Raw genomic sequence first — 111095 nt, 5'->3', positions numbered from 1 at the left:
GACGTTGAGTTGCCGACGTCCTCAGTGCCCGTTTTGTTTTTGCGTTCCCCGGATGCTGCGCAGCGCGACGCTTCTCGAGCGGCGCAGTGCGCTGCTGATCCGGGTCTATCCGTTTTGCGCGTATGTGGGTCCCGGCTCTGCGGAGCAGCGCTAGCGCGTTGCACCGCATCCGGGACATGAGCCTCACTCCGCGGCTTGCGCGTAATCCTCAATCGGCGGGCATGAGCACACCAGGTTGCGGTCGCCATAGACGTTGTCGACGCGACCGACCGGGCTCCAATATTTGTCGGTGCGCGAGATGCCATCGGGGAAACAACCGGTGGCGCGGCTATAGGGGCGGTTCCATGCGTCATCGACAATGTCGTGCACGGTGTGCGGGGCGTGGCGCAGTGGCGAGGCTTCGACCTTCCAGCGGCCGATCTCGATTTCCGTGATCTCGCTTCGGATCGCGATCATGGCGTCGCAGAACCGGTCCAGCTCCGCCTTCGATTCCGATTCGGTCGGCTCGATCATCAGCGTGCCCGGCACCGGAAAACTCATGGTCGGCGCGTGGAAGCCGTAGTCGATCAGGCGCTTTGCGATGTCATCGACGGTGACGCCGCTCGTGGTCTTCAGCGACCGCGGATCGACGATGCATTCATGCGCGACGCGTCCCTTGGCGTTCTTGTAGAGGACCGGGAAATGCGGCTCGAGCCGGCTGGCGATGTAGTTGGCATTGAGGATCGCCATTTCAGTGGCGCGCGTCAGGCCTTCGCCGCCCATCATCAGGATATAGATGTAGGAGATGGTCAGGATCGATGCCGAGCCGAACGGCGCCGCCGACACCGGGCCGATGGCATGCGGCACCGCGCCATCGGTTGCGGGGTGCCAATTTGAAGGATGCCTTGGCAGATAGGGCGCAAGATGAGCCTTGACGCCGATCGGGCCCATGCCCGGGCCGCCGCCGCCATGCGGGATGCAGAACGTCTTGTGCAGATTAAGATGCGAGACGTCGGCGCCGTAATCGCCGGGGCGCGAGAGACCGACCTGCGCGTTCATGTTGGCGCCGTCGAGATAGACCTGGCCGCCATGGCTATGCACGATGTCGCAGATCTCCGTGATGTGCTCCTCGAACACGCCATGCGTCGAGGGATAGGTGATCATCACGGCGGCGAGATTCTTGGAATGCTTCTCCGCCTTGGCACGGAGATCGTCGACATCGACATCGCCCCGCGCATCGCAGGCCGTCACCACCACCTCCATGCCGGCCATGTGGGCAGACGCCGGATTGGTGCCGTGCGCGGAGGAGGGGATCAGGCACACCTTGCGGTGCGGCTCGCCGCGCGCGGCATGATAGGCGCGGATCGCGAGCAGCCCGGCATATTCGCCCTGTGCGCCGGAATTCGGCTGCAGCGAGATCGCGTCATAGCCGGTGATGTCGCACAGCCATTTTTCCAGCCGCGCAAACAGCGCGTGATAGCCGGCCGCCTGCTCGCGCGGGGCGAACGGATGGAGCGAGCCAAATTCAGGCCAGGTCAGCGGGATCATTTCCGTGGTCGCGTTCAGCTTCATAGTGCAGGAGCCGAGCGGGATCATGGCGCGGTCGAGCGCGAGGTCGCGATCTGAGAGCTTGCGCATGTAGCGCAGCAGCTCGGTTTCGGAGCGGTGCGTGTGGAACACGGGATGGACGAGGAAGGCGCTGTCGCGCTTCAATTCGATGGGCAGCGTTTCGCGCGCGTCCAACTCGACATCCGCATAGGACAGCTTGCCGCCGAAGGCGCGCCACACCGCTTCCACGGTCGCAGGCGTGGTCGTTTCGTCCACGGCGATGCCGAGCGTGCCGTCACCAATACGAAGATTGATCTTCTCGGCGAGCGCGCGGGCTACGATTTCACCCTGCTTCGCGCCCGCAGCAACGGTGATCGTATCGAAGAACGCCGGCGACGCCGGCGCATAGCCGAGTTTTGTCAGCCCCGCCGCCAGCACCGCGGCGCGCCGGCGCACGGTGCGCGCGATATGCGTCAGCCCCTCGGGGCCATGGTAGACCGCGTACATTGAAGCGATCACCGCCAGCAGCACCTGCGCGGTGCAGATGTTGGAGGTCGCCTTTTCGCGGCGGATGTGCTGCTCGCGGGTCTGCAGCGCCAGGCGATAGGCGGGCTGCCCCCGCGAATCCACCGACAGCCCGACGATGCGGCCGGGCAGCGAACGTTTTAGCGCATCGCGCACCGACATATAGGCCGCGTGCGGGCCGCCATAGCCCATCGGCACGCCAAACCGCTGCGCCGAGCCGATGGCGATGTCGGCGCCAAGCTCGCCGGGGGAGGCGATCAGCGTCAGCGCCAGCAGATCGGCCGCGACGACGGCGAGCGCGCCCTTCGAGCGCAACGCCGAGATCGCCGGCCTGAGGTCGCGCACCGCGCCCGTCGTTCCCGGATATTGCAGCAGGCCACCGAACACATCGGCGCCTTCGAGATCGGCGAGGGGATCGCCGACGATCAGATTCCAGCCCAGCGGCTCGGCACGGGTGCGCAGCACCGCGAGCGTCTGCGGATGCACTTCCGCATCGACGAAGAATGATTTTGTCTTCACTTGCGAGGCGCGCTCGGCCAGCGCCATCGCCTCCGCCGCGGCGGTGCCTTCATCGAGCAGCGAAGCGTTGGCCACATCGAGGCCGGTGAGGTCGCAGATCATGGTCTGGAAGTTGAACAGCGCTTCCAACCGCCCCTGGCTGATTTCCGGCTGATACGGCGTATAGGCGGTGTACCAGGCCGGGTTCTCCAAAACATTGCGCTGGATCACCGTGGGCAAAATGGTGCCGGAATAGCCTTGGCCGATAAGCGAGGTGAACACCTGGTTTTGCGCGGCGAGCTCGCGCATATGTGAAAGCGCCTCGGTTTCGCTCAACGCGGGGCCGAGATCGAGCGGCGCCTTTTGCCGGATCGAGGAGGGCAGCGTCTGGCCCATCAGCTCGGCGAGGCTGTTCGCGCCGACGCTCTCCAGCATCGCACTGATGTCGCGGGGCGAGGGGCCGATATGCCGGCGCACGAAATCGGTGGCGGCTGTGGCGGTGGTCTTGAGCGGCGCGTTCATGGGTATGTTCCTCAATATTCGTCGTCATGCCCCGCGAAGGCGGGGCACCCAGTAGCCACTGCTGTCATTGATTGAGCCGAGACGTCCCGGCGTACTGTCATCGTCCGCCTTCGCGGACGATGACAGCTTCTGTATGGTGACAGAGCGCCTCATCATCCTCACGCCGTGTGTGCCTTGTAGGCGGCCTCATCCATCAGGCCGCCGAGTTCGCTTTTGTCCGCGATCTTCAGCTTGAAGAACCAGGCCTTGCCGCCGGCGTCGGAATTCACCAGCGCGGGTTCGGCGGCGAGCGCCTCGTTGACCTCGATCACTTCGCCCGAGATCGGCGCGTAGACGTCGGAAGCGGCTTTCACCGACTCCACGACGGCAGCGGCTTCGGCCTTCTTCAGGGCGCGGCCGACTTTCGGCAATTCGACGAACACGACGTCGCCGAGCTGCGATTGCGCATAATCGGTGACGCCGATAGTGGCGACATCGCCCTCGATGCGGAGCCATTCGTGGTCGGATGTGAACAGCGTCGTCATGGAATTTCCTTCAGTGTTTGCAAGTTCAGCGTTTGTAGGTGTTGGGAACGAATGGCATGGCTGCGACCTGTAGCGGCAGGCGCTGGCCGCGCACTTCGGCGAAAATCTGCGTGCCGTCTGCGGCAAGCGCGGTCGGCAGATAGCCCATCGCAACCGGCGCATTGAGGCTCGGGCCGAAGCCGCCCGACGTGACCTTGCCGATGTCGTCGGTCGAAGCGGTATCCGCAAACAGCAGCGCGCCTTCGCGTACCGGCGCGCGGCCTTGCGCGCGCAAGCCGACGCGGCGGCGCGATGCGCCTTTTTCAAACTGTGAGAGGATTTTTTCTGCGCCCGGAAAGCCGCCGGCGCGGGCGCCGCCGCTGCGGCGGCTTTTCTGCACCGACCATTCCAGCGCGCCCTCGACTGGCGTCGTCGTGGTGTCGAGGTCGTGGCCGTAGAGGCAAAGCCCGGCTTCCAGCCGCAGGCTGTCGCGTGCGCCGAGGCCGATCGGCAGCACGTCCGGATTGTCCAGAAGTAGCGCCACCAGCGCCTCGGCCTGTTCGGCCGGCACCGAAATCTCAAAACCGTCCTCGCCGGTATAGCCGGAGCGCGAGACGAAGCAGTCGAAGCCGGCGACCTTGCGCGGCCCGGTATCCATGAACCGCATTGTGGTCACGTCTGCACAAAGTTTCGCCAGCGCTGATTCCGCCTTCGGTCCCTGCAGCGCGATCAGCGCGCGGTCCGGCAGCGAATCGATGATGCAGGTATCCGAGAGATGCGCGCGCAGATGCGCTTCGTCCTCGGCCTTGCAGGCGGCGTTGACGACCAGAAACAGGTGGTCGCCGAAATTCGCCACCATCAGATCGTCGAGAATGCCGCCGTCGCTATTGGTGAACTGGGCGTAGCGCTGCCGTCCCGGCGCAACCGCCACCATGTCCTGCGGCACCAGCCGCTCCAGCGCCAGTGCCGCATCCTCGACCTTGCCGGATTTTGCCCGCAGCGCGAGTTGGCCCATATGGGAGACGTCGAACAGGCCAGCGGCGCTTCGCGTATGCAGATGTTCCTTCAGGACCCCGGCCGGGAATTGCACCGGCATCTCATAGCCCGCGAACGGAACCATTTTGCCGCCGCGCGCCACATGGAGCCCGTGCAACGGGGTGCGTCTGAGGGAGGATTTGTCGCTTGCCAGCATCGTCAAGGCCCTCATGGGTTCCGGAGACCAGTCTCCAAAAACCCAAAGAAAGCCCCATCTGTCGCTGTGCCTGAGAGTATTATCCCGTCGGCGGACGCCCTGGGCACATGTTGCCCGGCGTCTCTTTCCAGATGCTATTTCGTCACGCGGTCCGTTTGCCTGAGAGTTTCCGGGGCGGTTGCTCCTTCGGCGCCGGCGCTTAAGCCGATCTCTCCCGACGTGACGTCTTACAGATAAGAGGGAAACACAGCCCTGCCAAGCCTGTCAACGCGGCCGCAGCATTATCAACGGGACTTGCGCGCCCATCTTGTGTGCTGCGGCAAGCCTATGATCCGCCTGCACAGTTTCTGGACACCGCAGGCCGCCTTGTCTAAAAGCGTTCCGCCGGAAGGGTTAAAGGCGGTTGTAGCCTAACCCGGCCTTTTTTCCGATTGGGTGAACATGAGCGGCGTCAACGAGATCAGGTCGAAATTTCTGGATTTCTTTGCGGAGAACGGTCACGAGATTGTGCCGTCGTCGCCGCTCGTGCCGCGAAACGACCCGACGCTGATGTTCACCAATGCCGGCATGGTGCAGTTCAAGAACGTCTTCACCGGCGTCGAGAGGCGCGCTTACCAGCGCGCCACCACCTCGCAGAAATGCGTGCGCGCCGGCGGCAAGCACAACGACCTCGACAATGTCGGTTACACCGCGCGGCATCTCACATTCTTTGAGATGCTCGGCAATTTCTCGTTCGGCGACTACTTTAAGGAGCGTGCGATCGAGCTCGCCTGGAACCTGATCACCAAGGAATTCGGGCTGAAGAAGGACAAGCTGCTCGTCACCGTCTATCACGACGACGAGGAGGCGGCGCGCCACTGGAAGAATATCGCCGGCTTCTCGGACGACCGTATCATCCGGATCGCGACCTCGGACAATTTCTGGGCGATGGGAGATACCGGCCCATGCGGTCCATGCTCGGAGATATTCATCGACCGCGGCGAGCACATCTGGGGCGGGCCTCCGGGCAGCCCGGAAGAGGACGGCGATCGCTTCCTCGAATTCTGGAACCTGGTCTTCATGCAATTCGAGCAGGTGACGAAGGACGAGCGCGTCGCGCTGCCGCGGCCCTCGATCGACACCGGCATGGGGCTGGAGCGCATGGCCTGCATCCTGCAGGGGGTCGACAGCGTCTTCGAGACCGATCTTTTCCGTCACTTGATCGATGCCGCCGCTTCGGCGCTCGGGCATGGACCGGACGAGAAGAACGTCGCGTCGTTCCGCGTCATCGCGGACCACCTGCGCTCTTCAGCCTTCCTCGTCGCCGACGGCGTGCTGCCGTCGAACGAAGGCCGCGGCTATGTGCTGCGCCGGATCATGCGCCGCGCAATGCGCCACGCGCAGCTTCTCGGCGCGCGCGAGCCGCTGATGCATCGTCTGGTGTGGGCGCTGGTGCGCGAGATGGGCCAGGCCTATCCGGATCTGGTACGCGCCGAAACGCTGATCGAGGAAACGCTGCGGCTGGAAGAGACCCGCTTCCGCAAGACGCTGGAGCGGGGGCTAGCGATCCTCGACGAGAAGAGCGCCGGCCTGAAGAAGGGCGACATGTTCGACGGCGATACTGCCTTCACGCTGTACGACACCTACGGCTTCCCGCTCGACCTGACGCAGGATGCGCTGAAGTCGCGCGGCATCAGCGTCGATCAGGCGGCGTTTTCGGACGCTATGGATAGGCAGCGCGTGAAGGCGCGCTCATCGTGGGCCGGCTCGGGCGATACTGCCAGCGAGGCCATCTGGTTTCCCTTGCGCGAAAAGCTCGGCGCCACCGAATTCCTCGGCTACGATACCGAGAGCGCCGAGGGCGTGGTGACGGCGCTGGTCAAGGACGGCAAGGATGCCGACAGCCTGAAGCCGGGCGAGACCGGCGCAATCGTGCTGAACCAGACGCCGTTCTATGCGGAATCCGGCGGCCAGGTCGGCGACATCGGCCTGCTGACGGGCGAGGGCGTCAAGTTCCGCGTTACCGACACGCAGAAGAAGGCGGGCGATCTGTTCGTGCATCTGGGCACGGTGGAGCAGGGCACGCTGAAGGTAGGCACCGCGCTGCAGCTCGAGGTCGATCATGCGCGCCGGTCGTCAATCCGCGCCCATCACTCGGCGACGCATCTGCTGCACGAGGCGCTGCGCCAGGTGCTCGGCGACCACATCGCCCAGCGCGGCTCGCTGGTGGCGCCCGATCGTCTGCGCTTCGACTTCGTGCATCCAAAGCCGATCACGGCGGAAGAGCTTGCGCGCGTCGAGGACATTGCCAACGAGGTGGTGCTCGAGAATGACGAGGTTACCACCCGCATCATGGCGGTCGACGACGCCCGCGAGGCGGGCGCGCGCGCCCTGTTCGGCGAGAAATACGGCGACGAGGTCCGCGTGGTGTCGATGGGCAAGCAGGCCCGCGCCCATGGCCAGAACGCACTCGGCTGGTCGGTCGAACTGTGCGGCGGCACCCATGTGCGCCGTACCGGCGACATCGGGCTGATCTCGGTGACCGGCGAAAGCGCGGTGGCTTCAGGGGTACGGCGCATCGAGGCGCTGACCGGACGTCACGCCCGCAAGCACGCCAATGATACGATGGCGATTGCGAAGACGGCGGCGTTCGAGCTGCGCACCAGCGTCGACGACATGCCGGCGCGCATCGCGGCGCTGATGGAAGAGCGCAAGAAGCTCGAGCGCGATCTGTCGGATGCGCGCAAGAAGCTCGCGATGGGCGGCGGCGCCGGCAACGGCGCAGCGGCCGGCGGCGTGCGTGAAGCGGGCGGCGTCAAGCTGTTGGCCCGCGCGGTCGAGGGCGTCGAGACCAAGGATCTCAAGAGCCTGGTTGACGACGGCAAGAAGCAGATCGGCTCCGGCGTGGTCGCGATCGTCGGCGTTACCGAGGATGGCAAGGCCGGCATCGTCGTCGGCGTCACCGCCGATCTCACGGCGCGGTTCAACGCCGTCGAACTGGTGCGCAAGGGTTCCGAGGCGCTCGGCGGCAAGGGCGGCGGCGGCCGGCCCGACATGGCGCAGGCCGGCGGGCCCGATGGCGCCAAGGCCAATGCGGCGCTGTCGGCGATCGAGCAGGCGATGGCCGGCGCCTGAGCACAGGCAAGCCAAGCGTAAATCATAAGCGCCTAGCAGCGCTCACGCCGCTTGTAACCCAATGCGGACGCCCGGCCGCGATAGTGCGGTGCATTGTTCTATTGCTCGAGCTGTGGCTGGCATTTCGGCCTCAGGGCGAGCATAGTTGCGACGTCACAATTCCGGATGGGTTCATCGGCGTTGATGATGTGGACGCTCCCGGTCAACGCCGGTGATCCGCGGTTCGGACAACCGGAGTCCCGCCATGTCTGTTACGGCTTCTCGCGAAACACAGGGCCAACACAGCTTCAATTCTGCCGAAATGGGCGCCATCGCTCATCTCTACCGGGGCGAAGTCTACCGTTCGACGATCTGGAGAACGCGGCTCGACAACACGACCAATTGGGCGATCGTCACAATGGGCATCGCCCTGTCGACGACTTTTTCGAGCCCGGAAGCTTCACCGCTGCCACTCCTGCTCGTAGGCCTGCTCATTGCCGTGTTTCTCGGCATGGAGGCGCGACGTTATCGCTACTTTAATGTCTGGCGCGCTCGAGCTCGGTGGATGGAGACGAATTTCTACGCGCCGATATTCACCGGTGAAGCCCGCGACGATAGCTGGCAGGTGATACTCGGGCGCGACTACACCGCGCCTCGCCACCACATTTCGTTTTTCCGCGCGGCGGGGCGGCGGCTGCGTCGCAACTACGTCTGGATTCTCGCCGTCCAGGTGATTGCCTATTACGGCAAGATCGCAATCCATCCGACGCCCGCGTCAACCCTAGCGGAATTTGTCGATCGCGCCGCAGTCGGACCGATTCCCGGCTGGGTTGTTCTGATAATTGGCCTTATCTACAATTTCGGCTGGCTGGCGTTCGCGCTCGGCACGATGTGGCTCGACCAACGCGAGCACGGCGGCGACAAGGTGGCGATGGGTTAGCGGTAGCCGCCGGCCCATGCATGGATGGCAATGCCGCGACAAAGAAAGCGGTAAGTATGCGCCAATCGTTGTAACACCCGCGCTCTAGTTTATCGACGGCATTAAGACGGCCTTGGCGCAGAACCATGGCGTGCAGCAGGCGTTGCTATCGCACCCGCACCAAAGAGAGCACGCGATGAAGGGGCGATACGCTCGAAATAAACAGTCTCTGAACTGCCCGTTTCGTCCGCGTTCATATCAACGCGCTTAAGGTCTCCACCCATGAGCTGAAAGTGAACCCACGTGGTTGCCAGCCGCGCAACCGACTCCGCGCCGCTCAGTAATCTACGCATGGACACACTCAAAATGGAGGAGACATCATGAAGAAGCTTCTGATCTCGGCTGCAGCCGCAGCAATCATGACCGGCACTGCCTACGCTCAGGCGGAGTTTTATGTAGTGCAAGATACCTCCACGAAGAAGTGCACCATCGTGGACAACAAACCGACGGCTGCCACCACTGTCGTTGTTGGCGACGGCAAGGTGTTCAAGTCGCGCACCGCAGCAGAAACCGGAATGAAGAGCATGAAGGTCTGCGCGAACTAAGGATGGCGATGGCGAGAAGCGATAGCGCCCGCTGCGTCCGCTCCCATCGAAAAGCGAGAGGCTGCGAAGCAGCCTCTTTATTCACCGGCACATAGCAACTGGAGGATCAGAGAATGTCGAAAGCAATGCGCAAATATGCGTTCGGCGCCACAGCGGCAATTGCACTTTTCGTATTTCCGATCTCGGCCTTCTCCCAATCCATTGAGTTTGGACCGGGAGGTGTCCGAGTGTACGACAGCCGAGGAGGGCAATGCGAGCAACTGCGGCGTGCTTGTGAAAACAAGGACGCGCTAGGGGAGCGCGGCGAAGGAAATTGCCGCAGATACCGGGAGGCCTGCGGACGACCGGTTCGCAGGGATGTGTGCGCCGAATTGCGATATGCTTGCCTCAACAAGGACGAGTTGGGCGAACGAGGCGAAGGAAACTGCCGCCGGTATCGCGAGACCTGCAGAGGTCGCTTCTAAAGGTCGCTCATTGCAGTGCTGCAGAGCGATCCCGCATGGCCCGGACTGCTGCGCATCTCTACCACCCCGAAGGCCGCCTTGGTTGGCGGCCTTCGCGCGTGGTATTCCGGCCATAGCGGAGAAAGTGTTCAGCTCTTGCGCAAGAATACGTAATCCGCCGAGTAGGGCACGTTGCGATAGCTGCCCGGCTTGTCGCAGGCGCCCTCGAGCTTGCCGCCGACCGTATTGATCCGCTGCACGGTCGTGACGCCGGAGAGGATTCCGGCGCCGCGGCCGGACGTCACTTCCAGCTTCAGCCAGGGAATATCGTTCGCCGTCGTGCCGGGGGCGTTGCCGGCTGCCTTGCCGACGACGGCGCTAGAGTCGATGTGCTCCCAGTTCGGACCGGTGTAGTGCCGGCCGACGGTCTTGCCGTCGAGCAGCAGCGTCGCGATCGGCTCGCGGAACGCCCAGGCGAGCTTGCCGTCAGAGGCGGCCCTGCATTCGTAGACCTGCGCGCCCTCGGCGTGGAGAGTGAGCACTGTTTTTTCTCCCGGCGTCGCAATGGCGTCGGTAAGAGGTGTCTGGGCATGCACGCTGAAAAGCGTCGCCGATGACAAAAGCAGAGCGAGAGCGGTGTTTCGGACAATCGGCATCGCAAATCCATGGTGTTGGCCCCGAAGGACCAACACCATCGTCAGCCAATTATGCCGCCATCGCCTTCTCGAGATTGGCCGCAACCTTGTCGAGGAAGCCAGTCGTGGACAGCCAGCGCTGATCGGCGCCGACCAGGAGCGCGAGGTCCTTGGTCATGTAGCCTTCCTCGACGGTCGCAACGCAGACCTTCTCCAGCGTGTCGGCGAATTTCGCGAGCTGCGGGTTGTTGTCGAGCTTGGCGCGGTGGGCGAGGCCGCGGGTCCAGGCGAAGATCGACGCGATCGAATTGGTCGAGGTCTCCTTGCCCTTCTGGTGCTCGCGGTAGTGCCGGGTCACCGTGCCGTGCGCGGCTTCGGCTTCCACCGTCTTGCCGTCGGGCGTCAGCAGCACCGAGGTCATCAGGCCGAGCGAGCCGTAGCCCTGCGCCACCGTATCCGACTGTACGTCGCCATCGTAGTTCTTGCAGGCCCAGACGTAGCCGCCGGACCACTTCAGCGCGGAGGCGACCATGTCGTCGATCAGGCGATGTTCGTAGGTGAGCCGCTTGGCCTCGAACTCCTTCTTGAACTCGCGGTCGTAGATGTCCTGGAAGATGTCCTTGAAGCGGCCGTCATAGACCTTGAGAATCGTGTTCTTGGTCGAGAGGTAGACGGGGTAGCCGCGCAACAGGCCGTAATTGAAGGAGGCGCGGGCGAAGTCGATGATGGAGTCATCGAGGTTGTACATTCCCATCGCGACGCCGGCATCGGGGGACTTGAACACTTCCCTCTCGATGACGGTGCCGTCCTCGCCGACGAATTTCATCGACAGCGTGCCCTTGCCCGGGAACTTGAAATCGGTGGCGCGGTACTGGTCGCCATAGGCGTGGCGGCCGATGATGATCGGCTTGGTCCAGCCGGGAACCAGGCGCGGCACGTTCTTGCAGATGATCGGCTCGCGGAAGATCACGCCGCCCAAGATGTTGCGGATGGTGCCGTTCGGCGACTTCCACATCTCCTTCAGGCCGAATTCCTTCACCCGGGCTTCATCGGGGGTGATGGTGGCGCATTTGACGCCGACACCGACCTTCTTGATCGCGTTGGCGGCGTCGATCGTGACCTGGTCGTTGGTCTGGTCGCGGTATTCCATTCCGAGGTCAAAATACAGAAGCTCGACATCCAGGAACGGGGTGATCAGCTTGTCCTTGATGTACTGCCAGATGATCCGGGTCATCTCGTCGCCATCGAGTTCGACGACGGGGTTGGTCACCTTGATGTTTGCCATGATGGAGGGGGCCTTTTCTCGGAAAACCGCTGATATGGGCGGGGTGGAGTGATTATAGGCGGGCTATAGCACCGCAAATCGGCCGGCGAAAGCTGGTGCCGCCCCGACTTTTAGCCCATCTAGCATGGACTATCGCGTGTCCGGGACGCGGTGCGGCGCAGAGCGCTGCGCCGCAGAGCCGGGACCCACCGCCGCAGCGCGTGGACCCCGGATCAGCAGCGCACCAACCCGCAAGCGCGGCGCGCTGCGCAGCATCCGGGGAACGCTGCTCAGACCGCCAATCAGATCGTCTAGGCTTTCGGGCTGTTTGCAGCTTCGCTTTGGTTGTGATTGTTAGCCTATCCGAAGGTCTAATGCGCGCAAGCGACGTTCCGGGATGCCGCCCAATTGAGGCTTTGAGCGAACTAGCGGAAACGCTACTAACCCGATTCTCCGGCTGGGGAATTCCGGCCGCCTTTCTAAAACGGGCAGGCATGAGAGTTTGAACCGTGCACGCATCGCGCCGGACTCAAACCTTCAAAAGTTGAAGCAGCTTTGGAAGTTGAATCAGAAAGTGAAGTCAAAATGTCCGGTTCCGGCACCGATAAAACCAAGTCTGGGTTGGACTTAGCCGGACCCATTGTGATCCTCGTCGAGCCGCAGCTCGGCGAGAATATCGGCATGGCGGCGCGGGCAATGGGCAATTTTGCCTTGTCGTGCCTGCGGATCGTCAATCCGCGCGACGGCTGGCCGAACATCGCGGCGCAACGGGCTGCGGCCGGCGCGGACCAGATTTTGGAACAGGCGCAGTTGTTCGACACGGTGGGGCAGGCGGTGGCTGACTTGACGCTGCTGTTTGCGACCACCGCCCGCGCGCACGACCAGGCCAAGCCTGTGGTCGCCCCGGAACAGGCGGCAGCCGAGATTGTGGCGCATGTCGGAAGTGGCGGCGGGGCTGGTATCCTGTTCGGGCGGGAGCGGTACGGCCTGCAGAACGAGGAGGTGGCGCTGGCCAACCGGATCATCACGTTTCCGGTCAATCCCGGCTTCGCCTCGCTCAATCTGGCGCAGGCGGTGTTGCTGATCGGCTACGAGTGGTTCAAGCTGTCGACCGGCGGCGCCCTGCCGTTCGCGATGCCGGAACGCTCCGAGCCGGCCTCGCAGCATCAGATGCAGGCCTTCTTCGACAATCTGGTTCGGGAACTCGACAAGGTCGAATTTCTCCGCCCGCGGGAGAAGCGCGAGACCATGCTGGTGAACCTGCGCAACATCTTCACCCGGATGGACCCGACCAAGCAGGACATGCACACTTTGCACGGCGTGGTGATGGCGATCGCGGAGGGACGCAAGGGACCGGCTAAGGGCGGCGTGCTGGACGGTGAACAGGCGACAAGGCTGCGGGCGCTGTTGGCCGAGCACGGGCAGGGCCCGGCGGTGCCCGGCGACAGCTCTACGGTGCGCGGCCTAGCACGGCTGCTTCGCCGCAACCCGACCGATGCCGAGCGCATCCTTTGGCAGGCGCTGACCCGCGACCGCCGCTTCGCCGGCCAGTTCAAGCGCCAGACCCCGGTCGGGCGCCACATTCCGGACTTCGTTTCCTTTGTGCATCGCCTCGCGATCGAACTGGTCAACCCGAACGAGACGGAAACTATTGTCGCCGACCGCGCCGGGCGGAAGGCGTGGCTGGAGGCACGGGATTACCGCGTGATCGAGATGCGGGTCGCCGATGTCGAGCGGGATCTGGCGACGGAACTGGCGCGGCTCGAGGCGAAGCTGCTCGAGCGCAGTTAGGCGGCCTGTCGGGCAGGCCGGCGCTGTCCCCGCGTGCACAAAGGGGATAAACTCACCCCCTGCAGTCCAATCGAATACGCGAACGGGAGGTGTGCAATGGCGACATCTGACTGGCGTCTCGAAGGCGAATGGATCAAGAACTGCAATTGCGCATTTGGCTGTCCGTGCGACTTCAATGCGCTGCCGACCGAAGGCTATTGCAAGGGCATGGTCGGCATGCGGATCACCAAGGGACATTTCGAGAAGACCAAACTCGACGGCCTGGTCTTCGCCGCCACCGTTGATTTTCCCGGCGCGCTGCATGAGGGCAACGGCCAGCTACAGCCGATCATCGACGAGCGCGCCACACCCGAACAACGCGACGCGCTTTTCAAGATCATGTCTGGCCAGAACTCCGCCGAAGGCACGCTATTCCAGATCCTCAGCCTGATCGTGACCAAAATGCACGAACCATTGTTCGTGCCCTTCGAGTTTTCGTTCGACAAGAATGGACGCGTAGCGCGGGTCGTCGCGAAAGGTGTGCTGGAGACAGAGGTCGAGCCAATCAAGAATCCGGTGACAGGAGAGCCGCACCGTATCCAGGTCGTGATGCCCGAGGGATTCGAACATCGCGCCGCCGAAGTTGCCTCGGCCAACATCCGCTCGACCGGTGCGATCAAGTTCGAGACCAAGGGCACGCACAGCTCGCTGGCCAACGTCGTTCAGACGCCGGAGGGCGTCGCGGCCTGAAGCTGCATTGGAAACGGCATTTCGACGTGCCGGCCCGTGGCGGAGGTTAAGTCCATGTCCGGGACCTCTGCGCTTGAACAGACCTTGCGCCACGATCGCCTGATCGTGGCATTCGGCATGGCTGCCGTGGTTGCCTTCGCCTGGGGCTATCTGGTCGCCGGCGCCGGCATCGACATGAGCATGGCCGACATGCCGATGGATCCCGAGCCATGGTCGCCCTCGCAGGCTGCGCTGATGTTTGCGATGTGGTGGGTGATGATGATCGCGATGATGGTGCCGAGCGCGGCGCCCATGGTGCTGCTGTTTACGGCAATCAAGCGGAGGCAGGCGACGGATAATCCCGTCGTCACAAGCTGGCTCTTTCTCGCCGGCTATCTCGTGATATGGGCCGGCTTTAGCCTCGTCGCGGTCGCGGTGCAGTGGGCACTCGACCAGGCCGGGCTGCTGTCCGGCATGATGGCGAGCACCAGCAGCATACTGGCCGGGATCATCCTGGTTGCCGCCGGACTCTATCAGCTCACGCCAATCAAGCGCGCGTGCCTGCGCTACTGCCAGAGTCCGGTATTCTTCCTCAGCCGCTATTGGCAACCGGGCGCCATGGGCGCGCTGCGCATGGGTTTTCGGCACGGCACCTACTGTGTCGGCTGTTGCTGGTTTTTGATGGCGCTGCTGTTCGTTGCCGGCGTGATGAACCTGGTGTGGATCGCGGCGGTCGCGATCTATGTCGCCTTCGAGAAACTGCTCGCCCGCAGCCCGTGGCTCAGCCGCATCGCAGGTGTTGGCCTGATCCTGGCCGGCGGGGTGGTGCTGGCGCGCAGTCTTGTCGTTACGGCTTCCGCATCGCTGTAGCTCGCCTCAGACGGCGACAAGCTCCGCAGGGTTACCGGCGCGCTTCTTCACCTTCGACGGCCCAAACAGCGAGCCCGCCGCAAGCGCCGCGGTATCCGCGACGGCGGGATCGCGCGTGACCATGGCGGCGACGATGGCGCCGTCTATTAACAGCGCGAGTTGATGGGCCAGCACCTGCGGTTCGGCGGCGCCCATCTCAGTGGCGAGCTTTTCGATATGCGCCAGCACCACCTTCTTGTGGCGCAGCGCTATATTGCGGAACTGCTTGGCGTCCTTGTCGTGCTCGGCGACCGCATTGATGAAGGGGCAGCCGTAGAAGCGCTCCTCAGCGAACCAGCGCTTCAGCGCCGGAAAAATCCGTCTCAGCTTTGCCTGCGCATCGCCGCCGCCATCCTCCATCGCGCCGATGAACCATTCACGCCAGGCCTTGCCTTCGCTTTCCAGCACGGCGTTTACGAGGTTGGTCTTCGAGCCGAACAATTTGTAGAGCGTGGTTTTCGCCGTGCCGGCCTCGTCGATGATCGCGTCGATGCCGGTGGCGTTGATGCCGTATCTGCAGAACAGATGCGTCGCCGCATTGAGCAGGCGTCCTCGCGCGGACTCCTCGTCGCCTGCGGCCGACGCCGCGACAGCTTTCCTCTTGGAAACTGATTTGCCCATGCGCCGCAGTTAATCGGAGCGCCTCCGATTCATCAAGCAGCATCTTTGCGCCGAAAATAATCGCTGCCGTGCGGCAATTGCTTCGCGTCTGAGCAGCGCTGCGCTGATCAATTTCCGGGCAGGCATCGCTAAGCGACGAGAGACGTTCGGCTTTTGATTTCGGCCTGATCTGGCACGCTTCATGCAGGAAACAGAACGTTCGGTATCCTACCCAAGGGAGAGAAAAGATGACCGCGGTCGCTCAAAAAACGGTGCTCACGGGCTGCCTGGCCCCGATCGACAGAGGCGGGCTCGAGCAGCTCATCGCCAACGGCAAGGCCAACCCGAAGGTCATCAAGACCTTGAAGTGCAGGACGGTGGCGGAGGGCAAGTTCCGTCACGCCAACTACATTCGCAACCTCGCGCCCTACATCGTCGACGAGCCGCCGGGCCTTTTGGGCGATGACACCGCGCCGAATCCTTCCGAAGCCTCGCTCGCCGCGCTCGGCTCGTGCCTTGCGGTCGGCCTGCACGCCAACGCCGTGCACCGCGGCTGGATCGTCAACAAGCTCGAACTCGAGCTGGAGGGCGACCTCAATATCACGGCGGTGTGGGGCACCGGCGACGTCAGCGAAAAGCCGGTCGGCTTCACCGATGTGCGCGTCAAGGTCGACATGGAATGCGAGGGCATTCCGAAGAGCGAGATCGACGCGCTGGTCGCCCACGTCAAGAAATGGTCGCCGGTCGCCAACACCTTTACGCGGCCCGTCAATCTCGAAGTCAGCGCATAAGCAGTCGCAACAGGCACTGGGGTGCGGAGGGTCTCATGGGTTCAGTGGCGGTATCGCGGCTTGCAGTTGCCGAAGATCTCCCCGCGGCATCGATCGTGGATCAGGTCGCGGCGATTGCGCGCAGAGAACTCGCACCCCACGCCGCGGCCATCGACGAGGGCACCGTCTATCCGGATGCGTTGCTGCGGCGGCTCGGGGACGTCGGCGCGTGGGGCAGTCACCGGCCTGGGGATGGCATGGCCGACCTGCGCTGCGCCATTCAATCGATCGCGGCGCTCGGCGAGGTCTGCGGCGCCACCGCCTTCATGGCCTGGTGCCAGAACACGCTGGTTTGGTACGCCTCGAATTCGAACAATCCAAAACTCGTTGCCAAATTCGCCGACAAGTTTGCCAGCGGCGAGATTCTAGGCGGCACTGGGCTGTCCAATCCGATGAAGAGTTTTTTCGGCATCGAGAAGCTGAAGCTGAAGGGTCGGAGAGTCGAGGGCGGCTATATCGTGCGCGGCGCGCTACCCTGGGTGTCGAACCTCGGTCCCGATCATTTCTTCGGCACCATCTTCGAGCGCGAGGACGAGGGCGGCGGCATCGTGATGTTCCTTGCCGATTGCTCCGATCCCGCGATCACGCTGCAGCCATGCAAGCCGTTTCTCGCGATGGACGGCACCGGCACCTATGCGGTGCAGTTCCGCGACGTCTTCGTGCCGGATGAGTTGATCCTCGCCGAGCCGGCGGGACCGTTCGTGAAGAAGATCCGCGCCGGTTTCATCCTGCTGCAGGCCGGCATGGCGCTCGGCCTAATCAAGGATTGCATCCAGATCATGGACGAGGTCGACGCGCTATTGAGCCATATCAACCGCTATTTGCCGCAACAGCCTATTCAATTCCGCGAACTCCATGCCGAGTTCGAGAAGGAGACGATGGCGCTGGCGCGCGACCCCTACAATTCCGACGATAGCTACTGGCGCCGCGTCATCGCGCTGCGGCTCCGGCTCGGCGACGCCAGCGTCGCGGCTGCGCATGCGGCGATGCTTCATTGCGGCGCGCGCGGTTATTTGAAGAGCCACCGCGCCCAGCGGCGGCTGCGCGAAGCCTATTTCGTCGCGATCGTCACGCCCGCCACCAAGCAGCTTCGCAAGATGCTGGCCGGCGACGAACACTGATTTCCGATCGACCACAACCCGCAACCACGCAACAGGAGAGGCCTGCCATGACGGACGTTCTGATTACTGCCGGCGAACTCGCGGAATTCCTCAAGCAAGAGCCGTGTGTCGTCATCGACACCCGTAATCCCGACGCTTACGGCGCGGGGCATCTCCCGAACGCCGTCAACGTCCATGAAATCTTCACCTATCTCGCGACGTCGACGCCGGAAGGCATGCACGAGTTGAAGACGAAATTCGCCGACGCGTTCGGCGCCGCCGGGCTTTCGGGCAAGGAGACCGCGGTTATCTACGAGCAGTCGATGAATTCCGGCTTCGGGCAGTCCTGCCGCGGCTACTATCTGCTGACCATGCTCGGCTATGCCAAGGTCAAGGTGCTACATGGCGGCTTTGATGCCTGGATGGCGGCTAGCCTGCCGGTGACCACGGAGGTGCCGTCGCCGGTGAAGGCGTCGTTCGCGATCGTGCCGGAAGCAGGCGACATCCTGATCGATGCCAAGATCATGCTGGCCGCCGTCGGCAAGCCCGGCATCGCCTTGCTCGATGTGCGCGACATCGACGAGTGGATCGGCGAAAGCTCTTCTCCGTATGGAAAGGATTTCTGCCCCCGCAAGGGACGCATCCCCGGCGCTGTCTGGCTCGAATGGTACCGCATGATGAAGCCGACCGCGGAAGGGCCCCGCTTCAAGTCCAAGAATGAGATTTTGGCGGAATGCGCCACCGTCGGCATTACGCAGAATACGCCGGTCTATCTCTATTGCTTCAAGGGCGCGCGGGCCTCGAACACGTTCCTGGCGCTGAAGAACGCCGGCGTAAAGGATGTGCGAATGTATTTCGGCTCGTGGAACGAATGGTCGCGCGATCCCGCGCTGCCGATTGAGGAGGGGCTGCCGATGGAGGCCAAGCTCACCACCAAGGCGGCGTGAGGACGCGTTCGATGGTGCGGCCTGATCGAGCGGATCAGGCTGCAACCACGCTATCTGTACCATCGACGCATATCGCCAACAGGTGGAACCGCGCCATCGCGCCACTCTGGCGTTTCCGATATCCGCTGCGTATAATCGCGGCGCAGTTGGTGGTCGGGCGGATGTCGATGTTCTCAGGCAGATTAGGTCTTACGTTGGTCGTGGCAATGCTTTGTCTCGGCGCGCCGGCGGCCCATGCGCAGGTCTCGCCCGTAAACTACTGGATCCCGGGCTGGCCGATGGGCTTCAGCGGCGATGCGGGCGAGAGCCCGAACGCATACGGCAATTTTCCGAGCTTCGACTTCCGTGACGTCGGAAACGGCTCGTCCTATGCGCGCTACAATTTTTCGAACGGCTTTTTTGTCGGCAGCCAGCGCAGCAACATGGGCTTGAGCGGCATCAGCCAAAGCGCGTTTGGCAATTTCGGCTCGCTCTATAGCGAGGGCGTGCAGGTCGGCTACAGCCTGAAGAACAGCGGCTTGCCCGTCACCTTCTATGCCGGGTTCGAGACGCTGAAATACAATACCGGCATCGGCGGCCCGTTCGCGCCCTTCGACTCCAAGTCGGGCACGCTGCCGATCTCCAGCGTGAACGCCGGCGTCGAATTCCAGGCGACATCGAATCTCAGCCTGTCGCTCGGCGTCGGCTACGTCCAGCAGTCGGGCCGCATCGACAGCGAATTCAATTCGCTGCCCGGCGCTTCGTCGTTCTCGGTCGGCGGCCGCCGCTACTAGGGCATGGACCCGTAATTAAGTCAGGTCCGCTCTACTCTCGGAAGGCGATTATCAAGCCAACATTGATGCATGTCGCCTTTGGGCCAAGAGGCGTCATGCCAGATTCAAATTGCCTGCGCGGTCGCGTTCTCTCGCGATGCGGCTGCCGCATCACGCATGACGCCGGACACGGTGCTGTATGCCACCACCCAGGCGGACTTCGCCGCTGGCGTCCAAGCCTCTTTCAACCCCTGCTCTAGGGTCCATAGCAAGGCTGCACCAACCGTGTCGTAATGCCGATCCTCTACGCCATACCGAACATGGTTTCGCCCGAGGATCTCTAGCGTCGGTATCAACGACGGCAAGTCATCGACACTGTTGATCACGGCACTCAATGCCTGGACCAGCTTCCGGCGCTGCTCTTTCATATCTGCATTCTCGAACAATCGCTGCAGCGATGGATCGAGCGTGAACAGTCTCTCATAGAACAAGCCAGCCGCGATATCGCTGATCGGAATCACCTTGGCCCAGGTCGTCTTGAGAAGTTCTTTGGTTTCAGGAGACATGGCAGCACTTTTCCTATCCGTTTGAATAATCTGGTCGGAACACTGCAAATATGTGCTGGGCCGACGCGCCAAGGTTCGATGCCGGCCCAATGATTTGTTGAGATCAGTGCGTTCTCTTATTGCGAACGGCCCGAAAAAGAGCAGGGGGTCGCGGTCCATCTTCAGACCCACAGCAACGGTCAGACTGACCAGCGCCGGCTCTATCAGGCCTGCTGCGGATTGCTGTCCCGTGACGGCATTGAAATTGTTGTGGACGGTGTTCCCTGCTAACTCGGGTTAAATTGGACGCGAATGTCTGCCTCGGGGTCACAAGCCGCCATCACCGTCAAGCCGGGTGACTTCCGCTTTGCCGCGGGAAGCCGACGTTTATGAGTGCGTGCCCTAATTAGCCCGCCAAGCCACGCTCATTCGTAATCCCCAGCGCCTTGATCCGCGAGGCCAGCGTGGTCGGCTTGATGTCGAGCAGCTCGGCGGCGCCGCCGGGGCCGAACACCTTGCCGGAGCAGGCTTCAAGTGCCGCGAGGATGTTGGCACGTTCGTGGGCGCGCATTTCCGATGAGGTCATCACCACTGGATGGGCATCGGCCTTCACGCGCGCCGCGCCGGAGGAGGGCGATGTGCCGGATGTATCGGGCAGGTCGATGCGCAGCCGGCCGTTTTGGGCGAGGATCGCCGCGCGCTCGATCACGTTCTGCAGTTCGCGGACATTGCCCGGCCAGTCGTAGCGCGAAAGCTTCCGCGCATCGCCTTCCGACAAGCGCAGCTCGGATTTCAGCACCTTGCTCTCGCGGGTCAAAAAGTGCTGCGCCAGCAGCGGAATGTCCTCGCGCCGCTCGCGCAACGGCACCGACTCCACGGGGAAGACGTTGAGGCGGAAATAGAGGTCCTCGCGGAACCGGCCGCGCTGCACTTCCTGCTTGAGATCGCGGTTGGTGGCGGCGATCACGCGCACGTCGACCGCGCGGGTGCGTTCCTCGCCGACACGCTCGAAATTGCCCTCTTGCAGTACCCGTAGCAGCTTGCCCTGCAGCTCGAGCGGGATTTCGCCGACCTCGTCGAGAAACAGCGTGCCGCCATCGGCAAGCTCGAACCGTCCGATGCGGTCGCGCATCGCGCCGGTGAAGGCGCCTCTGATATGGCCGAAGAACTCGCTCTCAAAAAGTTCGCGCGGGATCGCCGCGCAGTTGACGCGGATCAGCGGCCGGTCGCGGCGGCTGCTCGCTTCATGAATGGCGCGCGCGATCAGTTCCTTGCCGGTACCGGACTCGCCGGTGATCATGACAGCGGCGGTGGTAGGCGCCACCAGCTTGACCTGGCGCAGCGTCTTCTGGATCGCCTCGCTCTGGCCGATGATGCCGCGGGGATTGGTCTCGATGCGGATTTCTTCCTGGAGGTAAGCGTTTTCTAGCTCCAGCCGCTCGCGCAGGCGATCGACCTCGGCAAGCGCCGCGTGCAGCTTTTCGTCGGCCTCGCGGCGCTGGCTGACGTCACGGAACACGATGACGGCGCCCACCACGACGCCGCGGTCGCGGATCGGCGTCGACGTATATTCGACCCAGACCGGCGTGCCATCCTTGCGCCAGAACACCTCGCCCTCGACCTGGTGCACGGCGCCGTCGCGAAACGCCGCGTAAATCGGGCAGTCGTGATCGGGATAATGCCGCCCGTCATGATGGGTATGATGAACGATGGGGTGGATTTCCTTGCCGACCAGTTCTTCCGCAGCCCAGCCCAGCATGCGCTCGGCGGCCGGATTGACGAAGGTGGTCTTTCCTTCCGCGTTCACGCCGTAAATGCCTTCGCCGGCGGCGCGCAGGATCAACTGGTTTTCGCGTTCGATATCCTGGAACACCCGTTCGACCCGCTGCCAGGTCGCGATTCCGCCGCGCATGTGGTCTTCGGCCGCCGCGTCGACATAGCGTCGGCGCCGCGCGTCGAGATCGCTCATGGTGAGCAGCACCAGCGAGCGGCCTTCGCCCGGCACGAGTGAGCCGGCATATTCCAGGCGCAGGCTTTGCCCCGTCGCGTGGCGCGGGGTCAGCGCGTTGGTCCAGTATGCGCCCTTGTCGAGCACGGCTTGGGTGAAGACGATCAGAGCAGGCAATTGTCCGGCATGCAGCGTGCTGGCCTTGGTCTGGCGCAGCAAGGTGCGGTCATAGCCGAGCAGGGTGCAGGCCGCCGGATTGGCGTCGAGGATCTGGTCGGCATGGGGATCGAGCAGCAGCACGGGCTCGATCGCGAACTCGAACGCGGCGGTGCGCAGTTCGACATCCTGCGGCGGAGTGGTTGAGCCGAGGGCCAGATCCATCCAGTCGGTACTCCGAAATCTCGTAATTCAACTACGACATTTCGTGTATCACGAATTTTCGTAGCCGCCAACGTCAGCAGAATCCCAGTGATCTCAGAGCTATCGCCGCAGAACGAGGCTGGCATGTGCCTTGCTTAATAAGGGGGCAAACGTCGCGCAGGAGGGCTGATGTCTACCTTCGACAATCCATTCGATCCCAACCATCGTCTTCATGCCGGTGGCTGTAGCTGCGGCCAGCATGTCAGCGAGGCCGAGCACCAGGCCGCCCAACTGCAGGTCCAGTCCGCCATCGAGAGCGAGCAGAACCGCTACGAAGGCGTGGTCGCCTCCGCCGTGATGCGCGCGATGTTCCCGCAGGACGTCGCGCGACGCGCCTTTTTGAAGTCGGTGGGCGCGGCAACCGCAGCGGCGGCATTATCGCAATTCTTCCCGCTCAAGACGGCGACGGAAGCGTTCGCGCAAGGCGGGCCGCTGGAAAAGAAGGACCTCAAGGTCGGCTTCATCCCGATCACCTGCGCCACGCCGATCATCATGGCCGCGCCGATGGGGTTCTATGCCAAGAACGGCCTGAACGTCGAAGTGATCAAGACCGCCGGCTGGGCCGTCATTCGCGACAAGACCATCAACAAGGAATACGACGCCGCCCACATGCTCTCGCCGATGCCGCTCGCCATCACCATGGGCGCAGGCTCGAATCCGATTCCCTACACCATGCCGGCCGTGGAAAACATCAACGGCCAGGCGATCACGCTGTCGATCAAGCACAAGGACAAGCGCAATCCGAAGGACTGGAAGGGCTTCAAGTTCGCCGTGCCCTTTGACTACTCGATGCACAACTACCTCTTGCGCTATTACCTTGCCGAGCACGGCATCGATCCCGATGCCGACGTGCAGATCCGCGCGGTGCCGCCGCCGGAAATGGTCGCCAATCTGCGGGCCGACAACATCGACGGCTTTCTCGGGCCCGACCCGATGAACCAGCGCGCGGTGTTTGACGGTGCCGGCTTCATCCACATCCTCACCAAGGATATCTGGGAAGGCCACCCGTGCTGCGCCTTCGCCGCGTCGAAGGAATTCGTCACCACGATGCCGAATACCTATGGCGCGCTGCTCAAATCGATCATTGAAGCCACCGCGTATGCGCACAAGGCGGAGAACCGCAAGGAGATCGCGGCGGCAATCGCGCCGGCGAACTATCTCAACCAGCCGCCGATCGTGCTGGAGCAGATTTTGACCGGCACCTTCGCCGATGGGCTCGGCAACATCGTCCAGCAGCCGAACCGCGTCGATTTCGATCCGTTCCCGTGGCAGTCGTTCGCGGTGTGGATCATGACCCAGATGAAGCGCTGGGGGCAGATCAAGGGCGACATCGACTATGCCGGCATCGCCGCGCAGGTCTATCTCGCCACCGACGCCGCCAAGCTGATGAAGCAAGCAGGACTGACGCCGCCCGCCGCCACCACCAAGAGCTTTTCGGTGATGGGCAAGACGTTCGATCCTGCGAAGCCGGAGGACTATCTCGCCAGCTTCAAGATCAGGAAGGCGTCGTGATGAATCCCGGTTTCGTGTCCCGGATGCGATGCAGCGCGCAGCACGGAGTGCGTAGCGATGCTTCGCTAAGCCGGGACGGCCTCGCACTCGGTGGGTCCCGGTTCTGCGGCGCACCACTGCGCTGCGCTTCGTGCTGCGCCGCGCCCGGGACACGGAGCTTGTCATCATGACCTCATCGCTTCGTTTTCGCGCGGCCGTCGTCTCGATCGTGCTGCTCGCGGCGTTCCTCGGCATCTGGCATCTCGCCACCCGCTCGACGGGCGCTGTCGGCAACATGTCGCCGGAATACGCCAAGCTGATGGGGCTGACGGCCACCCAAGGCAAATCGGCGATGCCGGGGCCGCTCGATGTCGGCGCCAAATTGTGGGAGCACCTCAGGCAACCGTTCTACGATAACGGGCCGAACGACAAGGGGCTCGGCATCCAGCTCGGCTATTCCATCGCGCGGGTCGGCTTCGGCTATCTGCTCGCGGTGATCGTCGCCATTCCGCTCGGATTTTTGATCGGGATGTCGCCCTTGATCAGTAGGGCGCTCGATCCGTTCATCCAGGTGTTGAAGCCGATCTCGCCGCTGGCCTGGATGCCGCTCGCGCTCTACACCATCAAGGATTCCTCGATCTCAGCGATCTTCGTGATCTTCATCTGCTCGGTGTGGCCAATGTTGCTCAACACCGCGTTCGGCGTCGCCGCGGTACGCAAAGAATGGATCAACGTCGCGCGCACGCTGGAAGTCGGCACCGTCAGGCGTGCCTTCACGGTGATCCTGCCGGCAGCGGCGCCGACGATTCTGACCGGCATGCGGATTTCGATCGGCATCGCCTGGCTCGTGATCGTGGCGGCCGAGATGCTGGTGGGCGGGACCGGCATTGGCTACTTCGTCTGGAACGAGTGGAACAACCTTTCGATCACCAACGTCATCATCGCTATCCTCATGATCGGCATCGTCGGCATGCTGCTCGACCAGATCCTGGCGCGGTTTACGCGCATGGTCACGTTTCCGGAGTGATGACGGCCATGACCGACAAGTTCATTTCGATCGAGGGTATCGCGCGGCGTTATCCGGGCGCGGGTGGCGGCGAGACCACGATTTTCGAGGATCTCTGGCTGTCGATGAAGCGCGGCGAATTCGGCTGCGTGATCGGCCATTCCGGCTGCGGCAAGACCACGGTGTTGAACATCCTGGCGGGGCTCGACCAGCCGAGCGAGGGCGCCGTCATCGTCGACGGGCAGGCCATTGAAGGCACGAGCCTTGATCGCGCCGTGATCTTCCAGAGCCATGCGCTGCTGCCATGGCGTACGGTGCTCGGCAACGTCGCCTATGCCGTGACCTCGAAGTGGCGCAACTGGGATCGCGCCAGGGTGAAGGCGCATGCTCAGAAGTTCATCGATCTGGTCGGGCTTACCGGCTCCGAGCACAAGCGGCCGTCGGAACTCTCGGGCGGCATGAAGCAGCGCGTCGGCATTGCGCGCGCGCTCTCGATCACGCCGAAGATCATGCTGATGGACGAGCCGTTCTCGGCGCTGGACGCGCTGACGCGCGGTACGCTGCAGGACGAGGTGCGGCGCATTTGCCTCGAGACCGGGCAGACCGCGTTCATGATTACCCATGATGTCGATGAGGCGATTTATCTCGCCGACAAGATTTTTCTGATGACCAATGGTCCGGGCGCCGTGTTGGCCGAGATCGTGGAAAATCCGCTCCCGAAGGATCGCGGCCGCATCGATCTGCACCGCCATCCGCTCTATTACGCGGTGCGCAATCACATCGTCGATTTCCTGGTCAGCCGCAGCAAGACGTTTGCCGCCACCGTGACCGATCATGATCCGCGCAACGTGCCGGTCGTGCGGCCGGGCAAGCCGGAGCTGGTGGTGGCTGCGGAGGCGGAGGACTCGATTGAGGCGTCATGGCCGAGCGTGGCCCGGCCATCAACGTCTGCCTAGGCGATACGAAGCAAAAACATGGATGCCCGGGACAAGCCCGGGCATGACGAGTACATAAGGAGATAGGGCATGAAGCGCGAAGACCTCACAGAAAAGCTGCTCGACATCAAGCGCGAGAAGGGCTGGAGTTGGAAACACATCTGCGAAAAGATCGGCGGCTATTCGGAAGTGCTGATCGTCGGCGCCATCATGGGCCAGATGAAACTGACGAAGCCGCAAGCCGCCAATGCCGGCGAATTGTTCGGGCTGTCGAAAGCGGAAACTGCGATGCTCAACGAGGTGCCGATGCGCGGCACCGGCACGCCGATGCCGCCGACCGATCCCTTGATCTACCGCTTCTACGAAATGGTGATGGTCAACGGCCCGGCGTGGAAGGCGCTGATCGAGGAGGAATTCGGCGACGGCATCATGTCGGCGATCGATTTCGACATGGCGTTGGAGCGCGTCGCCAATCCCAAGGGCGACCGGGTCAAGATCACGATGTCCGGCAAATTCCTGCCGTATAAATATTACGGCGCGAGTGGGAATGTACCGGAGTATGGATTTAAGGAGGAGTGATTATTCACCGTCATTCCGGGATGGTCCGAAGGACCAGACCCGGAATCTCGAGATTCCGGGTTCGTGCTTCGCACGCCCCGGAATGACGGGGAGAGACCGTCACTCGAACGCCGCCCTCACTTCCCCGATCGGCGCCATCTCCCGCACAAACGTAAACGCACCACGCTCCTTCATCTCACGCGCGCACTTCAGGAACGCCGCCAGTGCGTAGCGCTCCATCGCGCCGCCGACGCTGATTCGCTTGACGCCGGCGGCTGAGAGCTGATCCACCGTCAGCGTCGAATCGGCAAATCCCATCACTAGGTTGAACGGTTTGCCGACCGACGACACCACAGTGCGAATGGTGCCGATGTCGTAGAGCCCAGGTGAATATAGGACATCGGCGCCAACGGCCTCGAACGCCTGCAGCCGCTTGATGGTGTCGTCGAGATCCTTGCGGCCGTGCAGGAAATTCTCCGCCCGCGCGGTCAGCGTGAACGGGAAGGGCAGTGCGCGCGCCGCCTCGACCGCGGCCTGCACCCGCTCGACCGCGAGCGAAAAGTCGTAGATCGGGTTCTGCGGATCGCCGGTGGAATCCTCGATAGAGCCGCCGACGGCGCCGGCTTCGGCCGCGCGCGCGATCGCTCTTGCCGCGGTCTTCGGATCATCGGCGCCGCAGTTTTCCAGATCGGCGTTGACGGGAAGGTCGGTTGCTTCCGCAATCGCCCGGCAATTCTCGAGGATGGCGTCGAGGCTGACCGTGACGCTGCCGAGTGTGTTGGCAAGGCCGAGACTCGTGGTCGCAAGCGCCTCAAAGCCCATCGCGGCGAGAAGCTTTGCGGTGCCAGCGTCCCAGGGATTGGGGATGATGAACGCGCCGGGCCGCGCATGCAGCGCGCGAAACGCCTCGGCTTTTTCCATCTGATTTCGCATCGGCAATCTCCGCTTCGTTGGTTGGTCAGGTCTGGTTGGCGACGAAACTAGCGGGCTATCCGCCATCAGCCAAATTTGTTATTCCTCTATGCATCATCAGCTTTTTGCATGGACAAAGCATGGACAGCGATGCGCTTCTCACCTTCCTGACCATTCATCGCCGCGGCGGCATTTCGAATGCCGCAAAAGCGCTGCACCGCTCGCAGCCGGCGATTTCGCGGCGCATTGCGCTCTTGGAGCAGGAGCTCGGCGTGCCGCTGTTCGAGCGGATCGCGGGGCGCACGACTTTGAGTGACGCCGGAAAAGTGCTGGTGCCTCATGCCGAGCGCGCGGTGGCTGCGGCCCAGGATGCGGAGAATGCGGTGCGCGCACTGGCGCGGCCGGATTTGGGACCGGTCGCGCTCGCCGTCGTCGGCACGCTTGCCGGCGGGCGGCTGTCGGCGGTTCTCAGGCGCTTCGCGGCCGAGCATCCCGAGGTCGAATTGAGCCTGCGTACCGCGACTAGCGCAGAGGTCAGCGACATGGTCCGCCGCGGCGAAGTGACCATCGGCCTGCGTTATGATCGCGATCGCTCGCGCGACCTCGACTGCGAATTGCTGTTCTCGGAGCGGCTGCAGGTCGTATGCGCGCTGGATCATCCGCGCGCAGGCCGCCGGGTCGCAAAGCTCGCCGATTTGCGGGGCGAGCGCTGGATCGCCTTTCCGATCGTGCCTGGCAGGCGCGAGGTCACAGCGGCGCATGTCTTTGCGCTGTTTCAAACCCATGGATTGGGTGAGATCGATTGGACGCCGGTCGACAGCCTGACCGCACAGAAGCGCCTGGTAGAAGCCGGCCTTGGCATTGCGCTGTTATCGGAGAGCAACGCCGCAGAGGAACTGCGACACAAGACGATCTCAACCATCGGCGTGCGCGATCTCAAGGCAAGCCATGACGTCGTCACAGTAACGCGCCGCGGCGGCTTCCTGAGCGCGGCGGCGCGGCGATTGATGGAGATCGTCCGAAAGGAATATCGAGGAACTAAGGCGCTCGGACGTTAGCGCCGTTATTCCGGGATGGTCCGAAGGACCAGACCCGGAATCTCCAGATTCTTAGGGACGCAAGGGCGCCCCATAGTTTGTGCTTCGCACGCCCCGAAATGACTGGGGGGGGCTCCTACGAGCCCGCCTTCACCTGGGCGGCGGCAACCGCAATCAGTTCGTCCATCTTGACGCGAACTTCCTGCGCGGTGATGGCGACGCCCTTGGCGGTAAGATCCTTCACCACCTTGTCCTGGACGTCCTTGTCGCCGGCTTGCTCGAAATCGGCCGCGACCACTTCCTTGGAATAGGCGGTGGCGGCATCGCCCGACAGCCCGAGCTTCTCCGCTGCCCAAAGACCGAGCAGCTTGTTGCGGCGAACCTCAGCCTTGAACTTCTGCTCCTCGTCGAGGGCGAATTTCTTCTCAAAACCTTCCTCGCGTTTGTCGAAAGTGGTCATTCTTCGGTTCCAATCCCCGCAAATGGTAAACGAGGCCGCGTTGTCGCGGCCCGGTGGAATACCTAGATAGAGGGGGCGAATCGGTAAAACAACAGGCCGTTCGGCCGCAGGCAATCGGGATAAGTTGGGCCCAATCGGGCCGGGTCGATTGTGCTGGGTGGGCCAATCGGATAGGTTGCCCATCAGGCGAGGTTCTTGTTCTGTTTCCGGTCGCTTAGTTCAGGACGCCGTTAGGTTCAAGACCTGGCCTTCACGGCAGCTCCGTCGTGGTCGCAAACCCTTGTCATCCGGAGCACACCAATTTCATGGATTTCAACAAAACACGGTACATCCCAATGAGCCGTCGACGCCGTATTTATGAAGGCAAGGCCAAGGTCCTGTACGAAGGTCCGGAGCCGGGAACCCTGATCCAGCACTTCAAGGATGATGCGACCGCGTTCAATGCCAAGAAACACCAGGTGATCGAGGGCAAGGGCGTCCTCAACAACCGGATTTCGGAGTACCTGTTTCAGCACCTCAACGACATCGGGGTGCCGACCCATTTCATCCGCCGCCTCAACATGCGCGAGCAGTTGATTCGTGAGGTCGAGATCGTGCCGCTGGAGGTGGTGGTGCGGAACGTCGCGGCCGGTTCGCTGTCGCAGCGCCTCGGCATCGAGGAGGGCACCCAACTGCCGCGCTCGATCATCGAATTCTATTACAAGAACGACCAACTCAACGACCCCATGGTGTCGGAAGAGCACATCACCGCGTTCGGCTGGGCGACGCCGCAGGAAATCGACGACATCATGGCGCTCGCCATCCGCGTCAACGACTTCCTTACCGGGCTGTTCCTGGGGATCGGCATCCGCCTGGTCGATTTCAAGATGGAATGCGGCCGGCTGTTCGAGAACGAGATGATGCGGATTATCGTCGCCGACGAAATCTCGCCCGACTCATGCCGGCTGTGGGATATCAAGTCGAACGAGAAGCTCGACAAGGACCGTTTCCGCCGTGATCTCGGCGGCTTGCTTGAAGCCTATACCGAGGTGGCGAAACGTCTGGGCATTCTGATGGAGAACGAGCGCCCGGCCGGTTCGGGTCCGGTGCTGGTGAAGAGCTAAAGAAGAACTGGGGCAAATCTCGTGAAGGCACGCGTTACCGTTACGTTGAAGTCGGGCATCCTCGATCCGCAGGGCAAGGCCATCGAAGGCGCGTTGAAATCGCTCGGCGTCGATGGCGTCGCCAGCGTCCGCCAGGGCAAGGTGTTCGACATCGAACTGTCAGGCTCGGACAAGGCCAAGGCCGAGGCGGCATTGAAGGATGCCGCCGACAGGCTGCTGGCGAATACCGTGATCGAGAATTATCGGGTCGAGCTCTTGGGATGAGGATGTGAGCGGCGGGCTTGCCACTCACAGCCATCCCACGCTGCGGAAACGCCAGTACAGCCCGGTGCAGGCGGTGAGCATCAGCCCCAGCACCAAGAAATATCCGTAGTCCCATTCCAGTTCGGGCATGTGCTTGAAATTCATCCCGTAGACTCCGGCCAACGCCGTCGGCACGGCGATGATGGCGAGCCATGAGGCCAGCTTCTTGGAGACCGCGGTCTCCTGGGCCTGGCCGACCAGAAGGCTTGCCTCGAAGGCGAATGCCAGCACCTCGCGCATTGAATCGGTGCGCTCCTGAATGGTCCTGACGTGGTCGGTGACATCGCGAAACAGCGCCTGCATAGTCGAACGCACCATCGGAAGGTTGTCGTGTTCGAGCCGGCGGCAGACTTCCACCAGGGGGCCAATCGCATTGCGCAGTCGTAATAGATCCCGTCGCAGCATGTAGAGCCGTTCGACCTGGGTCCGCGTGATGGTGCTGGCGAGGACGTCGTCTTCAATCTTCTCGACCTCGTCGTGGATGGTTTCCAGGACAGGGGAATAGTTGTCGACGATGAAATCGAGGATGGCGTAGAGAATATAGTCCTCGCCACGCGCCAGCGCGCGGGGGCAGCTCTCGCAGCGTTCGCGCACTGCTGCATACGAGGTCGATGCGCCGTGGCGGACCGAGACGAGATAGCCTTCGCCAACGAACAAATGAGTCTCGCCGAACGCGATCCTGCCCTGGATCAGTTGCGCCGTTCGCGCCACGATGAACAGGCCGTCGCCATATTGCTCGATCTTGGGCCGCTGATGGGCGTGGTTGGCGTCCTCGATCGCGAGGTCGTGCAGGTCGAACTGCTGCTGCACACTCTTCAGTAGCGCTAGATCCGGCTCATACAGGCCGATCCAGACGACGTGGCCGGGCTTGCTGCGCCAGCTCGAAGCCTCCTCGATGGCGATGTTGGCGACGCGGCGGCCATCGACGTAAACACCGGCCGCGACGACACCTTCGGACGTCATCGGTTCGGTCGCAGCGGTCGCCCGCGACGGGACATTCATGGCTTCCATCCCTGAGCGATTATTGTTGAGCACGGCTGCCGCGCAGGCCGTTTTGGCGACGCTAGCACTGGAAAAACCGGCGTCAAATGGTTATGTCTCTGCCGGGTCGGCGGTTCTGCCGACGATTCTCGTTTCCAACCGGGAACCTCCATGAAATCCGCCGTCCTCGTCTTCCCCGGAATCAATCGCGAGCGCGACATGGCGCGCGCGCTCAAGCTCGCCTCGGGGCAGGAGGCTGCGATGGTGTGGCATGCCGACACTGCGCTGCCGAAGGGGACCGATCTGGTCGTAGTGCCCGGCGGGTTTTCCTATGGCGATTACCTGCGCTGCGGGGCGATTGCCGCCCGCGCGCCCGTCATGGACGCGGTGCGTAAGTATGCGGCCGATGGTGGGCTCGTGCTTGGCGTCTGCAACGGGTTTCAGATCCTGTGCGAAGCAGGCTTGCTGCCCGGCGTCCTGATGCGCAATGCGCGGCTGAAATTCATCTGCCAGGATGTGCACCTGCGGGTCGAGCGCTCGGATACGCCGTTCACGCGCGGCTACAATGCCGGTCAGGTCATCCGCGTGCCGGTCGCGCACGGCGAGGGTAACTATGAGGCCGATGAGGAGACGGTGAAGCGGCTGGAGGGCGAGGGGCGGGTGCTCTACCGCTACTGCACTCCTGAGGGCATTGTCGATGAAGAATCCAACATCAACGGCGCCGCGCAGTCGATCGCCGGCATCGTCAACGAGCGCGGCAACGTGCTCGGCATGATGCCGCACCCGGAAAACCACGTCGAAGACATCATGGGCTGCACCGACGGCCGCGGCCTGTTCGCAGGGCTAGCCGCGCATCTGCAAAAAGCCGCGTGAGGTTCTTGGTGTCGCGCCTGACGATTGTCGTTGTGGCGCTGCTATGCGCCGTGGCGGCCCACGCCCAGGATTATCCCAAGCGGCCCATCACCATGATCGTGCCGTTCGCGGCCGGCGGCACCTCCGACGTGATCGCGCGTGTGGTTGCCGAGGAGATGGCCAAGTCGCTCGGGCAGCCGATCGTGATCGAGAACGTCGCGGGCGCCGGCGGCTCGACCGCGCTGACGCGGGCGGCGCGCGCAGAAGCCGACGGCTATACGATCGCCATCGGCAATGCCGGCACGAGTGCGGCGACCTATACGATCTATCCGAAACTGCCGTTCACGCCGGAATCCTTCGTGCCGATCGCGGTGGTAGCGAAAACCTTCGGCATCGTCGCGTTGCGCAAGGATTTCCCCGCCAAGAACCTGCAGGATTTCATCGCCTATGCGAAGAAAAATCCCGGCAAGGTCAATCTCGGCCATGCCGGCGTCGGCTCCTCGAATTTCCTGATCTGCAAGAGCTTTGCGCAGGCCGCCGGCATCGACGTGACGCTGGTCGGCTATCGCGGCGCGGCGCCGGCGCTGACGGACGCGATCGGCGGCCAGATCGACGGCGTCTGCGATTCAGCCGCTTCGGTGTCGCAGGCGATCGGCGACAAATTGGTGCGGGGCGTCGTCGTCGGTTCGACAGTGCGGCTTGCGACCTTGCCCGATCTGCTGACTTCGGCAGAAGCCGGCCTTCCCGACTTCGAGGCGCAGGGCTGGAACGGCCTGTTCGCTCCAAAAGGCACGCCGCCTGCGATCATCGCGAAGCTGAACGCCGCCGCCAGGACCGCCGTCGAGAGCGAGGCGGTGAAGAAGCGTTTTCACGATCTCTCCACCGTTGCGCCCGACGCCAACGAACATGCGAGCGAAGTGCTCGGCCAGTTGGTGACGCGCGATGTCGAGAAATACAAAAAGCTGTTGGAAGAGAAGAAGTAGCACCGGCGACCATGTGATAAAAAGCCCCGCCGGAGCGGGGCCTTTTGTTATCGGCCGGTAGTTGAACCCGGCCCCGTCGGCGACAGGGTCGAACCGCTCGGCGAGGGGTTGATATGGGTGTTCCCTGACGGGTTCGCTGGACTGTTTCGGCCGGCCGCGGCACTTCCGGCATCGTTGCTGATGCCGGTGGTGGAATTACCGCCCGTTCCGCTTCCGGCGGTCGTTCCGCCGGTGGAGGATCCTGCCGCACCACCTGCCGCCGTGCCACCCGTGCCCGAACTTCCGCCCGTGCCGCTGCCGCCGGCTTGCGCCAGGGCGAAGGTGTTCGTGAATGCCAGCGCCATGGCCAATCCGATTGTTGCGAGTTTCATGATTGCTCCTTTTCTTTCTGCGTAACGGCGCAACACGGTGCGCTCGCATGCGTTCCGGTGTGTCAATCATGGTTGATTGCTGTTCCACCACCGTTCCCGCAGGCCCAGGTGGAGTGGCTTTCGATCGCCGAAAAACAATTATCGGCTTGATTCCGCCGACGGTCTTCATCAGCCTTTCGGTTTCCCGCGCAGGCGCTCGATCCATTTGCGATAGTGGCCACGCGGGATGGTCATCGCGGCGACGCCGGCCATCACCAACACGAGGCCGAGCGCCAGATTCGGCGGCACGGGTTCGCCGAGCAGCAGAACCGACAGGCCGACGCCGATTGGAATTCGCAAATAGCCTTGCGCATTTGTGGTCAGGGTGCCGAGCCGCGTCAGGCACATGTAGAACAGCATCAGCCCGAAGGCGCTGGAGAATATTCCCATCGCGGCGGTGGCAATCAGCGCTTCAGGCGTCGGCCGCAAGGTCCAGGGATGATCGACGATCAGCGCGAGCGGGAGCAGCACGGTGCCGCCGAACAACAGCGAGCCCGCCGCCACCACCATCGGGTCGTAGTCGGTCAGCTTGAGCCCGAAGATCGTGGCGCAGGCGAACGAGATGGTGGCGATCAGGATGACCATTTCGGCGAACAGGTTGCTGGAGAGCCCGCCGAGCGTATCGAGGCCGATGGTCACGGCCGTACCGGCCAGGCCCAGAATGGCGCCGATCAGCTTGAGCAGCGTCGCCGGCTCATGGCGCGTGACGGCCCAGGTGATGAGGAAAGCGAAGATCGGCGTGGTCGAGGCCAGCACCACGGTCGGCGCTGCCGCCACATATTGCTGCGCCCAGGTGATCATCAGGAAAGGAATGGTCGAGTTGATGGTCTGCTGGAATGCAAACAGCTTCCAGGCCTTGCCGTCGGTCGGCAGCCGCAGGCCGCGGGCACGCAGGATCACCAGCAGGAAGCCTGCCGCGATCAGCGAGCGCGCCGAAATGAAGGTGACCGGCGGGATCGAGCCGAGGCCGATCTTGGTCAGCGGATAGGTCGAGCTCCAGCAGCACGCCAGCGCGAGCAGCAATGCATAGTCGCGCCAGCCGCGACGGGCCTGTGACGAGTCAGGTGGCAACGGCGCCTGTACCCGCCGGCTTTTTCCACTTCACCCGCTTGATGGTGCCTGAGAACGTAAACAGCGAGCGTTCGCCGGATTTCAGCACGCCGCGCAGGAAGATCAGCGAGCCGCCGGCGCGGGTGATTTCACCCTCGCATTCGACCAGTTCGCCCTCGCGGGCGGCGTCGAGAAACTCGCAGGCAAACGATACCGTCACGCCCGGCCCCTCCAGCACCGAGGAGGCGATTGCAAACAGGCAGTAGTCGGCGAACGACATGAAGCAGCCGCCATGGGCGTTGCGCATGCCGTTGAGATGCTTCTTCTCGACCCGGAACGCGCAGCGGACCTTCCCGTTTTCGTCCATGCGGTGCCAGAACGGGCCATTATGGGTCTCGAAGCTGTCGCGGGTCCAGGTCCGCCAGCCCTTGAATTCGCCCTCGGTTTCGACATGCAGATCGGGGCGGCGGTGAAATGCATTTTGGGGGAGTTCGTTCACTAAAAATGACCTTCAATTCGATGTTTCAGCCCTTAAATCCGATCCGGGAACGATGTGCAAACGCTGATCCCGCAACGCGCCCTTTCGCAAAGCTCTGGACAGGGCGGAAATGCGCCATAAAAGGCCTTTTCGCACGCCCCCGATCTTCCTATTAAGGCACCCATGAACGAGCCCCAGATCACCCCCGAACTCGTCGCCAGCCACGGTCTGAAGCCCGACGAGTATGAGCGCATCCTCAAGCTGATCGGGCGGGTGCCGACGTTCACCGAACTCGGGATTTTCTCGGCGATGTGGAACGAGCACTGCTCGTACAAATCCTCGCGCATCCATCTGCGCGGCTTGCCGACTAAGGCGCCTTGGGTGATCCAGGGCCCGGGCGAGAACGCTGGCGTGATCGACATCGGGGACGGGCAGGCGGTGGTCTTCAAGATGGAGAGCCACAATCACCCGAGCTACATCGAGCCGTATCAAGGCGCGACCACCGGCGTTGGCGGCATTCTGCGCGATGTGTTCACGATGGGTGCGCGGCCTATTGCCTGCCTCAATGCACTTTCCTTTGGCGCGCCGGAGCATCCGAAGACGCGCCATCTGGTGTCGGGCGTGGTGGCCGGTGTCGGCGGCTACGGCAATTCCTTCGGCGTGCCAACGGTCGGTGGCCAAGTGCGCTTTCACACCCGCTACGACGGCAACATCCTGGTTAACGCGATGGCGGTCGGCCTCGCCGAGACCGACAAGATTTTCTATGCGGCAGCCTCGGGCGTGAACATGCCGATCGTCTATCTCGGCTCCAAGACCGGCCGCGACGGCATTCACGGGGCCTCGATGGCGTCGGCCGAATTCGACGATGATTCCGCCGAGAAGCGGCCGACGGTGCAGGTCGGCGATCCCTTCGCCGAGAAGCTCTTGCTGGAAGCCTGCCTCGAGATCATGGAAAAGGGTTGCGTGATCGCGATCCAGGACATGGGTGCGGCGGGCCTGACATGCTCGGCGGTCGAGATGGGCGCTAAGGGCGATCTCGGCGTCGAACTCGATCTCAACGCCGTGCCGACCCGTGAAACCGGCATGAGCGCCTACGAGATGATGCTGTCGGAAAGCCAGGAGCGCATGCTCATGGTGCTCAAGCCCGAGAAGGAAAAAGAGGCCGAGGCGATCTTCAAGAAGTGGGGGCTCGATTTCGCCGTGGTCGGCTACACCACGCCGACCAAGCGCTTCGTGGTGAAGCACGGCGGCGACGTGATGGCCGATCTGCCGATCAAGGAATTGGGCGACGAGGCGCCGGTGTATGATCGCCCGCACGTCCCGTCCGCAGCCTTGCCGATGGTGCAGGCACGCGAAGTGGAGCCCCCAGTTGGCATTTCGGCGGCGCTGGAGAAGCTGATCGGCACGCCGGAGCTGTGTTCGAAGCGCTGGGTCTGGGAGCAATACGACCACGTCATTCTGGGCAATACCGTGCAGCGTCCGGGCGGCGATGCCGCGGTTGTGCGCGTCGAGGACGGGCCCAAGGGGCTCGCGCTCACCGTCGACGTGACGCCGCGCTATTGCGAGGCCGATCCGTTCGAAGGCGGCAAGCAGGCCGTTGCCGAAGCCTGGCGCAACATCACCGCGGTCGGCGGCCGGCCGCTCGCGATCACCGACAATCTCAATTTCGGCAATCCGGAGCGGCCCGAGATCATGGGCCAGTTCGTCGGCTGCCTGAAGGGCATTTCCGAAGCCTGCCGCATGCTCGATTTCCCTGTCGTGTCGGGCAACGTCTCGCTCTACAACGAAACCAACGGTCGCGGCATCCTGCCGACGCCCTCGATCGGCGGTGTCGGTCTGCTCGACGATTTCACCAAATCGGCGACGCTGGCTTTCAAGGCGGCCGGCGAAGCGATCCTTTTGATCGGCGATACGCAAGGCTGGCTCGGACAGTCCGTCTACCTGCGCGACGTCTGTGGGCGCGAAGAGGGCGCGCCGCCGCCGGTCGATCTCGCGGCCGAAAAGCGCAATGGCGACGTGGTCCGCGGGATGATCCATGCCGGCACCGCGACCGCGGTGCATGACGTCTCCGACGGCGGGCTCCTGATTGCGCTGGCTGAAATGGCGATGGCGAGCGGCATCGGCGCGCAGCTCCTAGCGGCGCCGAGCTCGATCGTGCCGCATGCCTGGTGGTTCGGCGAGGATCAGGCGCGCTATATCGTGACGGTGCCGGCCGCGGATGCCGGCCTGGTGATGGCGAAGATGAAGGGCGCGGGCGTGCCGTGTGCGCGGATCGGCACTACGGGCGGCGATGCGATCGCCGTTGCCGGCGAAGCGCCGGTCGCGGTTGATGCGCTGAAAACTGCGTTCGAGCACTGGCTGCCGGCCTATATGAGCGGGAAGGCGGCGTAGGCGCGCTGTCTCCCCGCCATTGCTGTCGGCCTCAAAGCACCCTTGTCGCGCCCGGGATCTGCCGCAACGCTCGCGTCAGCGCCCAGCTCGCCGCGACCGTCAGTACGAACCCGATCGCGACCTTGACGATCGCCGGCAGGTCATAATCGAACAGCCAGTATTGCAGCCACAGTGCGATCGGGTAGTGCACCAGGAACATGCCGTAGGCGTCCGCCTGCATCGGATCGAGTAGCCTGGCGGAGCCTGATTGTCTGAACCTTTGAAAAATGGCCAAGATCAGAAACATGATGGCCACGCTGAAGATAGTGAAGCAGATCGCATAGAGCGCTTCGTACCAGTCCGGCAGCGGCGACGGGTTGCCCAGTATTTCGCGCTTGATGAAGATCAGCACCCACAGGAGGCCATACGGAACGATCGCCAGCACCATCCAGTCCCAGCTAACCTTCGCCATCCGGCCGTCTGCCGCGAGCAGCCCGCGATCCATTTGCGCAACGCCGATGCCGGCACCGAAAAAGAAGTAGCTCGCATAGAGCATCACGCGCCCGTGCTGGACCGAGAACGGCCCGAACTCAAACCAACTGCTGTGTCCGTAGTGAACAAGCCCGGGAATGTAGAATGCAGCGGTGACGGCAAGCATGACCGCGAAGAACACCGCGGGCCGGCGGCGGCCGTACAGCGAGAGGCGATTGATCGGATCGAGCAGGTTGGGTGACAGCCGATACAGGATGCAAGCCACCACGTCGAAACTGAGCAGGACCCAGAGGAACCAGATCGGCCCGCTCGGCCAAGGGCCCTTCGTGATCATATTCCACCAGTATTCCGAAAAGCCGATCTCGGGATGGTGCCGCAGTGAGATGGCGTAGTAGGCGAGCGGAATGACCGTGAAGGCGCAGATCACGAAGGGTAAGCCAAGCCGAAGCAGGCGATCTGCCAAATAGCTCAGCGGTCCCTTCCGGGCGATACCAGACCAGGCGAACAGCCCCGACAGGAAAAAGAACATCGCCATGAAGAAACTGTCAGTGGCGAGCACGATCATGTCGAAGCCGAAGAAGTACTTCGGATCGGTGTGACCGAAATAGGTATAGGGGATGACGGCATGGTGGAGCAGCACCACCAGCGTCAGGAAGGTGCGCGCGCGATCAAGCGAAAGGTTTCGCGATTTGGCTTGGGACACTGCGCTCACGTCGGCATGCCCCACGGTGGAAATCGATGTCATGCGCGCCTCCCGGCCAGGCTGTGTGGCCAAATGTTGCCGCTCGGAACCTGATTCAGCAAGGCCCAATCGGGGCGCTAGCGAACCCGCATCTCCGGGCTGATCGGAACCGGCGGTGCAACCGGCCGTTAGGTCATGTGAAATTGAGGGGCCACCTCTGGTACGGCCCGAGAGGTCGCGGAGCACGCAATGACAATTCTCAAATGGGCGCTGATCTTTTTTCTGGTGTCGATCGTTGCCGGTGTCCTCGGCTTCACCGGCATTTCGGAGGCCTCCGCCGACATCGCCCGCTTCCTGTTCTATGTCTTCGTCGTGATCTTCCTGGTGCTCCTGATCCTCGGGCTCACGATATTCAGGGTGTAGCTCTATTCAGGTGTAGCTCTCCGCGGTCATTCCGGGATGGTCCGAAGGACCAGACCCGGAATCTCGAGATTCTAAGGGGCGCAAGGGCGCCCCATAGTTCGATGCTTTCGCATCGCCCCGGAATGACATCGCCTCTGACTACGCCACTTCCTCGATCGTCACCTTGTCCGGATAGAACGCCAGACGGCCGGCGATCTCGGCCATGGCCGGGAAGGGCGTCTCGTAGGTCCAGATCGAATTTTCGAGACGCTTGCCGTTGGCGTTGATGCTGAAATAGTTCGCGTCCCCCTTGTAGGGGCAGTGCGTGGTCCGCTCGGTGCGGGACAACAACGCCATATTGGCGTCCTCGCGCGGCACATATTGCACCGCCGGATAGCTGGCTTCCTTCAAGATCAGCGCGCGGGTGGTATCGGCAATGACCACGCCGTCCACCGAGACCCGGACGCGCTTGGGGTTTGCCGTAATCGTGATCGGATGGTCGGGACCGGGCAATTTCATGATTTTGAGCCTCTTTTTCGGTCAGCCCGAAATGATCGGGCGCGACGCGATCTCGCGGTGTCAAACGCTTCGGCCCGGAATATAGTGCCGCCAGGCGTGACCTAGAAGAGCGTACGCGCTAGGCTTGGTTCTCACGGTCGCGCGAGCCGGCCGTGATTCGAAACACATGACGGAGACATGCTGGAATGCCGATGGATGCCCACGATATCGAGTCGATGATCAAGGCAGCTATCCCCGATGCCGAGGTGACGATCCGCGATCTCGCAGGCGATGGCGACCACTACGCCGCGACCGTGATCTCGGAGTCGTTCCGTGGCAAGTCGCGCGTGCAGCAGCACCAGATCGTCTACCAGTCGCTCAAGGGGCAGATGGGCGGCTTGCTGCATGCGCTGGCGCTGCAGACCGGGGTACCTGGCGGACCCGGGGTACCGGAGAGGTAGTCCCCGGACGGCGGGGGCGTCGATGACAGACAACGCAGACGGCGCGCTGTTTCGCCGGATCGTGCCGCACCAGCATAGCCGCGTCACCTACGCGGAGTTGTTCTTCGATCTCGTCTTCGTCTTCGCGATCACGCAAATTTCGCACACGCTGCTGGCTCACTTTACGCCGCTGGGTGCGTTACAGGTCACGCTGCTGTTTCTCGCGGTCTGGTGGGTATGGGTATTCACTACCTGGATCACCAACTGGCTCAATCCCGAAAAGACTCCGGTCCGTCTCCTACTGTTTGCGATGATGCTGGGCGGGCTGGTGCTATCGACCTCGATTCCAAAGGCGTTTGACGAGCGCGGCTTGTGGTTTGCCATCGCCTACGCAGGGATGCAGGTCGGCAAGACGATATTTCTCTGGTTGTCGACGCCGCCATCGCGCCCGCGGACACGCATGAATGCAATGCGGATCGCTGTCTGGCTGTCGGTGTCGGCCGTCTTCTGGATCGCCGGCGGGATAGTCGAAGGCCAGTCGCGGTTGGCGCTATGGGCCGTCGCGCTCGTCATCGAATATATCTCGCCGGCGGTGCGGTTCTGGATTCCCCGCCACGGCGCGTCCTCGGTCGCGGACTGGATGATCGAAGGCGGGCACATGGCCGAGCGCTGTGGGCTGTTCATCATCATCGCGCTCGGCGAATCCATCGTCGTCATCGGCGCGACTTTTGCCGAACTCGCCTGGACCACCGAAAACGTTCTGGCGTTCGTCTCGGCCTTGGTCGGCAGCATCGCGATGTGGTGGATCTATTTCCACGTTGGCGCTGAAGCCGGCTCCGAGCAGCTTTCAAAATCGAGCGAGCCGGGAAGGCTGGCGCGGCTGGCCTATACCTATCTGCACCTGCCGATCGTGGCCGGCATCATCGTCGCGGCAGTGGCCGACGAACTGGTGCTGAAACACCCCGGCGGACATTCCGACCTCAAGACGGTAATGAGCGCGATCGGCGGCCCCTTGCTGTTTCTGTTCGGGACCATCCTGTTCAAGCTGAGCTTTCGCGGCTTCCTTCAACTCTCCCACGGGGCGGGCATCATCACGCTTTGCGTGCTCGCCTGGTTCGCAAGCGAGCTGTCGCCGTTGATGCTGTCGATTCTGACCACCGCGATCATGATCGCGGTCGCGGTGTGGGAAACGGTCTCGCTGCGATCCGATCCGGCGGAATAGTATCTTTAATCCAGCCTGGGCCGCCTCACCGGCATCAATTGCGGCGAGTTGTGCTCATCGACGACATTTCTGAGAACGAGATTTGACAGTTGGACGACGAGAGCCCGGAGCCTCGCATTTTCCTCGCGAAGCGCAGCTCGCTCGGTGTCGGCTCCCTCGTCCCAGCCCGTGTCCGTGTCACTGTGAACAGACGAGGATGCCGAACGTTGCCCGTGGTTGCTGGACGCTGGATATGCGTTGCCCATGACTGAAATCCCCTGGCACGAACTCACCCCAAGCCATGCTGCCGCGGAGGCTCGGCTGAGTCCGCGTCAAAAATTGGACATTTCAAAGGGGAAACGACAGCGCAGATGGACCCTTTTGCGGGCGGGTCAATAAAGATGAACACTTGTTAAGAAGTTTGGCTATACTGAGCTCGGACAAGGTGTGGGGACGCGCGGCGGCGTAAGCACCTTTCCATCAAACCTTGACCAGCGCGATCACTCAGTGCCCACGGGGGTGCCGTGGTGGGAATACGCGCCTATGAAACAGAGCGAAGCAAGAGTACGCATTATTGAAGAGTGGGACCGCTGGATCTTGACGCAGATGATCGAGCCGGACGGACCGACTGGAAAAGATTCTTTGAAATTTTTCCACGAACTGCAGGACGCAGGATCTCCGCTACTGGATTTCCAGTCCCGCGGACAAGACAAGTGGCGGATCATTCACGCGTGGCTGTTGGGTGCAGACCGATTGTCTGATGATTGGATATCTGTCGCTCCCCGGATTGCGCCGACACGCAGGCCGCGACCGGACCGCAGGCGGTCCGTCTGCAAGACGTGAGCTGCAAAACCCGCGGCTAGAGCCTTTTCGGTTCTGATTGAATCAGAACCGGCCCAGATTCTTGTTTTGACGCGGCTTCTTGACGCAAGTCCGGGGCAGGCTTTCGCTTGAAAGCGCTCTAATCCTCAGCCCGACGCCACCAGCGCGTGAACGGAGAACATCTGGTCGCGATCGTTCCAGGATTCCCGCACCGACCAGCCGGACTCGCGCGCCAACGCGGTGAAGCGGTCGAAGCTGTATTTGTAGCTCGACTCGGTGTGGATGCTCTCGCCGGGACGGAATGAAAAATTCCGTCCCAGGATGCGCACGCTCTGCGCCTTCTTGGAAATCAAGTGCATCTCGATGCGATGGCGCTCGCGATTATAGACCGAGCGGTGCATGAAGGCGGAGACGTCGAAATTGCCGCCGAGCTCGCGGTTGATCCGAACCAGAACGTTGAGATTGAACCGCGCGGTGACGCCGGCGGCGTCGTTATACGCGTCGTACAGCACCCGCTCGTTCTTCTCGAGATCGACGCCGATGATCATCTGTGCGCCTTTGCCCAGAATGTCGCGTGCGCTGCGCAGGAAGGCGCGCGCCTCGTGCGGCTCGAAATTGCCGAGCGTCGACCCCGGAAAGAAGCCGACCTTGGGCTGGTCTGCGATTTCCGCCGGCAGCTCGAACGGCGCGGTGAAATCGGCAGCAACCGGATAAACGCCGAGATCGGGGAAATCCTTGCGCAAGTCGCTGGCCTGCGCGTTCAGGAAATCGCCGGAAATATCGACCGGGACATAAGCGGAAAAATCGCAGCGCTCCAATAGCAGGCGGGCCTTGGTGGTCGCGCCGGCGCCGAATTCGACCAGGGCCGCACCTTTCGGAATCAGTGCGGCGATTTCATCGCCGCGGCTGCGCAGGATGCCGAGTTCGGTGCGGGTCGGGTAGTATTCCGGCAGCACCGTGATCTGCTCGAACAGCTCGGAGCCCGCGGCATCGTAAAAATATTTCGGCGACAGCCGCTTGGGGAACTGCGAGAGGTCGCCGATCACGTCGCCGGCAAAGGCGGAGGTCTGTTCGTCGAACGGGTGCGTTTGGGCCAAAGCGGCGGCATGCACATTCATGATACTCTCCTGAACGCGCTTTCCGGCGCGCTTCGATGATCGAAAATGTCAGGCGTAATCGGCGAGGCGTAACCCCGTGAATTGCCAGCGGTGGTGCGGGTAGAAGAAGTTGCGGTAGGTGATACGGCTGTGGCCGGCCGGAGTTGCAAGCGAGGAGCCGCGCAGCACGAGCTGATTGACCATGAACTTGCCGTTGTATTCCCCGAGCGCCCCCTCGATGGCACGGTAGCCGGGGTAGGGGGAGTAGGAGCTGCGGGTCCACTGCCAGACGATGCCGAAGGCATCGCTGAGCTGGCCGGCGCGGGCGGCGACCTCCCATTCCATTTCGGTCGGCAGATGGCGGCCCGCCCAGCGGGCGAACGCATCCGCCTCGTAATAGCTGACATGGCAGACCGGGGCATCCGGATCGATCGGCTGTAACCCGCCGAGCGTCATGATCCGCCACTCGCCGTCGACCTGGCGCCAGTGGCCGGGGGCCTGCCAGCCCTCGTTGGTCGCCGTGGCGAAGCCGTCCATCAGCCACAGCGTGGCCGTGCCGTAGCCGCCGTCCTGCATGAAGGCGAGCCATTCCGCATTGGTCACGAGGTTGCGGGCGAGCCTCACCGGGCCGACCAGGGCGCGGTGCGCGGGCTTTTCATTGTCGAAATGGAAGCTGTCGTCGCTGTGGCCAACGGTGTGGATGCCCTCGTTGAGGGTGGTCCACTCCTCTGCCGAACGGTGCGATGTCGGGAAGTGCCAGGATGGATCGTAGGCCGGCGGGATCGGGTTCTGGGCAAAGGCGTGCAGGATGTCGGTCAGCATCAATTCCTGATGCTGCTGCTCGTGATTGAGGCCGACCTCCACCAGCGGGACCAGTTTTGTGAGGCGCTCTTCGCCGGCGGTCTGGAAGAATTTGACCACGGCGGCATCGACATGCCGGCGATAGGCGGTGATCTCGTCGGCGCTCGGGCGTGTCAGATGGCCGCGCTGGTGACGGGCGTGCCGCGGTCCGGCGCTGACATAATAGGAATTGAATAGAAACGCATAATCAGGGTGGAAGGGCTGGTAACCTTCGCAGTGCTCGCCGAGCAGGAATTGCTCGAAGAACCAGGTGGTATGGGCGCGGTGCCATTTGGCCGGGCTGGCGTCCGGCATCGACTGGATGAGCTGGTCCTCGGGGCTCAACGGAGCGGCCCGGCGCTCGGTCTCGCCGCGGACGGCCAGATAGGCCTCCACCAAATTCTGGGCGAGGGTGCCGGAATCCGAGAAAAGTGACGGGGCAGGGACGGCGAGTGCTGGTTTCGTCACAGGTGTCTCCGGTGAGAGGAGAGAACGTTAGTCTGGCAAACTGGTTCCTGACGGGCAGTCCGTCCTAGATAGGAGTTCCGGTGCGGGAAAAAAGCCTGCCCGCGCTATGACATTAATGCCGTCAGACTATGGGCTGCCGTCGCCCGGGCGCCTGGAGCCGACCCCGCGCATGCCAGCTCTTCGCCATTTTACTTTGGATGCACAAAGGTTTGGGCTACATATATGGCAAGTATCCGGGTTACATGGACGAGCCGGCCGGTTACGCGACGCCGCAGCGGGCTGGGCCCCAAAAGGAAGCAAATATGAGCATCGAGCAATTCATCGACAACGAAGTGAAGTCGAACGACGTCGTGCTGTTCATGAAGGGCACGCCGCAGTTTCCGCAGTGCGGTTTCTCCGGCCAGGTGGTCCAGATCCTCGACCACATCGGCGTCGGCTACAAGGGGCTGAATGTCCTGGAATCCGCCGAGCTTCGCAACGGCATCAAGGAATATTCGAACTGGCCGACCATCCCGCAGCTCTACGTCAAGGGCGAGTTCGTCGGCGGCTGCGACATCATCCGCGAGATGTTCCAGGCCGGTGAATTGCAGCAGCTCTTTGCCGAGAAGGGCGTCACCGTCAGCGCGGCGGCTTCCGCCTGAGCGGCATCGCGCGTCAGGTCGGCCAGGCGCGGCTGGAAGTCATTGTTGCCGACATCACCACGCTCCGCGTTGACGCCATCGTCAACGCCGCGAACTCGTCCCTGCTCGGCGGGGGCGGGGTTGATGGCGCGATCCATCGGGCGGCCGGACCTGAACTGCTTGCCGAGTGCCGCACGCTGAACGGCTGCGCGACCGGCGACGCCAAGATCACCCGGGGATACCGGTTGCCGGCCAGGCACGTGATCCACGCCGTCGGGCCGGTTTGGCACGGCGGCAATGATGGGGAGGACGCGCTGCTCGCTTCCTGTTATCGGCGCTCCCTCGAACTCTGCCAGGCCAGCGGGCTCTCCTCTCTGGCCTTTCCTGCGATCTCCACGGGCGTCTATCGCTTCCCTGCCGACCGTGCGGCGGGCATCGCAGCCGCAACCGTCGTCGATGGACTGGTCGCGGCGCCTGCCGTGACAAGAGTTATCTTCTGCTGCTTCTCCCCCGATAGCGCTCGGTTGCATGAAGAGGCGCTGGCAGCCTTTGGCAGCCCTTGCGCCGACTGACGCCGCAGCTACACTCCTCTCCGAATTCTGGAGGGGGTTCCAATGAACTTGCGTCAAATGCTGCGCGGGCTTGCCTGCGGCGCGCTGATGCTGGCGGTTACGCCGCAAGTCCGCGCCGAAGGCACCTTCGACATTCCCGCCGGCGCGCGTTTCAACAAGGACAAGCTTACGAAGATCACCGAATTCTTCAAGAACGAGGTGGCGACCGGCAAGATCGCGGGCGCGAACGTCCTGATCCAGCAGCATGGCAAGCCGGTCTATCACGAAACCTTCGGCGTTCAGGACGTGGAGTCCAAGAAGCCAATCAATGACAAGACCATCTTCCGCCTATTCTCGATGACGAAAGCGATCACGTCGGTCGTGGCCATGCAATTGGTCGAGGACGGCACGATCAAGCTCGACGATCCTGTCTCAAAGTACATCCCGTCCTTCGCGAATGTGAAGGTCGGCGTCGAGAAGAAGAACGAGGATGGCACCAAGACGCTCGAGCTGGTGCCGCCAATCCGGCCGATGACCGTCCGCGACCTGATGGTGCATACGTCAGGGATCACCTACGGCTTCTACGGCGACACCCTGGTCCGCAAGGCCTATGCGGCCGCCAATATCTATGACGGAGATTTCGATCTGGCCGGGTTCGCCGAGCGGATCGCCAAACTGCCGCTGCACAACCAGCCGGGCGCGCTCTGGCAATACGGCCATTCCACCGACATCCTGGCGCGGGTGATGGAAGTCGCGTCCGGAAAATCCCTGTTCACGATCATGCGCGAAAGGCTGCTCGATCCGCTCGGCATGGTCGACACCGGCTTCTACATCACCGATCCGGAGAAGCAGCAGCGTATGGCGCTGCCGGTGCCGAACGACAGTAACTTCCGCGTCGGCCGCGACACCAACCCGACCAATGTCAAGAAGATCGAATTCGCCAGCGGCGGCATGTACTCGACGATGGCGGACTACCGCCGCTTTACGCAGATGCTGCTCAATGGCGGCACGTTCGAGGGCAAGACCTACCTGAAGCCCGAAACGTTCAAGCTGATGACGACCGACTATGTCGGCCCCGGGTCTGGGGTCGAGCGGGACTATTTCTATTTCCCCGGGGACGGCTTCGGAATGGGCCTCGGCCTTGCGGTGCGCACCGATCCGGGCAATGCCAAGCCGCCGCCGCCGGGATCGCTTGGCGAATTGAAATGGGATGGCGCCAGCGGCTGCTATTTCGTGGTCGACCGCAAGCAGGACATGTTCTTCGTGCTGCTCGAGCAGACGCCGACGGAACGCCAGCGCATCCAGCGGACGCTGAAGCAGTTGGTCTATGAAGCGCTGGAGAACTGACGGCACGGCAGGGCGTTGCATTGCTGCGGCGGCGCTTGTGGTTTCCCTGGTCGGCGGCCAACCGCAGGAGGCGCGGACCGAGCCGAAAGCGCCGGCCGCGCCAACTTTTTCGCGAGTGGCCCTTGACCGGATTGGTGACTACGTTCGCAGCGAGGTCACGGCCGGCAAGATTCCCGGTGCGGTGCTTCTGATCCAGCAGCACGGCAAACCAGTCTATCTTGAATGTTTCGGCGTGCGGGATCCTGCGTCCAGCCAGCCGATGACGCCGGATACCATTTTTCAGATCTATTCGATGTCGAAGGCCGTCACCTCGGTCGCCGCGATGATGCTGGTCGACGACGGGAAGCTGGCCCTCGACGATCCCGTGTCCAAATACATTCGTGCCTTTGCGGATGCGAAAGTCGGTGTCGATCTTTCCGATGAAGCAGGACAGTACCCGCTCAAGCTCGAGCCGCTGAAGCGCCCGATCACAATCAGGGATCTGCTGCGGCACACGTCCGGGATCACTTACGGTTTCTTCGGCGAAACCGCAGTGCAAAAGCTCTATGCCAATCCGCGATTATACGCCGGCGACTTCGACAACGCCGAATTCGCTGACCGCATCGCGACGCTGCCGCTCGCCGATCAGCCGGCAACGCGTTGGAACTACAGCCATTCGACCGACGTGCTCGGCCGTGTCGTCGAGGTGGTCTCAGGGCAGACGCTGTTTCAATTCGAGAAGCAGAGACTGTTCGATCCGCTAGGCATGTCCGAGACCGCATACTATGTCGCAGACCAACCGAAGTGGCCGCGCATCGCCCAACCATTTCCGGTCGATCGCTTTCGGGTGGCCGGAATCGGAGACCCGACAGTGCCGCGGCGGTGGGAATCCGGTGGCGCGGGTTTGGTCTCGACGGCCGCCGACTACGCCCGATTCCTGCAAATGCTGCTGAACGGCGGCGAACTGGACGGCAAGCGGTACCTCAAGCCCGAGACAGTCGCGCTGATGACCTCGGATCAGATCGGTCCGGAAACCAGGATCATTCACGATCCCTTTTATTTTCCGGGACCGTCCAGCGGCTTCGGTCTTGGCTTTGCCGTGCGCACCTCACCGCCGCCAAACACGACATGGCCGCTCGGCGAATACCGATGGGATGGCGCAGGCGGAAGTTTCTATTTTGTCGATCCGCAGGACGACTTGCTCGTTGTCTTCATGGTGCAGGCTCCGACGCAGGGTGGGCGAATTCAACTGGCACTGAAGACGATCATGTATGAGGCGCTCGGCAAGGGCCTGCGCAAGGATTGACTATCCCCGGACTAGACTACCGCATTTCGTGCGATCGTCTCGCGATAGAACGATGCGCTCAGCTTGGGCGTACGACGCTTGGTATTGAAGTCGACGTGGTAGATGCCGAAGCGCTGCTCATAGCCGTCAGACCATTCGAAATTATCCATCAGGCTCCAAAGGAAGTATCCGAGCACGGGCACGCCCTCGGATGTCGCGCGCTGCAACTGCGTGAGATAATTGCGCAGATACATGATGCGGTCGACGTCGTAGATGGTCCCGTCCGGCGCCGGCTGATCGCTCCCTGACGTTCCGTTCTCGGTGATATAGATCGACTTCACGTTCCACAGTTTTGCGACGTGACGCGGCACCCAGTAGATGGCCTCGGGGCCGGGCCTGAGCCAGCTCGCTTTCATGTGCGGAAATGAGGCGGGAAACGGCGCAAGCGTGAAGCCGCGCTCGTTGTCGGCGGCAACGACATAATGGTCCGGCATATAGACGTTCAGCCCGACGAAATCGATCGGGGATGAAATGACGCGCAGATCGTCGGCGGTGAATTTCGGCGCGTCTTGGCCGGACCGCGCCAGATACGCGTCGGTATATTTTCCTTCGAGCATCACGGTCAGGTAGCCCGCGTTGAGCTCGCGCGTCGCCATCTCGGCGGCGCGGATGTTGGCTGATGTTTCGATGGCGGGGATGCAGCTCACGGCATTCTCCGCCGGACCGACCTTCGTTCCGGCACGCCCATGGGCACGGATGGCCTGAACGGCGAGGCCATGTCCCAGCGCAACATGGTGACGAACCTGGTTCAGTCCTGACTGAGGCAGTTTGAGGCCGGGCGCGTCGGCACCAAGGCCGTGGCCGAGATGAACGAGCCTGGAGCACTCGTTGATCGTGAAGAAATACTTCACGCGATCACTCAAGCGGGCAGTGGCATGGGCGGCGTAGTCCGCGAATGCCTTCGAGGTGTCGCGCGAAGTCCAGCCGCCAAAGCGATCCTGCAGCGCCTGCGGCAGGTCCCAATGATACAGCGTCGCAAATGGCTCGATGCCGTTGGCCAACAATTCGTCGACAAGGCGGTGATAGAAATCGAGGCCCTTTGGGTTTGCCGGTCCGGTCCCATCCGGAAAGACGCGCGGCCATGCGATCGAGAATCGATAGGCTTTTGCGCCCAGCGACTTCATGATCTCGATATCTTGCTTGTAGAGACGATAGTGGTCGGTCGCGGTGTCGCCATTGCTGCGGTCGGAAATGGTGCCGGGCGTGTGGGCAAAGCGGTCCCAGATCGACGGCCCGCGGCCGTCTTCGTTGACCGCGCCCTCGACCTGATAGGCCGAGGTCGCCGTGCCCCACAGAAAGCCGCCCGGAAAATTCGACGAGGGTCGCTGATTCTGTATTCCGGCCGCTTGATTCGATTGCGCCGTGCTGGACTTTGCTGACAGCATCGACAAGCCAAACGCCGACCAGCCTGCAAGTCTGCCAAACTGTCGCCGGGAAAATCTCTTGAATGCCATCAGTTTACTCGTCAGGCGCGATCAATTTTGCGCAAACAAAACTCACTTTTGAACGGCTCAATATCGCCGTTTCCGTACTCTCGCGCAATTGTACAGATGGTGTGACCAGCGGGTCGACATGCCTGCCGCGCACGGCTAAACAGGCTCATCCATTCGTCCTATTAGGGGAGCAGGACCAATCGGCTTTCGAACGCCGCTGGCGCTTTTATTTCTATCGCTCGGCATCGTTGTCGCGGTGTGGTGGTGGCTGGCCGCGCCGGTAGCGCTGACGCGTGCGCCGATCGATGATGCATCGAAGCTGGAATGCGTTTCCTACGCGCCGTTCCGCAACGATCAAACGCCGCACGATCCGACGCTCATCGTCAAGCCGGAGCAGATCGCGGAGGATCTGCAGGAGCTTGCCAAGGTCTCCAAATGCATCCGCACCTATTCCATCGACAACGGGCTGGACAAGGTGCCCGAGCTTGCGTCCAGGGTCGGATTGAAGGTTCTGCTTGGCGTGTGGATCGGGCGTGATCGCGCGAAGAACGCGCAACTCGCCGACATTGCGGTCTCGTTGGTCAAGGATCATCCCGGCACGGTCGCAGCGCTCATCGTCGGCAGCGAAGTGCTGCTGCGCGGCGACATGACGGTCGGCGACCTTCGTCAAACGATCCAGTCGGTCAAGCCGCGCGTGGACATTCCGGTGACCTATGCCGATGTCTGGGAATTCTGGCTGCGCTACCGCGAGGTAGGCGCCGATGTCGATTTCGTTACCGCCCATTTCCTGCCCTATTGGGAGGACATTCCCCCGCGCGCCGAGGATGCAGCCGCGCATGTGGATGAGATACGCAAGCAAGTGGCGGCAGCCTTTCCCGGCAAGGAGATTTTGATCGGTGAGACCGGTTGGCCAAGCCACGGGCGGATGCGCGACGGCGCGCTGGCGTCCCGCGTCAACCAGGCACGTTTCATTTCCGAGATTCTCGAGCGGGCACGGCGCGACAATTTTCGCGTCAATTTGTTCGAGGCCTATGACGAGCCGTGGAAGCGGCGCTGGGAAGGAACGGTGGGGGGCTATTGGGGACTGTTCGACGGGGCCGAACGCAAGCTGAAATATCCGGCCGGCGTGGCCATCAGCAATTACCCGTTCTGGAAGCTGCAGATGGCAGGCGGGCTGCTGCTTTGCCTCTGTGTATTCGCAGTTGCCGGGTTCACGCGGAAGCGCCAGCAGGCCGCGGCGCCGTTGGCATCGTGGGCCGCGGTCGCCGCATCCGCGACCGCTGGCGGGATCTTGCTGGGCATCAGCATCGACAAGATGCTCCAGGAAAGCTACGGCCTCGGCGGCTGGCTAGTTCAGGGTTTTCTGCTGACGGCGGCAGTGACAGCGCCGCTGCTGGCCACCTACGCGCTGATGTCGGGGCGGGAGCTTCCGGCGTTTCTTGAAGTGTTGGGGCCGCGCAAGGGCCTGACCCCTTTGTTCATGAGCAACATACTGGGCGTGACCCTGATCGTGACGACGCTCATCGCCGCGCAGACCGCGCTCAGCCTGATATTCGACGCGCGCTGGCGCGATTTCCCGTTCGCCGCCCTGACCATGGCCGTGGTGCCGTTCTGGACGTTGGCGTTTCTCAACGGTTCGAAATCCGGCGAGCGGCCGCTCTCTGAGGCCGTGTTTGCCGGACTCTTCGCCTTGGCGGCGGTCTATATCGTCTTCAACGAAGGCTTCCAGAACTGGCAGGCCATGTGGACGGGCGCAGTGTATCTGCTGCTCGGCAGCGTGCTGTGGCGGGCGCGCACATCAGCCGTTGCCTAAGTTTACGGCCTCGGGCTGACGCTTCTCACGCGCCGCGTACGATCTCGCGCACCAGCCCGACCGTCTCCTCGATCATCGCAGCACTGACGTCGAGATGCGTGCAGGCGCGAATGCGACCGTCCATCATCGCGAGCAGCACGCCGCGTTTGCGCAAGGCTTCGACCATTTTGTCGCCCGCGATGCCGGCTCTATCAGGCTTGAAGAACACCAGGTTGGTCTCAGGCTCTTGCACCTCGATGCCGTCGATCTGCGACAGCCCCCGCGCCAGCGCGCGGGCATTGGCGTGATCGTCGGCGAGGCGGTCGACGTGATGGTCGAGCGCATAGACGCAGGCCGCGGCACAAATGCCGGCCTGCCGCATCGAGCCGCCGAGGCGCTGCTTCCAGCGCCAGACGTCGTCGATGAAGGTGCGCGACCCCGCAATCACGCCGCCGATCGGCGCGCCGAGGCCCTTGGAGAAATCGATCCAGGCCGAATCCCAGCCCGCGGCCATGTCGCGCGCCGATATTTTTGTGGCGACGCAAGCGTTCAACAGCCGCGCGCCATCCATATGGGTGATCAGCCCATGCGCCTTGGCGATCTCGACGATTTCATCCAGCGCCGCCTTCTTCCAGATCGTGCCGCCGCCGATATTGGCGGTTTGCTCGACGCTGACGACGGTCTGCGGCGGCTGGTAGCGCGAGCGCGGGTGCAGCGCGGCGCGGAACGTTTCGGGCGTGAATTGCCCGTCATCGCCCGGCAGCGGCATGATCTGGAATCCGCCGAGCGCGGCGTGTGCGCCGCCTTCGCGGGCAATGATATGCGCGGTGGCATGGGCCAGAATTTCATCGCCCGGCCGGCAATGGGCGAGGGTGGCAGAGACGTTGCACATAGTGCCTGACGGCATGAACACGGCGGCTTCCTTGCCGAGCAGGTCAGCCACGCGCTCGCACAGCAGATTCACCGTCGGGTCGTCGCCGATCTGCTCGTCGCCGACTTCCGCCCGCGCCATCGCCTCGCGCATCGCGGGCGTCGGTCGCGTCTGGGTGTCCGACAACAGGTTGATGCGGATGGGATCGGCCTTGGGATCGCGCGGGGCAGGGGTGTAGTGCATGGCAGTTTCTCGTCTCTTTTGACTTGATGGCGGGACAGAAATTATCTGAACCGCAGATTTTCGCGAGAGAGCTGATTGATCGCAGTGCATCCCATCAGCTTCATTCCCCGCTCGAGTTCCGACCGCATCAGGTCGAGAGCCCGCTCGACGCCAGCCTGGCCGGCCGCCGCGAGAGGATAAAGGTAATAGCGTCCAACGCCTACAGCCTTGGCTCCAAGCGACAACGCCTTCAAGACATGGGTGCCCCGCTGAATTCCGCCGTCCATGATCACGTCAATTCGATCGCCGACGGCATCCACGATTTCGGCCAATTGGTCGAATGGCGCGCGTGAACCGTCCAATTGCCGGCCGCCATGATTGGACAATACGATGCCGGTGCAACCGATCTCGACGGCGCGCCTGGCGTCCGCCACTGACATGACGCCCTTCAGGCAGAATTGCCCGTTCCATAGCCGGACCATTTCAGCCACATCGTCCCAGTTCATCGAAGGATCCAGCATCTCGGTGAAATATTTGGAGATCGACAGCGCGCCGCTGCCCATGTCGACGTGCTGGTCCAGTTGCGGAAGCTTAAACCGCTCATGCGTGAGATAATTGATGCCCCAGGCCGGCTTGATCCCGAACTGGTACATCCCGGCAAGGGTCAGCCGAAATGGAATCGAAAAGCCGGTGCGCTTGTCGCGCTCGCGGTTGCCGCCCGTGATGCTGTCGACGGTGAGCATCATCACCTGGACGCCGGCTTCTTTCGCACGTTGCATCATCGCGCGGTTGAGACTGCGATCCCGGTGATAGTAGAATTGATAGACCTGCGGCGTGTCGTGCGCCTTGCGCAGTTCCTCGAGGCTTACCGTGCCGAGCGACGATACGCCGAACATCGTGCCGTACTTCGCCGCAGCGGCGGCGACGGCGCGTTCGCCGGTATGGTGGAATAGGCGTTGCAGTGCGGTCGGAGAGCAATAGATCGGCATCGCGAGCTTCTGGCCCAGCACCGTCACCGACATATCGATGTGCTCGACGCCGCGCAGCACATTGGGTACCAGGTCACAGCGCTCGAAACTTGCGGTGTTCCGGCGATGGGTCACCTCGTCGTCAGCCGCGCCATCGATGTAATCGAAGATAGGGCCGGGCAGCCGTCGTCGGGCCAGCCTGCGGAAGTCATGAAAGTTGTGGCAGTCGCGCAAGCGCATGTTGATCCCGCTTGGTTCAAGCCCACGGCGAGGCTCGGCGTAGAGAACGCCATACTCGCATACAAAAAGGCCCCGGCAAAACCGGGGCCTTTGATATCTCGTAACTGAAAACCGATCAGCGCGAATAGAATTCGACGATCAGATGCGGCTCCATCTGCACTGCGAACGGCACGTCCGACAGGGCGGGGATGCGGGTGAACTTCGCCGTCATCTTGGAGTGATCGGTCTCGATGAAGTCGGGCACATCGCGCTCGCCGAGCTGGCTTGCTTCCAGAACGGGAGTGAGCTGCTTGGAGGATTCCTTGACCTCGACGACGTCGCCGGGCTTGAGCTTGTAGCTCGGAATATTGACCCGGCGGCCGTTCACCTTGATGTGGCCGTGGTTGATGAATTGGCGCGCGGCGAACATCGTGGCGACGAACTTGGCGCGATAGACCACGGTGTCGAGACGGCGCTCCAAGAGGCCGATCAGGTTCTCACCGGTGTCGCCCTTCATCCGGCCGGCCTCGACATAGATGCCGTGGAACTGACGCTCGGAAATGTTGGCGTAGTAACCTTTAAGCTTCTGCTTGGCGCGGAGCTGGACGCCGAAGTCGGACAGCTTGCCCTTGCGGCGCTGGCCGTGCTGGCCGGGGCCGTATTCCCGGCGGTTCACGGGGCTCTTCGGGCGGCCCCAGATATTCTGACCCATACGGCGATCGATCTTGTATTTCGCCTCACTGCGCTTTGTCATCGCGTCCTCTGCATAGAGTTTGAGTGTTGAGGAAACGCGCCCTCCTGTGCACCGGGGTTGCCGGGGCCGACAGGTCCGCCTCGAAAGCTCGGGGAGGACCACGGGTCGCGAAACGCATCGCGGGCCGAAACCGGCCCGCGAGCAAGCGGGTTCTTAGGGAGAAACCGCCGTTCTGTCAACGAAAAGAGCCTCCGAGACCTCCGTCATTCCGGGGCGCGAAGCGAACTATGGGGCGCTCTTGCGCCCCTGAGAATCTCGAGATTCCCCGGTGTGCAATTGCACACCTGAGGTCTGGTCCTTCGGACCATCCCGGAATGACAGCCCACAGAAGACGCCGTCAAGTCGCGACCGCGCGGACCGGTTTGGGCTCGGTTTGCTGCCGGTTGGCCCGCAATTCGGCTGATATTTCGCCGTTCAGTACCTGTTCCAGCCGATTCAATGCCTTGGCCATCGGGGCGGCATCGGTAATCCGGTGATCCCAGCGCAAGACGACATCGACGGTCTGGTCGGGCTTTTCAACCCCATAGCTCAGGACAAAGGGTCCGGGGCTGATGGCATGGAGCTGGCCTGCGCCGTAGGCGGCCACCGAGGTGACCCCAAAACTACCGAAATAATTGGCCCGCTGGCGGCCGAAATTCAGCCCGACCGCCCAGAACAGCCGTCGCAATGGCAGCGGCAGCCGCGTGGTTCGCAGGATCTTCCGGAACGCCGGCACCTCGTCGATCGGCGCCACCTTGGCGTGCCGGATCAGGGCGTCAACCTCGGCAAGCGGCATTTCGTCGGGCGCGGCGACCTTCTGCGGCAGCACGCAATCCTGGCCGTCCTCGATCCGGGCGATCGCCACCATCGCGACGCTGCGCGGCAGTTCGTAGAAGGCCGGCATCGGCCATTTGACGTAGAGGGTGCGCAGGATCGGTTGTTCCTTGGCCACCAGCGCGAACGCCTTGACGAAAATCGCAGCCCAGCCCGGCCGCTGGGCGGCCTGCGCGCGGGCTTCCTGCAGGGCTCGAATATTGAGGGGACGCGAGAGCGAAACAAAGGGCACGCCGTTCGAGGCGTGCATGAGGTCGGCGACCAAACGGCGCGGTAGTGTGATTTTTCGAACCGTTCCGCGCATCGCTCCGCCCGCGTTTCCGCAAAAGATCAATCAAAAAGCCGGCAGGCCGCCTGGCAACCTGCCAGCACCTCATCTAGCACGAACAAGGCGCTTTGACGCCATGAGGTTCGTATCCGGATCGCCCGGGTTTGCCGGCGCCGCGGCCCCCGAGGAACCCGGTAAACCCCGAGAGCTTTGAAGGGCTTGCCGCCGTCTCGGCACCTATCGCTTGATCCCTTCAAAGGTTGCCGCGATGCCGCGCTGGAACAGCGACCAGTCGAAGCCGAGCGCCAGCGCGACGTAGCCGCGGTCGATCAACTTGTTGGCTTGCTCGGCCGTGCGCGCGACGCCGCCGATTGGTACGCCACTTCTGAGGATGCCTTCCTCGGCGCGCTTCATCAGCGCCACCACCTCGGGATCATCGGGCAGGCCGCGCTTGTTGATGGAGGTGGCGAGGTCGCCGGGGCCGATCACGGCGACATCGATGCCCGGCGTCGCCATGATCTCGTCAATGCGCTCGACCGCTTCGACATGTTCGATGGTGACCATGCAGATCATGTCGTCGTCCGCAGTCGCCATGTAATCCGCCATCGACACGCCCCAGCGGAACGGCGCATGGAACGGGCCCCATAGCCGGTCGCCGTTCGGTGGATAGCGCACGCTACGCACGGCTTTTTCGGCCTCAGTGCGGCTGCAGATCATCGGAAAATTGATTCCGAGCGCGCCAAGGTCCATCGGCGCTTTCGCCAGCCACGGCTCGTTGGCGGCAATCCGCACCATTGGCACGCAGGGCGTGCCAGAAGTCGCCGTGATCATCGCATGCGCCGAACCGAGATCGATCGGGCCGTGCTCGAGATCGACGATGATAAAATCGATCCCGGAACGCGCCATGATCTGCACCGTCTGGATCGAGGGAATGGTCGCGATCGCGCCGAAAGTCGGGCGTCCCTCCCGCCATGCCTGGCGGAGGCGGTTGAGCGGCGCAGGTTTTGCGGAGGTCAAGCGGAAACTCCCTGCTGAAAATGACCGAGGCATCGTTCGGCGAGGGGACCATAAGATCAAATTCACGACTGATCGAGCCAGATTGTTTTGAGCCGTGCCATGAATTCAAGCGCCGCAGGCGCAACGCAATGCTGCCCCAAGGACAGAGAGACTAAAGAGCCAGCGCTGGGCTTACCTGTGCTAATCTTCTTGCAGCACATGATTGCCTAGGTTTCGGGGAGCGGATTGTGAGGCGACGTGAGTTCATCGCGCTCCTTGGCGGCGCGGCGGCTGCTCGACCACTCGGCGCGCATGCGCAGCGCTCGCCAGCGCGCATCCTCTATTTCACGTACTCTGCCGGCTACCGGCATGATGTCATAGCGCTTTCCAAGGCGATCCTGACGCAGCTTGGGAGCAATTCGGGTGGCTTTGAAGTCACTGCAACGGAAGACACATCTGAATTTTCCACCGAGAACCTCAAGAGCTACGCCGCGGTCATGTTCTACACAACCGGAGAGCTTCCGATGAACGACGCGCAAAAGACAGCTCTTCTTGACTTTGTGCTCGCGGGCGGCGGGTTCCTCGGTGTTCATTCGGCGACGGACACATTCTACACATGGCCGGACTATCTCGATCTGATCGGCGGCTACTTCAATGGTCATCCCTGGCATCAGGCCGTGAAAATCGAGGTGGTTGATCCCAGCGATCCTCTGGTGGCGTTTCTCGGGAATTCATTGCAAATCGAGGACGAGATCTACCAAATCAGCGACTTCGACTACCGTGGATCAAGCGTGCTCCTGCGCCTCGACCCAAGCTCGGTGGACCTCGGCAAGGCCGGCGTGCATCAACGTTTCTATGGTTGGCCTCTCGCATGGACCCGCCTCTACGGCGAGGGACGCGTATTCTATACGGCGCTGGGCCACGAGCCGTCAGTCTGGCAGGACTCCCGCTACCAGCGGCTCCTCACTAACGCCATCCTCTGGTCTATGCGAAGGTAACGAGAGAGTATCGACACAGCTGCCTATTGGGCTAACGCATGCCACAATTCGTCTGCTGCGTGATTCCGACAGTCGGGCGATCTGAATAATCTGATCTCTATCGGTATATCGAACTGCGGTGGACCGGCGCCAACGAGCCGTCCCTGTTCCAGATCGTGTTTTGCCAATGTTCGTGGAAGCCACGCGACCCCATGGCCTTCGCGCGCCATTGTCATGAGCGTTGCGGCGAGATGTGAGGTAAAGCCGGCCTCCATTTGCGCGATCGCATCCCGGCTCATCTGATGGGCGGAGAGGATTCGGCCAAGTCCGGAGGCATGACTATAAGCGAGGAGGCGTATCGGTCGAGCCGATGTGTCGGAGAGCGGCCATGCAGGCCGCCCGCCGGAGTCGGGCGCACAGAGGGGAACCAGACAATCATCGCCGACCCGCACGCTCTGGAAGCGGTCGGGTTCGAAACGCGTCGGCGCCTCTGGATGATAGTGACACAGCAGGAAATGCACCTCTCCGCCGAGCATGATCTCTTCGCAAGCTTCCATGCTCTCCGAAACCAGGCTGAGGGTGCCGAGGGCCTCAAAGCGCAGGTGGTTCCGGATCCATTCGGGGAAAAACGTGAAGGAAAGCGCATGCGTAGCTGCGATGGACAGAGTGATCGTATTTCGCTCGCCCACCGATCGGGTATCGCGTCGCGCCCTTTCCAAACTACGGATCATGTCGGCGGCCAGCGGCTGAAAGTGCTGGCCGGCTGGCGTCAAGCTGGCGCCTTGAGCGCCCCGCACGAAAAGCGGGGTGCCGATCCAGTCCTCAAGTGCGCGTATGCGCCGGCTGAAAGCCGGCTGTGTCACGTTCCGCGCGTCGGCAGCACGCGAGAAGCCCTTCAGTTCCGCCAGCGCCAGAAAGTCCTTGAGCCAGTCGAGATCCATGTCGATGCAGTTTGCGCATAACGCGAACCGATCATGGCATTGGCCGATCCGCCCTGTCCAGAAGTACAGAAGTACCCATCGAAGCATCCCAATGATGGAGCTCTCGGGGCCTTTGCTGATGCGGCTGCGGCCAACAGGAGCGCCGCGTCGCTTCTCCCGCATCATTGAACATCCGAGGCGAAAGCCAGAAAACCGCGCCCAAGGAGAACATCATGCGCATCATCGACGTCTGTGAGATCACCAAGCCGATCTCGTCTCCCATCCGCAACGCCTATATCGATTTTTCGAAGATGACCGCGAGCCTCGTCGCTGTTGTGACTGACGTCGAACGCGATGGTCACAGGGTCATTGGCTACGGCTTCAACTCGAACGGCCGGTACGGCCAGGGCGGTCTCATCCGCGAGCGTTTTCGCAACCGCATTCTGGAAGCAGACCCCAAAAGCGTCCTCAACCAATCCGGTGATAATTTCGATCCGCACAAGCTCTGGGCGGTAATGATGAGCAACGAGAAGCCGGGCGGTCACGGCGAGCGTTCAGTTGCGGTCGGAACGCTCGACATGGCGATCTGGGACGCCACGGCCAAAATCGCGAGAAAACCGTTGTTCCGGTTGCTCGCTGAGCAAAAGGGGCGCGAGGCCAACCCTCGCGTCTTCGTCTACGCAGCCGGCGGCTACTACTACCCAGGCAAGGACGATGCCGCGCTGCGGACCGAAATGCGCGGATATCTCAATCGTGGCTACAATGTCGTAAAGATGAAGATCGGTGGCGCGCCCATTGACGAGGATCAGCGCCGCATCGAGGCGGTTCTGACGGAGATCGGCTCCGAGGCTCAACTGGCCGTCGACGCCAACGGTCGTTTCGACCTTCAGACCGGCATCGCTTATGCTAAAATGCTCCGCCAGTATCCGCTGTTCTGGTATGAGGAGGTCGGTGACCCCCTCGACTACGCCCTTCAGGCAGCGCTCTCGGAGTTCTATCCCGGCCCGATGGCTACCGGCGAGAACTTGTTCTCGCACCAGGATGCGCGCAATCTTCTGCGTTACGGTGGAATGCGCCCGGACCGTGATTGGCTGCAGTTCGACTGCGCCCTGTCTTACGGCTTGGTCGAATATCTGCGCACGCTCGACGTGCTGCATCAATTCGGTTGGTCGCCTTCCCGCTGCATTCCACACGGCGGCCATCAGATGTCGCTTAACATCGCGGCAGGGCTGGGGTTGGGCGGCAATGAGAGCTATCCTGACCTCTTCCAGCCGTACGGCGGCTTTCCGGACGGGGTGAAGGTCGAGAACGGTCACATCGTCATGCCCGAACTTCCCGGAATCGGATTCGAGGGCAAGTCGGACCTTATCAAGGTCATGCGCGATCTGGCTGAGTGAGCGTAACGCGATCAGCGACGACGTCAGCACGCGCCCGCCGAAAAATGGCATCAGCGCGCGGCTCAGCGTGTGCGGCCGCTTCGGCTCCGGCCTGGTCGCTTTGGCGGTCAGGCGACCCGAGCAGATCGGACACGCGCCGGGCAATGGTGCGGGCCGGATCGATCCAGTCCACCGGCCACGGCGCGAGCCTCGTCAGGCGATCAAGCGGACGATAAGGTCACATCGACGTTTTCATCCGCTCCGGTATAGTCCCCTGCACAATAAAACCCAGGGAGGAGACAATGATGAGGCCAATACTGGTCGCCGCTGCACTCGTCGCCCTTACCGTCGGTGCATCCGCTCAGGACAAGCGCCCTGACTACGGCACGCCGGTCAATGCCGCGGGCGCGAAGAAGATTGCAGCCGGCGTACTCGCCGAATGCCAGAAGAACGGATGGAACGTGGCTGTCGCTGTGGTCGATAATCACGGATTCCTGGTGTACTTCGAGCGCATGGACAACACGCAGACGGCCAGCATGGACATCGCCGTCGGTAAGGCGCGGTCCGCGGCGACCTATCGGCGCCCGACACGCGCTTTCATGGAGGCGATCAACAAAGGTGGGCCGGCCACGGCCACACTTCCCGGTGTCTTCGCCTCGCCGGGCGGATTGCCGATCATGATCGACGGCAAAGTCACTGGCGGCGTGGGAGTGAGTGGCGTCACCGGCGACCAGGACGAGCAATGCGCCAAGGCCGGCCTGGGAACGACATAAAAAACTTCATTCGGCGACAGCCGGCACGGTTCTGTTGCAGCCGTGCCGCGCCATGACTAACCACCAACACGCAGAAGCAATAGTTACGCGTCTGATGATCGGCTAACGATTTACGCCGGCACGCGGCCGCCAAAGAACGGCATCAGCGCCCGGCTCATCGTGTGCGGCCGCTGGGAGGTGAAGATCATCTCGGCCCCGGCCTCATTGCTTTCCCGGCCTGGCGATCCCAGTAGCTCGGACACGCGCCGGGCGATCGCGGGTGCCGGGTCGATCCAGTCGACCGGCCAGGGTGCGAGCTTGGTCAGGCGGTCGAGCAACAGCGGAAAGTGGGTGCAGGCCAGCACGACGGTGTCGGTGCGATACTCGCCACTGCCGACAAAGCAGGGGGCGAGCTCCGCCGCAATATCCTCGTCGCGGACGTCGTTTCCGCTGAGGGCGGCTTCGGCAAGGGAAGCGAGCTCTGCCGATCCCACCAGCGTCACTTCGCAGCCTTGCGCAAAATCATCGATCAGGCGCTTGGTGTATTCGCGCTTGACGGTGCCCTTGGTGCCGAGCACCGACACGCGTTTGGTCTTCGAACTGACGCAGGCCGGCTTGATCGCAGGCACGGTGCCGACGAACGGCACGCTGTAGGCGTTGCGCAGATGCGACATCACGAGCGTGGAAGCGGTGTTGCAGGCAATCACCACCAGGGCAGGGGCGTGGCGGGCGATCAGCTCGCCGACCAGCGGCACCACGCGGGCGATGATCTCTTCCTCGCTGTGATGGCCATAGGGAAAGAACGCGTCGTCGGCGACGTAGACGTAGTGCGCGTCGGGCCGGGCGCGGATGATCTCGCGCAGGACCGAGAGGCCGCCAAGGCCCGAATCGAAGATGAGGATTTTCGGCAGGGATGACACGCTGCGATCTTAGCCGATCTGTGGTTACCGTTAGGTTGCTTCGAGGGTGCCGGCGGGGTCATGCAGCTTGTCGACGGCGGTTACGACAATTTGGAACCATCTAAATCGGCTTGGCAAGGCCGGGAAACTGCTGGTTTGGCCACCCACGAGGTCCAGGGCGGGCCTGACGCCGGCCGGCGAAGGCGGCGCGCCCCGCGCGCCGGTCCAATAGTCAGCTCTCGCCGAACACGCGCTTGAAGATCGTATCGACGTGCTTGAAGTGATAGCCGAGGTCGAACTGCTCCTCGATTTCGGCATCGCTCAGGTGCTTCTTCACATCGGGGTCTTTCTTCAGCAGCGTCTGGAAGTCGCCTTCGCCGCGCCAGACCGGCATGGCGTTGCGCTGGACGTACTTGTAGGCGTCCTCGCGGCTGGCGCCCTTCTGCGTCAGTGCGATCAGCAGCCGCTGCGAATGCACCAGACCGCCGAGGCGGTCGAGGTTCTTCTGCATGTTGGCGGGATAGATCAGGAGCTTCTCGACCAGGCCGGCAAGCCGCATTAGCGCGAAGTCCAGCGTCACGGTGGCATCCGGCCCGATCATGCGCTCGGCCGAGGAGTGCGAGATGTCGCGCTCGTGCCAGAGCGCCACGTTTTCCATCGCCGGCATCGCATAGGCGCGCACCATGCGCGACAGGCCGGTCAGATTTTCCGACAGCACCGGGTTGCGCTTGTGCGGCATGGCCGACGAGCCCTTCTGGCCTTCGGAGAAGAACTCTTCGGCTTCCAGCACCTCGGTGCGCTGCAGATGGCGGATTTCGATGGCGAGCCGCTCGACCGAAGAGGCGATCACGCCAAGCGTCGCAAAATACATGGCGTGACGGTCGCGTGGGATCACTTGCGTGGAGATCGGCTCCGGCTCCAGCCCCATCGCCTTGGCGACATGCTCTTCCACGCGCGGATCGATCTGCGCAAAAGTGCCGACGGCGCCCGAAATCGCGCAGGTCGCGACTTCCTTGCGGGCGGCAACCAAGCGCTCGCGGGCACGGGAGAATTCCGCATAGGCGTAGGCCAGCTTGAGTCCGAACGTCACCGGCTCGGCGTGGATGCCATGGGAGCGCCCGATGGTCGGCGTCATCTTGTGCTCAAACGCGCGCTTCTTCAGCGCGGCCAGAACCTTGTCGAGGTCCAATATCAATAAGTCTGCGGCGCGGGTGAGCTGCACGTTGAGGCAGGTGTCGAGCACGTCGGAGGAGGTCATGCCCTGGTGGACGAAGCGGGCCTCCGGGCCGACGATTTCGGCCAGATGGGTCAGGAAGGCGATGACGTCGTGCTTGGTCTCGCGTTCGATCTCGTCGATCCGCGCCACGTCGAAGGTGGCATGCTTGGCCTTGGCCCAGATCGTCTTCGCCGCCTCCTTCGGGATCACGCCAAGTTCGGCCAGCGCATCAGCCGCATGCGCCTCGATCTCGAACCAGATCTTGAAACGCGTCTGCGGCTCCCAGATGGAGGCCATTTCCGGGCGGGTATAGCGGGGGATCATCGAAAACTCCGAAGCGGGCAGGCGAGGCGCGGGAGGCGACTCCCGGCCGATTTGTTTTTACGCCGTGCTTTAGCAAATCGTGCCGGGGGAGGCCACCCGTACCGGCGGCCGCGAGCGGGGAAAACCGGGCCTTTGCAAGGGCCTGGCCGGACGAAAACCGGGCCGCCGCTAAAGGCTGGCCAGCCCGCACTCCACGGCCAGGCGGACCAACTGCGCATCCGTCCGCATGCCGGTCTTGGTCTTGATGAGGTAATGGTAGTTCTGCACGGTCTTGATGCTGAGATTGAGATTCGAGGCGATCTGCTCGGTGGTCGCGCCGGCAGCCAACTGCCTGAGGATCTCGATTTCCCGCTCGCCCAGTTGATCGAGCACCGATCCCGAGGGGGAGAGGCTTTCCAGCGCCAGCACGTGGGCGATGTCGTCGCTCATCGCTTGTTCGCCGCGGACAAGCGAACGGATCGCCCGGATCAGCGCTGATGGGTCGGAGCCCTTCGTGACGTAGCCGTTCGCGCCGGCATTGAAGGCGGCCTTCACCTGCGCCGCCTCGCAATGCATGCTGAAGACGAGAATGCGGGTGTCGGATGAGCGGGCGCGAATGTTCCTGATCGCCTCGAGCCCGCTGGCGCCCGGCATCGATATGTCCATGACCACGACGTCAGGAGCGTGCGCCTTGAACGCGCGATAGGCGTCGGCGGCGTTGTCGGCCTCGGCCACCACCTGGAAATCGTCCTGGTGCTCCAGTACGCGCCGATAGCCTTGCCGGACCACGGGATGGTCGTCGACGAGCAGGATCGAAATGCCTTTGGTCTGCGACGCGGTCATCAGGCTGCAAGCGGGATCGTGGCGGCCACGCTCACCCCGCGGTTCGCGTCCGCGATCGACAGCGATCCGCCAAGCGCTGTGACCCTCTCGCGAATGCCGGTCAGGCCAAAGCCGGGAGAGCGGGCCAGTTTGGCCGCATCGCCCCCGCCGTCGTCCTCGACGTGGACCAGCAGCGCGTTTTCCACGCCGGTGCGCCGCTCGATCCGCAGCACGATCACCCGCGCCGAACTGTGCCGCAAGGAATTGGTCAGGCATTCCTGGGCGACCCGATAGGCGGTCGCAGCGACGGCGCCGCGGACGTCGGCGAGATCGCCCTTGAGATCGAGCTGGATCATCGGCTGCGTCGCATTCCGCGAGCGCCAGCTATCGACGAGATCGACAAGACAAACCTCAAGCCCGAGTTCCTCGGCGGGCGGATGGCGCAAGCGGTTCAACGTATCGCGCAGGCACGCCATGATGCGATGGGTGGCTTGCGAGATCATCCGCGCGTCCTGCGCGACCTCGCTTCTGTCCGTTTCCCGCGCGCTGGTTGCTTCGATCGTGTTGGCGAAAGCGAGGATCGCCGTCAGGTTCTGTCCGAATTCGTCATGCAGTTCACGAGCAAGCGCCCGCCGCTCGTCGCTGCGGATTTCGAGCAAGCGCCGGGTCAGCGCGGCGCGTTCCTCCATCGACTGCGCGAGGCGGTCGCCGAGATCGCGGACGGCCTGTCCGATCATGGCAAGTTCCATCGATCGGAAGCGGGGCAGCGACGTGCTGTATTGTCCGCGCGCCATTCGTTGCAGCGCGGCGACGATCTGCTGCGCCGGCGCAAGCGTATGCGCAATCGCAAGCGAGGCAAGCAGCGCGATCGCCACCGCCATCAGCAGGGCGACGTGGATGTTGTCGCGGATGTGCTGCCAAGCGAGTGCGATGGCGGCATTTGGATCGGCGGCGGCCGATACGCTGCCTGCGTTGGCCGCGCGAGTGCTAATCGGCCGGACGACCGCGGCGTGGTCCCCAAGCAGTGCCTGCACGGTGGCCGCGAACCAGCGCGGTGGAGCTTGCCCGATCCCCTTGCTCTGTCCGCAGAGCGGCTTCTCGAACGCGCCCGCCGGCTCGAGCCGAACGCAGATGCCCGGCGAGATCAGCCCCATCGTTTCGATGGTGCGCCATTCCGGCACCGGCAGCAGTTGCTCGCGCATCCTGTTGCTGCGCAACATCAATTCGCGCCAGTAGAGCGCTTCCAGCGCCACCGAGACACGCTCGGCGGAGGCGGCCGTGGCGCGATCGACGCTGCGATGCGCGTCGATCGTCGCCCAGATAGTCGCCGCTCCCAAACACAGGATGACCACGAGAAACAAGCGGGCGACGAGCTGAAGCACGAGGCGCATGCGATCACTCCCGAAGTTGCGGATAAGCGTAACAGCACCGCCAATCCGTGCCAATGCAGTGAGCTCTAAGTCGGGAAAATTTCCCAACCAACCGTGGGCATATGTCTTTGGACGCACCCGTGACCGCTGATCTATCAAAGCCAGGGACTATTTTCGCACGCGGCCTTTGGGCCGCGGCGTGCCATTCCAGGGAGCTGACGCAGTATGAGGGCAACGGCTGGCGCCGAGACCGCATCATCCGGCGCGGATACGTCGGAACGCAGCGTACTCCTGCTGTGGATGATTTTCACCGGGCTCTCGGTTTTCGCCGTGGTGCTCTTGTGGCGATACGGTCTGCTCCATCTGATGATCATTTCAGACCGCACTTACATTTCGAGCGTCATTGCCGTCCTCTATATCGTCACTTGCTTCCATTGCTTCTGGCGGACGCGCGCGATCGCGCGTGAAGGCGAGATCACGCGACGCTGCCGCGCGATCCTGTCGGTCCCGGGCGGCGCAAGGGGGCTGGACGAGGATGCGCGCGCCTTGCCGGGCGGGCTGGTGACGGATCACATCCGCAGCCTGGTACAGAAGGCCAGCGCACAGGCGGCCGGGCGCATCGACCAGACGCTGCTGCTCCGCTCGCTCGCCGACCGGCTGCGTGGCTCCAACGGATTTGGCGCGTTCGTGTCCGACACGCTGATGAAGCTCGGGCTGCTCGGCACCATCATCGGCTTCATCATCATGCTGGCGCCGATCGCCACCCTCGATGCGGCCGACAAGGTCGCGATGAAGTCATCGATGGGCCTGATGAGCGACGGCATGGCGGTGGCCATGTACACGACGCTAGCCGGCCTGATCGGCTCCATCCTGGTGAAGATCCAGTACTACATGCTGGATGCCGCGACCCAGCGGGTGTTTTCCGATGCCGTCATGCTGACCGAGACGCACGTCACCCCGGCCCTGGAAAGCCATCCGGGAACGCCGGCATGATGGACGATTTCGGTCTCTATCCGCGCGAGGAGGCCTTCGATCCGCTGGGCGTCATGCTGTTCAAGGCGCTTCAGGTGATTGCGTTCCTGTTCTTCCTGGCGCTGCTCGCAGTCTCGCCGGACGCGAAGGACGGCAAGATCGATTCCAAGGCCGAATTCATCATCACGATGGACTGGCCGGACAATCATCCCGACGATCTCGATCTGTTCGTGCAGGACCCCGCCGGCAACATCGCCTGGTATCGCCACCGCGAAGCCGGCTTCCTCACGCTCGATCGCGACGACCGCGGCGGCGCCAACAATTTCATCATCGTCAACGGCAAGAAGATTGCGTCGCCGATCAGGGAAGAGATCGTCACCGTGCGCGGCATCGTCGCCGGCGAATACACCGTCAACGTCTCGCACTTCCAGGCGACGACCGGCCAGCCCGTCGCGGTGAGCGTGAAAGTCCAAAAACTCAATCCGACCGCGCAGGTGATCTTCGACAACAAGCTGACGCTCGACCACACCGGCCAGGAAAAGACCGCGCTGCGCTTTTGGCTCGATGCCGAAGGCAAGGTGCTCGACGTTCAGCAACGGCATAAGTCGCTGATGGAGACGTTCCGCAACGTCCGTGCCAATGGCGCGGATCTCGATCCGAAAACCGGCGTCAGGATGCCGCGTCGTGAGTAGCCTGCAATCGGTCGTCCTCACGCTCTCTCTCAGTTACGCGCTGATTGGTGCGCTGTTGCTGATTGTCCTGGTCTATGCGCGCTTGCCCTGGCCGGCCAAGGCAGTCGCCGTGGTGATAACGAGCGCGTTCTACATCGCGAGCTTCATGGGCGTGCGCGGCCTGTTGGGGTGGGCCAGCATCGACAGGCTGCCCGCAAGCTTCAAGCTGTTGCACGCCCGGATCGTGGAGCCGCACTCGCTGGAAGGCGATCCGGGCTCGATCTACCTCTGGGTCGAAACGCTCGATGACGGCAACCGGCCGAGCGGTGTGCCAAGGGCCTTTCGCATTCCTTATAGCGAAACGCTCGCGCAGAAGACCGACAAGGCGGCCAGTGAGATCGCCGCTGGCCGCCCGCAAGGCGGTCGCGCCGCCGATTTTGGCGATGGCGGGGGCCGCCTGCTTGAGGCCGCCCGGGAGTACATCATGCCCACGGCGATCATCGATACGTCGGGAGGCGATCCCTCCACGGGCGGCGGACTGGCCGCGGCGCCCCGCGACGGCGACGGCATATCGTTTACGCCGCTGCTCCCGCCGCGGATGCCGCCCAAGGACGAGCAGTAGGCTTGGGGCGGGGGGCTCCGGAGGTCGGGCAATCACGGGTTATTGAATAACAGATATTGAAATCTGTCAGCGAGAGATGCTATATCCATTGCCGACGCCGGTATCGATCGGGCGTCACCCGGCTCGTTGGCCCTGAGCCGGGGACTTGCAAAGGACTACGCCAATGACTGCCCATCTCATTCATCTCACCGCCCAACTCCAGCGCTGGCTCAATCAGAGCGTCGCCCGCCATCTGGCCGCCCAGGCCGAGCGGCTGGAACCGGTGAAACATTAATCCGCCAAAGGATTTACAACGCGGATTGCAAGGGAATTAGAATGACCACCGGTCCCATCGTTTCGCAGGTGCGCGCATGAACGAAGTCGTGGTTTTGACCCCCGAACGAATCCTGGAGGTCACCGAGGACGTCTTGCGCCGCTACGGGCTCGCCAAGGCAACGGTGGTGGACGTCGCCCGCGCGCTGGATGTCAGCCACGGCAGCGTCTACCGTCATTTCCCCAGCAAGGCCTCCCTGCGCGAGGCGGTGGCCAAGCGCTGGCTCGACCGTCTCAGCGCGCCGCTCCTGAAGATCGCTGAAAGCTCCGGCCCGGCGCCGGCGCGGCTGGAGAAGTGGCTGCGCACGATGTTCTCGATCAAGCACAGGCGGCTCAGCGACGATCCTGAGATGTTTGCGACTTACCTGGCGCTGGCGCGCGAGGCCTGCAGATCCGTGAGCTGCCACAAGGACTGCCTGGTCGATCAGATTGCCCGGATCCTCTCCGAAGGCGTGAAGCAGGGTGAGTTCGAGATCGCGGACGTCAAGGTTTCGGCGCGTGCCATTTTCGATGCCACCAGCCGCTTCCACCATCCCGCGCATGCCGAGGAATGGAACGAGCCGGGTGCCCCGGCGCGGATCGATGCGCTACTGGCGCTTTTGCTCAAGGGCCTGGAAGCGCCGCGCAAGCACTGACGATCCTTCTGAAACCGAGCTGAGGCCAAGCCCCGGGGGCCGCGGTGTTCTGTCTTGGGATAGCAGCGGCCATGCCAAGATCAAATGCGGATTTCGCATGTTTAACCCATCTCGGTTATCGCTGGACCGCCCACTACGGAACAGGTCTTGAGCATACTCAGTCGCGGGTCATCGCGATCAACTTGAAGTCCTTGTCGAGCTTGACGTCGTATTGACCGTCCTTGCATTTGGCGTCGTCGACTTCAAAGTAGCCGCTGGCCTCGGTCTCCTTTTCCATCTTGCCGCCCGTGCAGCCAAGGACTTCCAAAGCAGCCTTGATCTTCTCGGCCTCTGCCGGTGTCACTGGGGTGTCAGCAAGCGCGAAGGTGCTGCTTACAAGTGCTACTGCGAACGCCGTCAAGAAGGGCTTCATCTGTGCATTCTCCAATCCAGCAGATGAACCAGCTTAAGCCAAGTCTGTTCCAACCGAAAGGCGTCAGGAGAGGCTGACCCATCACGCCATGGGCATCGCGGGCTAGAATTGAGCGGTGGCCTAGCTTGCTTGCGCGGCTCTTCTAGCGTTAGCACATGGACCGCAGTAACGATGACTGAGAACAGCAGCAAACCTATTTCGGCGCCGTGAACCCTTTTCCGAAGCGTAAGTTGAGGCGCCCCAAATTAGCAATCGAACTGCGCAAGCGGCTCGTTGTTTGATATCCATCAAGGCGCGCGCAGGCACGGGCGCGATGATGGATCGGGAGGAGACGCGTGCGACTGGCCATTTTTGCCGATATCCACGCCAACCGGCAGGCGTTCGGCGCGTGCCTCGATTTCGCGCGCGCCCGCGGCGCGGAACGGATTGTCTGTCTCGGCGATGTGGTCGGCTATGGCGCCGATCCGGAATGGGCGGTCGATACCGTGATGGGCCTGGTCGATGACGGCGCCATCGCCGTGATCGGCAACCACGATCAGGCGATCAGCACGCCATCCGCGACCATGAACGCCGAGGCCCAGGCCGCGATCGAGTGGACCCGCGGCAGGCTCAGCGCGCCGCAACGGCGTTTTCTCGCCGAGTTGCCGCTGACGCGGCAGGAAGACGATCGCCTCTACGTACATGCCGAGGCATCGCATCCGGCACGATGGCATTATGTACGCAGCAGTACCGATGCTGCGCGTAGCATCGAGGCCGCCGAAGCCCATGTGACCTTCTGCGGACACATCCACCGGCCGGCGCTCTATTCGATGTCATCGGCGGCGAAGATGACGGGTTTCGTTCCGACATCCGATGTGCCGGTGCAGTTGCTCGGTGGCCGGCGCTGGCTCGCCGTTCTCGGCTCGGTCGGGCAGCCGCGCGACGGCGACCCGGCGGCTGCGTTTGCGATGCTCGACACCACCTCGCGCGAGATTACCTATTGCCGCGTGGCGTACGACGTCGAAGCGGCAGCCGACCGCATCCGCGCCAACGGGCTGCCGCACTGGCTGGCCGATCGCCTGCTGGTCGGGATATGACGGCTATGGCGAAGCCCGCGATTGCGCCCGGCGCCCAACTCGATGGGTTCAAGGCCGCCACGATCGGCAGTGGCGCCGGCGGATAGCGTGTAACGGGTGGCGCGCGCGCTCAGTCGAGGGGCTGAACGGGCGGCAACGCTGTTTTGGCGGAGCGCGGCGGGTTCGGTACGGGATAGCTGGTGACGCGGGCGCTCCGTTCGGCCTGACCGGCGGAATTGGATGCGGGGCCTACCGCTTCCGCCCTGGCGCCTCGCACGCTGTCCCTTGAAGCCTGTCTGCGGTGTCGCGACGAGCGCGAGCCTTCCAGTCCCCACGAGCGCGATATCGAAGGCCCGGCCGTATAGCCGACGAAGGCGCCGGCGACAGCCCCAATCGGGCCCAGCACGACGGCGCCGGCCACTGCACCGAGGGCCGCGTCGCCTGCGCGCTGCGCGAGCGCGGCAGAGGGCGCGAGTACCAGGAGCATTGCGGCTGTGATGAAGGCCTTGATCATATTTCTGTCCCGTCCGTGGAAGGCGGGATGCTGGTCCGCGTTTATGGCGAGATGCGTGAAGCTTTGTGGCCGGAGCGTGGACTTTAGGGTTCCATCGCTGCTGCGCGCCGGGTGTGGCTTTCCTGCCAGCTCTTTAGTGTTTCGACGACATTGTCATCCCTGCGTTCCGCAGGTGCGACATTGAAGTGGCTAGACCGCTTCGCCGCGCGCCAGCGCCGCGGCGTTGCGGATCGCGGATATGTTGGCCTTGTAGCTGTCCACGGTGCCGCCCTTGAAGACCGCGGAGCCCGCGACCAGCGCATTGGCGCCGGCCGCGGCCAATTGGCCGGCGACATCAGGACCGACGCCGCCATCGACCTCGATGTCGATCGGACGTCCCGCGGCCATCGCCCTGACGTCGCTGACCTTGCTAAGCGCGGATTTGATGAAGGCCTGACCGCCGAAGCCGGGATTGACCGACATCACAAGCACCAGATCGATCAGGTCGATGACATATTCGATTGTGCTGGCCGGCGTGCCCGGGTTGAGCGAGACGCCGGCCTTCTTGCCGAGCGCGCGGATCGCCTGCAGCGAGCGATGCAGATGCGGGCCGGCCTCGGCATGGACGGTGATGTGATCGCAGCCGGCCTTTGCAAAGGCCTCGAGGTAGGGGTCGCAGGGTGAGATCATCAGATGCGCGTCGAAGATCTTCTTCGTATGCGGGCGCATCGCCTTGATGACGTCGGGGCCGTAGGAAATGTTCGGCACGAAATGTCCGTCCATCACGTCGAGATGGATCCAGTCGGCGCCCGCCGCGTCCACAGCGCGGACTTCCTCGCCGAGCTTGGCGAAATCCGCCGCCAGGATCGACGGTGCGATGACCAGGGGACGCGACGCAAATTGCTGGGACATGTGCGCTTTCCCGAAAGGCTTGCGAAAGGGCGGAACGGCCCCGCGTAACATGCAGGCGGGCCGGGGGCAATGCGCGGCGCCGCCGTCTCCTGTGGGCGGAAAAATCTGCCGTGGCGGGCAGCTCTTGCCGGGTTTGCCGATCGGACGGGATTCGGAAAGGCCCGGTTTTATTGGGTTTTCTTCATGGCATGGCGCTTGCTGAGGAAAACGGAACACGAGCTGTGGGCCGCTTTACGCGCGGCATTGTTGGAGTTTCGCCATGTTCTTTGCTCTGGGCGCCGCGTCATCGGCCATCGATGTCCTCAAGGCGCTGACGTCGTCCAAATCGTCTGCGCCGACCACCGGCCTCAGCCAGAACTTCGCAAGCTTCGGCCAGTCGTCCCCGACTACGCCGGCATCAATCACTCCAGGGTCCGGCTCGGGCAACGGCTTTTCGTCGATATCGCCGGAAACCATGAGCGCGCTGCTTGACGCGCAAAGCCAGTCCTCGGGAGGATCGGGGACGGCCTTAAAGACCCGCCACGCCGCGCTGAAGGACCTGTTCGGGCAGATCGACGGCGACGGTGACGGCAAGATCAGCAAGACGGAATTCGAAGAGGCGCTTGGCGCGGGCGGCACCAACATTGGGCAGGCCGATAGCGTGTTCGGAAAACTCGATCAGGACGGCGACGGCTCGGTCAGCATCAAGGAGCTGGCATCGGCGCTCCGGCCCGAGAAGGAGCATCGCCGCCGCCCGGACGAGGCGAACGAGTCCGACGCATCCAATTTTGATCCGCGCTCGCAGATGCGCCAGGGCGCGATGAGCACGACGGTCAGTAACAGCGACGGCTCGGTGACGACCTCCTTGAACTATGCAGACGGATCGAAGGTAACGATGACGTCGCCTGCGTCCGGAAGCTCATCCACATCAGCGACATCGTCCTACAATTTCATCGAGCAGATGATTCAGCGCGAAGCCAAGGCAATCTCATCGAGCGCCACGGCGTCGCTCTCGCTCAGCGCCTGAGCGCGGACCATGCTCTAACCGAAGCGATCGCTCCACGCCGGGAGCGCACCCGGAAAGGGTAGCGCGGTCGCACGGTATACGCCGCGCGCGATCGCGCGCGCCACCGTATTGGCGGCCACCATGCCGAGTTCCGTGAGGCCGAACAGTGGATCGATCGGCTTCTTGCCGGTCGCGGTGGCAAACACCACGTCGCCGTCCAGCGGCGCATGCACGGGATAGATGGCGCGCGCCATGCCGGTTTGCGCGATCATCGCGAGCCGCCTGGCCTGCGGTTTGGTCAGCACCGCATCGGTGACGACGACTACCAGCGTGGTGTTCTGCGACGGAGCAGCTAACGGCGCGCCCTTGAGGCGGGCTCTCAGCATATCCGGCGTGAACAAGGGCGGCAGTCCTCGCCCGCCAAACTCGTTATCCATCTCGAACGGCGCCGCCCAGAACCACGGGCCGTCGCCGACCGTCACGCTGCCCACCGCATTGACCACCGCGAGCGCGCCGACGGTCACGCCGCCGTCGGTCTGTGCCGAAGCGGAGCCGAGGCCGCCCTTGAAATTGGCGGTGGTCGCGCCGAGGCCGGCGCCGACGCTGCCGAGCGCGAAATCGGCAGCCGCCGCATTGGCCGCGGCGTAGCCGAGATCGCGATAGGGCGGGAAGCGCCCCCATGCCTTGTTGCCGCCGTTGAGCAGATCGAAACAGATTGCTCCCGGAACGATCGGGATGACCGCGTCACGGATGCGAAAGCCGCGCCCCTGTTCGGCAAGCCAGGCCTGCACGCCGCCGGCGGCATCCAGTCCGAGCGCCGAGCCGCCGGAAAGTGCGATGCCATCGATCGCCTCGACGGTGCTTTCAGGGCTGAGCAGCGCTTCCTCCCGGGTGCCGGGGCCGCCGCCGCGCACGTCGATCGAGGCCACGGCGGGCGAGTCGAACAGGATCGCGGTGACGCCGGAAGCGACGTTTGCGTCGTGGGCGTGGCCGACGCGAACGCCGGAGATATCGGTGAGCAGGTTTTTCAAAGCGCCGGTCCGTACGGCTGCATCCATTTTCGCGTGCCATCCACGGATATATCAGCCGCAGCGCTTGCTTCAACTGGCAAGCGCCAGCCGGATCATCGGCGCAAGCTCGGATTTGCGATAGGGTCTTGCAAGCAGCCGCACGCCGGAATCCAGGCGGCCGTGATGGACGATGGCGTTTTCGGTGTATCCCGAGGTGTAGAGCGTCTTGAGGTGAGACCGGCGCTTCAGCGCTTCGTCGACGAGCTGGCCGGGAAAGGTATGGGCGTGGACGATCGCCGCCATCGCCGTGAACAAATATCCGCTCGCCAGCAACAGCAGGCCCCGTGAGCGGGTAATCGCGAAATCTGAAAACAGCAGGACAGCGGTGATCAGGTCGTTGATCGCCAACGCGGATTGGTAGCTGGCGACGAACGCGGGGACCGGGGCAGCGGCAAGCCGGCAAACGGCACGGCGCAGGCGAACAGCACCGCTGAGACGCCGACCACAGCCATGCGATCGCTGCGCGTCGCCTTCATCGATCGTGGAAAGAAAGATGTTGCGCTCGTTACCCATATCGTCTTCCGGTCAAACTGGCAGCGAACACGCCAATCACAGAAGCTACACGATCCGCAACAACAATGCATCCGAGGCGGCCGGACATCCAGCCGATACCAGTAGGAGCCGCACCGCCAAGCTACGCTAGCGGCGCGGCGGCGGGAATCAACCCAAGGTCACGTATCGTCTGAAGCGAACAGCAGGGAAGCCGATTCGGGTAACCACCTCTTTACCGACCGGCCGAATAAAGACTGCGGAACTACCGAAACCCACGGATTCTCGTCGTAAGCTCGTGCGATCGACCCGGGAGGCTTCGATGCCCCGCGTGCTCGTTGTTGACGATCAGGCCGACGTCCGCACGATGATTTCCATCGTGCTGCGTATCCATCGTTTCGAAATCGTCGAGGCAGACAGCGCCGCATCCGCATTGAAGTTGTTCGAAGATGCGAGCTTCGACCTTGCGATCGTCGATATCTTTTTGCGGGGCACCAACGGCTCCGATCTGATTGCAGCGATGCGCGCCCGCGTGCCGGGCCTGCCCGTCATTGCGATTTCGGGAATGACCGCGCTGGACTTTCTGTCCGAAACGCCAGAACTTTCCGACGTCATCTGTCTGCAGAAGCCGTTTCGTCCGCCGGATTTGATGCGTGCGATCGAATTGGCGATGGGACCGGCCCGGCCGCAGGGCGCCGCCGCTGCGGGAGCGGCGCGTTAGCAGTCTCACCGCTCGGCGCGTCGCAGACCATTGCCATCAATAGTAACTTCGATGAGCGAAACCGGATCGGCGCCAAACTGCCGTTGCGACAACGGAACCGACAGGCGGCACACGAGCCCTTCCGGGCGCCAGTCGAATTCCGCGCGGCCACCAAGCTGCGACTCGATGCTGGCGATGACGCTTCTGGTTCCGAACCCTCGCGAGACCGGCTTCTCGACGTGTGGCCCGCCAGTCTCCGACCATATGATCTTGAGAAGGCCCGCCTGGTCTTCCCAACACACCGACAGCCGGCCCGACAGCGCAGACAGCGCGCCGTACTTCGCCGAATTGGTGACGAGCTCGTGCAGCGCCAGCGCAACCGTCTGGGCCGTCGCCGGCTCGAGATGGATCTCCGGGCCGGACAACTCGATCTGGTCGCCGGTGGAGTAGGGCGCCAGCTCCTCATCGATCAGTTTGCGTATTTCGGCGCCCTGCCAGCTCGAGAGCGAGAGCACGGTGTGCACGCGCGCAAGCGCATTGATCCGTCCTTCGACGGAACGCACGTAGCTCTTCACATTGTCGCCGCGCGTCAAGCGGACGATGGATTGCGCGAGCGCCAGCGCGTTTTTGGCGCGGTGATCGACCTCCCGCGCCAGCAGGCTTTGCCGCTCCTCGGCCTGCTTGCGTTCGGTGATGTCGACGGTGACGCCGCTGACGCGGATGACGCGGCCGCCCTTGTCGGTGCTTGCCGCCGCCGTTCCCGCGCACCAGCGCACCTCGCCATTCGGCCGGATGATGCGGAATTCCGCTTCGTATGATTTCGCGCCCCGAGCGAAGCTGGCCCACGCCTCGTGCAATTCATGAACGTCGTCAGGGTGAAGCAGCGCCTGGATATTGGCCGGTGTCAATTCGAACTTGCCGGGATCGACGCCGAGGATCTGATACTGGCCTTCGTCCCACATAAAGTCGCCATTGACCCAGTCCCAGTCCCAGGAGCCCATCTTGCCGGCCGCGATCGCCAGACTGCGGCGCTGCTCGCTTTCCAGAAGCCTGGCGTGCGATTCCTCGAGTTCGGCAGTGCGCGCGCGAACCCGGTCCTCGAGCTCGACGTTGAGCCGTTCGAGCTGGCGCGTCTTGCGATAGAGCTCCGCGAACACCTTGATCTTGGCGCGCAACACTTCGGGCACCACAGGCACCGGAACGTAGTCGACCGCGCCCATCTCATAGCCGCGCAGCCGGTCGATATCGCTGACCTGGATCGCCGAGATGAAGATCATCGCCGTCTTCTGGAAGCGGGGATGTTCGCGGATCATGGCCGCGAGCTCGAACCCGTCGAGTTCCGGCATGCAGACGTCGACCAGGATGATGGCAACATCGTTCTTGAGCAGGAATTCGAGCGCTTCGCGCCCGGACGAGGCCTTGACCAGGTTCTCGCCGAGCTCTTTCAGGATGACCTCATAGGCCAGCAGCTTCGCCGGCTGATCGTCAACCAGAAGAATGTTTACCTTCTCTTGATCCATCATCTGCTTACGCCGGTCAGCGGTGTAACCACATTCGGATGGCGAGCAGCAACTGCTCGGTATTGACGGGTTTGGCGAGATAGTCCGAAGCGCCGGCTTCGAGGCATTTCTCGCGGTCGCCCTTCATCGCCTTGGCGGTCAGCGCAATGATCGGCAGGCGGCTGAAGGACGGATTTTCGCGGATGACACCGATGGTCTGATATCCGTCCATCTGCGGCATCATGATATCCATCAGGACGATTGCGATATTTGGATTTGATTCGACCAGAGCGATGGCCTCATGGCCCGTCGTCGCGGTCAGCACCTTCATCCCGCGCCGTTCGAGAACGCTTGATAGCGCGAAAATGTTGCGGGCGTCGTCGTCAACCAGAAGCGCGGTCTTGCCAACGAGATCCTCATCGGAGCTATTAAGCTTTTCGAGCATTCTCTGCTTCTCGACGGGCAATTCCGTGATCACACGGTGCAAAAACAGCGACGTTTCGTCGAGCAGGCGTTCCGGCGACTCGACGCCTTTCACCACGATGCTCCTCGCCATGGTGTGAAGTTCCGCATCCTCCTCGGCCGAAAGTTCCCGCCCCGTGAACACCACGACCGGCACGTTCGATAGCGTTTCGTCGTTGCGAAGCCGGTCAAGCACCTCGAAGCCGCTCATGTCAGGCAATCGCAGATCGAGCACGACGCAGTCGCAGGGCTGGTTCCGCAACGTCGACAAGGCATCGGCGCCAGTGTCGGCGGTGAGGATCTCGATGTCGTCATGGCCGAGCAATTCGGTGATGCTCATCTGCTCGGCGGCATTGTCCTCCACGATCAGCAGGCGCTTGCGGCGGGGCTTGGCGTACTCCTTGATCTGCGACAGCGCCGCGCTGACGCCCTCGGTCGTCGCCGGCTTATTGACGAAGGAAAACGCGCCGCGCGCCAGCGCATGCTGGCGGTCTTCGTCGAGCGTGATGATCTGCACCGGAATGTGCCGCGTCAGCGGACTGTGCTTGAGTTGGCTCAGCACGGTCCAGCCCAGCATGTCGGGCAGGAATACATCGAGCGAAACCGCTGTCGGCTGGAACTGCTTGGCGAGCTCGAGCGCTTCGGCGCCGCGGCTCGCGACCAGCACCTTGAAACCCTTGTCGCGGGCCAAGTCGATCAGCACCCGCGCATAATGTGGATCGTCCTCGACGATCAGCAGGATGTTGTCTCCCGGCGCGAGATCGAGGCGATCGTCCGGCAATTGCTCGACGACGCGCTCCTGCGTTGAGGTGGCTTGCGCCGCCGGCGCGGGCGTGAATGGCGACGGAGCGGCGACGCGTGACGCGATCGTCGGGCCGGAATATTTCAGCGGCAGATAAAGCACGAAGGTGCTGCCTTTGCCGGGTGCGCTGCGCAGATGGATTTCGCCGCCGAGCAGGCTCGCGAGCTCGCGGCTGATCGCGAGGCCAAGACCGGTGCCGCCATATTTCCGGCTGGTGCCGGCGTCCGCCTGCTGGAACGCCTCGAAGATCAGTTTCTGCTTCTCCAAGGGAATGCCGATGCCGGTATCCGTCACCTCGAAGGCGACGACGGCGGGGGCGTGATTGAGGATCGGGTGTTCGGCGCTCCAGCCGCCGACGGCGGCCGAAACGCTCAGCTTCACGCCGCCTTCCGCGGTGAACTTGAACGCGTTCGACAGCAGGTTCTTCAGCACCTGCTGCAGCCGCTTGGAGTCGGTGACCATGCTGCGGGAAAGGTCCTCGTCGACATTGATGTTGAACCAGAGTTGGCGGTTTTCGGCCTCGTGCTTGAACGGGCGGCCGACAGTCTCCAGCAGGCTCGACGTCATGATTTCCTCGGCATCGACCGTCACCGTGCCGGATTCGATCTTCGACAGGTCGAGGATGTCGCTGATCAGGTTGAGAAGATCGGTGCCGGCGCCGTGGATGGTGCGGGCGAACTCGACCTGCTTTGCCGACAGATTGCCGTCGGGGTTTTCGGTGAGCTGCTGGCCGAGGATCAGGATGCTGTTGAGCGGCGTGCGCAGCTCGTGCGACATGTTGGCGAGGAATTCGGACTTGTACTTCGATGTCAGCGCAAGTTCGGTTGCCTTTTCCTCAAGCGCGCGCCGTGCTTGTTCGATTTCCTGATTCTTTCGTTCAACCTCGACGTTGCGTTCGGCGAGCTGCTGGGCCTTCTGTTCGAGTTGTTCGTTGGTCTGCTGCAATTCCTTCTGCTGCGTCTGCAGTTCACCGGCGAGCTGCTGGGATTGCTTCAACAGGCCCTCGGTCTGCATCGTGGCCTCGATCGAGTTGAGCACGATGCCGATGCTGTCGGTGAGCTGTTCCAGGAAGGTCATCTGTGACGTCGTGAACGACGAGATCGAGGAGAGCTCGATCACGGCCTTCACCTGGTTCTCGAACAGCACAGGAAGCACGACGATGTTTTTCGGGATCACGCGTAGCAGTGCCGAATTCACCGGCGCCGTATCGTGAGGAATGTCCGACAGCAGCCGCTGCCGCTTGTCCATGGCGCATTGGCCGATCAGTCCTTCGCCGAACTGAACGACTTGCGGATGCGGATTGGCGCCATCGCCGGCGTAGGACGAGAGCAGGTGCAATTGCGGGCTCTCGGCGTTCTCGACCTGGTAGATCACGCCCATGTGCGCGTTGACGAGCGGCGCCAGTTCGGTCAGCAGCAGCCGGCCGACGGTGGACAGCTCGCGCTGGCCCTGCAACATGTTGGTGAATCTTGCGAGGTTTGTCTTCAGCCAGTCCTGTTCGGTGTTCACCTGGGTGGTGAGCCGCAGGTTGCCGATCATCGTGTTGATATTGTCTTTGAGTTCGGCCACTTCGCCGCGGGCGTCGACCTGGATCGAGCGGGTCAGGTCGCCTTTGGTCACGGCGGTCGCCACCTCGGCGATCGCGCGCACCTGCGAGGTCAGGTTGGCGGCGAGCAGGTTGACGTTGCCGGTGAGGTCCTTCCAGGTGCCGGCCGCGCCGGGCACGTTGGCCTGGCCGCCGAGCCGCCCCTCGACGCCGACTTCGCGCGCCACGCTGGTGACCTGATCGGCAAAGGTCGCGAGCGTCTCAGTCATGTTGTTGATGGTGTCGGCAAGAGCTGCGACTTCGCCCTTCGATTTCACCGTCAGGTTCTGCTTCAGGTCGCCGTTGGCGACCGCGGTAACAACCTTGACGATGCCGCGGACCTGTTCGGTCAAATTCGCTGCCATGAAGTTGACGGTGTCGGTGAGGTCCTTCCAGGTGCCGGCGACGCCCGGGACCTGCGCCTGACCGCCGAGCTTGCCCTCGGTGCCGACCTCGCGCGCCACGCGGGTCACTTCGCCGGCAAAGGCGTTGAGCTGGTCGACCATCGTGTTGATGGTGTTCTTCAGTTCGAGGATTTCGCCCTTCACGTCCACGGTGATCTTGCGCGACAGGTCGCCGCGCGCCACGGCGGTCGTGACTTCCGCGATGTTGCGCACCTGCGTGGTGAGATTGGCCGCTAGCAGGTTGACGTTGTCGGTCAGATCCTTCCAGGTGCCGCCGACGCCAGGCACCACGGCCTGGCCGCCGAGCCGGCCCTCGGTGCCGACCTCGCGCGCCACGCGCGTCACTTCGGCGGCGAAGGAGCGTAGCTGCTCGACCATCGTATTGAGGGTGTCCTTCAGCAGCAGGATCTCGCCGCGGACGTCCACCGTAATCTTCTTGGAGAGGTCGCCACCGGCGATCGCGGTCGCGACCTCGGCGATGTTGCGGACCTGTGCCGTCAGGTTCGAGGCCATGAAGTTGACGTTGTCGGTCAGGTCCTTCCAGGTGCCGGCGACTTCGGGCACCTGAGCCTGGCCGCCGAGCTTGCCTTCGGTACCGACCTCGCGCGCCACGCGCGTCACTTCCGAGGCGAAGGCGTTGAGCTGGTCCACCATCGTGTTGACGGTGTTCTTCAGTTCGAGAATCTCGCCCTTGACGTCGACGGTGATCTTCTTCGACAGGTCGCCCTTCGCCACCGCCGTGGTCACCTCGGCGATGTTGCGGACCTGGCCGGTCAGGTTGCCGGCCATCGAGTTGACGTTGTCGGTGAGGTCCTTCCAGGTGCCGGCGACGCCGGGTACGTTGGCCTGGCCGCCGAGCCGCCCCTCGGTGCCGACCTCGCGCGCCACGCGAGTCACTTCGCCCGCAAAGCGGTTGAGCTGGTCGACCATCGTGTTCAGCGTTTCCTTGAGCTGCAGGATTTCGCCGCGCACGTCGACCGTGATTTTTCGCGAGAGGTCGCCGCCGGCAATCGCGGTCGCCACTTCCGCGATGTTGCGCACCTGCGCGGTGAGGTTGCCGGCCATCGAGTTCACGGAGTCGGTCAGGTCCTTCCAGGTGCCGGCGACGCCGGTGACCTGGGCCTGACCGCCGAGCTTGCCGTCGGTGCCGACCTCGCGCGCCACGCGCGTCACTTCTGATGCAAAGGCGTTGAGCTGGTCGACCATCGTGTTGAGCGTTTCCTTCAACTGAAGGATTTCGCCCGAGACGTTCACCGTGATCTTCTTCGACAGGTCGCCCTTGGCCACCGCGGTCGCGACCTCGGCGATGTTGCGGACCTGGCCGGTGAGATTGCTGGCCATCGAGTTGACGCTGTCGGTGAGATCCTTCCACGTGCCGGCGACGCCGCGCACCAGCGCCTGACCGCCGAGCTTGCCTTCGGTGCCGACTTCGCGCGCCACGCGCGTCACTTCGCCGGCAAAGGCGTTGAGCTGGTCCACCATCGTATTGATGGTGTCCTTCAGCTCCAGAATTTCGCCGCGGACGTCCACCGTGATCTTTTTCGACAGGTCGCCATTGGCGACCGCGGTCGTCACCTCGGCGATGTTGCGGACCTGCGCCGTCAGGTTGGAGGCCATCGAGTTGACGCTTTCGGTGAGGTCCTTCCAGGTGCCGGCGACGCCCAGCACGTTGGCCTGACCGCCGAGCCGCCCTTCGGTGCCGACCTCGCGCGCCACGCGCGTCACTTCGCCGGCAAAGGCGTTGAGCTGGTCGACCATGGTGTTGAGCGTTTCCTTCAACTGAAGGATTTCGCCCGAGACGTTCACGGTGATCTTCTTGGAAAGGTCGCCGCCGGCAATGGCGGTCGCGACATCGGCGATGTTGCGAACCTGCGCCGTCAGGTTGGAAGCCATGAAGTTGACGTTGTCGGTGAGGTCCTTCCAGGTGCCGGCCACACCAGGCACCTGGGCCTGACCGCCGAGCTTGCCTTCGGTGCCGACCTCGCGCGCCACGCGCGTCACTTCCGAGGCGAACGAGTTGAGCTGGTCGACCATCGTGTTGATGGTGTCCTTGAGCTCGAGGATTTCGCCGCGGACGTCGACCGTGATCTTGCGCGAGAGGTCGCCACGGGCGACAGCGGTAGTGACGTTGGCGATGTTGCGGACCTGTGCGGTGAGGTTGCCGCACATCGCGTTGACGGAGTCGGTCAGATCCTTCCAGGTGCCGGCGACGCCGGGAACGATTGCCTGGCCGCCAAGCTTTCCGTCGGTGCCGACTTCGCGGGCCACGCGTGTCACTTCGGAAGCGAAGGAGCGGAGTTGGTCCACCATCGTGTTGATGGCTTCCTTGAGCTGCAGGATCTCGCCACGGACGTCGACCGTGATCTTCTTCGACAGGTCGCCATTGGCGACCGCAATGGTAACTTCGGCGATGTTGCGGACCTGGCCGGTGAGGTTGTTGGCCATCGAGTTGACGCTCTCGGTCAGGTCTTTCCAGACGCCGGTCACTTCCGGCACCTGGGCCTGGCCGCCGAGCTTGCCCTCGGTGCCGACTTCGCGCGCCACGCGCGTCACTTCCGAGGTGAACACGCCGAGTTGCTTGATCATCGTGTTGACGATGGTGGCAGACTGCAGAAATTCGCCGCCCAGCGGGCGGCCGTCGACGTTGAGTTGCACGGTCTGCAGCAGATCGCCCTGTGCCACCGCGGCGACCGCGCGCGTGACTTCGCGGGTCGGCCACAGCAGATCGTCGATCAGCGTGTTGACGGAGCCTTCCATGTCCGCCCACGAGCCGCTCGTGAGGTCGAACTTGACGCGCTGGCGCGTCTTGCCTTCGCGGCCGACGACCTGGCCGACATGCTCCAGTTGCTGCGCCATTCGCTGGTTGGACGCGATGATTTCGTTGAAGGTGTCGGCAATCTTGCCTTCGATGCCGAGATGATCGCCGGTCATGCGTACCGAGAAATCGCCGGCGCGCATTGCCTGCAACGCATGCAAAAGGTCCTGCATCGGATCGGACGTGCCGTTGGTGGAAGGTGGTTTGGGTTTGGCGACCCGGCGAGCTGAGGGAGATGCTCCAGGGGAAAGATCACTCATGGTGTCTCCTCGGCCAGTTCGCGCAAATCATTTGGCTGAAATGCGATTTTCACAGATAGAACCGCTGCCCCACCGGCAGATCAAGCTGGAATAACGGTTAAGGTCGTGAAATCAATGACATGGAACTCAGCCCGGGTTCCTTAATGCACTGGGAACCGAATTGTTCCAGCCGGTTAAAAATTATTTGGAAGTGAAAATAAAAACGCCCCGGTAAGCCGGGGCGTTTGATGTTGTGATCGGCGCTGATCGCCGAAGGAAATCAGGAGGCCTTCGGATGGATCTCGGCGTAGTTGCCCTTGGCGTCCCACTTGTAGACGACGTAGTCGATCACCTTGATGTCACCCTTGGCGTCGAAGCCCAGCTTGCCGAGCACGGTGTCCCATTCGCCGGCCTTGATGGTTTCCATGACCTTCTTCGGATCGGTGGTCTTGGCCTTCGCCGCCGCCTGCGACCACACCTGCATCGCGGCGTAGGTGTAGAGGGTGTAGCCTTCGGGATCGATGTTCTTGCCCTTGAACTTCTCGACGATCGCCTTCGCGGTCGCCTTGTTGCGCGGATCGGGACCGAAGGTGAACAGCGTGCCCTCCGCGGCCGGACCGGCGATCGAGGCGAACTCCTTGTCGTTCAGCGCGTCGCCCGCCATCAACACCGTCTTGAGGCCCTGGTCGCGCATCTGGCGCAGAATGAGGCCGGATTCTTGATGATAGCCGCCGACAAAGACCAGATCGATATTGTCGCGCTTCAGGCGCGACACGATCGCGTTAAAGTCCTTGTCGCCCTTGTTGTAGGACTCGAACAACTTTTCGGTGACGCCGGCCTTGTTGAGCGCCTTCTTGGTTTCGTCGGCGAGACCCTTGCCGTAAGTGGTCTTGTCGTTGAGGATGGCGATGTTCTTGCCCTTGTAGTTCTTGACGATGTAGTCGGCGGCAACCAGGCCCTGCTGATCGTCACGGCCGCAGACGCGCGCCACGTTCCAGAGCTTGCGCTCGGTGAATAGCGGGTTGGTCGACGCCGGCGTAATCTGCAGCACGTTGCCGTCGGCATAGGCTTCCGATGCCGGGATCGACGACGACGAGCAGAAGTGGCCGGCAACGAACGGGATCTTGGCGCTGGCGAACTTTTCCGCGACCGAGCGTGCCTGCTTCGGATCGCAGGCATCGTCGCCGATCTGCAGCGCCAGCTTCTTGCCCAGCACGCCGCCGGCGGCGTTGATATCGGCCACGAATTGTTCGGCGCCGTTCTTCATCTGCCGGCCGAATGCGGATTCGCCGCCCGTCATCGGGCCCACCACTGCGATGGAGATGTCCTGCGCCAGTGCCGTTGTCGACAGCGCCAGCGATGCGCCCAATGCCAGGCCGATGAGTTTCAGTGATTTCATGAGGTGTCCTCGCAGGTCAGTCAATTTCGGGAAGCACCCGGCAGGCCGGGTACCAAAATCACGCCTATTGTCGGCTGATTTTACGGCGAAGTCATCGGCAAATTTCGGGCAAATCCACGGTCGGTTCGCCGCATCTTGCCGCAGCATCGCTGTCGTCCCTGCGAAAGCAGGGACCCATAGCCACCGGCGCCGGCTATGGCAGAAGGTAACTATCCCGTCGCCCTAAACGGTGGGCCGCGGCGTATGGATCCCCGCGTTCGCGGGGACGACCCGGGGAGATAGCCCACTCCGTTACTCCCGCCGGCCGCCCTCCAGATAGGCGGCGCGGATTTCCGGGCGCTGCAGCAATTCGCTGCCGGTTCCGGACAGCGTGATCAGGCCGTTGACCATGACATAGCCGCGATGGGCCAATTTCAGCGCGTGGTTGGCGTTCTGCTCCACGATCAGCACGGTCAGGCCGTCCTGCCGGTTCAGGGTCCGGATCGCATCGAAAATCTGCCGCGCGATCAGGGGCGCCAGCCCCAGCGACGGCTCGTCCAGCATCAACAGGCGCGGCCGGCTCATCAGGGCCCGGCCGATCGCCAGCATCTGCTGCTCGCCGCCGGACAACGTGCCGCCGCGCTGGGTCATGCGTTCCTTGAGCCGCGGGAACAGCGCGAAAACGCGTTCCAGGCCGCTCGCCCGGTCGGCCTCGCTGGAGTCGGTGGCGTCGGCGCCCATCTGCAGGTTTTCCGCCACGCTCATGCGCGGGAAAATCCGGCGGCCTTCGGGCGACTGGGCAATCCGCAGCCGCGCAATCTCATGCGTCGGCACGCCGGTAATATCCCGGCCGTCGAACTCGATGCGGCCGGCGCGGGCACGGGGCCGGCCGAAGATCGTCATCATCAACGTCGACTTGCCGGCGCCGTTGGCGCCGATCAGCGCGACGATCTCGCCGGCATTGATGTCGAGATCGACGCCCTTCAACGCCTCGATCTTGCCATAGGCCGCCCGCAGCGAGCGGATCGCGAGCAGGGGGTGAGTCATGACTCGCTCTCTTCTTCGCCCGGCGCGAGCTTGTCGGTTCCCCCTCCCCCTGAAAGGGGGAGGGTTGGGGTGGGGGTTGCAGCCGCTTGCGCAAGCCTCTCGGTGTGCGCCAGGAGATCGCTAAGCACGCCCTCCAGGTTCGCAAGGACATCGTTGTTCCAGTAGCGAACGACGGTAACGCCTTTCTCGGCAAGCCATTGTGTTCGACGATCATCGGCTTGCTTACGCTGTTCTGCGTGTTGTCCGCCATCCACTTCGACAGCGAGCCGAAGACGGGAGCAATAGAAGTCGACTGTGTACGGCCCGATCGGATGCTGCTTTCTGAATGAAAGGCCATTCAGTTGGTCACGGCGCAGCGCACGCCACAGCCGCAATTCTGCGTCGGTCATGTTTGCGCGGAGAGATCGCGCCCTAGCGGTCATATCTTTCGTGCGGGAAAAGCGTGACCCCCACCCGCCCGCTTCGCGGTCGACCTCCCCCTTGCAGGGGGAGGTGGGTTTATCGCGCGGCTCGCTCACGTCCCGCTCTCCATCACCGCGATGGCTTCCTCCTCGTCGGCGCCGAGATAGGCGGCGATCACCTTGGGATCGTCGCGGACCTCGCGCGGCGTGCCTTCGGCGATCTTGACGCCGTGGTCCATCACCACGACGTGGTCGGAGATTTGCATCACTACGCTCATGTCGTGCTCGATCAAAAGGATCGAGGCGCCCTGGTCGGCGCGGATCGAGAGCAGCAATTCGCTCAATGCAGCGCTTTCGCGCGCATTCAATCCCGCAGCCGGCTCGTCGAGGCAGAGCAGGGCGGGCTGGGTGCACATTGCGCGCGCGATCTCAAGTCGCCGCTGGTCGCCATAGGGCAGGTTGCCGGCGGCATCGTCGGCACGATCCAGAAGACCGATGCGCTCGAGCCATGTCCGCGCCAGATCGATCGCGGCCTGTTCGGCGTGGTGCCAAGACGGCGCGCCGATCAGGCCAAGGAACGTCAACCCGGAAGCGCGCATCAGCGCGTTGTGCTGCGCGACCATCAAGTTTTCCAGCGCCGTCATGCCGGGAAACAGGCGGATGTTCTGGAAGGTACGTGCGACCTTGGCCAGTTTGGCAATCCGGAAATCGTTCAGCCGCTCGAGCCGGATGGCGCGGCCATCATCATGGGTAAGGCCGATGGCGCCCGAAGTCGGCTTGTAGAAGCCGGTGATGCAGTTGAAGACGGTGGTCTTGCCGGCGCCGTTCGGCCCGATCAGCGCGGTGATCTTGCGCCGCTCGGCGTCGAACGAGAGGTCGTTGACGGCGACGATGCCGCCGAAGCGCATCGACAGGCGATCAACGGAGAGAATCGGATCGCCGCTCATCCGTGTCCCTCCTTGACAAGGTCTGACGAGATCGTCTGGCTACGCTTGAGGAACACGGTCGGCGCGCGATGGCCGACCAGGCCGCGCGGCCGCCAGATCATCAAGAGCACCATCGCCATGCCGAACACCAGCATGCGGTACTGGTCGAGCCCGCGAAACAGCTCGAAGCCGCCGATCATGGCGAGCGCTGCCAGCGCGACGCCAAGTTGCGAGCCCATCCCGCCCAGCACCACGATCGCCAGCACCAGCGCCGATTCGTGGAAAGTGAAGGATTCCGGGCTGATGAAGCCTTGTCGGGTCGCGAAGAACGCGCCGGCAAGACCGCCGAACAACGCGCCCGTTGCAAATGCCGTCAGCTTGGTCGTGGTGGTGTTGATGCCGAGCGCGCGGCAGGCGACTTCGTCTTCGCGCAACGCTTCCCAGGCGCGGCCGAGGGGCAGGCGGCGCAGGCGGATCGTGACCCAGTTGGTGAGCAGCGCTAGCGCCAGGATAATGTAGAACAGAAATACGATGCGGTGCGTCGGCGAGAATTCGATGCCGAGCAGGGCGGCAAGCCCGTCGTCGGCTGGCGTCAGCGGGATGCCGAACAGGGTGGGTCGGGGAATGCCGGTGACGCCGTTCGGGCCGCCGGTCAGGGTCTGCCAGTTGATCAGGACGAGGCGGATGATCTCGCCGAAGGCCAGCGTGACGATGGCGAGATAGTCGCCGCGCAGCCGCAGCACGGGAAAGCCGAGCAGCACGCCCCAGAATGCCGCGAGGATGCCGGCGAGCGGTAGGCAGATCCAGAACGACAGCCCGAAATTGGTGGCCAGCAGCGCATAGGAATAGGCGCCAACCGCGTAGAACGCGACATAGCCGAGGTCGAGCAGGCCGGCGAGCCCGACCACCACGTTCAGTCCCCAGCCGAGCATGACGTAAGTCAGCACGAGGATGGCGAGGTCGAGAATATAGCGCTCATTGTAGAAGAGGACCGGCACCAGGAACGTGAATACCAGCAGCACCGGCGCTACCAGGCGTCCGGCAAGCGACAGCGCGCTTTGCACCGAAGGTGGCACCACCCTGACGGTGTCGACCGGTCCCCACCATCGCCGCAGCAACTCGACGAGGATGCTGCCGCCGAATACGGCTGCGACCATGATGGCGAGGTCGTCGAAGCGCGTCCAGTAGACCAACTGCCCCTGCGGGCCGGCCTCGGTGCGCACGCCGATCATCAGCGAAAACAGCACCAGCGCCACGAACGCGCTGATCAGCGCTTTCTTCAGGATGAAGGCGGCGCCAGGGGTGCGCGAGGTTTGGGCGGCGGGGGGTGCGCTCACGCTGCGGCCGTCCATCAGACTTTTTCGACTTCAGGCCGGCCGAGCAGGCCGGTCGGAAGGAAGATCAGGACCACGATCAGGATCGAGAACGCGGCGACGTCCTTGTACTCAACCGAGAAATAAGCCGACCACAGCGTCTCGATCAGGCCGATCAGCAGGCCGCCGAGCATCGCCCCGGGCAGCGAGCCGATGCCGCCGAGCACTGCGGCGGTGAACGCCTTGATGCCGGCGACGAAGCCCATGAAAAAATCGACCAGCCCGTAATAGAGCAGGTACATCATGCCGGCCACCGCAGCGAGCGCAGCGCCAATCACGAACGTCATGGAAATGGTGCGGTCGACATCGACGCCGAGCAGGGAGGCCATGGTCTGATCCTGTTCGCAGGCACGCATGTCGCGGCCGAGCCGGGTGCTCGATACCAGCCAGGTGAACAGCGCGAGCAGCACGATCGTGGTGACGACGACGATGATCTGGATGTTGGAAAGCTGCACGACAAAGCCTTCGGCCCCCTCATGCAGGGTATAGCCGCCGGTGATGATCGGCGGCACCGGTTTGACGCGCGCGCCTTGGGCTACCTGCGAATAATTGGTCAGCACGAATGACATGCCGATGGCCGAGAGCATGGGCGCCAGGCGGAACGAGTGCCGCAGCGGCCGGTAGGCGATGCGCTCCACCGTCCAACCGTAAAGCGCGGTGATCGCCATCGATACCAGCAGCACGATCAGGAGGATGAGCGGGATGGCGGTAAGCCCGAACGAGACCAGGATCAGGAAGGTGATCAGGGCGATGAAGCCGCCGATCATGAAAATATCGCCATGGGCGAAATTGATCATGCCGACGATGCCGTAGACCATGGTGTAGCCGATGGCGATCAGGCCGTAGATCGAGCCGAGCACGAGGCCGTTGATCAGTTGCTGGGCGAAATAATCCATGCGCTGCCGTTTGTCGTATGAAGACGCGGCGAGAGCTCCGGCAGCCCATGACGACGCGTCGTGGCATTTTCTAACAGTGGGAACTGGGGGCGGCAACAGCGCCGGCTGCGGCTTATTTGGCTTGTACAGAGCTAGTTTTTGCGCAGGCGGTTCCGGCGCCACACTCCGGACACGGCATTGCCTTCCGACGATCCCACCGGAACCGCTGTTCCGCTGCAACGGACGCCGTGGCTCTCCGTTAGTTCGGGCTACGCCCCAACAACGGAGATCCCTTGATGAGCAAGATGAACCAGAACCCGGGTCAGCAGAATCAGAACCCGGGTCAGAAGCCCGGTCAGCAGCAGCAGGGCGGCGGCCAGAAGCCGGGCCAGCAGCAGGATCCGGGCCGTCAGGGCCAGAAACCCAGTCAGGATCCGCGGCAGATGCCAGAGTAGAAGGGCACATGCCAGGACAGAAAGAAAGCCCCGCCGAAAAGGTGGGGCCTTTCTTTTTGTGCGGCCACCTTCGTGTCCCGGACGCGGTGCAGCGCCCCTTGGCGGTGCGCCGCAGAGCCGGGACCCAGATGCAGCCGCCCTGCGTCCCGGCTCTGCGTCGCGTCACTTCATGCCGCGCCGCGTCCGGGACACGGGATAGCGTCTGGCTAGCTCGTCAGCAAACCCAATTCGGCGATGATCGCGTTCGCCTCCTTGACGGCGTGGTTGGCGGCCGGCACGCCGCAATAGATCGCCTGCTGCAGCAGGATTTCCTTGATGTCGTCGGGCGTGAAGCCGCCCTCAGTGAGCGCTGCGCGCACATGCAGGCGGAATTCATCCCACTGTCCCAGCGCCACCATGGTGCCGATCACGAGCACGCGGCGGGTGCGGTGGTCGAAATGCGCTCGGGTCCAGATGTCGCCCCAGGCGTAGCGGGTGATCAGGTCCTGGAAATCGGTATTGAACGCGTTGCGGTTCTTGATCGACTTGTCGACCCATTCATCGCCGAGCACCTTGCGGCGCTGCGCCATGCCGTCGTCGCGGCGTTGGTTGTCGTCCATTGAGGTCCTCCTCCCCGTCATTGCGAGTGAAGCGACAACGGAGACGCCGTCATTCCGGGATGGTGCGTCAGCACCAGACCCGGAATCTCGAGATTCTCCGATGTGCAACTGCACATCGTAGTTCGATGCTTCGCATCGCCCCGGAATGACGGCCACTTCGCTTCGCTCACAATGACGTCTCTGGTTAGCTACCGTTGCGTCAGAAAACCGATCACCGCGTCGGTGAAGGCGTGCGGTTGCTCGACATTCGAAATATGCGCGGCATCGAGCAGCGTCATGCTCGCGCCGGGGATCCGGCTGCGCATGAATTCGGCGTCGGCGACCGTCGTCGACATGTCCTGGCGGCCGGCGATCACCAGCGTCGGGCTCTTGATCTTGGGCAGCAGTTCGCGCTGATCGAGCGTCGACAGCGCTTCGCAGCAGGCGATGTAGCCCTCGACCGGCGTGGTCAGCATCATCGCCTTCATGTTGGCGGTGATCTGCGGCTCGCGCTCGCGAAAGTCCGCCGTCAGCCAGCCGGCAATCACGGTATCGGCCACCGCGGCGATGCCGCCTTCCTTCACCGCCTTGATGCGCTCATGCCAGCGCGTCGGGTCCGGGTAATAGCAGGTGGTATTGGACAGGATGATCTTGCCGAACCTATCGGGCGCGTTGGCGCCCAGCCATTGCCCGACCATGCCGCCCATCGACAGGCCGCACCAATGCGTCCGCGCGACGTTGAGATCGTCGAGGATCGCCAGCACGTCGCGGCCGAATCGTTCCAGCGAGTAGGGCCCGGGCGGCACGCTCGACTTGCCATGGCCGCGCCGGTCGTAGCGGATGACGCGGAACACCTGGGTGAGCGCCTTCATCTGCGGCTCCCACATCTGCACGGTCGAGCCCAGCGAGTTCGACAGCATCAGCGTCGGTCCGCCGTCGCGGCCTTCGACGGATACGTTGAGCAGGCATCCGTCGGCGTTGATCATCGGCATGGCAGTCCTCCGGCTTCTTATTTGTCGTCCAGCGAAGCGAGCAGGCGGTCGATCAGGGCTTGCGAGGCGCCCTGATAGGCCATCGGCTCGAACAGTTTTGCAATCGTGTCGGCATCAAGCTGTGCGGTGACGTTCGCATCATCTAGCAGCACATCGCGTAGACGTTTCTTGTCCTTGACTGCCTTCCTGCTGGCAGCCTCGACCAGATGATGCGCGTCGCTCTTGCCGATCTTTTCGGCCAACGCCATCGCCACCGCTTCGGCCATGATCAGCCCGCCGGTCGCGTCGAGATTGGCGCGCATGCGCGCGGCGTCGACTTCGAGCCCTTCCGCGATGTCCACAATGGCTGCAAGCGCACCCGAGGTGACGAGCAACAGCGTCGGCAGTGTCGGCCATTCCGCGTGCCACGGACCGGCGCTGCGCTCGTGATCCTGCACTTGCGCGGCAAATATCGTCGCTGCGAGATTGGGCGCCATGGTGGCTGCCGCGAGCGCGCTGGCTGCCGCCACCGGATTGCGCTTGTGCGGCATGGTGGAAGAGCCGCCGCGGCCTTCGCCCGAGGGCTCGAACGCTTCGCCGACATCGGTCTGCATCATTAAGGAGACATCGCGCGCGATCTTGCCGCAAGTGCCGGCGATGATGGCCAATACAGAGGCTGCTTCCGCGATGCGGTCGCGGTGGGTGTGCCAGGGCGCGTCAGGCAGCGGCAGCTTCAGTTCCTCGGCCAGTTCTTCCGCGACCGCTAATCCCTTATCACCGAGGGCCGCAAGCGTGCCGGCCGCGCCGCCGAATTGCAGGGCCAGCGCCTCGCTGCCCATGCGCTGCAGGCGCAGCTTCGAGCGATGCAATGCAGCAGCATATTCGGCGAGCTTTAGTCCGAACGGCATCGGCAGCGCATGCTGCAGCCAGGTGCGGGCGACCACCGGCGTGTGGCGGTGCTGTCGCGCCAGTCCTGCAAAGCCGGCGATCGCGCGATCGATGTCGGCCAGCAGCGCATCGATGCCGGCGCGAAGACCGAGCATAGCGGCAGTGTCGATGACGTCCTGGCTGGTCGCGCCCCAGTGGACATAGCGTGCCGCCGCCGCGTCCGATTTGGCGACCTTTGCGGTCAGCGCCTTGACGAGAGGGATCGCGAGGTTGCCGGCCTTGGTCGCCGCCTCAGCCAATGCGGCGACGTCGAATGATTCGGCTCGGCACGCGCTGGCAATCGGATCGGCCGCGCTTGCCGGAATCACCCCGGCGGCAGCCTCGGCGCGCGCCAGCGCCGCCTCGAAATCCAGCATGTTCTGCAGGCTCGTCATGTCGTCGCAGACGGCACGCATCGCCGCGCTCGACAGCATCGGGGCAAGCAAGGGGGAGAGGGACGTGCTCATTGGCGCGACCTAACCATTCCGGCCAGTCAATGCCAATGCCCCTTGTCGGGTTCGCGCCTGCTGCGGTTGCGAATATGCATCGCCCATCGCGTCGGCGGCCTTCCTTTTGGCCCGGGCGTGCTTTACTTGGGGGCTATCAGGTTGACGCCATCCAGGAGGGCACCCCCATGGCCATGACGATGAACGGCGAAGTCCAGCTTCCGGCGTCGCGCGAGGCCGTGTGGGCCAAACTGAACGATCCGGAAGTGCTGAAGGCCTGTATCCCCGGTTGCGAGGAGCTGGAAAAGACTGATGAAACCAGCTTCCGCGCCATCGCCAAAATGAAGGTCGGGCCGGTCTCCGCCCGCTTCAAGGGCAGGGTCATGCTGAGCGATCTCGACCCGCCCAACGGCTACAAGATCTCCGGCGAAGGCGAGGGCGGCGTTGCCGGCTTCGCCAAGGGCGGCGCCACGGTGGCGCTGACCGAAAAGGATGGCGGCACACTCTTGAGCTACAACGTCGAAGCGCAGATCGGCGGCAAGCTGGCCCAGCTCGGACAGCGCCTGATCAACGGCGCGGCCAAGAAGCTGGCCGACGAATTCTTCGCCAACTTCGGCAAGGCCGTGCAGGGCTGATTCTGGCGAGGCTGATTCTGGCGAGTCCAATCCCGCAAGCCCCCTCCGATAGCCCCGTCAAGTCACTCAGGCCATGCCCCAGAAGAGGGGCTCGTTGGGGCTCCTGAGGTTGCTCATTATCGGGATGGCCCATATTATGGGCTTTGGAATGACTATAAACGTCTGCGTTGCCCGCTCCGGCAGTGCGGCCCAAGAGAGTGGTGATGGCCAAGATTTCCCTGATCGTGAACGGTAATCCCGTAAACGCCAACGTCGATCCCCGTACCCTTCTGGTCCAGTTTCTGCGGGAAAATCTCCGCCTGACGGGCACCCATGTCGGCTGCGACACCTCGCAGTGCGGCGCCTGCGTCGTGCATCTCGATGGCAAGGCGGTCAAATCCTGCACCACGCTTGCGGTGATGGCTGATGGCCATGAGGTCAAGACCATCGAGGGCCTGGCGCCCGACGGCGCGCCGCTGCACCCGATGCAGGAAGCATTTCGCGAGCATCATGGATTGCAGTGCGGCTTTTGCACGCCTGGCATGATCATGACCGCGGTCGATCTGGTTAACCGCAAGGGCCACGATCTTTCGGACCATGTCATCCGCGAGGAGCTCGAAGGCAATCTATGCCGCTGCACCGGCTATCAGAATATCGTGACCTCGATCGCCGCCGGCGCCAAGGCAATGGCCAAATCCGCTTAACCGACATGCCCGCTTAATCGACAAGTTCGCCTAATCGATTTCATCGCGAGTAGCGATCAGGAAGTTCTCATGTACGAATTCAAATATCATCGGCCGGCGACCGTGCGGCAGGCCGCCAATCTCCTGGTGAAGAACGAAGACGCTAAGGTGATCGCCGGCGGCCACACGCTGGTGCCGGTCATGAAGCAGCGGCTTGCCAGCCCGCCGCATCTGGTCGATCTCTCGCACATCGAAGGGCTCGATGCGATCGAGATGAAGGGCCGTTCGCTGGTGATCGGCGCCACTGCAACGCATAACGATGTCGCGACGTCGCCGATCGTCGGCGAAGCCATTCCGGCGCTCGCCGAACTCGCCGGTGGGATCGGCGATCCCGCGGTGCGCCACAAGGGCACGCTCGGCGGCTCGCTCGCCAATAACGACCCGACGGCGGATTATCCCGCCGCCGTTCTCGCGCTTGGCGCCACCATCGTCACCAACAAGCGCCGGCTGAAGGCGGAGGAATTCTTCCAGGGCCTGTTCACGACGGCGCTCGAAAGCGACGAGATCATCACCAAGGTAATGTTCCCGCTGCCGAAGAAGGCGGCTTACGTCAAATTCCGCAACCAGGCCTCGCGTTATGCGCTGGTCGGCGTGTTCGTCGCCAGGCGCCCGTCAGACGTGCGCGTCGCCGTCACCGGCGCGGGCTCTGAGGGCGTATTCCGCGCCACCCAGTTCGAGGAAGCGCTGAAAAAGCGTTTCTCGCACAAGGTACTCGACGGTATTTCGGCTTCGCCCGAAGGGCTGAACAGCGATCTGCACGGCAGCGCTGAATATCGCGCGCATCTGATCGGCGTGCTGACGCGCCGCGCCGTCGAAGCCGCGACGGCGAAGTAGGCTTGCCGGTTATCTTGCCGATTTCCGGCGCATCAAGATTGGCCATCGCATGAGTGCATCGACGCTACCCAAATCCGTCGATGGGATGCTGGAGCTATTGACTTCGCGCGGCTATCTCGCGGAGCGGTCGCTGGCGACGGTCACCTATCTCTCGCTGCGCATGGGCCGGCCCTTGTTTCTCGAAGGCGAAGCCGGCGTCGGCAAGACCGAAATCGCAAAGGTCCTGTCGGCGGCGCTCGGGCGCAAGCTGATCCGCCTGCAGTGCTATGAGGGGCTCGACGTCGCTTCCGCGGTGTACGAGTGGAGCAGCGCGGCGCAGATGATCGCGATCCGGCTGGCAGAAGCCGCCGGTGATACCGATCGCGAGCAATTGTCATCGGATATCTTTGCCGAGCGTTTTCTGATCAAGCGCCCGCTGCTGCAGGCGCTGGAGCCGGACGTTGCCGGCGCGCCCGTGCTGCTGATCGACGAACTCGACCGCGCCGACGAGGCGTTCGAGGCGTATCTGCTGGAAATTCTCAGCGACTTCCAGGTCACGATCCCTGAGTTCGGCACCATCAAGGCGCCGCATCCGCCGATCGTCATCATCACCTCGAACCGCACCCGCGAGATCCACGACGCGCTGAAGCGCCGCTGTCTCTATCATTGGGTGGATTACCCCGAAGCCGAGCGCGAGCTTGCGATCGTCAAGTCGCGCGTGCCGGGCATTTCCGCAAAGCTGTCGCAGCAGGTCGTTCACTTCGTGCAGGCGCTGCGCGATCAGGATTTTTACAAGTCGCCGGGCGTCGCCGAGACCATCGACTGGGCCACCGCGCTGACCGAGCTCGACGCCCGTTCGCTGACGCCGCAACTGGTCGGCGATACGCTCGGCGCGCTGCTGAAGTACCAGGACGACATCGCGCGCATGCAGGGCGACACGCTGCAAAAGGTTTTGAAGGACGCGACGAGCGAAACGTAGCTGTCGTCATTCCGGGGCGACGCGTCAGCGTCGAACTATGGTGCGCAGTTGCGCACCTGAGAATCTCGAGATTCTCCGATGTGCAATTGCACATCGTAGTTCGCGCTCTGCGCGCCCGGAATGACGAGAGAGTGGAAACCGGGTTGATCATGACCACCATCGACCACCTCAATCCCCCGACCGGCCACATGGCCGACAATGTCGTCGGCTTCGGCCGCGCGCTGCGCGCTGCCGGCATTCCCGTGGGTCCTGGTGCGGTGATCGACGCTCTCGACGCGCTGCAGGCGATCGAGATCGGCAACCGCGCCGATGTCTACGCCACGCTGGAAGCGATCTTCGTCAAGCGCCACGAGCATATGCTGATCTTCGCGCAGGCCTTCGATCTGTTCTTCCGCGCCGCCGAAGACTGGAAGCACATGCTGGATTCAGTGCCGTTGCCCGATCACGCCAAAAAGAAGCCGCCGCCGGCCTCGCGCCGCGTGCAGGAGGCGTTGGCGCAGCCCTCGGCGCGCGATGAGGTACCGCAAGTCCAGGAACAGGAACTGCGGCTGTCGGTCTCCGACAAGGAGATCCTGCAGAAGAAGGACTTTGCCCAGATGAGCGCGGCGGAGATCGCGGAAGTGACCCGCGCCATTGCCAATATGAAGCTTCCGCAGGCCGAGCTGCGCACCCGCCGCTACCAGCCCGATGCAAAAGGCCTGCGGCTCGACATGCGCCGAACCTTGCGCAGCAGTCTCCGCACCGGTGGCGAGATCATCGATATCCGAAAGCTCGGCCGGATCGAAAAGCCGGCGCCGATCGTGGCGCTGCTCGATATCTCCGGCTCCATGAGCGAATATACCCGCCTGTTCCTGCATTTCCTCCATGCCATCACCGACGCGCGCAAGCGCGTGTCGGTGTTCCTGTTCGGCACGCGGCTCACCAACGTGACGCGGGCGTTGCGGGCGCGCGATCCCGACGAAGCCTTGGCGAGCTGTTCGTCTTCGGTGGAAGACTGGGCCGGCGGCACCCGCATCGCCACCTCGCTGCACTCCTTCAACAAATTGTGGGGGCGCCGCGTGCTCGGGCAGGGCGCCATCGTGCTCTTGATCTCCGACGGGCTGGAGCGCGAGGCGGATGCCAAGCTCGCCTTCGAGATGGACCGGCTGCACCGGTCCTGCCGCCGCCTGATCTGGCTCAACCCGTTGCTGCGCTACAGTGCTTTCGAGGCCAAGGCGCAGGGCATCAAAATGATGCTGCCGCACGTTGACGAATTCCGCCCGGTGCATAACTTGACCTCGATGGAAGGGCTGATCGGGGCGCTTTCGGCGCCGCCTCCGCCGCACCACATGAGCCGCATCCGCTCAGCAGCTTGAAAGGGCATCCCATGCTCAATCGCGATGAAGACATTCTGCAGGCCGCCGAAAACTGGCAGAAGGCCGGTCACGGCGTGGCGCTGGCGACTGTGGTCGAGACCTGGGGCTCGGCGCCGAGGCCGGCCGGCTCCAGCCTCGTCATCAACGATGACGGCACGTTTCTGGGCTCGGTTTCCGGCGGCTGCGTCGAAGGCGCCGTCGTCACCGAGGCGCTCGACGTGATTGCCAGTGGCAAGCCAAAAATGCTGGAGTTCGGCGTCGCCGACGAGACCGCCTGGAATGTCGGCCTGTCCTGCGGCGGCACCATCCGCGTCTTCGTCGAGAAGGTTGGCCAATCGTGAAGCTGGAAACCCTCACACAGGTCAATGCCGAGCGCGCCGCGCGCCGCCCGGTCATCGTGGTCACCGACGTCGCCAATGGCGATCAGCGGCTGGTGAAGGCGAGGGACATCGCGACAGATCCCTTGAGCGCCGAGCTTTCAAAACAGCTCCGCATGGGCAAGAGCGGCATGGTCGAGTCCGGCGGCAAGAAGCTGTTCCTCAACGTTTATGCGCCGACCGCCCGGCTTGTCATTGTCGGCGCAGTCCATATCAGCCAGGCGCTGGCGCCGCTCGCCCGCTCGCTTGACTACGACGTGACGGTGGTGGATCCGCGCACCGCGTTTGCAAGCCCCGAGCGCTTTCCCGATGTGCCGCTGATCGCGGAATGGCCCGATGTGGCGCTGCCGCCGCTCAACATCGATCACTACACCGCATTCGTCGCGCTGACCCATGATCCGAAGATCGACGACCCGGCGCTGCTGCACGCGTTCGAACGCGACTGCTTCTATATCGGCGCGCTCGGCTCGCGAAAGACCCATGCCAAGCGCGCCGAGCGGTTGAAGGCGCAGGGCGCATCCGACGCCGACATCGCGCGCATCCATGCGCCGATCGGTCTTTCGATCGGCGCGGTGTCGCCCTCGGAGATCGCGGTCGCGATCATGGCCGAGATCACCGCCGAGCTGCGGCTGCCGAAAGAAACCGCGAAGGTGCAGGCGGCATGAAGTTCGGTCCCGCCAGTCCGGCCGATGCGATTGGCGGCGTCACCGTCCACACGCTGCGACAGGGTTCGCTGGTGCTGAAGAAAGGCACCACGATCGGGCCTGCCGAAGTCGAGGCGCTCGACAAGGCTGGCATCAAGGAAATCGTCGTGGTGCGGCTGGAGGAGGGCGACGTCTCCGAAGACGAAGCCGCCGCCAGCATCGCGCAGGCGGTTGCGGGCGAGGGCGTCAATGTCGAGCGCGCCTTTACCGGCCGCGCCAATCTGTTCGCAGCACAGGCCGGCGTCTTGGTGATTGACCGCGCCGCGGTCGACCGCATCAACGGCGTCGACGAAGCCATTACCTTTGCGACGCTCGCAGCCTTCAAGCCGGTGGTCGAGGGCGAGATGATCGCAACGGTAAAACTGATTCCGTTCGGCGTCGAAGCGAAGTTGCGCGACGCGGCCGTGGCCGCCGCAGGCCGCGACGTGCTGCGGATTGCGCCCTATGTCATCAAGCGGGTCGGCGTGATCTCAACGCTACTGCCAGGGCTCTCGCCAAAAGTCATCGACAAGACCCTGCGCGTGACGGCGGAGCGGCTGGCGCCGGCCGGTGCCAGCATCATCGCCGAACGGCGCGTGCCGCATGACGAGGCGGCGCTGGCTTCCTCGATCAAGGAATTGCTCGGCCTCGGCGCTGAACTGGTGATCGTGTTCGGCGCCTCCGCCATCGCCGACCGCCGCGACGTGATTCCGGCCGCAATCAGCGAAATCGGCGGCGCCATCGAGCATTTCGGCATGCCGGTCGATCCCGGCAATCTGCTTCTGATCGGCAGCGCCGGCGGCGTGCCGGTGCTGGGCGCTCCGGGCTGCGCACGTTCGCCGGTCGAAAACGGCTTTGACTGGGTGCTGATGCGGCTTCTCGCTGGGCTGAAGGTCACGCGCGCTGAAATCACCGGCCTCGGCGTCGGCGGCCTGCTGATGGAAATCGTGACAAGGCCGCAGCCGCGCACGGTTGCCGATACCGAGGCCAACCGCAACGTCACAGCCATCGTGCTTGCGGCCGGCCGCTCGACCCGCATGGGTGGCCCCAACAAGCTGCTAGCCGAAATCGACGGTAAGAAGCTGGTGCGCATCGTCGCCGAGCAGGCGCTGGCCTCGAAGGCAACGGATGTGATCGTCGTTACCGGCCACCAGGCCGAATTGGTCGAGCAGGCACTGGCAGGCCTCAATGTAAAATTCGTCCGCAACCCGGATTTCGCCGGCGGACTGGCTTCATCGGTGAAGGCCGGCATATCAGCGGTGCCCGACAGCGCCGACGGTGCCGTCGTCTGCCTCGGCGATATGCCGCTGATTGATGCGCAGTTGATCGACCGCTTGATCGAGACCTTCGCGCCGGATCGCGGCCACCTGATCGCCGTCCCCGTCAGCGACGGCCGCCGCGGCAATCCCGTGCTGTGGTCGCGCCGCTTCTTCAAGGAATTGATGACGCTGGAAGGCGACGTCGGCGCCCGTCACCTGATCGCCAAGCACACCGAGGCCGTGGCCGAAGTGCCGGTCGAGGGAAACAGCGCATTCCTCGATATCGACACGCCGCAGGCGCTGGAGGCGGCGCGGAGATCGTAGGGTGGGCAAAGGCGCACTTGCGCCGTGCCCACCATCTCTCCCGTTTCGCCGATGCATGGTGGGCACGCTGCGCTTTGCCCACCCTACAACCCCCCGTTCACCAAGTGGAAACTCCCTCCGGCTTAGATTCCATTCGTTACCTCGGGGGAGGGGATTTTGATCGTTTCGACTGTCGCGGCACAGCGCCGCGCGCTGTTTGTCGTTGGATTGACACTGATACTGGCCGTCTCGAGCTATATCACCAAGGCATGGGCGGCCGGCGCAGTCGCGATCGGCAAGTGCGGCGCTTACGGCAAGGCCTATGATTATGCCGCCGAGGCCGACGCGCGCACCGCGGCGCTGAAGCAGTGCGAGGGCACCTGCACCGCGATCACCATGAAACGCGCCTGCGCCGCGTTCGCCGTCGACATGACCAATCCCTGCGGTCCCCACGGCTATGCCGTGAAACCCAAGATTTCAAGCTCGCTCAACGCCGCGACAAAGAAGTGCTACGAATTCGGCGGCAGGGAATGCGTGATCCGCGCCTGGGCCTGCGACGCCAAGGGGTGATTATTTTGCTATTGTCATTCCGGGGGGTGCGTTAGCGCGAGCCCGGAATCCATTTTCACCATGGAACGTGTGGCCTGATGGATTCCGGGCTCGACGCTTCGCATCGCCCGGAATGACGTCGTCACAGCGGAGACATCATGCAATTCGCCACCAAGATCGCGGTCGTGATCCGGACCGATCTCGAAGCCTGGCAGAAGCTCAACGTCGCATGCTTCCTCGCCGGCGGCATTGCCGCGGCGTTTCCTGAATGTATCGGCGAGCCCTACGGCGACGGCTCAGGCACCAGATATCTTTCGCTGATCGGCCAGCCAATCCTGATCTACGGCGCCGATCGTCCGGCACTGTCCCGCGCGCTCGAACGGGCGCTCGCCCGTAACGTCACGCCCGCGGTCTATACCGAGGACATGTTCAAGACCACGCATGACGCCGCCAACCGCGAGGTGGTTAAGGGCGTGATCCGCGCAGAGCTCAACCTCGTCGGCCTCGCGATGCGCGCCGAGCGCAAGGTGATCGACAAGATCGTCGACGGGCTGAAGTTTCACAGCTAGTGCGGCGGCGTCGATAAATTCAAAGCGGCCCGCGGACGCCTTGAAGGCATTGGGGAAGGATGTGAGCGGGCATGATCAGGAAGGCTGAAGAACGAGACGCGTCCAGTTTGGCCGCCGTGGGTATCGAAGTTTGGGTGAACACCTATCTCCGCGACGGCGTCAGCCCGGTATTCGCGGACTATGTCCTTGCGGAATTCACGGCGCAAAAGTTTCGTAACGCGATTGGCGACCCCGATCTTGCGATCTGGGTATCGGAGAACCGGACCGGAATTGATGGTTTCGTGACGGTCTGTTCGACGGCCGCGCCCGCGCTGGCCGAGTGCTCGCCGCTGGAAATCACGACCCTGTATGTTCAGCCGAGGCACCAGTCGGGCGGAAGGGGCTGCGCGCTGTTGTGTCGTGCCCTGGACCACTGCAGGCGCATGGGCGGCGAAAACGCCTGGCTGACAGTTGAGGCCCAAAACCGCCGAGCCGTCGACTTCTATCTCCGGCATGGCTTTACCAGTATCGGCTCCACGGATTTTGTGATCGCCGATCAGGCCTACGAAAACTATGTGATGAAAGCAGACTTTCGGAATCCGCTGAGCTGATCAGTGACGGCAAGGGCAGGGGGCGAAACTGCCTGCGGCTTTCCGCGCCGAGTTCAATCTGGTCGGGATCGCTGTCCGTGCCGAGCGCAAGGTGGTCGACAAGATCGTCGACGGGCTGAAGTTTCACAGCTAGGCGTTTCGAGCAAGCCTGAGCTGGCGGCCGGGCATTGTGCCATGGCGGCCTCGTTGAAGGGTGACCTCAAAGCAGCCTACGCGCTAACCGCTGAGTTGACTTGGTAAGTCAATCGTCGCACCGCACCATCGTGGGTGCAGTGATCGCCGCGCCAACAGTCGAGCTCATCGCAAGACGCTGATCTGCCCGTCTAACCCGGCGCTGCAATTTAAGAGAAAAGCCGAGGAACGCTTGCCGTGACAGGCTTGTTCGTTCGTCGGGGCAGCACGAGGAGGCTACCATGAGGACACCTCAGCTCTCCGCATTAATGTTAGCTGTTCTTACCTTCAGCGCCAGCGCCGCGGAACCTCAGAAGCTGTGGGAGGCGAGTGGCTTCAAGAACCCCGAATCGGCGGTATTCGACCGCGCTGCGGGGGCCGTCTATGTGTCGAACGTTAACGGCGATCCGATGAAAAAGGATGGCAACGGCTTCGTTTCAAAACTCGGGCCGGATGGAAAGGTCGTAACAATCGAGTGGATCAAGGGACTAGACAGTCCGACCGGGCTGGCCCTTGCCGGTGGCAAGCTGTACGTCGCAGATGTGGACCGGATTGCGGAAATCGACCTCGCCAAGGGCGAAGTCCTGAACCGGTTCGAGGCACCCGGATCCAAGTTCTTGAACGACCTCGCGGCTGACAAGAGCGGACGGATCTACGCTTCCGATATGGTGTCAAACAGCATTTGGGTGCTCGACGGCGGCAAGCTGTCTCTCCTGATGCAGGATGACGCGCTCGAAAATCCGAATGGGCTCCTCGTCGAGGACGGCCGGCTTGTGGTTGCGTCGTGGGGCAAGATGGCGCCTGACTTCTCAACGAAGGTGCCCGGCCGCATGAAGGTGGTCGATCTCGCGACGAAGAAAGTGTCCGATCTGGGTAGCTCGACACCAGTCGGTAATCTCGACGGCGTCGAACCCGATGGCAAGGGCGGCTATCTTGCCACCGATTGGATGACCGGCGGGCTATTCCGCATCGCGAGCAATGGCACAGCGACGCGCCTTCTTCCGCTCGCCAAGGGGAGCGCCGACCTCGGGATCGGACCGGATGGGATCGTCGTGATCCCGATGATGATGGAGGGCACTGTTGTGGCTTACAGGGTCGACGCACGCTGAGAATAGGAATGCGTCTGGCCTGCGCCGGGCGCGGCTTCTGATGAACTGCGCCCCGCCCCACGATAATCAAGATTACGCATGATGCCACCAGCCGCGGCGTTCCGAACGATGCGAGAGCAATCGGTTGCCCCTTACCGATGCGCGCGCTGAACTCAATGCCAATCGGCGTGCACGGAGCCGGTGGTGCGAATTGCACGCGGCAGCGACACCCATTTGAGTACGCAGTTACCAGCGTGCCGTGCGAGCGGATTTATTTTATTGGCTACCACCTCTGTCTTGGGCGCGCCGAATGCAAGGACTTGAACCTTTCTCGCCACGCACAAGACAAAGTGAGCGGCTGGGAGCGGTGCCCTGCGCCCGACCGCCGCGCCAAGAGCGAGCATGGTTTGCTTGTGGCGCCGCGTGTCTTTGGCGCCAGTTGGAGGATCAGCTATGGCGGACGTCATTGAAATCGCAAAAGCCACCGTTACCGCATACAACAACAAGAACTGGAACGAGATGAGAGGCTTGTTGGCTGCCGACGCCGTGTATGACGAAAAGGCAACGAGCCGTCGCTTGGAGGGCTCGGGTCAGATCATCGAAGCGCTCGAGGGTTGGGCCCAGGCATTCCCCGACTCAAAGGGGACATTCATCCGCGAGTTTGTCAGCAACGATAGCGTCGTCTTGGAACTCGTATGGAAGGGCGTTCACACCGGGCCGCTGCAGACGCCGACCGGTGCCATTGCGGCATCGAACAAGCCGATCGAAGTGCCAGCTTGCGAAATCTTCCAGGTAGAAGGTGGAAAGGTCAGGAGCGCGACGCACTATTTCGACATGCTCACATTGCTGAACCAGATCGGCGTGACAGGAGCTGCGTCGCCTGCAAAAAGCGCAGCATAGGCTGAAATACATCAATCCGAACACAGCAGAGCCCGCCGGTTCATCCCGGCGGGCTTGATGCCTGACAACGCGGACTACACCAATCTCGTCGGGCTTGCGATGCGCGCCGAGCGCAAGGTGATCGACAAGATCGTCGACGGGCTAAGGTCTCACAGCTAGCGCAGTGCGATATGTCCGGGGCCGCCATGTCCATTTGGTCGTTGCTCAGGTGGCTGGCTTCATAGGTTCGAATGCCTCATCGTGGTTGCCGCGCCCGAAGGATACCGAAGGGGTCTTCGCGGCGGGCCAGCTTCCGATAGGTGGCCAGATCATCTTTCTGGAGCACCGGTCCCTCGCCACGGCGCCCAACAGAGCCCGTGCCTGGCGCTAACGGCAGCGAGCTGCCAACACCCGCATAAAGATATCGATCGCCGTAGGCCTGCTTCAACGCTGCAAATGTCGGCTCACCGGTGCAGTGGCCCGGAGCGATGTTCTCTACCTTGAACGTTTCCTTGAGCGCTGCCACGGCCTTGGCAATGATCTCGTCCGATGCGACGACGAGGTGGAAGCCGCCGGTGATCAAGCGAATTCTGGGATTGATCGCTGTTGCCGCCTCGACGATCTTTTCGATCCCAGGGTGCGCGCAGCCGACCACGAGCACAATGCCGTCCGAGGTGTTGATGGCCAGGGACAACTCCTTGAGTTCCCTCGTGCCGGGGATGTCGGACACAAGTGCGAGCAACGTAATGCCCGGGGCGATTTCCGTTGTCTTGTCGATCAGCTCGATGTTGGCTCCCTGCCACGCGGTGCCAAACTTCATGACTTCCGGCGGCTTGCCGTCGTAGTAGCGCATCCCGAGCGGCAAGGATTCGTCCTTTCGGTAGAAGCTCGATGGCAGCGACGAGCCATAGATTCCGAATGCTTCCCTAGGTGCATAGATCTTCACCGTCGGATTCACGCTCAGAACATGGTTCAAGCCAGCCATGTGATCGGAGTGGCGATGTGACAGAACCACGAAATCGATGCTAGTGAGGTCAACGCCCTTTGCCTTGATGTTGGTCGCGAAGATGTCTGGATCGTTGCCCGTGTCGAACAGGATTCGCTTGCCGGAGATTTCCACGAGCGCGGAGAAGCCCCAATCCTTCTTCATCGCGGCATCGCTGCCGAAAGCGTCGTAGAGGATGGTGATCTGGCTGTCAGGCTCAGCCGCAGCAATTCTGGCAGGGGCAGCTACGGCGGAAACGCCGCCAAGTGCGACCGCAAAAAGCAATGTTGCGCGAAATTTCATGGCAATTCTCCTCTTTGAGAACGCCCCCTTGAGTTTGTTTATCGCAGCCTTGCGCGATTTCGCGATTGGAATCCTGCGCCTTGCTCGGCGCTGATCAGACGATATTTGAGCTATGCCAAAGCACCGCTTCTGCTTGTTCGACGAACCGGTCGTCGTTCCCGGTGTCATTTGCGGGCTTACGCCTAAGACGGCTGAGGCCGTGATCAGTGCAACACATGAGTACGCCCTATTTCCGGACGTGTCACTACGAAGGTCACGAGGCGCGACGCTTGGAGCAGCATCTCGTGTCAGCACCGCTGACATGCCTCAGCAATAAGAGAGCGGGGCCACATCACGCATCGCTCACCCCGGGGGCTTTGAGGAGTTAAAGGCGTGATCCGTGCCGAGCTCAATCTGGTCGGCCTCGCGATGCGTGCGGAGCGCAAGGTGGTCGGCAAGATCGTCGACAGGCTGAAGTTTCATATCTAGAGCAGTCGACCGATCAGTTCAGAGTGGTCGGCGGGCGTTCGCTTGATGCGCATCCCAGTGGCCAGCGCGCCAACTGTTTCCGAAACGCAGGCTATGCCAAAGCATCTGGCTTAGTCTTCGTCCGGCTCGCGTACGACAGGGGCTTCGTCTGCGCCCTCTTCTTCGTCCTCTTCCTCTTCGTCCTCTTCGTCTTCATCGTCTTCCTCAGGATCTCGAGGCGGCATCGTGTTGCCCACGATCGCGAAGAGATTCCGGTCGATCAACTTGGTAGAAGGTTCCTCGGGGATGTGTAGGGTCATGTTGTTGCTCCTTGGATGTGACCGTGTGAGCCTAAGAGGCGGGCAATCGGTCTCGCCGCTACAAGCCCCGACGAACGGACATCGTTCCGACTGCGGGTTGCTTCGCCGGCGGACACCCATCGGGAGCGGTGACAATGTCAGCTTGTCCCAACGAAAGAAATGGTGCCGTCAAACAACGCGCCGTCGTGTCCGCACAAGAGCGGACACCGAGCAGCAACCGTCCTGCGCCTCAGCTCTGCAGTCCGACAAATCCGCGCAGCTTCTTGACCGTCTCGGCGGCGTCCTGGGCTTCCTCGGTTGTCAGGACGGTGATCTCGCCATTGCGCCTGTGCATGACGCTGTGGTGGATTGGTGCGCCTGAAAGACCGTCCACCTCGGACTTCACCGCGATATCGTCGATTTCGGAGAGCGGGAACTCGACAGGCTTCTTGTTCCACAGCAGCATTTTCTTCTGCAGTATCGCCTTGCCGGCATCCTTGTCGAACGTAAGCGTGGTCGAGCCCGCTTTCAGAACGAGCTTGCCCGGAGCTTCTTCGATACTAGTCATGGCAGGTCTCCGCTGTTTCCAACTTTGACTTGGCGGCTATCGGGCGATGCCTCGATAGACGACGATACTGCCCCTCAGCGACCTGTGATGATGATTGCTGCCAGTACAGAAGTTGCGAGCAATGCAAGTCTAATGACAAGAGTCTGACGACAAGCATGTCCCGCCTTTCTTGTGCGGCGGTCGCATTTTGCGAATCTCGCAAGGTTTGTGGGCCCTGTCGAGCGACAAATTGACGCCAATGCCGGACGCCTCGAAGCGCAGAATCGCGCGCGGCGGCTGCTCCAGGCCGTCTTGCGGCAAGGCAGCAAAACGCGAATACTCCCGCCAGCCGGGTTTCCCCGAAGGGAACTGCGGCCAAAAAGCCCGGCATAGGGCAATGAGGGAGGATATCATGGCACGGGAGTCCGGGCGCGATGCGCCCAATGGCAACAATTTTAGTACGAGCCGGCGCAGATTATTGGGAAGTTCAGGACTCGCTGCGATCGGCGCCGTCCTTGGAGGCGCCATGCCGCTCTCACGCAACGGCGGCGGAATCCCTCAAGCCCATGCGCAGGCCGCTCCCGCCGCGCCCCCTCCGGCCAAGGGACCGCAATACCTGAAATATCCTGGTAAGCACGAAGGCCTCGTCGTGCTCGGCGAAAAGCCGCTGGTCGCCGAGACGCCCGAAAGCCTGCTCGACGACGACACCACGCCGATCGAGAAATTCTACATCCGCAACAACGGGCAGATCCCCGAGGAGACGAAGGATCCGGACGCCTGGAAGATCACCATCGATGGCGAGGTCAACAACAGGATAGAGATCACGCTCGGCGAGTTGAAATCGAAATACAAGGCCGTGACGCGGCGCATGGTGCTGGAATGCGGCGGCAACGGCCGCTCACAGTTCTCACCGCCGGCGCGCGGCAACCAGTGGACCAATGGCGGCGCCGGCTGCGCCGAATGGACCGGCGTGCCGCTCGCCGATCTGCTCAAGAAAGCGGGCCTGAAGCCATCCGCAAAATACACCGCACACTATGCGGCCGATCTTCATCTGTCGGGCGACGCCAATAAGCCGACCATCTCGCGCGGTGTGCGGTTGGAGAAGGCAATGGATCCGAACACGATGATCGTGTGGGGCATGAACGGCAAGCCGCTGCCGAACATCCATGGCGGGCCGGTACGCCTGATCGTGCCGGGCTGGTCAGGCTCGGCCTCGCAGAAATGGCTGACGCGCATCACCATCCGCGACCGCGAGCATGACGGCCCCGGCATGACCGAATTTTCCTATCGCACTCCCATCAAGCCGATGGTGCCCGGCGGCAAGGCCGATCCGGCAAACTTCCGCATTCTGGAATCGATGCCGGTGCGCTCGATCATCACCAATCCTGCGAACGGCGCCAAGTTCGCGGCCGGCACCAAGGAGCTGAAGCTGCGGGGCGCCTCCTGGGCCGGCGATCTCACCGTCAAGCAGGTGGATATCTCGACCGATTTCGGCGCGAGCTGGCAGCGGGCCACGCTTGAGAAACCGAAGAACAAGTATGATTGGCAGCGCTGGACCGCGACCTTGAAACTGCCGAGTGACGGCTATTTCGAGATCTGGGCGCGCGCCACCGATTCCAAAGGCGCGATGCAGCCGCATCAGGCCGGCTTCTGGAATCCGCAAGGCTATGGCGGCAACGCCATGCACCGCATCGCTGTGCTGGTCGGATGATGCAGCGCTTGGTGTGGTTCGCGATGGCCGGCGCGCTCTGGATCATGCCGGCCACGGCGCAGACAAGCTTTGCGCCACGCGAGGAAAGTCCGGAGGAGTTTCCGGCAGGTCCCGGCCGCGACGAGACCTTCTACGCCTGCACTGCCTGCCACGGTTTCCGCCTAGTGGCGCAGCAGGGCATGACGCGTGCGCAGTGGGAGGATTCGATCAACCTGATGATCCGCCGCCACAACATGCCGCCGCTCGACGACAAGGACCGCGAAAAGGTCTTAAGCTATCTCGAGACGGCCTATCCGCCGCGCGCGCCAGCGGGCCGGGGAGGCTGGGTGAATCCGTTTGCGAAGTGAGCGCTCGCTGCTCACGCTCCGCCCAGTGATCTCGCAGATCAGATGATTCGCTTGGGTCGGCGGACATGCGTATTTGATATTACAGCCATGTGATTGCGCCGGGCATTTTGCGCGGCGAGGTGCAAATTGATGCATGAGTGCGAGGTATTTGGTCTCGCATTTGTTGGTACGAGTACCTATCTCTCGTACTAGGGAAGGAAAATCGCCCAGGGACAACTCCGATAAAGGAGCCATCCATGGCGAACGTACTCACCACTGGGGCCTGGTTTTCTGCCCCGACCGGGAAGCCCTCATTTTTCACCCGATTGTTGCGCGTTCAAATCGAAGCCCGTCAGCGGCGGGCTGACCGTGTCGTTGCGCAGTACCTTGCCGCCCGCGGGTTCAAACCGACTGACGACGCCGAGCATCAGGCCGGGCGTCTGCTTGCTAAAGCGGGGCGGCAGCCATGATCACACTCATCCTCGTGCAGTTGACAACCAGGCTCGCTCGCCTTGGGAAGGAGGGTCTTGCGGCGTGGCACGAAGCCCAGCGCCTTCGCCGTCTCCTTCCGGGCCCGACCGAGGAGTAGCAAGCGTAGCCCGCATGAGCCAACGGGTCGCGCGAATGCGCGCCACGCGACGAGCGCAATTGCGCTCGCGCGGCGATGACAGGCTCAGCGGCATGGGGGGCGGCCGGCCCCGCATATGGCGTTGCTCGTGCGGGCTACTTGTTCGCTGCTCGTTACCTCACCGCGATCGGCGACACCGTGGAGCCGGAGCCGCCCTGAATTTTGAGCGGCTGCATCACGAAGGCGAATTCTCCGACGCCCTTTTGCACGAGCTCGTCGAGCTTGAGATTCTCCAACAGATGGATGCCGTTCACCACGAGCGCGATCTGGTGCACCGGAAGCGACAGTTGCTTGTCGGGGTTGGGCGCGACTTCGACCGGCCAGTTGTCGGCGCCGAGCAGCATCGGGTCCTTTGCGGCAAGCCAGAGCGCGGCCGGCACGCCGATGCCCGGGCAGGATTTCACGTAGCGCGGGTTGTCCTTGCCGTAGAGCTTGCCCCAGCCGGTGTGGATGATCACCGCGTCGCCGGGTTGCAGCGTCAGGTTTTGCTTCTTCAGGGCGCCCTCGAGATCTTCCACGGTGATTTCGTAATTGTCGCCCAGCATGTCGACGCCCTTGAAGCCCGCGACATCGATCAGGACGCCGCGCGTGAACAGCGTGCCCACATTATGGATTCCGAACTTCTTGAATCCGGTGCGATCTGAGTTCTCGTCTACCTTCTGGCAATTGTACCAGCTATTGAGATGGGTCTGGTGCGCAAAGCCGTCGAACTGCGTGCCGACCTGGCCAAGCTCGGTAATGATGATCTCTTCGTTCGAGCCACGCATGTTGGAGAACTGGTTCATGAACGTGCGCTTGGTATGCATGTCGAAGCGCCGCGTTCCGAAGAACGCCATGCTCGGACCGAGCACGTGCGCCAGCTCGATCACCTCGCCGGTCTTGATCAGCTTCGCCGCGTTCATCACGGCCGCGGGCTTCTGGTGATTGGCCGAACCGCGCTCGTCGGCCGCGCCCCATTTCGACGGACAGCGTTGGCTTTCGGACGGAACGGTCCAGGTCGGCGCTTGCGCGTAGGCAGCAGCGGAAAACGAAAGCGCGATCGCCGCACCCAATGTGAATGCTTTCATCGGTAACCTCCCAGAAGAGGGCGCTCTGGAGACGGCACCCCTGGGATCAATAATGCTGGTCCGATTGAGGCGGTTCAAGCGACAATTCGCCTGACCGCGCGAGGTTGTGCTTTCACGCATGCCTCGAAGTCCGTTATGATGAGATCAAACGGACGCGGAAGGCGCTTCGCCCCACGCCAATCGACTTTCCTTTAAGGGAGTAAGCACATCATGAAACGCCGTACGTTCCTCAAAGGCGGCGCCGTGGTCGGCGCGACGACGCTGGTTGCGGCACCTGCGATTGCGCAGGCAGCGCCCGAGATCAAGTGGCGTTTGACCTCGAGCTTTCCGAAGTCGCTCGAAACCATCTTCGGCACGGCGCAGACTTTCGCGAAATACGTGGCTGATGCCACCGACAACAAGTTTCAGATTCAAACCTTTGCGGCAGGCGAGATCGTGCCCGGCCTGCAGGCGCTTGATGCGGTGAGCTCTTCGACCGTCGAGATCGCGCAGACGCCGCTCTATTTCTACATCGGCAAGGAGCCGGCGCTAACCTATGCGACGGGCGCGCCCTTCGGCATGAACCATCGCCATCAGCATTCCTGGTGGACGTTCGGCGGCGGCGCTGATCTCTGCAACGAGGCGCTGAAGCCTTTCAAGGCGCACGCGATTCTGTGCGGCAATTCCGGCACGCAAATGGGCGGCTGGTTCCGCAAGGAGATCAAGACGGTCGACGATCTCAAAGGCCTTAAATTCCGCATCGCAGGCATGGGCGGCCATGTGCTCGCAAGGCTTGGCGTCGTGCCGCAGCAGATCGCGGGCGGTGACGTATATCCGGCACTCGAGCGAGGAACGATCGATGCCGCGGAGTTCGTCGGTCCCTATGACGATGAGAAGCTCGGCTTCTACAAGGTGGCGAAGTACTACTATTTTCCCGGCTGGTGGGAAGGCGGGGCCATGCTGCACATGGCCGTGAACGAGGAGAAGTGGAATGCGCTTCCCAAGCCATACCAGGCGATCCTCAACCAGGCCGCTTCGGCAGCCGGCGCGTGGATGATCGAAAAATATGACAGCGTCAATCCTGCTTCGTTGAAGCGGCTTGTCGCCAATGGAGCGGAGTTGCGCGCGTTTCCGCAGCCGGTCTTGGAGGCCTGCTACAAGGCCACGCAGGACCATCTGAACGAAATCGCCGAGAAGAGTCCGTTGTTCAAGAAGACCAAGGAGAGCCACGACGCCTACATGAAGGAAGTGCTGTTCTATACGCAGATCGCGGAAAACTACTACGACAACTATCTGCTCAGCAAAATGCGCAAGGGGTGAGGGCGATCGGGAGAGTCGGAATTGCTGGCGATAGCCAGCCAAATTGTCCTAGCTCGGCGCTGTGAACGTTGCTGCGTAACGCGCTTCCAGGGCGTCAAAGGCCGGCTTACCTACGAGCCTTTGACGTTCGGCGAAAGAAGTCACGGCGTCTTCAGCGAGAACGCCTTCCTTCTTCAGGGAAGACAGCGTCATCTGCATGCCATGCACGGCTCCCTGTAAGGCTGCGTTGGCGTATAGGACAAGGCTGAAACCAATCTCCGCGGCCGTCCCTTCGTCAACGATGGGAGTCTTGCCTCCAAGCACCATGTTGAGCAGTTGAGGCGCCTTCAACCGGGAGGGAATAGCCTTGAGGTCTTCAAACGTTTCCGGCGCTTCGACAAAGGTCACGTCCGCACCTGCCTCGATGTAACGGCTCGCCCGCTCGATGGCCGCCTCAAACCCGTCGACGGCGCACGCATCAGTTCGAGCGATGATGATCAGATTTTGCCGTCGCGTGTCGACTGCGGCGTTTATCTTGCCAATCATCTCCTCCGCCGATATCAACTCCTTGCCGCTGAAATGTCCGCAGCGCTTTGGCGCGTGTTGGTCCTCGATCTGAATGGCGCTGGCGCCTGCCTGTTCCAAGCCGCGCACGGTGTGCGTGACATTGATCGCATTGCCAAAGCCGGTGTCCGCATCGACTATCAATGGAAGATCAATCACGCCGCGGATGGCGATGACGTGCTCGGTAGCCTGGGTCAGGTCCATGAATCCCAGGTCCGGCAAGCCTAGGTGCATATTGGTGAGTCCGGCACCAGTCAGGTAAACCGCTTTGAAACCGAGATCGGCGACAATTCGAGCCGCGAGTGCGTTCGGCGCGCCCGGCAAGAGAACTCCCTTCTCCTCGCGAAGCATGGTTCTAAGCGTTTCGATGTGGGAAATCGGCATCGGTCGCCTCCTGTCACTTCGACGCAATCGCGATCATGCAGTGCCCAAGTTTAACATACTCTCGAACTCCGAAGGTCGTCCGTTCCCAAAGGACTTGAACACCGAGTTGCCGG

Annotated in this window: 104 protein-coding genes, 6 pseudogenes and 1 riboswitch; of the genes and pseudogenes, 58 read left to right on the top strand and 52 right to left on the bottom strand. The window is 62.8% G+C overall.

Annotation, left to right across the window (positions count from 1 at the left end):
• Positions 1–183: 183 nt before the first annotated feature.
• The 3 genes from gcvP to gcvT all read right to left on the bottom strand — a co-directional run bounded on the left by gcvP (position 184) and on the right by gcvT (position 4767).
• The gene (gene gcvP, locus KJQ96_RS06505) at positions 184–3072 is read right to left on the bottom strand and encodes an aminomethyl-transferring glycine dehydrogenase (RefSeq protein ID WP_213285839.1); all 2889 of its coding nucleotides are present in this window, start codon (positions 3070–3072) and stop codon (positions 184–186) included.
• 158 nt (positions 3073–3230) lie between these two features.
• A complete protein-coding gene (gene gcvH, locus KJQ96_RS06500; RefSeq protein WP_065728594.1) occupies positions 3231–3596 on the bottom strand; it encodes a glycine cleavage system protein GcvH in 366 nt (121 codons plus the stop codon).
• A gap of 25 nt (positions 3597–3621) precedes the next feature.
• Positions 3622–4767: a glycine cleavage system aminomethyltransferase GcvT gene (gcvT, locus tag KJQ96_RS06495; protein ID WP_213285838.1), complete on the bottom strand. Its 1146-nt coding sequence runs from the start codon at positions 4765–4767 to the stop codon at positions 3622–3624.
• Between the two features lie 137 nt (positions 4768–4904).
• Positions 4905–4995, bottom strand: a riboswitch (glycine riboswitch).
• 213 nt (positions 4996–5208) lie between these two features.
• On the opposite strand from gcvT, the gene alaS reads away from it, so the two are divergent.
• The 3 genes from alaS to KJQ96_RS06480 all read left to right on the top strand — a co-directional run bounded on the left by alaS (position 5209) and on the right by KJQ96_RS06480 (position 9384).
• Positions 5209–7881: an alanine--tRNA ligase gene (alaS, locus tag KJQ96_RS06490; protein WP_213285837.1), complete on the top strand. Its 2673-nt coding sequence runs from the start codon at positions 5209–5211 to the stop codon at positions 7879–7881.
• Between the two features lie 244 nt (positions 7882–8125).
• Positions 8126–8800 carry a DUF2270 domain-containing protein gene (locus tag KJQ96_RS06485; protein WP_213285836.1) on the top strand — a complete coding sequence of 225 codons (675 nt, stop codon included), beginning with the start codon at positions 8126–8128 and terminating at the stop codon, positions 8798–8800.
• A gap of 359 nt (positions 8801–9159) precedes the next feature.
• The gene (locus KJQ96_RS06480) at positions 9160–9384 is read left to right on the top strand and encodes a hypothetical protein (protein ID WP_213285835.1); all 225 of its coding nucleotides are present in this window, start codon (positions 9160–9162) and stop codon (positions 9382–9384) included.
• Between the two features lie 592 nt (positions 9385–9976).
• Here KJQ96_RS06480 and KJQ96_RS06475 read toward each other — a convergent pair.
• Positions 9977–10483, bottom strand: coding sequence for a DUF3455 domain-containing protein (locus tag KJQ96_RS06475; protein ID WP_213285834.1), 507 nt, complete (start codon positions 10481–10483; stop codon positions 9977–9979).
• A 49-nt stretch (positions 10484–10532) separates the two neighbouring features.
• Complete coding sequence (locus KJQ96_RS06470; protein WP_213285833.1) at positions 10533–11747, bottom strand: NADP-dependent isocitrate dehydrogenase; 1215 nt, start codon at positions 11745–11747, stop codon at positions 10533–10535.
• A gap of 564 nt (positions 11748–12311) precedes the next feature.
• Between KJQ96_RS06470 and KJQ96_RS06465 the strand changes: the two genes are divergently transcribed.
• From KJQ96_RS06465 to KJQ96_RS06455, 3 genes are all read left to right on the top strand, one after another.
• Positions 12312–13517, top strand: a complete 1206-nt coding sequence (locus KJQ96_RS06465; protein WP_213285832.1) for a TrmJ/YjtD family RNA methyltransferase — start codon at positions 12312–12314, stop codon at positions 13515–13517.
• A gap of 96 nt (positions 13518–13613) precedes the next feature.
• On the top strand, positions 13614–14246 hold the full coding sequence (locus KJQ96_RS06460) for a DUF1326 domain-containing protein (RefSeq protein ID WP_213285831.1): 633 nt from the start codon (positions 13614–13616) through the stop codon (positions 14244–14246).
• Between the two features lie 54 nt (positions 14247–14300).
• Complete coding sequence (locus KJQ96_RS06455; RefSeq protein ID WP_213285830.1) at positions 14301–15095, top strand: DUF2182 domain-containing protein; 795 nt, start codon at positions 14301–14303, stop codon at positions 15093–15095.
• A gap of 6 nt (positions 15096–15101) precedes the next feature.
• Here the strand turns inward: KJQ96_RS06455 and KJQ96_RS06450 are convergent, their stop codons facing one another.
• The gene (locus tag KJQ96_RS06450; protein WP_213285829.1) at positions 15102–15755 is read right to left on the bottom strand and encodes a TetR/AcrR family transcriptional regulator; all 654 of its coding nucleotides are present in this window, start codon (positions 15753–15755) and stop codon (positions 15102–15104) included.
• A 227-nt stretch (positions 15756–15982) separates the two neighbouring features.
• Between KJQ96_RS06450 and KJQ96_RS06445 the strand changes: the two genes are divergently transcribed.
• From KJQ96_RS06445 to KJQ96_RS06430, 4 genes are read left to right on the top strand one after another with little or no spacing between them, the layout of a single operon-like run.
• The gene (locus KJQ96_RS06445; protein ID WP_213285828.1) at positions 15983–16525 is read left to right on the top strand and encodes an OsmC family protein; all 543 of its coding nucleotides are present in this window, start codon (positions 15983–15985) and stop codon (positions 16523–16525) included.
• A gap of 35 nt (positions 16526–16560) precedes the next feature.
• Entirely contained in the window at positions 16561–17685 is a 1125-nt protein-coding gene (locus KJQ96_RS06440) for an acyl-CoA dehydrogenase family protein (protein WP_213285827.1), read from the top strand.
• A 47-nt stretch (positions 17686–17732) separates the two neighbouring features.
• Positions 17733–18611 carry a sulfurtransferase gene (locus tag KJQ96_RS06435; RefSeq protein ID WP_213285826.1) on the top strand — a complete coding sequence of 293 codons (879 nt, stop codon included), beginning with the start codon at positions 17733–17735 and terminating at the stop codon, positions 18609–18611.
• A gap of 11 nt (positions 18612–18622) precedes the next feature.
• Complete coding sequence (locus KJQ96_RS06430; protein ID WP_309142374.1) at positions 18623–19384, top strand: hypothetical protein; 762 nt, start codon at positions 18623–18625, stop codon at positions 19382–19384.
• 104 nt (positions 19385–19488) lie between these two features.
• Here KJQ96_RS06430 and KJQ96_RS06425 read toward each other — a convergent pair whose 3' ends face one another.
• Positions 19489–19929, bottom strand: coding sequence for a globin family protein (locus KJQ96_RS06425; protein ID WP_213285825.1), 441 nt, complete (start codon positions 19927–19929; stop codon positions 19489–19491).
• Positions 19930–20314: 385 nt separating this feature from the next.
• A complete protein-coding gene (locus KJQ96_RS06420) occupies positions 20315–22237 on the bottom strand; it encodes a sigma 54-interacting transcriptional regulator (RefSeq protein ID WP_213285824.1) in 1923 nt (640 codons plus the stop codon).
• Between the two features lie 168 nt (positions 22238–22405).
• Between KJQ96_RS06420 and KJQ96_RS06415 the strand changes: the two genes are divergently transcribed.
• The 4 genes from KJQ96_RS06415 (at position 22406) to cynS (ending at position 26287) form a co-directional block, all read left to right on the top strand.
• Positions 22406–23788, top strand: a complete 1383-nt coding sequence (locus KJQ96_RS06415; RefSeq protein WP_213285823.1) for a CmpA/NrtA family ABC transporter substrate-binding protein — start codon at positions 22406–22408, stop codon at positions 23786–23788.
• Between the two features lie 166 nt (positions 23789–23954).
• Positions 23955–24794 (top strand): nitrate ABC transporter permease, encoded by an 840-nt coding sequence (ntrB, locus tag KJQ96_RS06410; protein WP_213285822.1) that lies wholly within the window; start codon positions 23955–23957, stop codon positions 24792–24794.
• A gap of 8 nt (positions 24795–24802) precedes the next feature.
• On the top strand, positions 24803–25729 hold the full coding sequence (locus KJQ96_RS06405; protein WP_213285821.1) for an ABC transporter ATP-binding protein: 927 nt from the start codon (positions 24803–24805) through the stop codon (positions 25727–25729).
• A 69-nt stretch (positions 25730–25798) separates the two neighbouring features.
• On the top strand, positions 25799–26287 hold the full coding sequence (gene cynS / locus KJQ96_RS06400; RefSeq protein WP_213285820.1) for a cyanase: 489 nt from the start codon (positions 25799–25801) through the stop codon (positions 26285–26287).
• Positions 26288–26386: 99 nt separating this feature from the next.
• On the opposite strand, the gene KJQ96_RS06395 is transcribed toward cynS, so the two are convergent.
• Positions 26387–27199: an oxaloacetate decarboxylase gene (locus KJQ96_RS06395; RefSeq protein ID WP_213285819.1), complete on the bottom strand. Its 813-nt coding sequence runs from the start codon at positions 27197–27199 to the stop codon at positions 26387–26389.
• A 119-nt stretch (positions 27200–27318) separates the two neighbouring features.
• Between KJQ96_RS06395 and KJQ96_RS06390 the strand changes: the two genes are divergently transcribed.
• Positions 27319–28236, top strand: coding sequence for a LysR family transcriptional regulator (locus tag KJQ96_RS06390; protein ID WP_213285818.1), 918 nt, complete (start codon positions 27319–27321; stop codon positions 28234–28236).
• A 115-nt stretch (positions 28237–28351) separates the two neighbouring features.
• Here KJQ96_RS06390 and KJQ96_RS06385 read toward each other — a convergent pair whose 3' ends face one another.
• Positions 28352–28675: a DUF1476 domain-containing protein gene (locus KJQ96_RS06385; protein ID WP_213285817.1), complete on the bottom strand. Its 324-nt coding sequence runs from the start codon at positions 28673–28675 to the stop codon at positions 28352–28354.
• 335 nt (positions 28676–29010) lie between these two features.
• Here KJQ96_RS06385 and purC point away from each other — a divergent pair, with 335 nt between their 5' ends.
• Together purC and purS are read left to right on the top strand one after the other, a co-directional pair.
• Entirely contained in the window at positions 29011–29778 is a 768-nt protein-coding gene (gene purC / locus KJQ96_RS06380) for a phosphoribosylaminoimidazolesuccinocarboxamide synthase (protein ID WP_008974302.1), read from the top strand.
• 21 nt (positions 29779–29799) lie between these two features.
• The gene (gene purS / locus KJQ96_RS06375) at positions 29800–30042 is read left to right on the top strand and encodes a phosphoribosylformylglycinamidine synthase subunit PurS (protein ID WP_213285816.1); all 243 of its coding nucleotides are present in this window, start codon (positions 29800–29802) and stop codon (positions 30040–30042) included.
• Positions 30043–30066: 24 nt separating this feature from the next.
• Here purS and corA read toward each other — a convergent pair whose 3' ends face one another.
• Positions 30067–31083 carry a magnesium/cobalt transporter CorA gene (gene corA, locus KJQ96_RS06370; protein WP_213285815.1) on the bottom strand — a complete coding sequence of 339 codons (1017 nt, stop codon included), beginning with the start codon at positions 31081–31083 and terminating at the stop codon, positions 30067–30069.
• A gap of 150 nt (positions 31084–31233) precedes the next feature.
• Between corA and purQ the strand changes: the two genes are divergently transcribed.
• The gene (gene purQ, locus KJQ96_RS06365) at positions 31234–31935 is read left to right on the top strand and encodes a phosphoribosylformylglycinamidine synthase subunit PurQ (protein ID WP_213285814.1); all 702 of its coding nucleotides are present in this window, start codon (positions 31234–31236) and stop codon (positions 31933–31935) included.
• An 8-nt stretch (positions 31936–31943) separates the two neighbouring features.
• Positions 31944–32897 carry a tripartite tricarboxylate transporter substrate-binding protein gene (locus KJQ96_RS06360; RefSeq protein ID WP_309142373.1) on the top strand — a complete coding sequence of 318 codons (954 nt, stop codon included), beginning with the start codon at positions 31944–31946 and terminating at the stop codon, positions 32895–32897.
• 47 nt (positions 32898–32944) lie between these two features.
• Here the strand turns inward: KJQ96_RS06360 and KJQ96_RS06355 are convergent, their stop codons facing one another.
• The 3 genes from KJQ96_RS06355 to KJQ96_RS06345 form a co-directional block, all read right to left on the bottom strand.
• On the bottom strand, positions 32945–33268 hold the full coding sequence (locus tag KJQ96_RS06355) for a hypothetical protein (protein ID WP_213285813.1): 324 nt from the start codon (positions 33266–33268) through the stop codon (positions 32945–32947).
• A 168-nt stretch (positions 33269–33436) separates the two neighbouring features.
• Positions 33437–34378 (bottom strand): DMT family transporter, encoded by a 942-nt coding sequence (locus KJQ96_RS06350; RefSeq protein ID WP_213285812.1) that lies wholly within the window; start codon positions 34376–34378, stop codon positions 33437–33439.
• The gene (locus KJQ96_RS06345; protein WP_213285811.1) at positions 34368–34856 is read right to left on the bottom strand and encodes a PaaI family thioesterase; all 489 of its coding nucleotides are present in this window, start codon (positions 34854–34856) and stop codon (positions 34368–34370) included. Before KJQ96_RS06345 ends, KJQ96_RS06350 begins: the two co-directional genes overlap by 11 nt.
• 162 nt (positions 34857–35018) lie before the next feature.
• Here KJQ96_RS06345 and purL point away from each other — a divergent pair, with 162 nt between their 5' ends.
• Positions 35019–37226, top strand: coding sequence for a phosphoribosylformylglycinamidine synthase subunit PurL (purL, locus tag KJQ96_RS06340; protein ID WP_213285810.1), 2208 nt, complete (start codon positions 35019–35021; stop codon positions 37224–37226).
• A 31-nt stretch (positions 37227–37257) separates the two neighbouring features.
• Here the strand turns inward: purL and KJQ96_RS06335 are convergent, their stop codons facing one another.
• A complete protein-coding gene (locus KJQ96_RS06335; RefSeq protein ID WP_213285809.1) occupies positions 37258–38442 on the bottom strand; it encodes an acyltransferase in 1185 nt (394 codons plus the stop codon).
• Positions 38443–38628: 186 nt separating this feature from the next.
• Between KJQ96_RS06335 and KJQ96_RS06330 the strand changes: the two genes are divergently transcribed.
• Entirely contained in the window at positions 38629–38802 is a 174-nt protein-coding gene (locus tag KJQ96_RS06330) for a DUF1328 domain-containing protein (protein WP_213285808.1), read from the top strand.
• Positions 38803–38940: 138 nt separating this feature from the next.
• On the opposite strand, the gene KJQ96_RS06325 is transcribed toward KJQ96_RS06330, so the two are convergent.
• On the bottom strand, positions 38941–39300 hold the full coding sequence (locus KJQ96_RS06325) for a DUF427 domain-containing protein (RefSeq protein WP_213285807.1): 360 nt from the start codon (positions 39298–39300) through the stop codon (positions 38941–38943).
• A gap of 185 nt (positions 39301–39485) precedes the next feature.
• Between KJQ96_RS06325 and KJQ96_RS06320 the strand changes: the two genes are divergently transcribed.
• The gene (locus KJQ96_RS06320) at positions 39486–39740 is read left to right on the top strand and encodes a BolA family protein (RefSeq protein ID WP_025590827.1); all 255 of its coding nucleotides are present in this window, start codon (positions 39486–39488) and stop codon (positions 39738–39740) included.
• A gap of 22 nt (positions 39741–39762) precedes the next feature.
• Positions 39763–40941, top strand: coding sequence for a low temperature requirement protein A (locus tag KJQ96_RS06315; protein ID WP_213285806.1), 1179 nt, complete (start codon positions 39763–39765; stop codon positions 40939–40941).
• A gap of 947 nt (positions 40942–41888) precedes the next feature.
• On the opposite strand, the gene egtD is transcribed toward KJQ96_RS06315, so the two are convergent.
• Positions 41889–42860, bottom strand: a complete 972-nt coding sequence (gene egtD / locus KJQ96_RS06310; protein WP_213285805.1) for an L-histidine N(alpha)-methyltransferase — start codon at positions 42858–42860, stop codon at positions 41889–41891.
• A gap of 48 nt (positions 42861–42908) precedes the next feature.
• On the bottom strand, positions 42909–44147 hold the full coding sequence (gene egtB / locus KJQ96_RS06305; RefSeq protein ID WP_213285804.1) for an ergothioneine biosynthesis protein EgtB: 1239 nt from the start codon (positions 44145–44147) through the stop codon (positions 42909–42911).
• Between the two features lie 302 nt (positions 44148–44449).
• On the opposite strand from egtB, the gene grxD reads away from it, so the two are divergent.
• From grxD to KJQ96_RS06285, 4 genes are read left to right on the top strand one after another with little or no spacing between them, the layout of a single operon-like run.
• A complete protein-coding gene (gene grxD, locus KJQ96_RS06300) occupies positions 44450–44788 on the top strand; it encodes a Grx4 family monothiol glutaredoxin (RefSeq protein ID WP_213285803.1) in 339 nt (112 codons plus the stop codon).
• Positions 44785–45339, top strand: a complete 555-nt coding sequence (locus KJQ96_RS06295; RefSeq protein WP_213285873.1) for an O-acetyl-ADP-ribose deacetylase — start codon at positions 44785–44787, stop codon at positions 45337–45339. The genes grxD and KJQ96_RS06295 overlap by 4 nt, the downstream gene beginning before the upstream one ends.
• A gap of 42 nt (positions 45340–45381) precedes the next feature.
• Positions 45382–46665 carry a serine hydrolase gene (locus KJQ96_RS06290; RefSeq protein ID WP_213285802.1) on the top strand — a complete coding sequence of 428 codons (1284 nt, stop codon included), beginning with the start codon at positions 45382–45384 and terminating at the stop codon, positions 46663–46665.
• Positions 46646–47950, top strand: a complete 1305-nt coding sequence (locus KJQ96_RS06285; RefSeq protein WP_213285801.1) for a serine hydrolase — start codon at positions 46646–46648, stop codon at positions 47948–47950. Before KJQ96_RS06290 ends, KJQ96_RS06285 begins: the two co-directional genes overlap by 20 nt.
• A gap of 11 nt (positions 47951–47961) precedes the next feature.
• On the opposite strand, the gene KJQ96_RS06280 is transcribed toward KJQ96_RS06285, so the two are convergent.
• Complete coding sequence (locus tag KJQ96_RS06280; RefSeq protein WP_213285800.1) at positions 47962–49443, bottom strand: GH1 family beta-glucosidase; 1482 nt, start codon at positions 49441–49443, stop codon at positions 47962–47964.
• Between the two features lie 235 nt (positions 49444–49678).
• On the opposite strand from KJQ96_RS06280, the gene KJQ96_RS06275 reads away from it, so the two are divergent.
• Complete coding sequence (locus KJQ96_RS06275; RefSeq protein ID WP_309142372.1) at positions 49679–51235, top strand: glycosyl hydrolase family 17 protein; 1557 nt, start codon at positions 49679–49681, stop codon at positions 51233–51235.
• Positions 51236–51260: 25 nt separating this feature from the next.
• Here KJQ96_RS06275 and KJQ96_RS06270 read toward each other — a convergent pair whose 3' ends face one another.
• From KJQ96_RS06270 to KJQ96_RS06250, 5 genes are all read right to left on the bottom strand, one after another.
• Positions 51261–52328, bottom strand: a complete 1068-nt coding sequence (locus KJQ96_RS06270) for a low specificity L-threonine aldolase (protein ID WP_213285799.1) — start codon at positions 52326–52328, stop codon at positions 51261–51263.
• 41 nt (positions 52329–52369) lie between these two features.
• Entirely contained in the window at positions 52370–53515 is a 1146-nt protein-coding gene (locus tag KJQ96_RS06265) for an alpha-hydroxy acid oxidase (RefSeq protein ID WP_213285798.1), read from the bottom strand.
• A gap of 115 nt (positions 53516–53630) precedes the next feature.
• Complete coding sequence (gene rpsD / locus KJQ96_RS06260; RefSeq protein WP_028349968.1) at positions 53631–54248, bottom strand: 30S ribosomal protein S4; 618 nt, start codon at positions 54246–54248, stop codon at positions 53631–53633.
• 337 nt (positions 54249–54585) lie between these two features.
• Positions 54586–55365 (bottom strand): acyltransferase, encoded by a 780-nt coding sequence (locus KJQ96_RS06255; RefSeq protein WP_213285797.1) that lies wholly within the window; start codon positions 55363–55365, stop codon positions 54586–54588.
• Positions 55366–55566: 201 nt separating this feature from the next.
• Positions 55567–56346, bottom strand: coding sequence for an HpcH/HpaI aldolase/citrate lyase family protein (locus KJQ96_RS06250; RefSeq protein ID WP_375293143.1), 780 nt, complete (start codon positions 56344–56346; stop codon positions 55567–55569).
• Positions 56347–56573: 227 nt separating this feature from the next.
• On the opposite strand from KJQ96_RS06250, the gene KJQ96_RS06245 reads away from it, so the two are divergent.
• Positions 56574–57323, top strand: a complete 750-nt coding sequence (locus KJQ96_RS06245; RefSeq protein ID WP_213285795.1) for a ThuA domain-containing protein — start codon at positions 56574–56576, stop codon at positions 57321–57323.
• 23 nt (positions 57324–57346) lie between these two features.
• On the opposite strand, the gene KJQ96_RS06240 is transcribed toward KJQ96_RS06245, so the two are convergent.
• Positions 57347–58243, bottom strand: a complete 897-nt coding sequence (locus KJQ96_RS06240; RefSeq protein ID WP_213285871.1) for a LysR family transcriptional regulator — start codon at positions 58241–58243, stop codon at positions 57347–57349.
• A 212-nt stretch (positions 58244–58455) separates the two neighbouring features.
• Here KJQ96_RS06240 and KJQ96_RS06235 point away from each other — a divergent pair, with 212 nt between their 5' ends.
• The gene (locus KJQ96_RS06235; RefSeq protein WP_213285794.1) at positions 58456–59619 is read left to right on the top strand and encodes a mandelate racemase/muconate lactonizing enzyme family protein; all 1164 of its coding nucleotides are present in this window, start codon (positions 58456–58458) and stop codon (positions 59617–59619) included.
• Positions 59620–59646: 27 nt separating this feature from the next.
• On the opposite strand, the pseudogene KJQ96_RS40115 reads toward KJQ96_RS06235, so the two are convergent.
• Positions 59647–59824: pseudogene (locus KJQ96_RS40115) on the bottom strand (glutamate racemase); the annotation flags it as partial.
• A gap of 76 nt (positions 59825–59900) precedes the next feature.
• Between KJQ96_RS40115 and KJQ96_RS06230 the strand changes: the two are divergent.
• Positions 59901–60371, top strand: coding sequence for a heme-binding protein (locus KJQ96_RS06230; RefSeq protein WP_213285793.1), 471 nt, complete (start codon positions 59901–59903; stop codon positions 60369–60371).
• Positions 60372–60481: 110 nt separating this feature from the next.
• On the opposite strand, the gene murI is transcribed toward KJQ96_RS06230, so the two are convergent.
• The 4 genes from murI to KJQ96_RS06210 form a co-directional block, all read right to left on the bottom strand.
• Entirely contained in the window at positions 60482–61270 is a 789-nt protein-coding gene (gene murI, locus KJQ96_RS06225; protein ID WP_213285792.1) for a glutamate racemase, read from the bottom strand.
• A 211-nt stretch (positions 61271–61481) separates the two neighbouring features.
• Positions 61482–62789: an adenylosuccinate lyase gene (gene purB, locus KJQ96_RS06220; RefSeq protein WP_213285791.1), complete on the bottom strand. Its 1308-nt coding sequence runs from the start codon at positions 62787–62789 to the stop codon at positions 61482–61484.
• Between the two features lie 168 nt (positions 62790–62957).
• Complete coding sequence (locus KJQ96_RS06215; protein ID WP_057843744.1) at positions 62958–63611, bottom strand: response regulator transcription factor; 654 nt, start codon at positions 63609–63611, stop codon at positions 62958–62960.
• A complete protein-coding gene (locus KJQ96_RS06210) occupies positions 63611–64981 on the bottom strand; it encodes a histidine kinase (RefSeq protein ID WP_213285790.1) in 1371 nt (456 codons plus the stop codon). The genes KJQ96_RS06215 and KJQ96_RS06210 overlap by 1 nt, the downstream gene beginning before the upstream one ends.
• Positions 64982–65185: 204 nt before the next feature.
• Between KJQ96_RS06210 and KJQ96_RS06205 the strand changes: the two genes are divergently transcribed.
• The 4 genes from KJQ96_RS06205 to KJQ96_RS06190 all read left to right on the top strand — a co-directional run bounded on the left by KJQ96_RS06205 (position 65186) and on the right by KJQ96_RS06190 (position 68172).
• The gene (locus tag KJQ96_RS06205) at positions 65186–65953 is read left to right on the top strand and encodes a MotA/TolQ/ExbB proton channel family protein (RefSeq protein ID WP_213285789.1); all 768 of its coding nucleotides are present in this window, start codon (positions 65186–65188) and stop codon (positions 65951–65953) included.
• A complete protein-coding gene (locus tag KJQ96_RS06200; protein ID WP_213285788.1) occupies positions 65950–66624 on the top strand; it encodes a hypothetical protein in 675 nt (224 codons plus the stop codon). The genes KJQ96_RS06205 and KJQ96_RS06200 overlap by 4 nt, the downstream gene beginning before the upstream one ends.
• Positions 66617–67225: a hypothetical protein gene (locus tag KJQ96_RS06195; RefSeq protein WP_213285787.1), complete on the top strand. Its 609-nt coding sequence runs from the start codon at positions 66617–66619 to the stop codon at positions 67223–67225. The genes KJQ96_RS06200 and KJQ96_RS06195 overlap by 8 nt, the downstream gene beginning before the upstream one ends.
• A gap of 350 nt (positions 67226–67575) precedes the next feature.
• Positions 67576–68172: a TetR family transcriptional regulator gene (locus KJQ96_RS06190; protein ID WP_213285786.1), complete on the top strand. Its 597-nt coding sequence runs from the start codon at positions 67576–67578 to the stop codon at positions 68170–68172.
• A gap of 157 nt (positions 68173–68329) precedes the next feature.
• On the opposite strand, the gene KJQ96_RS06185 is transcribed toward KJQ96_RS06190, so the two are convergent.
• A complete protein-coding gene (locus KJQ96_RS06185; RefSeq protein WP_057843738.1) occupies positions 68330–68584 on the bottom strand; it encodes a hypothetical protein in 255 nt (84 codons plus the stop codon).
• Positions 68585–68919: 335 nt separating this feature from the next.
• On the opposite strand from KJQ96_RS06185, the gene KJQ96_RS06180 reads away from it, so the two are divergent.
• Positions 68920–69660 (top strand): metallophosphoesterase, encoded by a 741-nt coding sequence (locus KJQ96_RS06180; RefSeq protein WP_213285785.1) that lies wholly within the window; start codon positions 68920–68922, stop codon positions 69658–69660.
• A gap of 109 nt (positions 69661–69769) precedes the next feature.
• Here KJQ96_RS06180 and KJQ96_RS06175 read toward each other — a convergent pair whose 3' ends face one another.
• Entirely contained in the window at positions 69770–70153 is a 384-nt protein-coding gene (locus KJQ96_RS06175) for a hypothetical protein (RefSeq protein ID WP_213285784.1), read from the bottom strand.
• Between the two features lie 189 nt (positions 70154–70342).
• Positions 70343–71044, bottom strand: coding sequence for a ribulose-phosphate 3-epimerase (gene rpe, locus KJQ96_RS06170; protein WP_213285783.1), 702 nt, complete (start codon positions 71042–71044; stop codon positions 70343–70345).
• Positions 71045–71303: 259 nt separating this feature from the next.
• On the opposite strand from rpe, the gene KJQ96_RS06165 reads away from it, so the two are divergent.
• Positions 71304–72050, top strand: coding sequence for an EF-hand domain-containing protein (locus KJQ96_RS06165; protein WP_213285782.1), 747 nt, complete (start codon positions 71304–71306; stop codon positions 72048–72050).
• A gap of 14 nt (positions 72051–72064) precedes the next feature.
• Here the strand turns inward: KJQ96_RS06165 and KJQ96_RS06160 are convergent, their stop codons facing one another.
• Both KJQ96_RS06160 and KJQ96_RS06150 read right to left on the bottom strand, forming a co-directional pair.
• A complete protein-coding gene (locus KJQ96_RS06160; RefSeq protein WP_213285870.1) occupies positions 72065–73060 on the bottom strand; it encodes a P1 family peptidase in 996 nt (331 codons plus the stop codon).
• Positions 73061–73306: 246 nt separating this feature from the next.
• Positions 73307–73551 (bottom strand): annotated as a pseudogene (locus KJQ96_RS06150) (hypothetical protein); the annotation flags it as partial.
• A 359-nt stretch (positions 73552–73910) separates the two neighbouring features.
• On the opposite strand from KJQ96_RS06150, the gene KJQ96_RS06145 reads away from it, so the two are divergent.
• Positions 73911–74309 carry a response regulator gene (locus tag KJQ96_RS06145; protein ID WP_213285781.1) on the top strand — a complete coding sequence of 133 codons (399 nt, stop codon included), beginning with the start codon at positions 73911–73913 and terminating at the stop codon, positions 74307–74309.
• A gap of 5 nt (positions 74310–74314) precedes the next feature.
• Here KJQ96_RS06145 and KJQ96_RS06140 read toward each other — a convergent pair whose 3' ends face one another.
• The 9 genes and pseudogenes from KJQ96_RS06140 to KJQ96_RS06105 all read right to left on the bottom strand — a co-directional run bounded on the left by KJQ96_RS06140 (position 74315) and on the right by KJQ96_RS06105 (position 88115).
• Positions 74315–75808 (bottom strand): HWE histidine kinase domain-containing protein, encoded by a 1494-nt coding sequence (locus tag KJQ96_RS06140; protein WP_213285869.1) that lies wholly within the window; start codon positions 75806–75808, stop codon positions 74315–74317.
• 16 nt (positions 75809–75824) lie between these two features.
• Positions 75825–80933 (bottom strand): HAMP domain-containing protein, encoded by a 5109-nt coding sequence (locus KJQ96_RS06135; protein WP_375293145.1) that lies wholly within the window; start codon positions 80931–80933, stop codon positions 75825–75827.
• A 183-nt stretch (positions 80934–81116) separates the two neighbouring features.
• Positions 81117–81485, bottom strand: a pseudogene (locus KJQ96_RS41950) (HAMP domain-containing protein); the annotation flags it as partial.
• Between the two features lie 889 nt (positions 81486–82374).
• Positions 82375–83493, bottom strand: coding sequence for a branched-chain amino acid ABC transporter substrate-binding protein (locus KJQ96_RS06130; protein WP_213285779.1), 1119 nt, complete (start codon positions 83491–83493; stop codon positions 82375–82377).
• A 291-nt stretch (positions 83494–83784) separates the two neighbouring features.
• Positions 83785–84519 carry an ABC transporter ATP-binding protein gene (locus KJQ96_RS06125; protein WP_028349942.1) on the bottom strand — a complete coding sequence of 245 codons (735 nt, stop codon included), beginning with the start codon at positions 84517–84519 and terminating at the stop codon, positions 83785–83787.
• Positions 84516–84908 carry an endonuclease domain-containing protein gene (locus KJQ96_RS06120; RefSeq protein WP_249733778.1) on the bottom strand — a complete coding sequence of 131 codons (393 nt, stop codon included), beginning with the start codon at positions 84906–84908 and terminating at the stop codon, positions 84516–84518. Before KJQ96_RS06120 ends, KJQ96_RS06125 begins: the two co-directional genes overlap by 4 nt.
• Positions 84909–85033: 125 nt before the next feature.
• Positions 85034–85867, bottom strand: a complete 834-nt coding sequence (locus tag KJQ96_RS06115; protein WP_213285778.1) for an ABC transporter ATP-binding protein — start codon at positions 85865–85867, stop codon at positions 85034–85036.
• Entirely contained in the window at positions 85864–87198 is a 1335-nt protein-coding gene (livM, locus tag KJQ96_RS06110) for a high-affinity branched-chain amino acid ABC transporter permease LivM (protein WP_213285777.1), read from the bottom strand. Before livM ends, KJQ96_RS06115 begins: the two co-directional genes overlap by 4 nt.
• Positions 87198–88115 (bottom strand): branched-chain amino acid ABC transporter permease LivH, encoded by a 918-nt coding sequence (locus KJQ96_RS06105; RefSeq protein WP_213285776.1) that lies wholly within the window; start codon positions 88113–88115, stop codon positions 87198–87200. The genes livM and KJQ96_RS06105 overlap by 1 nt, the downstream gene beginning before the upstream one ends.
• Positions 88116–88390: 275 nt before the next feature.
• On the opposite strand from KJQ96_RS06105, the gene KJQ96_RS06100 reads away from it, so the two are divergent.
• Entirely contained in the window at positions 88391–88549 is a 159-nt protein-coding gene (locus tag KJQ96_RS06100; RefSeq protein WP_213285775.1) for a hypothetical protein, read from the top strand.
• A 206-nt stretch (positions 88550–88755) separates the two neighbouring features.
• Here KJQ96_RS06100 and KJQ96_RS06095 read toward each other — a convergent pair whose 3' ends face one another.
• The 3 genes from KJQ96_RS06095 to KJQ96_RS06085 all read right to left on the bottom strand — a co-directional run bounded on the left by KJQ96_RS06095 (position 88756) and on the right by KJQ96_RS06085 (position 91492).
• On the bottom strand, positions 88756–89148 hold the full coding sequence (locus KJQ96_RS06095) for a carboxymuconolactone decarboxylase family protein (protein ID WP_213285774.1): 393 nt from the start codon (positions 89146–89148) through the stop codon (positions 88756–88758).
• 188 nt (positions 89149–89336) lie between these two features.
• Positions 89337–90119, bottom strand: coding sequence for a 3-oxoadipate enol-lactonase (gene pcaD, locus KJQ96_RS06090; RefSeq protein ID WP_213285773.1), 783 nt, complete (start codon positions 90117–90119; stop codon positions 89337–89339).
• Between the two features lie 17 nt (positions 90120–90136).
• Positions 90137–91492 (bottom strand): 3-carboxy-cis,cis-muconate cycloisomerase, encoded by a 1356-nt coding sequence (locus KJQ96_RS06085; protein ID WP_213285772.1) that lies wholly within the window; start codon positions 91490–91492, stop codon positions 90137–90139.
• 167 nt (positions 91493–91659) lie between these two features.
• On the opposite strand from KJQ96_RS06085, the gene KJQ96_RS06080 reads away from it, so the two are divergent.
• From KJQ96_RS06080 to KJQ96_RS41945, 15 genes and pseudogenes are all read left to right on the top strand, one after another.
• Positions 91660–92106: a CoxG family protein gene (locus tag KJQ96_RS06080; RefSeq protein WP_213285771.1), complete on the top strand. Its 447-nt coding sequence runs from the start codon at positions 91660–91662 to the stop codon at positions 92104–92106.
• A 203-nt stretch (positions 92107–92309) separates the two neighbouring features.
• Positions 92310–92789 (top strand): (2Fe-2S)-binding protein, encoded by a 480-nt coding sequence (locus KJQ96_RS06075; protein WP_028349934.1) that lies wholly within the window; start codon positions 92310–92312, stop codon positions 92787–92789.
• A 69-nt stretch (positions 92790–92858) separates the two neighbouring features.
• Positions 92859–93662, top strand: a complete 804-nt coding sequence (locus tag KJQ96_RS06070) for a xanthine dehydrogenase family protein subunit M (RefSeq protein WP_213285770.1) — start codon at positions 92859–92861, stop codon at positions 93660–93662.
• Between the two features lie 49 nt (positions 93663–93711).
• Positions 93712–94620, top strand: coding sequence for a MoxR family ATPase (locus KJQ96_RS06065; protein ID WP_213285769.1), 909 nt, complete (start codon positions 93712–93714; stop codon positions 94618–94620).
• Positions 94621–94769: 149 nt separating this feature from the next.
• Positions 94770–95975, top strand: coding sequence for a VWA domain-containing protein (locus KJQ96_RS06060; protein WP_213285768.1), 1206 nt, complete (start codon positions 94770–94772; stop codon positions 95973–95975).
• An 11-nt stretch (positions 95976–95986) separates the two neighbouring features.
• Complete coding sequence (locus KJQ96_RS06055) at positions 95987–96316, top strand: XdhC family protein (RefSeq protein ID WP_025589337.1); 330 nt, start codon at positions 95987–95989, stop codon at positions 96314–96316.
• Positions 96313–97017 (top strand): XdhC family protein, encoded by a 705-nt coding sequence (locus KJQ96_RS06050; protein ID WP_213285767.1) that lies wholly within the window; start codon positions 96313–96315, stop codon positions 97015–97017. Before KJQ96_RS06055 ends, KJQ96_RS06050 begins: the two co-directional genes overlap by 4 nt.
• Positions 97014–98618 (top strand): NTP transferase domain-containing protein, encoded by a 1605-nt coding sequence (locus tag KJQ96_RS06045; protein ID WP_213285766.1) that lies wholly within the window; start codon positions 97014–97016, stop codon positions 98616–98618. The genes KJQ96_RS06050 and KJQ96_RS06045 overlap by 4 nt, the downstream gene beginning before the upstream one ends.
• Positions 98619–98777: 159 nt before the next feature.
• Positions 98778–99167: a DUF4189 domain-containing protein gene (locus KJQ96_RS06040; RefSeq protein ID WP_213285867.1), complete on the top strand. Its 390-nt coding sequence runs from the start codon at positions 98778–98780 to the stop codon at positions 99165–99167.
• A gap of 137 nt (positions 99168–99304) precedes the next feature.
• On the top strand, positions 99305–99715 hold the full coding sequence (locus KJQ96_RS06035; RefSeq protein ID WP_213285765.1) for a DUF2000 family protein: 411 nt from the start codon (positions 99305–99307) through the stop codon (positions 99713–99715).
• 71 nt (positions 99716–99786) lie between these two features.
• Positions 99787–100305 (top strand): N-acetyltransferase, encoded by a 519-nt coding sequence (locus KJQ96_RS06030; protein ID WP_213285764.1) that lies wholly within the window; start codon positions 99787–99789, stop codon positions 100303–100305.
• Positions 100306–100339: 34 nt separating this feature from the next.
• Positions 100340–100438, top strand: a pseudogene (locus KJQ96_RS06025) (DUF2000 domain-containing protein); the annotation flags it as partial.
• A gap of 280 nt (positions 100439–100718) precedes the next feature.
• Positions 100719–101585, top strand: a complete 867-nt coding sequence (locus KJQ96_RS06020; RefSeq protein WP_213285763.1) for an SMP-30/gluconolactonase/LRE family protein — start codon at positions 100719–100721, stop codon at positions 101583–101585.
• A gap of 432 nt (positions 101586–102017) precedes the next feature.
• Positions 102018–102464 (top strand): ester cyclase, encoded by a 447-nt coding sequence (locus KJQ96_RS06015; protein ID WP_213285762.1) that lies wholly within the window; start codon positions 102018–102020, stop codon positions 102462–102464.
• An 81-nt stretch (positions 102465–102545) separates the two neighbouring features.
• A pseudogene (locus KJQ96_RS41945) lies at positions 102546–102623 on the top strand (DUF2000 domain-containing protein); the annotation flags it as partial.
• Between the two features lie 76 nt (positions 102624–102699).
• Here KJQ96_RS41945 and KJQ96_RS06010 read toward each other — a convergent pair.
• Positions 102700–103731: an MBL fold metallo-hydrolase gene (locus tag KJQ96_RS06010; RefSeq protein ID WP_213285866.1), complete on the bottom strand. Its 1032-nt coding sequence runs from the start codon at positions 103729–103731 to the stop codon at positions 102700–102702.
• Positions 103732–104094: 363 nt separating this feature from the next.
• On the opposite strand from KJQ96_RS06010, the pseudogene KJQ96_RS06005 reads away from it, so the two are divergent.
• A pseudogene (locus KJQ96_RS06005) lies at positions 104095–104199 on the top strand (DUF2000 domain-containing protein); the annotation flags it as partial.
• Positions 104200–104309: 110 nt separating this feature from the next.
• Here KJQ96_RS06005 and KJQ96_RS06000 read toward each other — a convergent pair.
• The gene (locus tag KJQ96_RS06000) at positions 104310–104498 is read right to left on the bottom strand and encodes a hypothetical protein (RefSeq protein WP_213285761.1); all 189 of its coding nucleotides are present in this window, start codon (positions 104496–104498) and stop codon (positions 104310–104312) included.
• 229 nt (positions 104499–104727) lie between these two features.
• Positions 104728–105045, bottom strand: coding sequence for a hypothetical protein (locus tag KJQ96_RS05995; RefSeq protein WP_213285760.1), 318 nt, complete (start codon positions 105043–105045; stop codon positions 104728–104730).
• 505 nt (positions 105046–105550) lie between these two features.
• On the opposite strand from KJQ96_RS05995, the gene KJQ96_RS05990 reads away from it, so the two are divergent.
• Together KJQ96_RS05990 and KJQ96_RS05985 are read left to right on the top strand one after the other, a co-directional pair.
• Entirely contained in the window at positions 105551–106735 is a 1185-nt protein-coding gene (locus tag KJQ96_RS05990) for a sulfite oxidase (RefSeq protein ID WP_249733772.1), read from the top strand.
• Entirely contained in the window at positions 106732–107082 is a 351-nt protein-coding gene (locus KJQ96_RS05985; RefSeq protein WP_213285758.1) for a hypothetical protein, read from the top strand. The genes KJQ96_RS05990 and KJQ96_RS05985 overlap by 4 nt, the downstream gene beginning before the upstream one ends.
• Before the next feature lie 720 nt (positions 107083–107802).
• On the opposite strand, the gene KJQ96_RS05980 is transcribed toward KJQ96_RS05985, so the two are convergent.
• The gene (locus tag KJQ96_RS05980) at positions 107803–108756 is read right to left on the bottom strand and encodes a cyclase family protein (protein ID WP_213285757.1); all 954 of its coding nucleotides are present in this window, start codon (positions 108754–108756) and stop codon (positions 107803–107805) included.
• A gap of 210 nt (positions 108757–108966) precedes the next feature.
• Between KJQ96_RS05980 and KJQ96_RS05975 the strand changes: the two genes are divergently transcribed.
• Positions 108967–110055, top strand: coding sequence for a TRAP transporter substrate-binding protein (locus KJQ96_RS05975; protein WP_213285756.1), 1089 nt, complete (start codon positions 108967–108969; stop codon positions 110053–110055).
• A gap of 48 nt (positions 110056–110103) precedes the next feature.
• Here KJQ96_RS05975 and KJQ96_RS05970 read toward each other — a convergent pair whose 3' ends face one another.
• A complete protein-coding gene (locus KJQ96_RS05970; RefSeq protein ID WP_213285755.1) occupies positions 110104–110982 on the bottom strand; it encodes an oxaloacetate decarboxylase in 879 nt (292 codons plus the stop codon).
• Between the last annotated feature and the right edge of the window lie 113 nt (positions 110983–111095).

It is taken from the genome of Bradyrhizobium sp. sGM-13 (assembly GCF_018398875.1).
In the GTDB taxonomy this organism is placed as follows: domain Bacteria; phylum Pseudomonadota; class Alphaproteobacteria; order Rhizobiales; family Xanthobacteraceae; genus Bradyrhizobium.
Note: the sequence above shows the minus strand (reverse complement) of the source record. Positions and strands in the feature narration are given on the sequence as shown.

What these genes read in the sequence shown, in the direction of transcription:
- purB (WP_213285791.1), bottom strand. Translation starts at nt 62,789, where the DNA reads ATGATCCCCCGCTATACCCGCCCGGAAATGGCCTCCATCTGGGAGCCG.
- KJQ96_RS06015 (WP_213285762.1), top strand. Translation starts at nt 102,018, where the DNA reads ATGGCGGACGTCATTGAAATCGCAAAAGCCACCGTTACCGCATACAAC.
- KJQ96_RS06075 (WP_028349934.1), top strand. Translation starts at nt 92,310, where the DNA reads ATGGCCAAGATTTCCCTGATCGTGAACGGTAATCCCGTAAACGCCAAC.
- KJQ96_RS05990 (WP_249733772.1), top strand. Translation starts at nt 105,551, where the DNA reads ATGCCGCTCTCACGCAACGGCGGCGGAATCCCTCAAGCCCATGCGCAG.
- pcaD (WP_213285773.1), bottom strand. Translation starts at nt 90,119, where the DNA reads ATGCCGATGATCAACGCCGACGGATGCCTGCTCAACGTATCCGTCGAA.
- purL (WP_213285810.1), top strand. Translation starts at nt 35,019, where the DNA reads ATGAACGAGCCCCAGATCACCCCCGAACTCGTCGCCAGCCACGGTCTG.
- KJQ96_RS06010 (WP_213285866.1), bottom strand. Translation starts at nt 103,731, where the DNA reads ATGAAATTTCGCGCAACATTGCTTTTTGCGGTCGCACTTGGCGGCGTT.
- KJQ96_RS05980 (WP_213285757.1), bottom strand. Translation starts at nt 108,756, where the DNA reads ATGAAAGCATTCACATTGGGTGCGGCGATCGCGCTTTCGTTTTCCGCT.
- KJQ96_RS06125 (WP_028349942.1), bottom strand. Translation starts at nt 84,519, where the DNA reads ATGACTCACCCCCTGCTCGCGATCCGCTCGCTGCGGGCGGCCTATGGC.
- KJQ96_RS06480 (WP_213285835.1), top strand. Translation starts at nt 9,160, where the DNA reads ATGAAGAAGCTTCTGATCTCGGCTGCAGCCGCAGCAATCATGACCGGC.
- cynS (WP_213285820.1), top strand. Translation starts at nt 25,799, where the DNA reads ATGAAGCGCGAAGACCTCACAGAAAAGCTGCTCGACATCAAGCGCGAG.
- KJQ96_RS06020 (WP_213285763.1), top strand. Translation starts at nt 100,719, where the DNA reads ATGAGGACACCTCAGCTCTCCGCATTAATGTTAGCTGTTCTTACCTTC.
- KJQ96_RS06215 (WP_057843744.1), bottom strand. Translation starts at nt 63,611, where the DNA reads ATGACCGCGTCGCAGACCAAAGGCATTTCGATCCTGCTCGTCGACGAC.
- KJQ96_RS06105 (WP_213285776.1), bottom strand. Translation starts at nt 88,115, where the DNA reads ATGGATTATTTCGCCCAGCAACTGATCAACGGCCTCGTGCTCGGCTCG.
- KJQ96_RS06115 (WP_213285778.1), bottom strand. Translation starts at nt 85,867, where the DNA reads ATGAGCGGCGATCCGATTCTCTCCGTTGATCGCCTGTCGATGCGCTTC.
- KJQ96_RS06280 (WP_213285800.1), bottom strand. Translation starts at nt 49,443, where the DNA reads ATGGCATTCAAGAGATTTTCCCGGCGACAGTTTGGCAGACTTGCAGGC.
- egtD (WP_213285805.1), bottom strand. Translation starts at nt 42,860, where the DNA reads ATGAATGTGCATGCCGCCGCTTTGGCCCAAACGCACCCGTTCGACGAA.
- KJQ96_RS06485 (WP_213285836.1), top strand. Translation starts at nt 8,126, where the DNA reads ATGTCTGTTACGGCTTCTCGCGAAACACAGGGCCAACACAGCTTCAAT.
- KJQ96_RS06235 (WP_213285794.1), top strand. Translation starts at nt 58,456, where the DNA reads ATGCGCATCATCGACGTCTGTGAGATCACCAAGCCGATCTCGTCTCCC.
- corA (WP_213285815.1), bottom strand. Translation starts at nt 31,083, where the DNA reads ATGAATGTCCCGTCGCGGGCGACCGCTGCGACCGAACCGATGACGTCC.
- livM (WP_213285777.1), bottom strand. Translation starts at nt 87,198, where the DNA reads ATGGACGGCCGCAGCGTGAGCGCACCCCCCGCCGCCCAAACCTCGCGC.
- KJQ96_RS06450 (WP_213285829.1), bottom strand. Translation starts at nt 15,755, where the DNA reads ATGGGCAAATCAGTTTCCAAGAGGAAAGCTGTCGCGGCGTCGGCCGCA.
- KJQ96_RS06425 (WP_213285825.1), bottom strand. Translation starts at nt 19,929, where the DNA reads ATGTCTCCTGAAACCAAAGAACTTCTCAAGACGACCTGGGCCAAGGTG.
- purQ (WP_213285814.1), top strand. Translation starts at nt 31,234, where the DNA reads ATGAAATCCGCCGTCCTCGTCTTCCCCGGAATCAATCGCGAGCGCGAC.
- KJQ96_RS05970 (WP_213285755.1), bottom strand. Translation starts at nt 110,982, where the DNA reads ATGCCGATTTCCCACATCGAAACGCTTAGAACCATGCTTCGCGAGGAG.
- KJQ96_RS06080 (WP_213285771.1), top strand. Translation starts at nt 91,660, where the DNA reads ATGGCCATGACGATGAACGGCGAAGTCCAGCTTCCGGCGTCGCGCGAG.
- KJQ96_RS06335 (WP_213285809.1), bottom strand. Translation starts at nt 38,442, where the DNA reads ATGACATCGATTTCCACCGTGGGGCATGCCGACGTGAGCGCAGTGTCC.
- KJQ96_RS06385 (WP_213285817.1), bottom strand. Translation starts at nt 28,675, where the DNA reads ATGACCACTTTCGACAAACGCGAGGAAGGTTTTGAGAAGAAATTCGCC.
- KJQ96_RS06000 (WP_213285761.1), bottom strand. Translation starts at nt 104,498, where the DNA reads ATGACCCTACACATCCCCGAGGAACCTTCTACCAAGTTGATCGACCGG.
- KJQ96_RS06290 (WP_213285802.1), top strand. Translation starts at nt 45,382, where the DNA reads ATGAACTTGCGTCAAATGCTGCGCGGGCTTGCCTGCGGCGCGCTGATG.
- rpe (WP_213285783.1), bottom strand. Translation starts at nt 71,044, where the DNA reads ATGTCCCAGCAATTTGCGTCGCGTCCCCTGGTCATCGCACCGTCGATC.
- KJQ96_RS06060 (WP_213285768.1), top strand. Translation starts at nt 94,770, where the DNA reads ATGACCACCATCGACCACCTCAATCCCCCGACCGGCCACATGGCCGAC.
- KJQ96_RS06390 (WP_213285818.1), top strand. Translation starts at nt 27,319, where the DNA reads ATGGACAGCGATGCGCTTCTCACCTTCCTGACCATTCATCGCCGCGGC.
- KJQ96_RS06085 (WP_213285772.1), bottom strand. Translation starts at nt 91,492, where the DNA reads ATGAGCACGTCCCTCTCCCCCTTGCTTGCCCCGATGCTGTCGAGCGCG.
- KJQ96_RS06415 (WP_213285823.1), top strand. Translation starts at nt 22,406, where the DNA reads ATGTCTACCTTCGACAATCCATTCGATCCCAACCATCGTCTTCATGCC.
- ntrB (WP_213285822.1), top strand. Translation starts at nt 23,955, where the DNA reads ATGACCTCATCGCTTCGTTTTCGCGCGGCCGTCGTCTCGATCGTGCTG.
- KJQ96_RS06130 (WP_213285779.1), bottom strand. Translation starts at nt 83,493, where the DNA reads ATGAAATCACTGAAACTCATCGGCCTGGCATTGGGCGCATCGCTGGCG.
- rpsD (WP_028349968.1), bottom strand. Translation starts at nt 54,248, where the DNA reads ATGACAAAGCGCAGTGAGGCGAAATACAAGATCGATCGCCGTATGGGT.
- KJQ96_RS06320 (WP_025590827.1), top strand. Translation starts at nt 39,486, where the DNA reads ATGCCGATGGATGCCCACGATATCGAGTCGATGATCAAGGCAGCTATC.
- KJQ96_RS06460 (WP_213285831.1), top strand. Translation starts at nt 13,614, where the DNA reads ATGGCGACATCTGACTGGCGTCTCGAAGGCGAATGGATCAAGAACTGC.
- KJQ96_RS06120 (WP_249733778.1), bottom strand. Translation starts at nt 84,908, where the DNA reads ATGACCGACGCAGAATTGCGGCTGTGGCGTGCGCTGCGCCGTGACCAA.
- gcvP (WP_213285839.1), bottom strand. Translation starts at nt 3,072, where the DNA reads ATGAACGCGCCGCTCAAGACCACCGCCACAGCCGCCACCGATTTCGTG.
- KJQ96_RS06240 (WP_213285871.1), bottom strand. Translation starts at nt 58,243, where the DNA reads ATGGATCTCGACTGGCTCAAGGACTTTCTGGCGCTGGCGGAACTGAAG.
- KJQ96_RS06405 (WP_213285821.1), top strand. Translation starts at nt 24,803, where the DNA reads ATGACCGACAAGTTCATTTCGATCGAGGGTATCGCGCGGCGTTATCCG.
- KJQ96_RS06190 (WP_213285786.1), top strand. Translation starts at nt 67,576, where the DNA reads ATGAACGAAGTCGTGGTTTTGACCCCCGAACGAATCCTGGAGGTCACC.
- KJQ96_RS06475 (WP_213285834.1), bottom strand. Translation starts at nt 10,483, where the DNA reads ATGCCGATTGTCCGAAACACCGCTCTCGCTCTGCTTTTGTCATCGGCG.
- KJQ96_RS06065 (WP_213285769.1), top strand. Translation starts at nt 93,712, where the DNA reads ATGAGTGCATCGACGCTACCCAAATCCGTCGATGGGATGCTGGAGCTA.
- KJQ96_RS06100 (WP_213285775.1), top strand. Translation starts at nt 88,391, where the DNA reads ATGAGCAAGATGAACCAGAACCCGGGTCAGCAGAATCAGAACCCGGGT.
- KJQ96_RS06140 (WP_213285869.1), bottom strand. Translation starts at nt 75,808, where the DNA reads ATGGATCAAGAGAAGGTAAACATTCTTCTGGTTGACGATCAGCCGGCG.
- KJQ96_RS06440 (WP_213285827.1), top strand. Translation starts at nt 16,561, where the DNA reads ATGGGTTCAGTGGCGGTATCGCGGCTTGCAGTTGCCGAAGATCTCCCC.
- KJQ96_RS06315 (WP_213285806.1), top strand. Translation starts at nt 39,763, where the DNA reads ATGACAGACAACGCAGACGGCGCGCTGTTTCGCCGGATCGTGCCGCAC.
- KJQ96_RS06465 (WP_213285832.1), top strand. Translation starts at nt 12,312, where the DNA reads ATGTCCGGTTCCGGCACCGATAAAACCAAGTCTGGGTTGGACTTAGCC.
- KJQ96_RS06470 (WP_213285833.1), bottom strand. Translation starts at nt 11,747, where the DNA reads ATGGCAAACATCAAGGTGACCAACCCCGTCGTCGAACTCGATGGCGAC.
- purC (WP_008974302.1), top strand. Translation starts at nt 29,011, where the DNA reads ATGAGCCGTCGACGCCGTATTTATGAAGGCAAGGCCAAGGTCCTGTAC.
- KJQ96_RS06200 (WP_213285788.1), top strand. Translation starts at nt 65,950, where the DNA reads ATGATGGACGATTTCGGTCTCTATCCGCGCGAGGAGGCCTTCGATCCG.
- KJQ96_RS06325 (WP_213285807.1), bottom strand. Translation starts at nt 39,300, where the DNA reads ATGAAATTGCCCGGTCCCGACCATCCGATCACGATTACGGCAAACCCC.
- grxD (WP_213285803.1), top strand. Translation starts at nt 44,450, where the DNA reads ATGAGCATCGAGCAATTCATCGACAACGAAGTGAAGTCGAACGACGTC.
- KJQ96_RS06185 (WP_057843738.1), bottom strand. Translation starts at nt 68,584, where the DNA reads ATGAAGCCCTTCTTGACGGCGTTCGCAGTAGCACTTGTAAGCAGCACC.
- KJQ96_RS06205 (WP_213285789.1), top strand. Translation starts at nt 65,186, where the DNA reads ATGAGGGCAACGGCTGGCGCCGAGACCGCATCATCCGGCGCGGATACG.
- KJQ96_RS06145 (WP_213285781.1), top strand. Translation starts at nt 73,911, where the DNA reads ATGCCCCGCGTGCTCGTTGTTGACGATCAGGCCGACGTCCGCACGATG.
- KJQ96_RS06175 (WP_213285784.1), bottom strand. Translation starts at nt 70,153, where the DNA reads ATGATCAAGGCCTTCATCACAGCCGCAATGCTCCTGGTACTCGCGCCC.
- KJQ96_RS06255 (WP_213285797.1), bottom strand. Translation starts at nt 55,365, where the DNA reads ATGCGCGGAACGGTTCGAAAAATCACACTACCGCGCCGTTTGGTCGCC.
- KJQ96_RS06070 (WP_213285770.1), top strand. Translation starts at nt 92,859, where the DNA reads ATGTACGAATTCAAATATCATCGGCCGGCGACCGTGCGGCAGGCCGCC.
- KJQ96_RS06285 (WP_213285801.1), top strand. Translation starts at nt 46,646, where the DNA reads ATGAAGCGCTGGAGAACTGACGGCACGGCAGGGCGTTGCATTGCTGCG.
- KJQ96_RS06135 (WP_375293145.1), bottom strand. Translation starts at nt 80,933, where the DNA reads ATGGCTTCCAACCTGACGGCGCAGGTTCGCAACATCGCCGATGTCGCG.
- KJQ96_RS06035 (WP_213285765.1), top strand. Translation starts at nt 99,305, where the DNA reads ATGCAATTCGCCACCAAGATCGCGGTCGTGATCCGGACCGATCTCGAA.
- KJQ96_RS05985 (WP_213285758.1), top strand. Translation starts at nt 106,732, where the DNA reads ATGATGCAGCGCTTGGTGTGGTTCGCGATGGCCGGCGCGCTCTGGATC.
- KJQ96_RS06445 (WP_213285828.1), top strand. Translation starts at nt 15,983, where the DNA reads ATGACCGCGGTCGCTCAAAAAACGGTGCTCACGGGCTGCCTGGCCCCG.
- KJQ96_RS06355 (WP_213285813.1), bottom strand. Translation starts at nt 33,268, where the DNA reads ATGAAACTCGCAACAATCGGATTGGCCATGGCGCTGGCATTCACGAAC.
- KJQ96_RS06330 (WP_213285808.1), top strand. Translation starts at nt 38,629, where the DNA reads ATGACAATTCTCAAATGGGCGCTGATCTTTTTTCTGGTGTCGATCGTT.
- gcvH (WP_065728594.1), bottom strand. Translation starts at nt 3,596, where the DNA reads ATGACGACGCTGTTCACATCCGACCACGAATGGCTCCGCATCGAGGGC.
- KJQ96_RS06055 (WP_025589337.1), top strand. Translation starts at nt 95,987, where the DNA reads ATGCTCAATCGCGATGAAGACATTCTGCAGGCCGCCGAAAACTGGCAG.
- KJQ96_RS06095 (WP_213285774.1), bottom strand. Translation starts at nt 89,148, where the DNA reads ATGGACGACAACCAACGCCGCGACGACGGCATGGCGCAGCGCCGCAAG.
- KJQ96_RS06265 (WP_213285798.1), bottom strand. Translation starts at nt 53,515, where the DNA reads ATGCGCTTGCGCGACTGCCACAACTTTCATGACTTCCGCAGGCTGGCC.
- KJQ96_RS06430 (WP_309142374.1), top strand. Translation starts at nt 18,623, where the DNA reads ATGGTGCGGCCTGATCGAGCGGATCAGGCTGCAACCACGCTATCTGTA.
- KJQ96_RS06455 (WP_213285830.1), top strand. Translation starts at nt 14,301, where the DNA reads ATGTCCGGGACCTCTGCGCTTGAACAGACCTTGCGCCACGATCGCCTG.
- KJQ96_RS06230 (WP_213285793.1), top strand. Translation starts at nt 59,901, where the DNA reads ATGATGAGGCCAATACTGGTCGCCGCTGCACTCGTCGCCCTTACCGTC.
- KJQ96_RS06435 (WP_213285826.1), top strand. Translation starts at nt 17,733, where the DNA reads ATGACGGACGTTCTGATTACTGCCGGCGAACTCGCGGAATTCCTCAAG.
- KJQ96_RS06210 (WP_213285790.1), bottom strand. Translation starts at nt 64,981, where the DNA reads ATGCGCCTCGTGCTTCAGCTCGTCGCCCGCTTGTTTCTCGTGGTCATC.
- KJQ96_RS06165 (WP_213285782.1), top strand. Translation starts at nt 71,304, where the DNA reads ATGTTCTTTGCTCTGGGCGCCGCGTCATCGGCCATCGATGTCCTCAAG.
- KJQ96_RS05995 (WP_213285760.1), bottom strand. Translation starts at nt 105,045, where the DNA reads ATGACTAGTATCGAAGAAGCTCCGGGCAAGCTCGTTCTGAAAGCGGGC.
- gcvT (WP_213285838.1), bottom strand. Translation starts at nt 4,767, where the DNA reads ATGCTGGCAAGCGACAAATCCTCCCTCAGACGCACCCCGTTGCACGGG.
- KJQ96_RS05975 (WP_213285756.1), top strand. Translation starts at nt 108,967, where the DNA reads ATGAAACGCCGTACGTTCCTCAAAGGCGGCGCCGTGGTCGGCGCGACG.
- KJQ96_RS06270 (WP_213285799.1), bottom strand. Translation starts at nt 52,328, where the DNA reads ATGCACTACACCCCTGCCCCGCGCGATCCCAAGGCCGATCCCATCCGC.
- KJQ96_RS06045 (WP_213285766.1), top strand. Translation starts at nt 97,014, where the DNA reads ATGAAGTTCGGTCCCGCCAGTCCGGCCGATGCGATTGGCGGCGTCACC.
- KJQ96_RS06030 (WP_213285764.1), top strand. Translation starts at nt 99,787, where the DNA reads ATGATCAGGAAGGCTGAAGAACGAGACGCGTCCAGTTTGGCCGCCGTG.
- alaS (WP_213285837.1), top strand. Translation starts at nt 5,209, where the DNA reads ATGAGCGGCGTCAACGAGATCAGGTCGAAATTTCTGGATTTCTTTGCG.
- KJQ96_RS06395 (WP_213285819.1), bottom strand. Translation starts at nt 27,199, where the DNA reads ATGCGAAATCAGATGGAAAAAGCCGAGGCGTTTCGCGCGCTGCATGCG.
- KJQ96_RS06420 (WP_213285824.1), bottom strand. Translation starts at nt 22,237, where the DNA reads ATGGATCTGGCCCTCGGCTCAACCACTCCGCCGCAGGATGTCGAACTG.